Raw genomic sequence first — 115343 nt, 5'->3', positions numbered from 1 at the left:
ATGATTTTATATAATATTTATGTAAATATATTGCAAATAAATACATATAGGTGTATAATTACTTTCACAAAGTGAATTAATATACGTAGTTTGTGAATAAAATATAGATATGAGGGAAAGACCATGAAAGAATTTAGACAATTAACAGTAGCAGACACAGCAGAATATCATAAGGTATTAATCGACGGTTATGCAGCTATAAAAGACTATCCCATTAGCTTCGACGCTATTGATTTTACGGAAGAGGAATCTAAGGAGTGGATTGAAAATTATCCTGTATACGGCTTGTATATTGATGGGCAATTAGTTAGTTCTATTACGTTTTGTATGCCTTGGGTGAAATACTCAACACCGGATAAATATCCGCATATTGCTCATTTTGTAACAGCACCAGCTTTCAAAGGCAAAGGATATGCACGGGAAGTCTTGGGCTATGCAGAGGAGCTTTTAAAAGAACAGTATAAAACACATATTGTTACATTAGGAACGGCTAAGGAGCATCCGTGGTTGCCTAAAATGTATGAATCCTTTGGATTTACTGCGTATGATAAGGTTCATTTTAGAGGAAAACAGCATACAACTATATTATTTAAGAAAGAATTAAATTAATTAAGAAAGCGTTATATTAATTATGTAAATTACCTTGTACTCTATTTGAGTGTTTTATGCTCTGATCGCAGATCAGGGACATTCACTAAATTTAGATACAAGGTATTTTTTTGTAAGATTATGACTATTCAGTATATAATATATACATATAACGTATCTTTATGGTTATATGTGTTATGGATGATTTGTAGAAAGGATGTGTCCATATGTTGATTTTGTCAGGTATTTTAGTGATGGTCATCGGTCTAATGCTACGCTTTAATGCCTTGTTAGTTGTCGTAGCCGCAGGTTTTGTAACGGGCCTTGCAGGTGGTCTCAGTATCAATGATATTGTTGGTGCTATTGGGGAGGCCTTTGTTAAAAATCGTTATATGTCATTATTTATTTTGATTTTACCTGTTATTGGTCTTATGGAACGTCACGGCTTACGTGAACGGGCAGAAATTTTGATTGGCAAGATCAACGCTGCTACTGCAGGGCGTATCTTTATGATTTATTTATTTGTGCGCCAAGTAACAGTAGCTTTTGGTATTAACATGTCTGGTATGGTTGCCATGGTTCGTCCATTAATCGCTCCTATGAGTGAAGCTGCGGTAGCTCAAGGTCGTCCAGTATCTCAACGTACGCTTGATAAGGTGCGTGGTGTAGCTGCTTCTGCGGATAATATAGGTAACTTCTTCGGTCAAAACTTATTCCTTGCTGCTGGTGGGTTATTACTCATCAAAGGCGTTATGGAACAATTAGGTTATTCTGTAGAGTTAACAGATATGGTATTGTACGGATTGCCAACTGCTATTTGTGCATATATTGTTAACTTCATTCGTTTTATTATCTTTGATAAAACAATTCAAGCCTCTGTAGCTCGTGACGAAGCGGATATGAAAGCTGGTAAATTAGTACCTAATGAGTTAAATATTCTTGTTACACCAGAAGAATTGAAGAAGGAGGCTGAATAATATGTTAGAAATACTCTATAAAATGCAGCCCTTAGATTATGTATATCTTCTCGTAGGGATTATTCTATTTATCTTTGCTATTCAATCATTTTTAGATAAAGAACATAAATATCGCATTGGTACAGGCTTATTTTGGCTCTTATATAGCATATCCTTTATCTTTGGTTCTTATCTCTCCAAGGAAATTAATGGCTGGCTTGTAATTGCTATGGCAGCTATCGTACTAGTAAAACAACTCGGCAAAGGCCATTACTTTGAATCTCCTATCGAATTCAAAAAAGGCGAAGCTGTTCGTATTGGCAATGTTATCTTTGTACCAGCATTACTTGTTGGTATTATTACATTCTTCATTGGTTTCTTTACTAAGTTAGGCGCTCTTGTTGGTCTAGGTATTGCCGCAATCATCGCTATGTGTGCTGCTCTTTTTATTACAAAGGGCGAACTTAACCAAGGTTTCCATGAAGGCCGTCGACTTATCGATGCTATCAGTTGGACTGCTATTTTGTCCCAGTTATTAGCGGCTCTTGGGTATCTATTTAATTTGGCTGGCGTTGGTAAACTTATCTCCAGTGCAGTCGCAAGTGTAGTACCAGCAGATAATGTATTCCTCGTTGTTGTGGCATATTGCATTGGTATGGTTATCTTCACAATGATTATGGGTAATGCCTTTGCCGCATTTGCGATGATTACAAGTGCCATCGGTATCCCAATGCTCGTTGTAGCTCATGGTGCTAACCCAGCTGCTGTCGGTGCTATTGCAATGCTTGCAGGCTATTGCGGTACTTTGATGACACCTATGGCTGCCAACTTTAACATCGTACCGGTAGCGCTCCTTGAAATGCGCGACCAATACGGCGTTATTAAAGCACAACTTCCAATTGCATTAATCATGCTCGTATTGAATATTCTATTAATGTATTACTTTATTTAACCCTTTTCTGTGAAAGCACGATATGCTTATGAAACTATATGATATATCTTCTAAGGTTATATATCATGTTTAATTGTTCTAATGCACCATAAGATATCGTTATGAGGTAGTGTGATGAAAACAATTTTGATTACCGGTTTTGATCCATTTGGCGGTGAACCTATTAATCCGGCTTGGGAAGCGGTCAAAACAATGGATGGTTATACTGATGGTGATTACAAGGTAGTGACACAAATGGTTCCTACCATTCGTTATAAATCTGTTGATACTGTAAAAGCAGCCGCTGAACAGTGCCAACCAGATTTTATCCTGTGTGTAGGTCAAGCAGGTGGTCGTCCTGATATTACAGTGGAACGAGTTGCTATTAACTGCGACGATTTTCGTATCCCAGATAATGGGGGCAATCAACCGGAAGATGAGCCTGTTGTAGCCGATGGCCCTAGTGCCTATTTTGCGACATTGCCCATAAAAAATATCGTCAATGCGTTACATCAAAACGGTATTCCTGCTAAGGTCTCCAATACAGCGGGAACCTTTGTATGCAATCACTTGATGTATGGTGTATGTCACTATGCTGCACAAAAAGGCAATATTAAGGCGGGCTTTATGCACATCCCATACTTGCCATCCCAAGTGGTGGATAAACCAAATCAACCTAGCATGGCCGTTGAAACTGTACGTGCCACATTGGAAACCATTGTTCATGTATTGTCTCACGGTAAAAGCTACGAAGCGCAAAATATTACATATACAACTCCACATGAATAATACATAGAACAGAGCCACAACATATCAATGTTGTGGCTCTATTTCTGTATATATAAATAATTATAACTTATGTATAGAGTTTACTGGAACTTTAAAAATGTGTGATAAAAGCACGTTTTTCACGCACGTAATAAATATCATAGATAAGTATATCTAATTGTAATAAATATTCATCATAGAGTATACTTAACCTGATAAGTTATTTGTTATTAGGAGGGTTCTATGAGGGAAACTAAAAAAGCATTGGTATTAGCAGTATGTTTAGGCTGTGGTATGATGACAACAGGCTTAGCAGCCGATAATACGCCTGTAAATCCTGGAACAAGTGCACCAGCTATGACGTTTGTGGATTCTAAACGAGCCATCTTTATTGGTAAAGATCAAGGATATACTAATAATGGTTGGGTTGGTGATGTGTTAGCTATCGGTTATGGCGGTTATGGAAAGCAAGATGCATTGGCTGGAGAAACGGTAATTATCGGTAATGCGAGTGGTGGTAATGCACGTGGTGCAACTGTTGTGGGTCAACGTGCTGGTACAACAGGAGAAAATTCAACCATAATTGGTTCTAATGCCTCTGCTTCTATGTATAGTACAAAAACTACAGGTGCGGTTGCTGTGGGCAGCTATAGTAAAGCTTATGCTACAGAAAGTCAAGCATTGGGGTACTTCTCCGAAGTAGATGCTAAAAATGATCGAGGTGTAGCTCTGGGGGCACGCTCTAAATCAACTGTACAGGCTGGAGAGAAAGGCTATCTCATTAAAGATAGCGATGGGAATGCTGCTGTTTGGGTTTCTAAAATGGGTGCCGTTGCAGTAGGTTCTAAAGATTACGGTAATCGCCAAATTACAAATGTTGCAGCTGGTACGCGTGACGATGATGCGGTCAATGTAGCGCAACTTAAGCGTGTTCGTGAAGATGCAACCTATATAGGTGGTGTAGGCACTACAGTTACCGATAATCATGCTGTTAATGTTAATGTAGGTGAGGGATTACATGTAGAGGACAACGCGTTAGTGGCGGATGTGAAAACAAGAGATATTGATGCCATCAAGCAATCTATTTCCTCTAGTTCCGGTGCAATTCAGCATATCGATACAGATATTAAGCGCATTGATTCTAATATCAACCGATTAGATACGAATATTAATCGAGTAGGTGCTATGAGTGCTGCCTTAGCAGGGCTTCATCCTGTTATATCTGATGATGGTACAAAATGGAATGTCGCTATTGCTGGGGGCGCTTATAAAGGGGAAAAAGCAATGGCTTTAGGTGCCTTCTTTACACCGAATAAGACTGCGCAATTTTCTGTAGGTTCTACGGTAGGCCAAAATAGTACGATGTTTAATGTAGGGGCTTCCTTCAAAGTGGGACCAGCAGGAGAAAAGGTAAATTCACCAGATAATGGTGCTATTCGTGCATTAACTCAAGAAGTAGAAAGCTTGAAAGCACAACACGAAGCAGATGCTGATCGTATTGCAGTCTTGGAAGCAAAAGTTAATGCATTGACAAAATAAAAATACTTATAAGATGGCAAGAGAGGGTGCTAATCTGAAGGTTCTATGGAAATCAAGATATTCGTTGCAATGGTAATATCTACGATTTAGGATAGAAATATATAATTTTATTATATAGTGTATATTATGAAATAACTTATCTATGTAGTGTAAGGTAGGGATATATCTGAGTTAAGATATATCCCTATTTTTTACATTAAATTATATAAATTTTAAATACCCACTATTGACATAGGTTTTTAAATAATATAATATAGGTTTATATTCATATTGAGTTAGTAGGAATGGTTGAGGGATATCACAAAAGCTTTCACCATAAAAAGTGGAATAAAGCTAATGGGGATGACCTTTATAAGGAGTATAGAATGAGTGAACATGTAGATGTAAGTAAAGTCAAGGATCCTACTATTGCGGCGGCTCGAAAAGAAGTTGAGTTTCAACGCGCTATGAATCCTTGTCCTATCGATTTTTCTGAGTTTCAATCTAGTAACCCTCGTTCTCAAGGGGAGCAGAAGGAGTATGAAGGTAAAGATGCATCGAATTTTAACCGTCGTCAAAAATATTCTGATAGTGAAGAGCCTCAATTCACAACACCTTTTGGCAGTGAACCAGGGTTTCTACCTGTAGAAAAGGACCGTTACCGCCTTGTATGGTCTAAGCATTGCCCTTGGGCTCACCGTATTGCTATTGCCATCGATTTGCTCGGACTAGATAAAGTGATTTCAAAAGGTACGGTTGATCCATTGCGTCCTGCAGGTGTAATTGCAGACTGGTTCTTTACCCTTGATAAGGATGAGAAGGACCCTGTATTGGGCATTCACTCCTTAGGTGAAGCGTACCGCAAAGGCGACCCTAATTACGATGCACGCTCCACAGTACCAGCTATCATAGATGTTACAACAGGTGCTGTTGTAAATAATGACTACCATGCGTTGACTACAGAATTAGCATTAGGTTTTAAAGATTTTGTGTCCCCTGATGCGCCAGATATTTATCCTGAGGAATTGCGTGCCGACATAGATGCATTGAATGTAATCATCTACGCTGACTTCAACTTGGCTGTAAACTTGGCAGCTCTCGTAACAAACCAAAAAGATTACGAATACTACTATGATCGTATCTTTGCTCGCTTAGATTGGCTTGAAGAACGCCTTAGCAAGCAACGTTACTTGATGGGGGATACCATTACAGATCCAGATATCCGTATTTTCCCAACATTAGCGCGCTTTGACCTCGTGTTCTACCAAAAATACTTGGTGAATAAAAAACGCCTCGTAGACTATCCAAATCTTTGGAACTACGCGAAGGATTTGTATTCTAATCCAGCCTTCGGTGGCACAACAGACTTCGACTCCATGCGCAAACGCTTCTACTATGTAGACCATACGCCATTTGAAGACCTACCACGCCTTGTTCCAAAAGGTCCAGATGACTCCATTTGGTTAGAACCAAATGACCGTGCTGAAAAATTTGGTAAATAATAGATTGTATAGATAACTGAAAGAGGGCTCCATGGATTCCGTAACACAGACGATTGTGAACTACATAGAACAAACGGATGTGACGAACCGTGAGGACCTCCTGTCAGTGGCTCGCATTGCTTTTCTAGATTATTTGGCATCTCTAGCGCCGGCTGAGACGGAACAGGCCGTTCAAAATTTGGCTCGGTTCATCGGGACTAATGGAGAAAACGTATCTAAAGCCGATAAAGCTTTGTATTATGGCTTTGCCTCCCATTATTTAGATTTTGATGATGCTCAGGCAAATCTGGCAGGTCATTTCAGTACTGTTTTATATTCTGCTTTGTTGGCAGTGCTCGAGCCGTATGATACATGGCATGATTTCCTTCGTGCCTATATCATCGGGGCCGAGTTAGAGGGAATTATTGGTTCCCTTATTAATCCTGCCCATCGGACCCAAGGATGGCATTCTACGGGGACCGTTGGTGTTATTGGGGCGGCGGCCGCTATAGGCGCTTTGAGAGGTCTTCATGGTGAAAGCTTGGCTCAGCTCCTGTCTTTGGCTGCCACACAATCGGTAGGCATGTTTTTTCAAAGTGGTACAGATGGTAAGCCGCTCCATGCGGGACTGGCAGCACGCAATGGCGTATGGGCTTACGAACTGTTACAACATACATCACTTAAAACAAGTACAAAACCGTTTGACCCTGAACGGGGTTGGTTTAAAACTATCGGTAATATTACCGTTACATCAAATGACATCGCTGGCCGTTGGCTAGCATCAGGACAACTCATTGATCCTGGTCTGTGGATGAAAGTCCACCCCTATTGCTCGGCAGCCATTTGTGGCGCTGAAGCAGCAGAAATCGTGGCACATAGACTATATACATCTGATTTGTTCTTGTGGGATGAGATAGATCGAGTGACTGTTCACTTCCCACCTAGTGCTGATGTGGCATTGCGCTATACATCGCCAACAACAGGTCGAGAAGGGCAGTTTTCCATAGAGTACATCGTGTACCAAGTCCTCGCGTATGGGGTGGTACAGGATGAACTATTTAAGATAGACAGCATAGACCAATCAGTACGGGACTATATGTCGCGTATAGAGCGTGTCTACGATATGCCGAAGGTATCTCAAACGGAGCGGATTACGAAAGTAACCGTTACCTTGAAAAACGGAGATACTTTCACAGAAACGGTGAACAATCCAAAAGGATCACCGAATAATCCTCTCACTATGGAGGATATACGCATTAAACTAGGCCTTACCTTGAAGGCTGATCAAATAGATAGAATCATTGAAGCTTTTACCCATACAGATGAGGTTGAGCCATTCCTGCAAACATTGCGAAAAGAAGGAGTTTTACATGTTTAATACAAAGAAATTGACGAAATTATTTGCTATTGGCGCTTTGGCACTAGGTGTGCTTGTGGTGGCTGGTTGCGGTGACGATACATCTAAGGATGCAAAGGTAAATCCTGATGCTAAAGTCATTAACGTAGCTACACGCGGTACAGTTCGCCCCTATTCCTATACAGATGATAATGGCAACCTTACTGGTTTTGACGTAGAATTGTTGAAAGAAATTGAGCGTCGTAATCCAGACCTTCACTTCAACTTCAAGCCAATGGCCGTTGATGCTGCCTTTGTAGCGATGGATGCAGGTCAAGTGGATATGATCGCCAACCAAATGCGTCGCAATCCTACACGTGAAGCAAAATACTACTACACAAATGAGGTTAATAACTATTCTACACGTAAATTGGTAGTTAAAAACGACCGCAACGATATCTCTAAACTAGATGATTTGAAAGGCAAGAAAATCGCCGTTACTACATCCTCTGAGTTCAACGAATTAGTAAAACAATTTAACGAAACAGCAAATCCTCAAATCGAAGTTATCTACACAGATAAAGCAGGTGCAGAAACATTAAACCTTGTTGCTACAGGCCGTGCTGATGCAGCAGGTGAGTATGAATACGTAATTAACTCTGCTATTAAAGACCGTGGCTTGCCACTCAAAGCTGTAGGTGATGTATTGGCCGTAGTACCAACTTATTTCTTGTCTAAACGTACAGATGACATGAAACAAGTAAACGAAAAAATCGATAAAACTATGAAAGAAATGCGTGCAGATGGTACGTTGAAAAAACTTTCTGAACAATATCTTGGTGGGGATTACACATTCGATCCAACACAAAAATAACGGATAGGCCGCCTTGGCGGCCTTATTCTATTATGTCTAGAAGCGAGGTGCTACTGTGGGCAAGTATTTTGATGTGTCCTACATGATCCAAGCGTTTCCACAGCTCTTGAATTATGTGCATGTAACGGTGCTCATCACCGTTATTTCTGCCATCTTAGGTGTTATTTTGGGCTCTATCATAGCCATCATTCGTCTCAAGAAGGTTCCAGTATTAAACCAATTATTTATCGTATTTATTTCCTTTATGCGGGGCACTCCGTTCTTGGTACAGCTCTTCCTTATTTACTTTGGGGTACCAGAAATCATGTCCCACATGGGGCTTAACATGAAAAATGTGCCAGGCCTCGTATTTGTGTATGCCGTGTTTACCTTACATATTGCAGCTTACAGCGCTGAAATCATGCGCTCCAGTATTGAAGCGGTAGCTCCTGGTGAGAAGGAAGCTGCTAAAAGCCTTGGTATGACCGAGTTCCAAAGCTATGTGCGCATCATCTTGCCGCAGGCTTTCACCATGAGCATTCCACCGTTGACGAACCTCGTTATTGGCATGCTGAAAGGAACGGCGCTCATCTTTAACGTCGGTGTTGTCGATATGATGCGTAAAGCGGATCTCATGGGCGGCAATAGTCAGCGCTATCTTGAGTTATTCGTCGATGCAGCCATCATTTATGGCATTCTAATTATCATCGTGTCCCTCTTGGGCCGATTGCTTGAAAAACGTTTTACCGTTGCGGGCAAGGAAACGCAACGCATTTTGATCAGTGAGGAGTAGGGGCTAATGGGACATATAATTGATTCAACCTATATTTATGGCACCTTCTTTGCTGTCATTCCTTATGTGAAAGTTACCCTCATGATTACCTTCCTCAGCGTTGGTTTGGGTACAATCCTAGGATTATTAAGTTGCGTGCTACAACAAAACAAAGTACCTGTACTCAGTCAGCTCAGTTACTTGTACGTATTATTGTGTCGTAGTATTCCGAACATGGTTCTCTTATACCTCGTGTACTATGGCTTGCCAATTCTGTTCCTCGCATTAGAGGATCAAACAGGCGTGCATGTGCCCTTTGAAAAGGTACCAGCTACCTTCGTAGCCGTTGTGGGCTTAACTTTGCACACAGGGGCGTATTTGAGTGAAATCTTCCGGGCTGCCTTACAATCGGTACCAAAAGGGCAAATGGAAGCGGCTCAAGCAATCGGTATGACCTGGTTCCAAGCGTTCCGCCGTATCGTATTGCCACAAGCTACAGTCTTTGTGTTGCCATTATTTACGAACCAGTTTCTTAACACCATGAAGAGTACAAGTATTGTATTCGTCATTACTGTTATTGAACTATTCGGCGCTGCAAAGTTATATACAGAGGAAAATTCACAGTATTTTGAGGCCTACATCGTGGTGGCCGGTCTATTCTGGGTGATGGGGATTGTCTTTGAATTTATCTTCCATCGTTTAGAAATCTATGCAAGCAAGTATAAACGAGGTAATGCATTATGATAGATATTAAACAAGTTCACAAATCCTTCGGGAACCGTGAAATTTTAAAGGGCATTGACCTACATGTACCAACGGGGTCTGTAACGGTTATCCTTGGCCCATCCGGTAGTGGTAAGACGACATTCCTTAGAACATTGAATTTCCTTGAAAAGGCCGATGCAGGGACAATGCAATTAAATGATATTTCCGTAGACTTACACAAAGCATCTAACAAGGAAATCCTAAACGTACGCCGTAACACATCCATGGTATTCCAGTCCTATAACTTGTTCTCTAATAAGACCGTTATTGAAAATATTATGGAAGGCCTTGTAACGGTTAAGAAGATGAAAAAATCTCAAGCCCGTGAAATTGCTCAACGCTTCCTCAAGGAAGTAGGCATGGAAGGCTATGATGATTACTATCCGGTACAATTATCTGGGGGCCAACAACAACGTATCGGTATCGCTCGCGCCCTTGCGATGGATCCAGAGGTTATCCTCTTTGACGAACCTACATCTGCTCTCGACCCAGAACTCGTAGGCGAAGTATTGGCTGTTATCCGTAAGATTGCAAAAGAGTTAAAGGTAACGATGATTATCGTAACCCACGAAATTGGCTTTGCGAAAGAAGTGGCAGACCAAGTCGTATTCATGGAAGGCGGTGTTATCGTAGAACAAGGGGACCCTAAGGTTGTCCTTGAACATCCGAAAGAAGAACGGACTCGCAAATTCTTGAGCCGTTACCTTACGCTAGATAGCGAATTGCCTCTTGATAGCGCAGCGTTATAAGGCTCTGCTAGCTCTGTTTTAAAATACTAGTATTATATTAAAAATGTGATACTGTATTGATATAGCTAATTCTAATGTGCAATCTAATGACGCAGTTAGTTTATGATTAGAGCATTTTGAACGAGGTAAATAGATGAAAGAATTTAGACAATTAACCGTAGATGATGCGGCTGAATATCACGAGGTGTTGATTGCAGGCTATGCGGAGAATAAGAACTATCCTATATCCTTCGATGCTATCAACTTTAGCCCAGAAGAGTCTCGGGCGTGGATCTTAAAATATCCTGTATTTGGTCTCTACGTAGATGGTTCCTTAGTATGCTCTATTTCATTCCGCATGCCTTGGATTCCAAAGGCTACACCAGATGTATATCCGCACATTGCACACTTCGTGACGGCCCCTGAACATAAGGGAAAGGGCTATGCTCGTGAAGTTTTAGCTGAAGCAGAAAATCTACTGCGCAATGTATATAAAACACCAGCCGTAACACTAGGTACTGCCGCAGAACACCCATGGCTTGCCAAAATGTATGAAGGCTTTGGCTTTAAAGAATATAAACGAACACAACTACCTGGGAAGGTACATACGACCATATTCTTTAAGAAAATATTGTAGTTACCAAAATTCATTGCATTCTTCAAAGAATTTTTGGAACGAGAGCCAAAATAAAAAGAGTCGCATCAAAGGATGCGACCCTTTTTTGTACCCAGTTTCTATTTACAATTATTTTGTAACAACTTTAAGATCTACAGGGATTTTAGCTTCTACAGCTTCGCCTTTGATAACTTTTTGAGCTGTATCGATAGCGATTTTACCCATTTGGTCTGGTTGTTGAGCAATTGTTGCAGCCAATGTGCCGTCTTGAACCGCTTTGTCTGCGTCAGCAGTACCGTCGAAGCCTACGATGAAGATTGTTTTGCCTGCGGATTTAGCCGCTTGAATAGCGCCTAATGCCATTTCGTCGTTATGAGCGAAGATAGCTTGTACATCTGGGTTAGCTTGCAAGATATTTGTTGCTACGTTCAAACCTTTTGTGCGGTCGAAGTCAGCGCTTTGTTTTGCTACTACTGTTAAGTCTTTGTCAGCTACGTTGTGGAAACCTTGGCCCCGTTCACGAGTTGCGGAAGCACCAGGGATACCTTCGATTTCAGCTACTTTAGCAGCTTTGCCTACTTTATCAGCGATCAGTTGAGCTGCCATTTCGCCGCCTTTTACGTTATCGGAAGCGATGTGAGCAACTACTTTGCCTTTATCAGCAGAGCGGTCAACAGTGATTACAGGAATGTTTTTAGCATTTGCTGCTTCTACGGAAGTAGAGATAGCTGCAGAATCTACAGGGTTGATGATCAATACGGAAACACCGCTTTCAAGCAAGTCGGAAATATCGTTTGCTTGTTTTGCAGGGTCGTTTTGAGCATCAACGATTTTAACCTTAAGACCAAGCGCTTTAGCTTGAGCCTCAACGCCTTCCTTCATAGTTACGAAGAATGGGTTGTTCAATGTGGAAACAGAGAAGCCGATCGTGCCGGATTTTTTGTCGCCGCCGTTATCAGTGCTTTTACCACAGCCTGATACAAGACCGATAACCATGATAGCCATCGCCAACAGTAACAATAGTTTTTTCATAGGAACCTCCTAGGCTTTCTTGCGATCTGCAAGAACCGCCAATAAAATGACAATACCTTTTACGACTTGTTGATAGAAACTGGAAACGTCGAGAATATTTAACCCGTTGTTGAGGGTACCGATAATTAAGGCACCGATGAGTGTGCCAACGATATGACCACGACCACCAGCAAGGCTTGTACCGCCAAGAACTACCGCTGCGATAGCGTCTAGTTCGTAGCCCGCGCCTGCTGTAGGTTGTGCAGAGTTAAGATGAGAAGTGATGATTGCACCAGCGATACCACAGAGCATACCAGTTAAGGCATACACGAAGATTTTAACGCGGTCAATCTTGATACCTGCAATGTAACTAACCTTTTCACTACCACCAACGGCGTATGTTTTACGACCTAAGGAAGTGCGGCTCAATACGAACCAGAGAATGATGAAAGCTAGGAACATTGTGATAGCTGGAACTGGAAGGCCTGCGATGTCTCCTTGGCCAAAGCCGTGGAATAGAGGATCTTGTGTAAGGCCGGAGATTGGGTTACCGTCTGTGAATACTAGCGTTGCACCACGGTAGATGGTCATGGTTGCCAAGGTAGCAATAAATGGAGCTACGCGACCATAGGTAATAACGAGACCGTTAATACCACCCAATACGAGGCCGGCACCTGCGGCTAACACGATAGCCAATACAGGGTCAGTACCAGTTACAATGAGGTTTGCCATCACTGCACTGGATAGGGCGAGGATGGAACCAACGGATAAGTCGATTCCGCCCGTTAAGATGACGAAAGTCATACCAAAGGCGATAATCGCATTGATGGATACTTGGCGCAATAAGTTACGCAAGTTAGAAAATTCAAGGAAACTGTCGTTCATGACAGATATAATGATAAATAATAGGATGAGGCCGATGAGGGGGCCTAATTTTTTTACATATTGCAGAGCTTTGCTGTCCATTATTGTCCTCCTGTGGCTAATGTCATAATCGATTCCGGTGTTGCTTCGCTGCGGTCCAAGATACCTGCTACACGGCCTTCGTGAATGACCATAACGCGGTCGCTCATGCCCAGCACTTCAGGTAACTCAGAGGAAACCATGATAATGGACACACCATCGTTCGTTAATTCGTTCATTAAATCATAAATATCACGTTTCGCACCGATGTCGATACCCCGTGTCGGTTCGTCCATGATGATAATGGATGGCTTTTTACCAACCCATTTCGCGATAACCACCTTTTGTTGGTTACCACCAGAGAGGGAGGACGCCGCTTCGTGAATAGATTGTGTTTTAACGCCTAGCTTTTTAGACAATTCGTCAGCAAAGGAATTGAGTTTACTCTTATCTAGTACATGAGATGGACAAATCTCGCCAAGATTCGGCAATGTAATATTGGAACCGATGGAGAAATCGAGGATCAACCCTTCGCTCTTTCTGTTTTCTGTGATGAAAGCAATGCCTGCTTTGATGGCATCTTCTGGTTTTTTACAGTTGAGAACGGAGCCGTTTACTGTTACGGTACCGCCATTGTGCTTATCTACGCCAAAGATAGCGCGCATGATTTCTGTACGGCCAGCGCCCATGAGACCTGCTACGCCGAGAATTTCCCCTTTACGCAAGGAGAAGGAAATATCGTTGTCGAAACCTTCAGGTTTGAGGTTGTCCACGCTCATAACCCCGTCGCCCGGTGTTGTAGTGCGAGCAGGGTAGAACTCGTCGATGGAACGGCCTACCATGTGACGTACCACTTCGTCTACGGAAATATCAGATGTTGGTTTAGTGATAATTGTGTGACCATCACGCATAACCGTAATTGTGTCACATTCGCTAAATACCTCTTCCATACGATGAGAGATATATACGATAGCAACGCCGCGGGCTTTCATTTTGCGCATCATGTTGAACAATGTCGCCGTTTCACGCTCTGTGAGGGCTGCTGTCGGTTCGTCCATGATGACAACCTTTGCATCTAACATCAAGATACGAAGGATTTCCGTCATTTGTTGGTGACCAACGGAGCAAAGGCCTGCTTCTGTTGTGAGTGGCAATTCGATGCCTAGTTCGCGGCATGTGTTTTCAGCCTCAGTGAGCATCGCCTTTTTGTCGAGCATACCAAATTTGTTGTGCTTTGGTCTCATTAAATATAGATTTTCTAACAATGTTAGATTTGGCCAAATGTTGAGCTCTTGGTGGATGAAAGCTACACCGTTCAGCTCGGCCTCTCTCGGGTTCGGGAAGGTACGCTCTACGCCGTCGATGGTGATTGTACCAGCGTCTGCTTTGTGAATACCGGTGAGGATATTCATGAGCGTAGATTTGCCGGCGCCGTTTTCGCCCATCAAGGCGTGAACCTCGCCCTCCTTGAGGGTAATACTTACATCGCGCAACACTTGGTTTGTACCAAATGCCTTCGCAATGCCTGACATAACAATTTCCATAACTACTCCTATATGACTGGTGAAAGTATATCTTAATCTATTATTCTACGGACGATCGCTGAAAATACAATCGGCGCGCAAGATAATGTTCGCATACGGAGATGCTTCACCAGTTCTAATAATGCACTTGCATTGTTTTGTTGCTTCTTTGAAAGCATCGTGGCTCGTTTCAATCCATTCGTATTGCTCGGATGGGAAGGTAGACTCTAAGAAGGCGTAAGCCTTAGGATTGTTTTCTTTAATTTCTGTTGCCACATGAATCGCTTCGGATTTCATATGCTTAGCGATGATGGATACTACTTGCTCAAAGCTTGGTACGCCGAAATCTAAAGCTAAGTCAATTTTTTGAACCCCTTCAGGTACCGGTAAGCCACAATCAGAGATACAAATTGTATCTGTGTGACCTAAATCTGCAAGAACCTTAGCGATATGGCTATTTAAAATGCCGTGTCGTTGCATAAATAACTCCTTATCTATTCAATATGCTAATTCTTTGCCAAGAATGCAGCAACCTCGTCCTTTGTTGGCATGCCGCCTTGAGCTCCCAAGCGTTGGATGGAGAGGGCCGCTGCTGCATTACCGTAGTGTAGAGCGTCGGCTAAGCTTTTACCATTAACAATAGCCGTTGCAAAGGCGCCGTTAAAAGTATCGCCAGCGCCTGTTGTATCTACGGGCTCAACCTTGAAGCCAGGTACGATGTGGATTTCACCGTTGTCCGCATATCCTACGCCCTTGCTACCAAGGGTAACGATGATTTTGTTTTCGTTAGCTAGTAGGGTCTCCTCTGTAGATTGGTTAGGGTAGAGCGCAGATAGCTCATGTTCGTTTGGCGTAATATAGGTTGCTAATTCTAACCATTCCGAATCGAGGTCGGCTGCTGGAGCAGGATTTAAGAGGACTTTCACATTAGCCTCGTGACAACGACGAACGATGTATTCAATAGTTGGAATAGGAATCTCGTTTTGAACCATTACAAGATCGGCTTGCTCGATAGCAGACCAAGCGTTATCTACTACGGACTGGTCTACCTTAGCATTAGCGCCTGCAATCACGATGATGCTATTATCGCCTTCAGCTAATGTAATGTGTGCTGTACCGGTTGTAGTATTCGGTACCGTAACGATGTAATCTGTATTGATGAAATTTTCTTTTAAATTATCTATAATCATATGGCCGTATGCATCTTCACCGATACAGCCGACCATAGTGACCTCTGCACCTAGATGAGCCGCAGCCACCGCTTGGTTTGCTCCCTTGCCACCGTGAGCGATGTGCAATTCGTTGCCCATGATTGTTTCGCCTGCAGTAGGGCGTTTGTTCGCGAGGACTACAATATCCATGTTGCAACTGCCAATAACAACAATGCGATTCATAATAACTCCTTAATAAGCCTATGCCCTAACTGGGACTAAAAATGACTATCATTTATTTTTATACATAGAATCTTGTGTATTTTATACAACGAGCTGTATATATAAATATAATTGATAATCTAAGAGGCATTTGCTTTCACATACCTATAAGTGTATATTAATCATTTATTAGTATAGCGTAAATACGTGAGTTTATCTATATAAATATCTATAAAATGTAGGAATAAAAAAGGTATACCCAAAATCTATGTTACATGAGTAAAAATGTACCGATTAGATTTAGGATATACCACTTTGAAGGGTATTTAATTTTTAAAGAAGCACTGGTTTAGTTCAAATGTTATAATCCGTTTAGTATATTTACATAATCCTGTCGTTGATCAAGTATAGAGATTAAATAAATAGTTCTAGCTTCCTCTACAACTGTGTAGAAAATAATAAGCTTTTCTAAAATCAACATTCGAAAGTCACTGTCATTAAGTGCTCTAATTTTAGGTGTAGTCCCCATATATGGATGGTTCATAAGATTTGAAATTGAATTTTGAATATTTTCTTTTACTTGTATAGCTGTTTCTTTTGAAAACTGCATAGCTATATAAAGTATTTGTTGATGTAGCTCTTTATTGAACTTTTCAGTAGGAATGATTGTGTAGGGTTGGGATTTCATAGAGTTACCCCATTTGATCTAGCATTTTATCGATACTGTTGAAAGCTTCATCAAGTGTAGTGGTGCGACCTTGAATGATATCGTTTTGTCCTTCTACAAGAGAGGATAATAATTCTATTTTTGACTTTAACATATTATATGTATTATAGCCGAGACTTACAGTATCTCCACGACCATTTACAGTAATAATGGCAGCCTCATCTTTAAGTTGTAAGGTTTTAGAAATTTCAGGATACTTATTTCGTAAATCAGAGGATGGACGAATTGTTTCGCGTAATATTCCCATAGTTATCTCCTTATAGTTTTAAAAGTATTTGTTCATCATTCTTATACTGTAATTATATCATTTAAACGATATAATTGCAGTATACAAATATATATATGAGATATTTAATTCAAATGAGGTTAACTAGATACTTTAATCATAAAATGATATATAAAAAGACTATCTTCAAGCGTATTGAAGATAGTCTTGTATTGGTATATAGTATTTTCTCTTTTTTACAAAATATTTATTTATATATTAGTGAAAGCTTGGTTTGTCATAGTGTGTACCTGGTTCACCTACGCCGATGCTTGTGCGATGGAAAGGCGTTTCATCCGCAGCATGTAAGATATCAAAAATGGCTTTTACCACAGCTTCGCGTGAAACTTGGGCATCGTTGAATTGAGCCCCTTCAGGGATGAGTTCGTAATCGGTTTTCTCTGGATCATTGTAAAGCCATGTGAGGCGCAAGATGGTGTAATTTAAGTTGGATTCGCGTAATACATTGCGTGCTTGGCGCTCACCTTGAACATAGCTAATCGGTAAGTTGTCGAAGGTCCATTTTTCAAGTGCTACAGGGAATTCACCAGAAAGTCCAGCCATGGACACACCGATAACACGGCGTATATTTTTGCGGCTCAATGCTTTCACGATGGAAGCCATATCACTGCCAGACTCCATAGCACCTACAAATACAACCTCCGCATTTGTTACAGCTTGTTCTAATTTACCAGGATTTTGGAACGAACCTTCAATCACTGTAACACGTTCATGGTCGATAATCTCTGGAGGTATACGTGTTTTCAACTGACGACCATATAATGTAATGTGCATATCTGTATATGTTAATAGTGTAGCAGTCAACTTTTGAGCTATTTGGCCCGCAGCTCCTAAAATCGTAATATACTTATACATAAAAAAGACCTCCTATGTTCGGGCATAAATATTTAATGGAATTTTAACATACATATATGACAAATACGTGAGAAAAAATTATAAAAATCTTTGTATTATTTTCGTAATTTAATTGATGCTTAACATTTCATTTGTTGTTTTTAGCTGTGCAAATCGATTCCGCCAAATCTTTTCTTTGTAAAAGGATAGGATTGTATCGGCTGGTAGATACTCATTATCAAAGGTTGAGATAGCATCTTCGACGATGGTGATATTATAACCATACTCAAAGCCTACTTTCACAGATGTATCAATGCAAAATTCCACTTGCATTCCTACAAATGTTACATCGGTAATATTTTTTCGGTTTAAATATTCCTTTAATTCAGTATCCTTGAAGATGCTATTGTAATATTTATTGAAAATCTTTTCGTTTTCTTGCGGTTTTAATTCGTGATAGACTTGCCAATTATCACTGCCCGTTGCTAATAAGCCCTCATTTTCAGAATGTCTGATATAAATGACTTCTATATTTTGATCTCTAAAATGTTGAATGATTGCTTTTGTATTTGAGATAAAGTTTTTGGCATTGTAAGGGTTTTCCTTAACTAAGCCTTCTTGAATATCGATTACGATTAATGCTTGTGCCATGATATTTCCTTTTTTAATAAATTATTTGTTCTTAAGTGAGAACTATTAGATTTTATTATATCGGTTATAAAAAATGTCAATTTATTAGTAAATAAGTATCTATGCGCATTATATCATATGTATATAACAAGAAAAGGAAGATATAAGTATCATAGATGTTGATAGTAATTTTAAAGGGTGCTGTAAAATTTAGTGTTGAATTTACGCGATAATTTAACTACAATAGTAATAAGATATTAGAAAAATGAGTAGTATATCACTAAAGTACTCTGGAGGTGATAGTATGCCGAATATAAAACCTATTTCAGATTTACGAAACTATTCTGAAGTTTTACGTGATGTTACTATAGATAGTCCCGTATTCTTAACTAAAAATGGTAGAGGCCGATATGCAATTATGGATATTCAAGATTATGAACGTCTAATGGCTACGATAAAACTTATGGGCGCTTTAGAGACAGGTCGTAAATCTGGTGAAGAACAAGGCTGGATTTCATCAGAGCAACTAAAGAGTGAATTGGGGATTTAATTATGAATAATCAAATTAGCTATGCACCAAAAGCACGAGAAGATTTGCTAGAAATAAAATCTTTTATAGAAGAAGAAACCGGTGATATTGAGTTAGCTAAGAAAACCGTTTTGGATATAGTAACTGCGAATGATTCGTTGAGTATATTTCCAGAAATGGGGCAGCGATTATTGATTAATCTAGGAAGTAAAATTGAATACAGATATTTACTTTGTCATAATTATTTAAGTTTTTACCGTTATTTAGATCGGACTATCTATATTGATAGAATATTAAACAGTAGACGTGATTATCTTAGAATATTATTAGATGAAGTACATTAGTTCTTAAAAGCACTATCATTAATAGATGGTGCTTTTTTTATGGACTTTACTTGAAGTCCCTTGATAGCCTCTAGGCTTTCACAAATTCTCGAAGAATGATAAAATAAATCCATATATATTTTTATAGAAATGAGGCTATTATGGAACGGATTCAGGATCTTGTGTACACGCATGTGCAGGGTGGCCAGTTTAGATGGGTTACTGTTAGCACATTGATGCTCGCATTGGGCACGATATTGCATTTGGTGAGCCCTAGTGTGGCTGGGGTAACGCCGAACTGGACGATTGCTACGTACTGCGTAGCTATTTTATTGACTCGTCCTAGTTTGAGTCAAACCTTGGGGATTGGCCTCGTGGCGGCCCTCATCAATGTATTGACGTCTAAGTCAGCGTTCCCTTATGGCAACTTGTTGTCTGAGCCAGGCGGTGCTTTGACGGCGGCTCTCGTAACGCGCGCTATGTTGTCCATGAAGTTCCGTAAAATTGGTGGTTTTGATTTAACCCCTGTCGTGTCTGGCTTCTTAGCAACTGTTGTATCTGGTGGTATCTTTGTCACTATTTTGTGGCAAGTGCTTGGGTTGCCAAATAATGTGTACATGTACGGTATGTGGCCATTGGTACTCATCGTAGGGGCCTTGAATGGTGCCATTACGCCAATCTTGTATATTCCGGCACAACGTCTATTTTCTAAACGTGGTATGTTGCCAAATGCAGATCAATTGACATCTGATCATAGTCGCTTGACTATCTTGCCTGAGCGCCAAGCTAAAATATCCATTGAGCACGTAAATTACTATCATCCTAAGGCGACTACACCATCCCTTGAAAATATCAATCTCGATGTAAATGAAGGTGATTTTCTCGTTGTTACAGGCCCTGCAGGTTGTGGTAAAAGCACCCTTTGTATGGCGATGGTAGGGGCGGTGCCTAAATTCTATGGTGGACGCCTAGAAGGCATGGTCTTCGTAGATGGTCATGCGACTACGCAAATGGAAATTCCAGAACTTGCGAACCATATCGGTGTAGTTCTGGCCGACTACGATACACAGCTCGTAACGATGACAGTTCGTGAAGAAGTAGCCTTTGCTATGGAAAACCGCGGTTATGATCGTGAAACTATTAAAGCTCGTTCTGAAGAGGTGTTTAAGCAAGTTGGCCTCGTAGGCTTAGAAGATCGCAAGATTACAAGTTTATCTGGTGGTCAACGCCAACGTTTGGCTATCGCTTCCGTATTGGCTACGAACCCAACCGTACTTGTTCTTGATGAACCGACAAGCTCTCTCGATCCAGATGGGACCGCAGAATTATATCGCCTCGTAGGTGATTTGAACCAAAAACACGGTATCACCGTTGTCGTTATCGACCATGATTTGCATGCCGTATTGCCGTACGCTAACCGCATGGCTCTCATGGTAGATGGCTCTATCGCCTGTGATGACGATGTACCGACTACGCTTCGTTACATGTACGAGCACAACATTCACGTCGATGCATTGCCATCCGTGTTTACAACCTATATGGAATTGGAACAAGCCGGCTTCCACAGTGATGAACCTTGGCTCAGCATCGAGTCTGCTATCAAGGGCTTGCACCAAATTGAAATGGCTCATGCTATTCAAACCGAGGTGCATGGTAAAAGCAACTCTCCAGCTAATCAAAGAAATACAGTAGATAATCTTGCTGATCAATCTAATATAGTAGAAAATAGACAACCAGTTCAACGTGTTGATGATGTACCAGGAAAGGACGGTGGCGCTCATGCTTAAGGTTGAAAACATCCGCTTTGGCTATGTGCCATCCGTAGATATTTTCCAAAACGTGACTTTCACCATCGAAGGGGGCGAATATATCGCTATCGGTGGTCGTAATGGTTGCGGCAAAACTACTATTACGCGATTGCTTGTCGGCCTCGAAAAGGCTAGGGAAGGCCACATGTATTATAACGGTAGGGACATTACGTCCATGCCGCCGTCTAAACGGGGACAATTTATCGGCTACGTATTTCAACAGCCAGATCGCCAAATGTTCAGACCTACCGTAGCCACAGAGGTTGCCTTCGGACCTGAGTCCTTGGGGCGCAGTAAAGCCGAAGTGAAGCGTATCGTTGATGAAGTATTGGCGCGCACAGGCATCGGTCATTTGCGTGAAGCCTATCCTCCAACATTGCGCCGCGGTGAAAAGCAACGTGTTGCCATTGCTTCTGCGCTGGCTATGCAGTCTAAAATCCTCATACTTGACGAACCAACCAGTGGTCAAGATGGTAAGGAAACTAAAGAGCTATTAGCACTATTGCGTCAGCTTAATTCAGAAGGTATCACAATCCTTCTTATTACCCATGATATGGAAATCATGGCTAGCGAATGTAGCCGTGCTATCATCATGGGCAACCAAACCGTTGCCTTTGACGGCAGTCCAGAAGAATTATTCAAGAAATCTACGGATGAATTGCAGGATTTAGGCCTTACAAAACCGCCAAGTGTGGAACTTTCACTAGCGGTACCATCCTTAGGCTATTGCAAATCTATGGATGAATTGAAATCTAAGTTAGTGGCTCAGTTGAGCGGAAAATAGGAGGGACATATGGAACGTTTAGTACCGTTAACAAAAATCTTGATGACCCTCGCTGTATCCGTATGGGCCATTCTCTTGCGCGACTGGGCATCGCTATTGGCATTAGTCGTAGTAGAACTCGGTGTACTGTTTTTGGCAGGGTTGTTATTCAAACAACGCAAAGCCGTGTTGGCATTAACTAGTTTCGCTGTATTCCTTGGCCTCATCCAATTCCTTGGCAGCGGCGATGTAACCTCTGCCATCGTATCCGGCTTACGAATGTTGGCTATGACACTTGTCTTTATAGGCTTGTTGGCAACTACAAAATTACAAGACCTTACGGCCGCGCTCGTAACACAATGCAAAATTCCTTATGAATATGCATTTATGTTCACTGCTGCGCTCCGCTTCGTGCCTGACTTTATTGCTGAAAGCCATGCTGTACAAGAGGCGCAAGCTTGCCGTGGCTTATCTCTAGAAGGCAACTTCATTAAGCGTATCAAATCCTATGCATCTGTTATTCAACCATTGCTGTTGAAATCCTTGGGACGCTCCGAAACAATGGCATTATCCTTAGAATTACGTGGATTCGGTGGCCCCACACACAGCTTTGCTGCATCCGTAGGATTGAAAAGAATCGATTATACTGTGATTAGTGCTTTAATTGCTATTACAGTACTTTTATTTGTTATTGTGTAATTTTCTTATAAATCAAGTAAGAGTATGTTTTTGCTCCTATAGAAATGTATTAGCTCTAATAGTCATAATAAAAAATATGATGAGAGTATATAAGTAAAATAAGAGCTTTTTACTTATATATGCTTCAAAACGTATATGCTGAGTGGTAAAATTTACCACTCAGTTTTGTTGTATTGGGCATATAGATGTAAAATATGTAATTCTTACCTCAAAAGATGGAGAAAAGTGAAATGGTATGTTATACGAATAGTTCGTCCTTTTTCTTGCGTATGTGGGCTATTTTTATATATTATGTTAAATAGAAATAATATTTTTAGGATACCTACAGTTTTGAGGAATACTTATGAGTGAGTTAGTAATACGACCAATTACAAGGAATGATATAGCCCCTTGTTTAGATATTTATAACTATGAGGTTGTGAACGGCGTAGCCACGCTTGATCTTGAACCCCGCACGTTGCCAGAGTGGCAGGAGTGGTATGAGTCTCATAGTGATGAACACCATCCTATTGTGGTAGGTACCATTGATGGGCTTGTAGCAGGCTATGCATCGCTTTCACCATATCGACCTAAAGAGGCCTATAAAAGTACCGTCGAATTATCTATCTATATCCATCAAGATTATCGCGGTAGGAGAATCGCTACACAGCTGATGGCTCATATTTTAGAAATAGCAAAAAATGATCCGTTATTGCACAATGTGGTATCCGTTATTACGGCTGGCAATGAAGGCAGCACCAAGTTACACGCGCGATTTGGCTTTACCTATTGTGGTTTAACGCCTCAAGTTGGATTCAAACATGGTAAATATCAGGATACCGAAACATACGCATTATTGGTATAATAATTAGTATAGTAAAAGATAAATATTAATACGTTATACTAATGATGTATAGATTATAGATAAGGATTCGCCAGGGGTTAGGGCGAATAGGGGTGATTGAATGAACATGAAAGATGAACGGCAGTTCGTTGGATATAGTAAATATCGTAGCCGTCTCGTGGACGGTCATGTGCATACGGAGTTGTGTCCACATGGTAGTGGGGACCGAACTGCGATGATGATTGAGAAGGCCATCGAGTTGCGTATCGAAAAGGTATGCCTTACAGAACATGCACCATTGCCAATAGCTTTTGCTGCAGAATATGGTGGTGATAAAAAGGCCTATGACACAGCGTCTTTGAAATTAAATGAAGTTGATACTTACTTAGAGTTGGGTCGTCAATTACAACGTGCCTATGGCACACATATCGATATTTCTCTCGGTTTTGAAGTCGATTATATTCCAGGCTTTGAATCAGACATTCAAGAGTTCTTGGATCGCTATGGTCCGTTGACGGATGATAATATTTTATCCGTTCACTTTATGGAAGGCGTTAATAATGCCTTTTACTGCTTAGACTACAGTCCTGAAGAATTCGAAAAAGGCTTCGGCCCGTGGATCGAAAAACAATATGAGTTATATTACAAGTATTATTCTACAGTGCGTCAAGCCGTGCGTGCTGACCTCGGTGAATATACACCTAAACGCATAGGTCATTTTGATTTAATCAAGAAATACCAACATCACTTTGGATTTGAACGTCATTTAGATCGTCGCAATGCGCAGGTGGTGAGCGATATTTTACATATCATGCGCGTTCAAGGTCGCGAGCTAGACTACAACATGAGCGGCTTCTTCAAATCAGATTGTCGTGAAATGTACCCAAGCCGTTTCATTCAAGGCATGGCGGCTATCATTGGTGTGCCATTTGTATTGGGCTCTGATGCACATAGCGTGGCAGATATAGAACGAGTTTGGGGCTAGAGTGATGAGAAAGTTTTGGTTTGGGTTTATTATTTTGATTACTTTAATAACAGCTTTTATAGCTTTTATGTTTTATCATGAACCATCATCAGATGAGCTGGTTGGCCGTAGTGTAGTTTTAGAGTTTGGGCCTAAGAATGAAATTTATATTAGCAAATTGGGTAGCCAATTTATTGTATCTGATACTAGTTTCTCTAACTCTAAATTTCCTTATTTCTTTGATGCCTTTGTAGAGAAAGATAAGGCTGGCAGCTCGTATCTATACTTATTATGTAAGGATAATATGATTGTCTTTGATAATAATATGAATTGTATTCTATTCTTCTCCAAACAAAACCAAGAGTCCAAAGCTTTATTGGATCATGTTCGGAAGTATTATCATTTTGATGAAAGTAAAACGAAGTATAAGATGGAAGACTTAGATGAAGTTGATAGGTCTATATATCTATCGTTACAAAGTCAAAATTAATCCTTAATTATATGTATTTAACTATACTTATAAAAGGATGTAAGCCATAGGCGTAGTGTCTTTATATTAATAATGTGAAATCATAACGGTTCTATTGACAATTCTATAGAACCGTTATATTATAGTTTCATACTTTAGCTAGATAAAGCGATAAAATAGAAAAGTATCGATATAGGTAGAATTTTTCTCATAGTAAATAGAAGATTTATATAACGCATTTAATACTAGTTATATGATGCTTTCATAGACAAGAGAACTAATAAGACGAAATGATAGAAAGGATGTTTACGATGGTACAGCAGCAATTACCTACGGGGTTCCGTGATGATATAGGGATCGTAGCAGAGCGCAAGGATGATGTGAGTCAATATGTACTCGGTCTTTGTCGAAATCGTCAATACACAAAGATCTCTACGCCTCTCGTAGAGTACAAAGATGTATTCAATGGCTATGCAATGGGGCGCGGTCAACATATGTACGAATTCATGGATAGTTCTGATGAGTCCGTCGTAATTCGTCCTGATTTGACGATGCCAATCGGTCGTTTTTTGGCGACTACCAATATTGAATTGCCTCGCACGTTCTACTACTTGGGCGATGTGTTTATGAAAAATAAAAAGCACCGCGGCGATGTGAACCAAGTGACGCAAGGTGGCATCGAGATGGTAGGCTACGAAGGGCTTGAGGCTGAGCAAGAGTGCTTCAAGATTATTAAAGAGGTGAACGAAGCTCAGTTGGGTAATCATTTGTTGCTCGAAATTGGGGATGCTCGTTTTTCTCGTGCTATTACCGATGCTCTAGGACTCAGCGATGATGAAAAAACGGAGCTCTTAGAGGCGTTATTCACTAAATATTTGCCACGATATAACGAGTTGATTTCTGACTTTAAAAATAGTGCGCTATATCCTTTCTTAAATGTATGGCCTCGCTTGTTTGGTACGGTTCAAGATATAAAGGATGAGCTTAATCAAATTATCTTGCCTGCAGCGGCACAGCGCATTTTAGATAATCTTGTAGATATGGCAAATCAAGTGGAAGCAACGGGGCAACAGGTTCGCATCGATGTATCTACGGAACCGCTTCAATCCTATTACACAGGCCTTACTTTTAGAGGCTATGTGGACGGCGTGTCTCAATACATCGTCAGCGGCGGTCGCTATGATGGCTTGCTATCTAGCTTTGATGGTACGCCGATGCCGGCAGTAGGGATGGCTTTTAATATCGACGTCTTGACTGATGTTACCTTGCACGGTGAAAGCAAAGATCAAGATAACGATACATTACGCATCGCTCTTACGAAGGGGCGCGTAGAAAAGGATTTTATTCCACTCCTAGAAGCATGTGGCGTTGATTGCGAGCCATTACATAATAAGGCGCGTAAGCTCATCATCCCATTGGGGGATACTATTGAGGTTATCTTAGCTAAAGGCCCTGATGTAACAACATATTTAAAGAATGGCGTTGTAGACCTCGGTATTGTTGGCAGTGATGTACTAGACGAACAAGATGATACAAGCTATGAAATGCTAGATTTACAAACGGGTAAATGCCAATTCATCTTGGCGTCATTAGCGGGCTATGATCCTAAAGAAGGTCGCCGCCAACGAATTGGTACGAAATATCCAACCATTACAAAACAGTACTTTGGAGCTCAAGATGTGGAAATCATCAAGATTGAAGGCTCTGTTGAGCTGGCCCCACTTGTAGGACTAGCAGATGCTATCGTAGATATTACGGAAACGGGTACCACTTTGCGTGAAAACAATCTAGAAATCTTCGATTGGTTACAGCCCATATCTACACGCTTAGTAGCAAATCCATTAGCATTAAAACAAAAGAGAAATACCATTTTTAAGCTCATAGACCAGCTTTCAGAAGCAATTAATAAAAATTGATAAGTAAGGTATAAAGTGAATCATATATTTAACTAGCAATACGGATAGCTCAAATAGGAAGAAGGATGACAGATGAAAATATATAAGGAGTCATTAGATGCGATGCTTGCCATCGTACGGGATTACACACAGCAAACTACAGATATGGAGATTGAACGCCGCGTGTACGATATCATCGCTGAGGTCCGCACTAACGGTGATGCGGCGCTCAAAGCATATTCTGAAAAATTTGATGGTGTTTCCATCGAAGAATTCAAGGTGCCTCAAGAGGAAATCGATGCAGCTTATGAGTCTTTATCTGATGATTTGAAAGCCGCATTATTAAAGGCAAAGACTAATATTACAGAATTCCACAGCCGTGAAATCGAGCAGGGCTTTGTGGACATGGACACACCAGGCATCATCCGCGGTCAAAAGGTTATTCCCTTGGCTCGCGTTGGTCTCTACGTTCCTGGAGGTACGGCTGCGTATCCTTCAACCATTATCATGACTGCTTTGCCCGCAAAGATTGCAGGTGTAAAAGAAATCATCATGGTTACGCCTCCTCAAAAGGATGGCATTAATCCTGCCGTATTAGGTGCTGCAAAGCTTGCTGGCGTTGATGCGGTATATCAAGTGGGCGGTGCTCAAGGTGTGGCGGCCCTTGCTTATGGTACGGAAACGATTCCAAAGGTAGATAAAATCGTAGGTCCTGGCAATATTTATGTGGCAACGGCGAAACGTCAAGTATTTGGCCAAGTTGATATCGACATGATTGCGGGCCCAAGTGAAATTGGCGTTATCGCCGATGACAGTGCAAATCCAGTGCATCTCGCAGCAGATCTCTTATCCCAAGCGGAACATGACCCTCGTGCGCGCGCCATTATGGTGACTACCAGTGAAAGCTTAGCAAATGTCGTATCCGATGAGGTGGAACGTCAACTTAAATTGTTACCTCGTGAAAGCATCGCTCGTCCAGCTATTGAAAACAACAGTTACATTGCTATTATGGACAGCATTGAAGACATGTTCACGGTGATGAACGAAGTGGCGCCAGAGCATTTGGAAATCCAATTGCCGGATCCAATGAACTATATGAGCCTCGTTCAAAATGCAGGCTCTGTATTCCTTGGCGCTTATGCGTCTGAGCCGTTGGGCGATTATGTAGGTGGTACAAACCACGTATTGCCTACTAGTGGTACGGCGCGATTCTCGTCTCCGTTAGGCGTATATGATTTCGTGAAACGTACATCTTTCACACAATTTACAAAAGAACGTTTAGAAGAAGTGGCAAAACACATTACTACATTGGCTCGTACGGAAGGTCTCGAAGCGCATGCTCGTGCCATCGAAGTACGATTTGAAAAATAGCTTATAAAAAATATTAGAAAATAGATTTGGCATCTATATTTATATGTGTATTTAAAATATACAGTGAAAATATAGATTATAAATATAGATTATAAAAATAGATTTGAAGTATAGAGGTCGTTATGATACGCACAGGCACGGTGCAACGCACCACTCAAGAAACAGATATTACAGTAGAAATTACCCTTGATGGGGCACAAACAAGCTCCATCTCGACCGGAATAGGCTTCTTTGACCACATGTTGACGCTATTGGCGAAGCACGGCCGTTTTGGCCTTGTGGTAGAGGCAAAGGGAGATACATATGTGGACGCTCATCATACAGTTGAGGACGTTGGACTTGCCTTAGGGCAGGCCTTGGTGAAAGCCCTTGGCGATAAGGCTGGTATCGAGCGCTATGGCGATGCTTGGGTCCCTATGGATGAAGCATTGACGCAAGTTGTCATCGATTTGAGTGGTCGCCCGTACCTCGTTTTCCAAGGGGAATGGAGTACGCCGGTTTTAGGTGGCAACTTTGAAACAGAGCTGGTGGAGGACTTCTTCCAAGCTCTTGCGATGAGCGCTGCTATGAACTTACATGTGCGCAATTTGTATGGTCGCAATACACATCACATTATTGAAAGTATGTTTAAGGCAACGGGTCGTGCATTGCGCAAAGCAGTTACTATCAATCCGGATATCCAAGGAGTTAACTCTACAAAGGGAGTTATTTAATAAAGGAGAATGTATGATTTTTCCAGCTATAGATTTACAAGAGGGGCGCAGTGTTCGCCTGTATAAAGGCGATTTCGCACAGGAAACGGTCATCAACCCTGATCCAGTAGACCAAGCGAAACAATATGAAGCAGCTAAGGTTGGAGCCTTGCATCTCGTCGATTTAGATGGTGCCAAGGCGGGCAAGCCTGTAAATGTAGACATTGTAAAAGCAGTGCGTGCAGCTTTCACAGGTATCCTTGAAATCGGAGGCGGCATCCGAGATAAAGAGGCTGTTGACCTCTATTTGAGTTTGGGCGTAGATCGGGTTATCTTAGGATCTGTAGCGCTTAAAAATCCGGAACTTACAAAGCAGGTTATCGCTGAATACGGTGCGGAGTGCATCGTTATCGGTGTAGATGGAAAAAATGGCAAGGTCGCCGCTGAAGGTTGGCTCGACCAATCGGACGTGCCGATGACCGATTTAATCGGTGCCATGGTTGAAGGTGGGGCAAAGTATTTTATCGTTACCGATGTAGACCGAGACGGTACGATGCAGGGCGCCAATGAAGAGTTACTTGGAAATTTGCAAAAAGAATTCCCTACAGCACGCATCGTTGCTTCTGGGGGTGTTCGTAATCTAGGGGATGTTAAATCCCTTGAACAAAAAGGTGTTATGGATAGCATCGTTGGTAAGGCTCTGTACGAGGGCACAATTACGCTAGAGGAAATCGCCGAGTACAATCAGCAGAAATAATAGAAATGACTGTGATGCTATCAAATTAATTATTGGCTGTAACCAATGGAATATATTGAGTGACACTCGATGGAAAGGAACTTTATGTTAGCGAAACGGATTATTCCCTGCCTAGATGTAGATGATGGGCGGGTAAAAAAAGGGGTTAACTTTGTTAATCTCGTAGACGTAGGCAGTCCAGTAGACATTGCGGCCTCCTATGAGCAGCAACAAGCTGATGAGCTCGTATTTTTAGACATTACGGCCACCGTTGATGCGCGGACCACTATGCGCGATGTGGTACAAGAAATCTCCACACAAGTATTTATGCCACTCACCGTGGGTGGTGGTATCAAGAGTATTGAAAATATGACGGCTTTATTGAAAGCTGGTGCGGACAAGGTATCTTTGAATTCCGCGGCTCTCGCTAATCCTGAGCTCATCACAGAAGGGGCTCAAAAGTTTGGCAATCAATGTATGGTAGTAGCCATCGACGTGAAAACCGATGACGAAACTGGCGAATGGTATGCCTATACTCACGGAGGTCGCAAGCGTACAGAGTGGAAAGCTCTAGACTGGGCTAAAGAGGCCGTAGCTCGTGGTGCAGGAGAGTTGCTAGTGACGAGTATGGACAAAGATGGCACAAAATCCGGCTTTGATATTGAACTATATAAGGCCATAGAGTCTGTCGTAAATGTACCTATCATCGCATCTGGAGGTGCGGGTAAGGTTGAGGATTTTGTAGACCTCTTTGAAAAGACAGGTGTTACCGGTGCACTGGCAGCATCTATATTCCACTTTGGGGAAGTTAAAATTCCTGAACTCAAGCAAGAACTACAAGCTCACGGAATTACAGTACGCTAAAATAGATCTAAAAAACTACTATCTCTCGTAAACTCTCTGCTAGTCTATATGTTCAGCGTTAGTTAAATAGTTTGTTTATAGATAAACAGAAAATAGAAATAGCAATAGCAGTAGATGGAGATACAAGCTAATATAGGATAACAGATTGGTGATTATTTTTAATAAAGGATAGAATATGAAACCAGATTTTGAAAAAGGAAATGGCTTACTGCCAACGGTTGTGCAAGATGCGGAGACTAAGGACGTTCTCATGGTGGCGTGGATGAACGAAGAAAGCTTTCACAAGACACTAGAAACAAGGGAAACGTGGTTTTGGTCTCGGTCTCGTCAAGAACTATGGCATAAGGGTGGTACCAGTGGCAATGTGCAGCATGTATTGAGCATGGCTCTCGATTGTGATGGCGACACCTTGCTCATACAAGTTAAGCCTGAAGGTCCTGCCTGTCACACAGGGCGTACAAGCTGTTTTTTTAATGAAGTAGAACGGAGTTAAATATGGCACAGCAAACACTTAACGAATTATACGAAATTATTAAAAACCGTAAGGTACAGCCAAAGGAAGGTTCTTATACGAATTATTTATTCGACAAAGGACTCGATAAAATCTTGAAAAAAGTTGGTGAAGAGGCTACAGAGGTAGTAATCGCCGCAAAAAATGAAGATCCACAGGAACTGATTTACGAAACGGCAGACGTGTTATATCACTTGCTTGTGTTATTAGTAGAGAAAAATATTCCATACGAAGCCATTGAAGCAGAGCTTGCGAGCCGTGAAGGGGTTGTTAGCAAGACTACGGATCGCCCAAAAATTACAAATTTATAATGTATATCCTATTATGAGCTCAGACATATGAGCTCTGGTGGAGTTCATATGTGTTTTTTATGTGTTATATGAGTTATATGCGTTAAGGAATAGATAGAAAGGATAGCCTATGAAAGAGATAATTCGCACATTGAAACCTTATATACCTGAGGAGCCAGCTGAAGCGGTGAAAGAGCGCCTTGGTGTAGACCGATTGGTGCGCTTGTCGGCGAATGAAAATCCATACGGCACATCGCCATTGGTACGGGAGGCTATCCTTAGCTATGTAACTCATAATGATGCCAACTACTATCCGGATGGCAACGCCTCCGATTTGCGTATGAAACTCGCTGACTACTGGCAGGTACAACCTGAGCAACTCGTCATCGGCGTAGGTCTCGATGAGGTCATCGCCATGGTCAATAAAACATTGATTACCGCTGGTGACTCCATCGTAGTAAGCGTGCCAGCCTTCTCGGAATATGCTTTGAATGGCCTCGTGGAAGGTGCTGAAATCCGCGAGGTGCCAGCTAATTTTGAAACGGGACAGTATGATTTTTCTGCTCTCGTGAAAGCTGTAGATGAAACGACATGCCTCGTGTGGATTTGTAATCCTAATAACCCAACAGGCACCTATGAGTCTGTTGAAGATATTCGCAAATTTGTAGCAGCTGTACCAAAGGAAACCTTGGTCATCATAGACGAGGCGTATATCGATTTTGTTACCTCCGTAGCAGTTCCTACATCACGTGCGCTATTGGATGAATTTCCTAATGTGGCAATTATGCGTACCTTCTCGAAGGCCTATGGCCTTGCCAACTACCGTGTAGGCTACATGATGACACCTTTAGAATTGGCAAATTATATGCAAACCATTCGATTACCGTATAATTTGAATACCTTATCTCAAGTGGCTGCAGAAGCCGCTTTCCGTGATCAAGAATTCGTGGCGAGAACGGTCTCTCAAAATGCAGAGGAACGGGCAAAATGGGAAAGCCTCTTTGATGAGCTAGGTATTCACTACTATAAGAGTGAGGCTAATTTTATTTTCTTTGCAGCGCCTGATGCGGAAGGTCTTGCAGATGCTTGGCTTAAATCAGGTTACCAGGTGCGCCGAGGTCAACGAGAAGGGTGGTTGCGTCTTACGATCCCCATGCCTCAAGATGGGGATGTTATGCGCAAGATATTAAGAGACTTCATGAATTAATTCGTACAGAATAACGTACAATTCGTAATACGTTTTGTTTAATCTTATCGTGTTTTACCCTATAGAATGGAGTTTATTATGATTGCCATTATAGATTATGATGCAGGGAATACCTTCAATGTCCAGAAAGCCTTAGCTTACATTGGTCTTGAGACAGTGCTAACGGCAGATTCGGCGACTATATTAAATGCTGATGGTGTTCTCTTGCCAGGTGTAGGGGCATATGCACCGGCGATGGCAGTTCTAAAAGAGCGTGGTTTAGTCGATGTCATCTATGAGGTAGTAAAGCGGGATATACCTTTATTAGGTATTTGTTTAGGCATGCAACTTTTATTTGAAGAATCTGAAGAATACGGCCCAACGCCCGGTTTAGGGCTTATTCTCGGTAAGGTAAAAGAAATTCCTCGCAACCTTGGCCTTAGCGTGCCTCATATGGGTTGGAATAAAAATGTAGTACACCAGCCTCATAGTGCTTTTAGCAATGTAGATGATCAATATACATATTTCGTTCATTCCTATTATGTGGATACAGATCCTAAATATATCACATCTACTGCAAATTATGGTATCGATGTACCTGGCATTGTAGAACGAGGTAGAGTATATGGAATGCAATTCCATCCTGAAAAAAGCGGTGTCGTAGGTCTAAATTTGTTGCGTACATTTGGGACTATTACAAAAACTTATAGAGTAGCAGGAGAATAGGGATATAGCTATCTTTCATTACAGATAGGAATAAGTCATTCAGTAACCAATATATCTAGGATAATAACGGCATCTCATAGGTAGAGAATGCGGTTATTATGCTTTATAGTTATACTTAACTTTCAAAATGAGAAATTAATAATTGACACCTTGTTGATTAGTTATACAATAATGTTGTAAGTACTAACATTTTAGGAAGCCATTGTGGCATGGATACGATACATAAGTTTTATCAGTAATATTCATATACTCCATGTCACGTGATTATTGGAGGTGTTTATATGGTTATGAATGGTATTTACTTAGTTATTGCCTCCGCGTGTATTCTAATTTTAGCGTACCGCTTTTATGGGGCTTTTATAGCGGCTAAGGTACTGACATTGGATCAATATCGTCCAACGCCAGCCATGGTTCACAATGATGGTCACGATTACGTGCCAACCAACAAATGGGTAACCTTTGGTCATCACTTTGCAGCAATTGCTGGTGCAGGTCCACTTGTAGGTCCTGTTATCGCAGCACAGTTTGGGTATTTGCCTGGGGCATTATGGATCCTAATTGGTTCCGTATTAGCCGGTGCTGTACATGATATGGTTATCTTGTTTGCTTCCGTTCGTTACGATGGTAAATCGATTGCGGATATTGCTCGCGAAGAAATCAGTAAACTTGCTGGTTTTGGTGCTATGCTCGCTACCTTATTCCTATTGATTATTACCCTTGCTGGTATGGCTGTAGTAGTAGCTAACGCATTGCATAACTCTCCTTGGGGATTCTTCTCCGTATTTGCTACCATTCCAATCGCTATTTTTATTGGTATTTATTTGAAATGGTTGCGTCCTGGTAAAATCCAAGAGGCGACTATTATTGGGGTAGCCTTAATCTTCGCAGCTATCATCTACGGTCCAAATGTAGCGGCTAGCGAATATGCATCTTGGTTCACATACGACTTGCAAACCATTGAAATTATGCTTGCTGTGTATGGTTTCTTCGCAGCTGCATTGCCAGTATGGTTGTTACTTGCTCCTCGTGACTATTTGTCCACATACCTTAAAATCGGTACAATCGGCGCATTGGCACTTGGTATTATCATTGTAATGCCTGAAATTCAAATGCCAGCTGTAACTCCTTACATCTGGGGCGGCGGTCCTGTATTGAAAGGTTCCGTATTCCCTTACATCTTCATTACTATCGCATGTGGTGCGTTATCTGGCTTCCATACTGTTATTGCTACTGGTACAACACCTAAAATGCTTACTAATGAACGAGAAATCTTACCTATCGGTTATGGTGCGATGTTAACAGAAGGCTTCATCGCTATGATGGCGTTGATTGCTGCTACTGCATTGCATCCAGATGATTACTTTGCGATTAACTCTACAGTTGAGTCATTCAAAGCTTTAGGCCTTCAAGTCCATGAATTGCCAGCATTGTCTGCAATGGTTGGTGAAGACTTGATGCACCGTCCTGGTGGCGCCGTATCCCTTGCAGTAGGTATGGCTCATATCTTCTCCAGATTGCCTAACATGGATCACTTGATGGGTTACTGGTATCATTTCTGTATCATGTTCGAAGCATTGTTCATCATGACATTAATCGATGCTGGTACTCGTGTAGGTCGTTACTTACTTCAAGAATTATTAGGTCATTTCCATCCTAAATTCAACGACCAACACTGGGCTCCTGGTGTGTATGGTTGTGCTGCTTTAATTTGTATCTTGTGGGGCTACCTAGTTCTACAAGGTAATATCGGTATTATCTGGCCTCTATTCGGCGTATCAAACCAATTATTAGGTACCATGACATTGGCCGTAGGTACTACAGTTATTATGAGACTTGGCCGCAAACGCTATGCTTGGGTAACAGGTATTCCTTGTATCTTAATGGCTATCGTTGCTATTGCAGCAGATTTTGAAAACGTATTTAACAGCTATATCCCAGCTGGTAAATGGATTCTAGTAGTATTTAGTGCGGCTATGTTCCTCATGATCCTTATCGTATTAATTGAAGCTGTACGCAGCTGGATTCGCTTGTCCAATATTCCTCAAGATTATCGGACTCAAGCTGAAATCGAAGCTGAAAGCCTTGTAAAATATGGTAAAGAAGTAAAAGCATAAGATTGATTATTGCAATATATAAAGTGCACTCACATTTGTGGGTGCACTTTTAATCTATAAATTTGCTGTCTTTTTTATAAAATAGTTAGGTAATGGCGCCTTGCATGCAGAGTTTTCTGTGAGCAAGGCGATTTTTGTATGGAAAAGAGTTTCTTATGGTCAATATGATTGATACAGGCAACACCACATGGGTATTGTGATTTGAATATGTTATAATAGGGCTATGAAACATTATATACGTTCTTATTGGACAAAATATAAACAATTGTATAAGAAAGGCCTAAAAGGCATTGCTGCCTTTCTTGCCATTGGAGCGATTATAGTCTTTGTACTAGCAACCATTGCTAGTCGTGGAATGGGCGTTATTTTTAATGAGGTTATGGCTCGACAAACTATGATGCGCGGTACGGTTACTGTTGAAAGTTTATCTGCTACCCCGTGGGGGACTCTGACTTTTACAGGCCTTGTTTGGAAGGACCCAGAAGGACATGAGTTGTTCAATGCACCAAGCGGGAAAGTCCGCGTCAATATGTGGGATGTGGTGACACGTAACTTTAAGTCCTCTGCTATCAAAGGCATTGAATTAGATAATGCGGTTATAGTCATTGATTTGGACGATAATAATAGGTTAGATTTCGCGCCCATATCTCCAGATGTAAATAAACCAATTAATGAGGTAGAGCCTCGTCCGAAAGCACCTAAAAAGACCACACAAGAACGGCAAGAGGAACTAGGTAAGAAAGTACGTAACTTTAATTGGCAAGGTCAACATTTAGATCTTAAGATTACACTTAGAAATAGTCAGTTAGAGGTCTTTAATAGAAACCGCCATTATGTGATAAAGAATGTAAACTCAAAAATTGATCTTGATAGTAAGAGGGTCATTCGTATCGATATGGAAACGGGCAAATTTGGTGGTACAGCCATAGGGGATGGTCTCGTATTAAAAGGTCGTGTAGATTTAAAGGATGTTTTAAAGCATCGCATGCCTCAACTGGATCTACAATTTGATGTGAAAGGGGTGGATCCATCATCACTAGGCTTTGGTGAGAATATTCATGATGCCATGACCTTGCTTACAAAGGTAACAGGCGATTTTAACCGTCCTTTTGCTAAAGGTCGTGTGACGATGCCTATTTTACGGATTCCTGCACTTACTTTTGAGAATGTAGTAGGAGATGTGACGTACCAAGATGGTATTTTGAATTTTGAAAACGTTAGTGCCAATGTATACAGCGGTAAATTGGAGGCTAAGGGTGTATATAATTTGGACACTCGAGCCTATACGATTACAGGCGTAGCAAAGGATTTAGATAGTAGTGTAGCCCTCAAGGCTCCTGAGTTTCTCGTGCCCGTATCGGCAAATTTGAACTTTAAAAGTGAAGGCCAACCTCGAGATATGGAGGTATGGGGTAACTTCTGGTCTGGTGAAGGGCACTATATGCTAATTCCGATTCAAAGCATTACGGGAAACTTTCACAATAAAGGGCGGCATTTATCCTTTAGCGATGTGAACGTACATACGAAAATCACCACTATCACTACGGATGCTCTGCGTATCGATGATGGACAGCTCACGATGGGGCCGCTTAATATTACTTCTCACGGGGGTAGTAATTTCATTCTGTATGATGAGTCATTTGATGAAATTGATGAAAATATGACTCGCATTAAAGATGATATGAAACAAGCTAGGGAAAATAGTAGACGTGCTTCTGACTCTGCAAAAGACATCGACAAATCTGGCCTTACAGCGCCGGACATAAAAGAATCCATGAAGGATCTGAAGCGGAGTATGGATACGGCAAAAGATAGTATAGATAATCTGTCAAAAAACAGTAAGCAATAAACTGTATTGAGCTGTAAAGGGTAAGAAGTAATAATAAAGTAACAATATAAAGTAACAAAAATAATAAACTAACAAAAATCAAAAAAGAAGGCAATCTATCATGGTGATGAGTTGCCTTCTTTAAGTTATAAGGTGCTAAATTATATATAGCTATACGAAAGATTTTATTATCTGTTTAATCCGTTAGAGCGTACATATTCGGTATTTTCTGTGTCTTTGGTATCTGTTTTGGTGTTAGTTCGTTTTACCGTAATAAGAGGTTTCTTTTCTTTGGTTTCCTTTTCTTCGTATGGAATTACTTTATCTCCTTGATCCGGTAAAAATGTTTCGATACCGTTTCGTTTGCCTTTTTGCGTGTTTGAATCAGTGGCCAATTGACTTTGTTGTGGAACGATATAGATTTCGTCTTTATTGATGGTTACATCATTTAGCAAGAGTTTGAATGCATTTGGACTTACATATAGAATTCCGTCTACCATACGTGCTGCAGGCAGTAAAGATTCGGATGTATCAAGGTTGATGATTTGCAGTTTACCCTTGCGCACGACTTGTTTAGAGTCCGGTTGTACCGCTAATGTAGCAATGTTCATGTCGATCAATGCTGTTTTAGTAGGTGCATCCCAAGATACTTTGTAACCTAATGCTTCTGATACTTGACGTAAAGCTACGAGTGGCTGACCGTCAACATAGATGACATTTGGCTTTTTATCGATTGGCTCCAATAATATGCCATCTACATTGATGTAATGCTGTGTCGTTACTGATGCAGGTCTTTTTAAACTCTGCGTCGGTGCAGGTGTATCCATACCGACTGCTGCCTGTGCAGGCTGTACCACTCCGCTTGTGAAAGCCAGCGCTCCTAAGGCTATACCGGATACAATAAGTTGTTTTAATTTCATGGTAACCTCCATTGTGTATAAAACGTCACGATAAATCATAATTGGTACTATAACATGGATATATGAATATTATATTATGAATTTTAATTTTATAAAACTGATAAAGGAGAAGGAGTAAATTTATCGATTTTATACCTAGGCTTGATTGTAAAATATATTTATACTTTACAACAAAACTTTAATTATGCTATTCTGAGGAAACATGATTAATAGTATTGGTGTTCATATGCAGGAAATGAGGACTGTGACTAACTCTCGTGTTCAAATTGATTTTAAATTTGATAAGTTAAGAATAGTATGATTTTCTGATAATTTATTTCTTACATCCTGAGAATAGTGTGAAGTTTAGGCTTGATAGTAGGAAACGTATATGTTCTGTTGGGCTTGTATTTAGTTAAATGGTTCAGATAAAAAACTTTAAGGGGTATCTATGAAGAGGATCGAGGTAATATGTAGTGAAAATAATAATGAAATTAAAACGTTATATCATTTTTATACTATTATGTATCGGGATATGTTTAATCTTAAATCCAGTAGAACGAATATATGTTTTTATCTTTGCGGAGCGCTATGCTACGGAATGCTTTGAAGGATTAAAGATTCAAATTTTAAATAATGGAAACGTAATTTATAAAGATAGTCTTTTTGATGAACCGCTTGTTATATTTGAAAAAGTATTATGCTATCGTGAAGATGATGATAAAATTATTTTTTGTAAATATAACTATTTGTTTAATGGAACATTCAACTATAAATATTTAGTCTATCACAAATTTGATTCATCATTTAGCACATATTATTCGGAGGGCCCTTATTTACATACTGATTATGGATTTAAGTTGAAGTATTCTGATGATCGTTATTATGATGATGATAATTATGCCATTACAGTTCCCAGTAAATGGGTTTTGCTAACGCCATGGCATTAGTATGAATTACAGTATTTAAATAGGCTCTATAATAAGTGTTGGAGGTCTTGCTGCTGGTCTTGCAGGTGCTTTTGTTATTGGTATTACTGGAGCAACACTTGGCGATTGCGTTAAAGATGAAATTAAATTTAATTTAAAAAAGGATGTAGATAAGTAATGTATCAAGATTTGATTATAATATTGGGGATTATATTTCTCGTATACAAACTTATTACACATGAAGGTAAGCTTAGTTTAGCTAGAATTATTGCAACGGTTTCTATTATTGTCGGTTGTGGATTAGTATTGCTGAGTAAACTGATATCTCCATTTGTTTTACTATTTTGGTGGCTAATTTGTCTCGGTATTTCTTTAATAGGAATGTATTTTGTGCCAAGTAGTGAGAATTATGATGAGGATAAAGCCCAAAAGCATCAAAAGCTATATAAAGGGGCTTTATACTCCTGGATATTTATGATAACTTTATATATTTTTCTATATATTTTGATTTATTATTAGCTATATCCTTGTTATTGAGGGTAGTGTCAATAATTTTGTGTAAATTATATTCTTTAATAAGAAACCATATTCATCAATATAAAGAAAAAATAGGTGCTGTTAATCCCACATATGGATTTATATATAACTATTATAGATCTGATGGAAGAGAAGTAATTGATATTATAATTAAAAGAACAAAAGAGTATAAAGCTGGTTCGTTTGATAAACCGAAGTTCTTGTCTTTTAATCATAGTGAAATACTAAAAAATTCTAATAATTCAGAATTTGTTTGGACTAAGGAGGCTTTAGGAAAGTCAGTTGCTCAAAATGTATTATCAGAGGTGGGAAATCAACCATGGGTTGGATATGTGCATTATGCAGAGAACGCATCAAAATTTACTCGAACTGTAGCGAAAGTTGGAGGGCCTGTTTTAATAGGTTACTTACTTTACGATATGCAAAATGATTACCAAATGTACAGTGGTCGAGAACTAGCTAAAGCTTGGGGCGCGGATTTACTTCCTGTAGTTTTCGGATTGGGTGGAGGTGTTGCTGGCAGTGCTGGTGGACCAGCAGGTTCTTTTGTCGTTGGTGTTACTTTGGCGACAACGGGAGACTATTATAAAGATAAGATTAAGTCTAATTTGAAAAAGGATGTAGTTAAGTAATGTCTCGAGATTTGATTATAATATTGGGGATTATATTTCTCATATACAAACTTATTACTCATAAAGGTAAGCTTACTTTAGCTAGAATTATTACATTTTTAGGCCTTGCAATGGGAAGCGGAATAGCTTTGCTTCATGAATTTGCCCCAGTATTTGTATTATTTTTTCTGACAATAGTTTGCATGGGAATTTCTTTGGTTGGGATGTATTTCATGCTTAAGAATGACGAGTTTGAAAGTGATAAAGTAGAGAAATATCAGTCCAATTTTAAAGTAGGCGTATATACTTGGTTATTTCTAGTCGCTTTATACATATATTTATATGTTTTAACCTATTATTAGATACTTTGATAATGTATATAGTAGGATTTTATTGATTAATATGTAACTCTAATATAAGGTATATAAACATAAAAAGGACGCTATAGTCTAATCTTCAGTAGTATATACAGAATGGTTTAGAACTATAGCGTCTTTTTATTTAATCGCTCATTTGAGGTCTGCGTAGATGTTACAGATAAGTCATAGAGCTGAAAGAGAGTTTATTTCATGCGAACATTAAAGCTGTTGGTGAAGCAATTTCAGGTAAATCAGTCAAATTAGTGGCTTCTAATGATGTATCTTTACAAGCGGCAACGAATACAAGTGAAAAGCTTGAAAATGCTAAGAGTAAAGGCTAGTCTGTTGGGGCTAATATTAGTGTTGCTGGTGGCGGTATACTTGGTTTTGATGCAAGTGCTAATGCTGCAAAACAAAAGGGTAATACAAAGGTAACAACACATACTGGTACTACTGTTGTAGGTACGGATGCTGTTAATATTACATCAGGAAAGGATACCTATATCAGTGGCTCCAAGGTAATTGGTAAATCTGTAACAGCCGACGTAGGTGGAAATCTTTCTATTGAAAGCTTACAAGATACAAAGACATATGTAGGTGAAAGCTCTAATAAAGGGTTTAGTATATCTACAAATGCGGGTTCTCTAAGTAATGTATCTATGAGCTCAAGCAAAGGTAAAATGAAAAGTGATTATGCAAGTGTTACTGATCAAGCGGGGATATATGCAGGTGATGGTGGCTTTGTAATTTTAAGAACCTTAGTAAAGCAGGAAAAGATGCTGTGTGGAACACATTAGGCACATTACCTAATCTGTTACCAGACTCTAGCAAATCTACTTCTACTACTACAAAATCTGCTATTTCAAATGGTACAATAGAAGTACGAGATGCTGGCTTTAATATGCAAACACTGTCTCGAGATACAAAAGATAGCTTGAATAAGCTTGATGAAATCTTTGATAAAAAGAAAATTGAAGAACGTCAAGAATTATCTAAGTTATTTGCAAAAGAAGCCTTTGAACAATTACATAATTGGAATCCAATCTCTAAAGAAGGTAAAGCCGCAAAAGCAATAGCCCATGGTGTAGTCGCTGAAGTATCTGCTCGTATGGCAGGGAATAAACCGGGTAGTGGGTTTTATGCTGGAGCTACCAATGAAGCATTAATTGGAGAGATTCAAAAAATTGCAAAAGAAAAACCTGATGTAGCTCAAACATTAAGTGCTTTATTAGGTGCTGCTGTAAATGGTAGCTTAGGCTATTCCCCTGTGACAGGTGCAGCTGAAGCACAATATGGGACTAAATGGAATCAATATTTAACAACAAATCCAGATACAATATATTTGGCAAAAAAATATTTAAAGAAAAAGAATGGAGAAAGTTTAAGTGAGCGTGAAGTAATATTCCTTTTGGAGAATTTAAGGAGTATAGCTGAAAAAGATAGTGATAAAGCCAAATCTTGGGAGATAATGTCAGAATCATATTGGGATTTATCTCATTGGGAGGATTTTCTTATTTCATATGGCAATTTATCCTATCAAAGTATCTCTGACTTTGAACATCATTATAGTTTATTGAAGGATGAACAAATTAGATTACAAAAAGAGTTAGTCAAACAAGGGTATGTGTTTACTGATGTTGTACCGGTTAAAGCTATTTATGTTGATGAAGATAGGAGAGCCTTGGATGAAGCAATAAGATTAGAGAAGGAAAAGGATATTGATATTAATAAAGAAAGAGATGTTAATAAACGTCAGAATATAATTCACTACACAGCAAAGGAAGCCGGGATGGCTTTTGAACGTAATGTACTTAAATCTAAATATCCTGTGTTAACAGTTTTTTTTGAAAAAATGAGAACTGGGAATGGTAGTATGGAAAAGTATAACTCGAAAAGTATTTTAGCAAAAACAATTGCGCAGTCAAATGGCATTAAAGATATTTTAGTTTCTTTGCGTGATGAGGATTTTGATAAGGATACAAATAGTGTTTTAAAACGTATTGATATTAATTTTGCTAAGACTGAAAAGGGTGGCGCCTGGTCTGATTTAGGGGCATCGGTAGGAAGAATGGCTGCTAGATTAAAAGTTATAAAGCATGGTGATTATTATGATGTCAAACTTTTAGGTTTCGATAGATCTAATTATGAATATAAAGAGGATGCTAGTGATATAAAAGATAAGTGGATTAGATGGGCCAATAATTTCTTTTATGATTTACAACAACAAGGTTTAATTACTCCGTTTTCTTTTGAGGTAACTTCTAATTTTTACTTCAATAAGTCTAATGGAAAGGTATATACTAAATGATAGTACTAAAATCTTTACTGAAAAGGATGGGTTATTTTGTAATTATATTTATTAGTATTGTAGCTATATATATAATTACCTATGTTGCTTCTACAACAACCTTTTTAGCTACCTCTAATTATGACTCTTCTCTTGGTAGGGAGGCTGGGTATCTTAATGATATGGATTATGATTTGTATGTTCCAGGAGAAATACTGACTGTTGAAGTTTATAATGATTATGAGATTGCATGTTTAACGTCTTTTGGTGCTATTTTTGTAAATGGTAATGAGGGGAGTATTCACTATCTTATTGAAGTCGATGATAGAGCCTCACTTTTAAAAGAAATTGCTTCTTATAAAGATAAAGCTAAGAAACGACAGGTTGTAGTGTATGATAGCAGTCAATCGTTAAGTGATAAAGAGAAAAAGCTCTATCAAAAGTTAATTGATAGAATTGATAAACGATTACCTACTTATGTTGACGTAAATCGAGAACCAAAATGGCTTCAAGTTCTAAGAAATATAACAGGTAATGATAAAAGCTTAATATAGTTGTTTCAATAAATCTAAAAAGGACGCTATAGTCTAATCTTCAGTCGTTATACTGATTGATTTAGAACTATAGCGTCCTTTTTTATTCCGTTCATTTGAGGTATGAGAGGATGTTACAGATATGTTATAAAGATGAGAGAGATTTTATTTCATGCGAACTGCTTCACCGAATTCGTCTTCGGTCATGAGTTTTTCTTCCAATATGATTTCTTTAATAGAGCAACCGCGTTTGTATGGTTCTTTTACTATCTTAGTACTCTTATCATAACCGATGTATGGTGTTAAGGATGTGGCAATCATGATGGATTGTTCTAATTTTTATTATATAAACTTATATAAATTTTGTGATATATTAGAATTAAAATTTTAGTTGTGTTGTAAACGAGTAGTTTTAATGATAGGAATACTCATATGTTATTTTTAAAAATTTATAATTATTTTGTGAGGGGCGTTGTACTTTTCTTTCTTATAATTATCCCTTTTACTATTGTTACAAATCCTGAAATGATCGAGGATGAAGTCGATTTTCATTTTTTTGTTACTCTATATATTGTAATCCTTTTGAGCTATGTGGTATGGACCTATATTTATAACTATTTAAGACGTAAAAGAGGTTAGCATTTGTGCATATTCATTTACCATTAGTTTTCGTAGTCATCTTTTACTCGGCAATTGTTCTCTATTGGATCATATATAAGATACTCTTAAGAAAAAAACTTTCACCATTACTAGTATCTTTAATTGCTAATTCTAATTATAGTTTTATTAAATTTATCTCTTGGGCGATAATTATTACATACCCATTCATGCTTTTTAGCATGTTTTATTTCTTAGATTACATAGCCGTGCCAATTGTTATGGCTTGGTTTTTACAACCTGTTTTAGTTGCAGCTACACTATTCAGGCAGTCATCACACAGTCGTTATTATGATTGGGCTAGAAAAAAACAGATGTATGTAGTGTGGATTGTATTCTTTTATTTATTAGCGGTTCTAGGTGTATTGAAATTTTATGATTTTTTGTAGCGTTTAAGTTGTAAAGAAAAAGTATATTCCCTTTATTGAGAATCAAGGGAGAAGTAGGAATGCCTGCTAACAATAAAAATTTTTTAAAAGCTATATTTTCATAAAGGTGTAGATGCTCACTTAGAAGTATTTGATAAAAATGGAAATCATTTAGGAGAAGCAGATCCTATAACTGGAGTGATTAGGGAGGGATCTCAAGACCGTAGCAAAAAACTTAGAAAGGATTTAAGGTAATGATTATGAAACCTATTAAGTCTTTATATAGTAGATATAACCAAAATGATATTTGTATGTTAGAACGAATAGGACCATATAGCATAATAAATAATAACCATCAAGGGATTATTGTATTGGACTCCTCATGGAATGAAGTGAAAAAAATTAAGGTAGATGAAAATCTATTTTTCCCTGAAGCCAGATATATAGATTACGTCAATAATAGGATACTTTTTAAGTTAGAAGCATTTCTGTGCTTAATTGATATTGAGAGTAGTTGGGTTAAACTAATAGAGCTTCCTAGTGATTTGCAAGATTTATGTTTTTCAGACTTACATTGTTTTGGCAAAGACTATATTATGATAGGTACGAGTAAGAATGTAGTATCTTTGGATTTAATTGACTTTAAAGTTACAGTGCTAGATCTTGATTCTGTTAATGAATATCCATTTAATGAGTATCGAAATAGATATAATGGAATAGTGACGTATTTTAGAAATCATAAATTAATTTGTCATGACTCTAAAAATATAATAATTGTAGATGGTACACGTGTTATTGAAATTCCAGATGTAGTTTCTATCAAATACTATCAACTAATGGCCTCTAATAGATATTTGTTAGCAATTGGTGAAAAACAGCTACAGCTTATTAATATAGAGAATGCTAGGGAAAGTAAATTAATCTCTTTTTCATTTCCATGTTATTGTGTTGGTGCAGATATATTGGAGGAACAGGATACAATCCATCTCTCTCTTTTATTACATAATGATTGGGAAGAGATTATGCGTGTGGAAGAATATGCTTTTACCTTTGATGAATTACATGAGGATGTTGTGCTATAAGTAATTCTTTATATGCTATAATTAAGTGTTACATGAATTATTTAATATATCTTAATTATAGAGTTATAGAGATTATAGAAAGAGGTTCTTTATGGCATCCGGCAGATCTGAAAAAGAGTTACAAGGGGTAACGATGTTAGGTCACAAGACCGATTATCCTACTGATTATGCACCACAGGTGTTAGAGGCGTTTGATAACAAGCACCCAGAGAATGATTACTTCGTTAAGTTTAATTGCCCTGAGTTTACTAGCTTGTGTCCTATGACAGGTCAACCAGACTTTGCCACAATCTATATTTCTTATGTGCCAGATAAGAAGATGGTAGAGTCCAAGTCTTTGAAGTTATATCTATTTAGTTTCCGCAATCACGGGGACTTTCACGAGGACTGCATCAACATCATCATGAAAGATCTCGTGAAGTTGATGGATCCTAAATATATCGAGGTGTGGGGCAAGTTTACGCCGCGCGGTGGTTTGTCCATCGATCCATACGCAAACTATGGCAAGCCTGGTACAGAGTGGGAAAAGACTGCAAAAGAGCGCCTTCATTTCCACGACATGCAGCCTGAGCGCGTAGCATACCGTTAATATGGCATACGAATATTTAACAATGGTCACATCCTTTATTACTTGTTTTATGATTGGTGTGACCTTGTCTTTACAACCTGCATCGATAATCGTAGGGACTCACACTCATTTAAGAGAACAAAGTAAATGGACTCGCTGGAACGGATATATCATTTTTGTGTTGCTCCTATTTGTGCTAGATATGCTTGTAACAAATGGTATATATATTGCGTTTCACGATGTGTATGGTAATCTCTTTAACATTGGTTATCTTGATTTCGATCTGATGGACATGTTCTTTAGTGAAAGCTTTCAAATAGGTGTTATTCTAGTCTTTTCGCTCATATTGTTTCAAGTATTAGGGCTCGTTGATTTAGCTCATGGAGAACGGGATTTATCCTTTTATTATGACCAGGTAGATGCGGGTAAACAGAAGTCATCTTGGATGGAGCAGTACATGTGGAGCCAAAGAGGATCTCTTGGAGCGAGCTTGGTGGGTTTGCTCTATATGCTGAAAATGACGATAAAAACAATGTGGCCTTATACCGTGTGCCTAGTGTGGTTTAAAATCCTAGCCATACTTGCAAATGCACTAGTATCACCAAGTATTAACCGAATTATGCATGTTAATAATGAAATGACTACCCTAATCATTTTCGACCCATACATTATCACCTATACAGTTGCTGGTTTCTTATGGGGTCATGTAGCGTTACATCATGATATAACTAAAGTATCGCACTTAGCTAGTAGCATGGCTATATCTCTTATCCCTCGTCTTACAGTCTTGGTAGGAGCAATTTTCTTTATTGGATTGGCCCTCATCATTATAATGGTACCCATCACATGGGATGGGGTACTTGACGCACTTACAAAAAAATAGATAAAGCTAGTTATTTCCTGTATTTTTAGGGTTTTAAAAGTCGTTCTCATTCTCTTGACAATGAAATGATTCAAATGTTAGAGTATGGTTGTATTAATTGGAATACATAAACGGTTATACCCCGTATATGGTGAATAACAAGGTGCAATATAATATCGTCCTTGGGATGTTCCTAAGGGCGATTTTTATCATCTATCGCTAGAGGGAGGATTAGATGAGTATAGTAACAAGCCAAACAATTGAACTTATTGGTAAAACACCGATATATCAATTGCCAAATACCAATATTTATGTAAAGCTTGAAAAATATAATGTAGGTGGTTCTGTAAAAGACCGTGCCGTACTCGGTATGTTACAAGCTGCAAAAGAGCAAGGTCGCATCCATGAGGATAGCATCATTGTAGAAGCCACAAGTGGTAATACGGGGATCGCTCTTGCTATGGTAGGCGCTATTCTACATATTAAAACAGTGATTATCATGCCTGAAAGTATGAGTAAAGAACGCCGTGAGCTTATCAAGGCGTATGGGGCGCAGCTCATCTTAACACCAAAAGAAACAGGTATGAAGGGGGCTCTTGAGCGGGCCAATGAAATTTTAGAGAAGTATCCAAATGCTTTCACCTTGGGCCAATTCGTAAATCCTGCAAACCCAGATATGCATTACCGCACGACGGGTACTGAAATTGTAGAACAAGTGCCGAATGTCGATGTATTTGTAGCGGGTATCGGCACGGGTGGTACTTTCACAGGCGTTACGAGACGATTGAAAGAACATAATCCTAATCTAAAAGCCATTGCTGTAGAGCCAACGGGATCTCCTGCTATTACCGAAGGTAAGGGCGGCCCTCACAAAATACAAGGTATTGGGGCTGGTTTCATTCCTGAAAACTTTGACCAAACATTGATGGATGGCGTGCAAACGGTAAGTGACGAAGAAGCTTTTAGCGAGGTGCAAACCTTTATGCGTGAAAGTGGTATCTCTATTGGCCTTTCCGCGGGGGCGGCCATTGTAGTGGCAAAACGCATGGCTCGTGAGTTACCTAAGGCGAATATCGTTGTTATTGCACCTGATGGGGTAGAGAAATATTTATCCCTCTTGGACTTTGGCAACAACGAATACGTTAAATAATAGATTTCAAATAGATACAATACTGAATTTTAGATTGGTAAAAGAATAGGTTCTATATAGATATAAAGCCTTATATATAGGAATATAGACCAAATATGTTGTATACTAGATATATCTATATTTTTGTAGAATGTTAAGTAGAGTTATTTGAGATGGAGTCACTATGATGCAAGGTTTGCGCAAATTATGGGGCAAAATTCAATATAATATTAAGCGCGTAATGGATTCTGACCCAGCTGCCACAAGTGTATGGATGGTTATATGGACATATCCTCATATTACGGCTTTGTTCTGGCACTTCTTTGCCCACCGTTTATATAAGGCGGGGTGGCCCATCTTGGCTCGTCGTGTGGCTCTCCATTCTCGGCATGTGACGGGCATTGAAATCCATCCAGGTGCGACGATTGGTCGCGGTCTCTTTATCGATCACGGTATGGGGGTTGTTATTGGTGAAACGGCTATTGTAGGCGATAATGTAACCTTGTTCCATCAAGTAACACTAGGTGGGATGTCTTCTAAAAAGGTAAAGCGCCATCCGACCATTGAAGATGATGTACTCATCGGTACGGGTACAAAAATCTTAGGGGATATTACGATTGGGGCGCGCACGAAGATCGGTTGTAATCTCGTTATTAAACATGATATTCCTAAGGATATGGTAATCTTTGAAACAGATCCAGAAAATATGTATGTCCGTAAACCTAGTCGCAATGCAACTGCTGCACAAGCAGAGGAGAAGAAAATTCCTGATAATTACATAGAATACTATATTTAATATAAAAATGTATTTAATATATACTCATTTTAATATAGAGTCATATTGAATATAGAATCATACAAGCCTCTAATTATTAGATTAACTAGTAGTTAGAGGTTTTTATGATTCGTAGAAATATGATTCTATGAATTATTGGATTTAGATTTGGTATGGATTGTATTGTATTGGATTGGATTGGGGATATGTTTGATTTAGTATGGTTATAATGTTTTCATTAAACTTTTATACAAAAATATCTATTCATATATTGACATGGAAAATCATTATTGGTAAAATATAAATATAATCAATATTGATTATAAATTAAATAAACGAATTGATGGCGTAGAAGCCAACTGTGTTTGTTCTGCTTTTAGAATAAACTATAATTGAGAATTAAGTGAAAAAAGGAGTTTTATTATGAAAAACGTACAACAAGTAAATCAATATTTAGCAGATCTTTCCGTATGGAATGTAAAATTACATAACCTACACTTCAATGTAACTGGTCCGCAATTCAAATCTATTCATGAATACTTGGAATCCATTTATGATGAAGCCTTTGAATACTTTGATGCCGTAGCAGAACATGTGAAAATGCAAGGTCAATTTCCGTTGGTAAATTCTGCAGAATACGCAAAATTGACTAAAATCGAAGAATTGGGACAAGAAGACATTCCTCAAGCAAAGGTAATTGATATCCTTCTTAAGGATTTTAAATACATGAATGATCAAGCTGTAGCAATTCGTGCAGCAGCTGATGAAGAAGGTGATTTCTTGCTCGTAAGCATGATGGAAGATCACGTTGCATACTATGTAAAACAGATCTGGTTCATCGAATCTATGCTGAAATAAGACGATTGACAATGCCTTATTGGGTATGATATGATTACCCAGTAAAGCATGGAGGATTACTCAAGAGGCTGAAGAGGACGGTTTGCTAAATCGTTAGGGCGGGTTACCGTCGCTAGGGTTCGAATCCCTAATCCTCCGCCATGTAAAGACCTCACATCACTCGATGTGGGGTCTTTTTGTATAATATAGTGATTTATTATATTATTTATATAGGCCTAATTTGTGAGGATTCGAGTGAGTCCAAGGCCTTATTAGTATTGAATGACACAGGTGTGTAAGGTTATAGAGTTGACGTATGTCTAGGGGTTTCATATAATAGATTGTATAAAATGTAATTTTAAGGAGACTCTTATGAATACAAAACATACACGTCAAATGAATCGTATCCGTCGAGCGTTAGGCATTAGTGCATTATGCCTTGTTGCGTCTGTTGGGTTTAGTCATGCTGAAAGTATTGCCATCCCAAGTGCACGTCCTATGGTGGATGGCGTAAGTGCTGATGTAGAGGCTGTTAGTAGTTCTAGTAAAGGACAACAGCATGTGAACTCAGATGTTATTACGCCTAATGATTGGACATATACAGCGTTACAAAGGCTCATTAAACATGGTGCTATTACAGATACTCACGGATTTACTTTTGATGGTGCTAGCTACACAAAGGATGAGCTTATGCCGCTTATCGATGAGGTAGTCACAAAACGTGAGCAAATGAACGACAATGATCGAGAGTATGCATTGCGTATTTACCAAGAAAATATGCGTGATGTAATGGATTACCGTATTGCTCGCGATAAAAAAGCTACTGATGAGCGCCGTCAAAAACTAGATGAAAAGCGTGCTGAAAGGGCTAAAAAATCTGGTAAGACCTATCAAGTATCCAAGGATCAACAAGAGGCCCTTGATAAGGCTGGCGATGAAGTAGCAAAACCGGAAGAACGGGCTTTAACAGATGAACAGATCAAAGATAAAATGAAGAAATTTAAAATTGATGATTCTCGCGTTAAGGTAAATAATCAAGTGCGTATTCGTTACGCTGATTCCAAGGATAAAAAGTCTAAAACAGATGCTCGTATGCAGACGGAGATGACGTTCACTCTATAACTCTTGGTAAGGGGTTATAATGATTGATTTTTTAAAGAAACAATTGTTTACTGTCCATCAAAACGGTAAGCAACAGGTAAGTGATGTCTTTAAATATATAGGACCTGGTATAATCGTAACCGTTGGATTTATCGATCCAGGCAACTGGGCCGCTAACTTGGCAGCTGGAGCCAGTTATGGTTACGAATTATTGTGGGTAGTCACACTATCTACGATTATGCTCATTTTATTACAGCATAATGTGGCACATTTAGGCATTGTACGCGGTCAATGCTTGTCGGAATGTGCCTATGAATTCTTACCGCGTTATGCATCTCGCTTTGTGCTTAGCACGGCAGGAATTGCGGCGGCAGCGACGGCCTTGGCTGAGTTTATTGGTGCCGCTATCGCCTTGAAGATGCTCTTTGGTATTCCTATCTTGATAGGCAGTAGTCTGACGGCTCTTATCTGTACGGTCATGCTCATTACGAACTCCTATCGTAAATTAGAGCGAATCATTGCTGGCTTTGTGTCCCTCATCGCGTTGGCGTACCTCGTTGAGGTAAATATGGTCAATGTGGATTGGGCAGCGGCTGGTATCGGTTGGGTGGATCCTAATATTCCTAATACATCGATGCTCGTTATTTTGAGTATATTAGGGGCCGTAATTATGCCTCACAACTTGTTTTTACACTCTGAAATCATCCAAAGTCGCCAGTTTAATACACAAGACCCAGCGATTATGAAACGGCAGTTGCGCTATGAATTCCTCGATACTTTGTTATCTATGGGGATTGGGTGGATGATTAACTCCGCCATGATTATATTGGCGGCGGCTGTCTTCTTTGCTCATGGAATTGAAGTAACAGAGCTTGAACAGGCTGAAGAGTTGTTGCGACCACTCATTGGACCCGCAGCGGGTATTATTTTTGCAATAGCATTGTTATTTGCAGGTTTTGCCTCATCCGCTACGGCAGGTATGGCGGGGGCAAGTATCTTTGCAGGAATGTTTGGCGAGTCTTACGATATGAAAGACTTCCATACGCGATTAGGCTTGGCACTAACATATGTTCCAGCATTATTGTTGATCGTGTTTATTACAGATTCCTTCCAAGCATTATTGTTCTCTCAAATGTTCTTGAGCTTGCAATTACCAATCACCATCTTCTTGCAACTTTACATGACGAGTAGCCGCAAGGTCATGGGAGAATACGCAAACCGTAAATTTACAAATATTCTCTTATGGAGCATAGGTATCATCGTTACGATCATGAATATCTACTTATTGATTGTAGGCTAATAGAATATTCTTTGTTAGTTACCAAAAGGTTTATTATAAAATCATAATTAGAATACAGCATTAGAGTACAATATTAGAGTATAATATTAGAGTACAACATTAGAATACAAAATTAAAATGCAAAGGACCGCTATGGCGGTCCTTTTGTCATGTTACTAACGTATCTATTATGTGAAAAGCGTATCTTTGAATACCCAAGAGGGGTATAAAATATGGTACAATTAAAGATAGTATAATTAAAATTAATATAATATCTGTTGGGGATATTCCTTAGCAGTGTGATATATGGAAAACTAGGAGGCCCTAATGGCAAAGGAAATCAAAGTGCAAGAGACAATACAATCTGATTTTAGTGTTGTGGTTAACGACATTGCTGAAGAGTTATTGACGCGCCTCAATATGGATGAGGATGGTTCTGTTATCGATATGTTCCAAACAGGCTCTTTTGATCCTTGGCAGTTATTTGTATTTTTTGGCGCTTTAGAAAAAGCTCTTATTGAGTTCAGAACGGATAAACGTAAGAAAACAGTTATCGTTCATGCACAACCTGAGGCTTTTATCGGCATTGGCCGCGTAGTGACACCTGTATCTACTATGCTTGAGCATGTATTGATGTCTCGTTTAAACGACATGAGCGAAGGCCGCTTGGAAACAGGCATGCTCACAGTATCTGCTGAAAGCATCGATTACGAAGGTGTAAATCTTAAAGGTCGTCACGTGGTTATCGTATGTGATCTTGTAGATGAAGATTCTAATTATCTCAAAGAATGCATTAAATTATGTAAAGAATTGAAAGCAAGCCACGTAGTGGCGGTGCCTCTCATGTTGTGGAACCCTGAATTGATCGACAATTTGACAGAGGAATCTATTAAGGCGGAATTATCCCATGAAAATCGTCCTCTCTCCTAGTAAGACAAAAACGATTGCCGATGTTGCTAGCAACGCTGAGGCAGTACATCATGCAGTCCGAGACGGCCAATTTCAGCCGAACATCACGAAAGAAATTGTAACACATGTACAATCCCTTGATGTAATAGCTCTTGGAAAGGCGCTAAAGCTAAAGGCTGATAAGGCGCAAGCTCTTTTTGATTTTTATCAGTCCTTTGAGGCTCATCCCGTAGGTCGTGCCTGTGAAAGTTATGATGGCATTGCTTTCAAATATTTGGACTGGTCGAACTTATCTGATGAAGCCAAGACCTTTGGTGAAAGCCATCTCGTTGTGCTGTCTGCATTATACGGCATTGTTGAACCTAATATGGGAGTGCGCGACTATCGACTCGATATGGTCGATAAGGTGGGCATTAATCTATACGATACATGGCGTGATGCGGTGGATGTATACTTTTACAAGGAAGATTGGATTCTAAACCTAGCCTCTAAAGAATATGCAAAAATGGTGAATCATCCAAAGGTGGTAACCGTTGAATTTTGGGAATTACGGGGCGATACGTTTAAGCAGATGAGTACGTCCTCCAAAATGAGTCGCGGTGTGATGGCTCATGAATGTTTAACTCGACAAGTGAAACATGTGCGGGACTTGCCGCGCGAAGTCAATGGATTTATTTGTGTTTCTGACATTGAATCCATTACCATACCAAGCGAATCGATGACGGTTCGTTACGAAAGGAAGTGATTGTTTGCAAGTGCAAGACATTCTTGCAAAAGACCTCGTCGGTGATGAATGGCTGACCGAGGAGGAATTGCGATTTCTCATGTCTGTAACTGATGAAGAACAGTTGCAGTTGATATATAAAAAGGCCTACGAAGTGAAGGCAAAATATGTAAAGCCTGTAGCATACTATCGCGGCCTCATTGAGTTCTCGAACCGATGCATTAAGAATTGTAATTACTGTGGCATCCGTCGTGAAAACGATAAGACGGAACGCTTTGATATGAATCGCGAAGATATCATCAAGATGGCACAGTGGGCATACGATCATGAATATGGTTCCATTACACTCCAATCTGGTGAACGCTGTGATGATGCCTTTGTGGACTATGTTGTGGATTTAATTCGCGACATTAAAGCCATTGGCGATGGTTCTCTAGGCATTACAATGTGCGTAGGGGAACAAAGCGAAGAGGTGTACCGCCGCATGCGTGAAGCTGGTGCGAGTCGTTATTTATTACGCATTGAAACAACCAATACAGATTTATACCATAAGATTCATCCTCGTGATGAATTACATTCCTTTGAGACGCGCGTAGAATGCTTACGTCGTTTGCGCCGCGTAGGCTTCCAAGTTGGCACAGGTGTTATGATTGGTCTACCTGGGCAAACAGAAGATGATCTCGTAAATGATATCTTGTTCTATCGCGATATGGATATCGACATGATCGGTATGGGCCCTTATGTGGTGCATCATGATACGCCTCTGGGCCAAGAAGCATTGGCAATGGGCATTGATGATGAAGAGGGTAAGTTGCGACGAGTTCAACTGGGCCTCAAGATGATTGCCCTAACTCGTTTATTCTTGAAAGACGTAAACATTGCGGCAACTACTGCCTTACAAGCACTAGATAAACTAGGCCGTGAAAAAGGTTTAGCGGCTGGGGCGAATATCCTAATGCCTATCATCACCATTCCTGAACACCGTGCAAAATATTTGCTATATGATAATAAACCTTGCGTGGACGACAATGCAGAACAATGTAAAGACTGCCTGACGCGCCGCGTAATGTCCATCGGTGATACAGTAGGTTGGAAACAAAATGGGGACTCCAAACACTACGGTAAACGGACGGGAGAATTTTAGTATTCTATGATTTACCTATATCTTTTAGTGAATTATATATTTACCACTAGTATTGCCTATATATAGATGGGACCCCGTTACATAATGACAACTTAATTAAAAAAGACGGTCTATACTTGCTTGCTCCTCGTTCCTGATGTCGCTGCACAAGTACAGACCGTCTTTTTTATAACTTTGTGAGGGCACTAGTCCCATCTATATAGGTTTACGAATAAAGCTTTATTAATAGATCTTTAACTTCATTATAAACATAGAAATACTAAAATTCTTTAGGAATAGAAGGAAAGTCGTCGAAACTATAGATGACTAGTATTGCAATATTAGTTATACTCTGTACGGGTACGGAACTCTTCTAAGTCCTTATTGGTAAATTTGAGTCTTTATTCGTCAAATATAGATTGAAGAATTATATTAATCCTCTTTTTGGAGAAATTTTTCTCAGAAAAAGAGGATTTTTCTATTGTAGTGTCGAAATGTATTAGCAAAGCCGTAATTTGCCAGTAAGGAGGCGATTCCAATGAAAGAGTACAGTAGTGATAAAATTAGAAACGTTGCTGTTGTTTCCCACGATGGTGCGGGCAAAACAGCTCTTGTTGAATCCTTGTTGTTAACTTCTGGTGCGGTTGATTTCGTAGGTAAAGGTCAAGATAATAAACATATTATGGACTTTGAACCGGAAGAAATTAAACGTAATGTAACTATTCAATTGGGCATGGCGCCATGTGAGTGGCATGACCATAAGGTTAACTTCATAGACACTCCAGGCTATAACGAATTCCATGGCGAAGTTCGTGCCGCTTTGCGTGCTTGTGATGGTATGTTGATGGTGCTATCCTCCACATCTGGTGTAGAAACTGACACAGTTCGCGCATGGGATTATGCAGTTGAATTACAAATGCCTCGCATGGCATTTATCAATAAAATGGATGTTGATGGTGCTGACTTCTTTGGGACTATTGAAAGAATGCGGGAATTATTTGGCAAAGGCATTATGCCATTGCAGATTCCTATCGGTGAAGGTGCCGATTTTGAAGGCGTTGTAGACGTAGCGAAAATGACTGCGTTTACTTATAAGGACGGCCAACCAACAGAGGTCGCTGTACCAGCTCACCTTATCGAAAAGGCTCAAGAAATTCGGGAAATGACCGTAGAAGCCGCGGCTGAAGGTAGCGATGAGTTGTTGGAAAAATATTTAGAAGGCGAAGAATTATCCTTAGAGGAAATCCGCCAAGGCTTGCGTGAAGGGATGATTAGTGGCCGTGTGTGCCCAATCATGTGTGGCAGTGCCACATCTCGTATTGGCTTAGATCAAGTATTGGATCGTATGATCCGTTACATGCCGGATGCAACTAAAAAAGTGATGACCGCAACTGATGCGGAAACCGGCGAACAATGTGTTGTACATGTAGATAAACCATTAACTGCATTCGTATTTAAAACATTGTTAGACCCATTCGCAGGCAAACAAAGCTTTGTACGTATCTTCTCTGGTGAACTGAAAGAAGGCGATCGCCTTTATGATGTAAACCAAGGTGTAGAAGAAAAATGGGGCAAGATGGTTACCCTTATCGGGAAGCAACAAATCCCTGTATCTGCTGCTAAAGCTGGCGATATCGTAGTGATACCGAAATTGGCCAATGCTAAGACCGGCGATACATTAACGGCTCCTGACTTTAAAGTAACATACGATGCTATTCGTTTCCCTCAACCTCTATATACAGTGGCTATGGAGCCAGTGAAAAAAGGTGAGGAGGAAAAATTAGCTAGTGCTGTTCTTAAAGTGGCAGAAGAAGATCCTACTTGCGTAGTAGTGAAAAATGCTGAAGCTCGCCAATTACAAATCGATTGTATGGGCGAAGTACATCTTGAGCATATCCTCAACAAAATGGACCGTAAATACGGCGTACAAGCTAAACTTGTGGCTCCATATATTCCATACCGCGAAACCATTAAAGGCTCTGCTGAAACCGAGTCTAAGTATAAGAAACAAAGTGGCGGTCATGGTCAATATGGTCACGTTAAGATTCAAGTGGATCCATTATATGATGGTAGCGAATTTGCATTCGTAGACAAAATTTTTGGTGGTGCTGTACCTAAGCAATACATACCAGCAGTGGAAAAGGGTGCCAAAGAAACCCTAGATAAAGGCCTAATTGCAGGATATCCTATGATTGGCGTGCAAGTGACACTCTTGGATGGATCTTACCACAGCGTAGACTCCTCAGAGTTAGCATTTAAAGTAGCTACGTCACAGGCTATCAAGGATGTGATTCCTAAGGCGAAACCAGTACTATTAGAACCAATCTATGAAGTCAACGTGTTTGCACCAGATGCTTTCATGGGCGACATTATGGGTGATTTGAATAGCCGTCGAGGTCGTGTATTAGGCATGGAACAAAGTGAAAGAACCGGTATTTCCGTTGTTAAAGCACAAGTACCATTGGCTGAAATGTCCGATTATGTGACTGCATTGCGCTCCATTACACAAGGACAAGGCGTATTTAACCGTCAGTTCTATACCTATGAAGAGGTTCCACATAAGCAAGCGGAAGAAATTATCGCTGCTCATAAAACCCAAGAATAAGGTAATGGACACATGCTGTATTTAATACAGTTTGAATCACTACAACTGAATAGACAATTGCATAATGTAACAATTTAATACTGTAACAATTTCATAGTGTAATGATTGACGTAAGTCATAAATTTGAATAGTATTTTACTGAGGCCCTCCATATATGTAGCGTATGGAGGGCTTTTACATAAGAGAATAGCTAGTTCTTTATGTATATATGTGCTAACATAAAAGGTAATATAATTGGTTTATTGTGGTGCCATATCCATAGATATTGTGAAAGGATTGTGTATGTTTTTCTCTAATATTACCGCAGATTATACAAAAATGGGCTATCCTAAAGCCATCGTGCGCGCTTTGGATTTCTTGAAAAACACAGATTTGAAAGCGTTGCCTGGAGGGCGTCATGCCATCGAGGGTGACATGATGTATGCTAACGTAGATGATGTAGAAACAAAACTATTTGAAGCTACAAAACCAGAATCGCATCGTAATTATGTAGATATCCAATTTATGGTGAGCGGCGAGGAAAACATGGGCTTTTTCGTAGATAAAGGTCTCGTTAAACCTGTGGAGTCCTATCCAGATCGAGATTGCTATTTCTATCCTAATGAAGCGGTTGATGAAGGGCAAATCCATTGCCCAGAAGGGTACTACACCGTATTCTTCCCCTCTGATGTTCATCGGCCCTTGCTTGCTGTAAACGATAAACCCATCAAAATCCGTAAGGTGGTTGTGAAAGTTCACGTATCTTTGCTCGGTGACTAGCATGAAACAATATGAAGTTATTGGTGTTATTATAACTTTATTAGGCGCTGTTTTATGGGGTGTATCAGGTGCATCCGTACAGTTCTTAAGCAATTTTAGAGATATGAATTTGGAATGGCTAGTAACTATGCGATTGATTACAGCAGGTTTACTAACTGTTATTTATGCATGGTTTAGATTTGGAAACTCTATCTTTAATGTATTTCATAGTGTAAAGGATATGCTAGGACTCATTGTTTTTGGCGTATTTGGAATGGCATTATGCCAATATACATACTTCAGATCCATTGCTTTAGCGGGAGCTGGCATTGCAACGGTTTTACAATATCTGGCGCCGTCTATGATTATTATTTACCTGCTGGTTCGCTATGGTAAACGACCATCCAAGGGGGAGACGGTTTCTGTTATACTTGCTTTAGTGGGGACCATTTGTTTGATGGGCAATGATGATGGCCTTTCTATTGAAAGCTTCCCTCTAATGGTTCTCGTATGGGGCCTTTTATCTGCTATTGGTGTAGCTGTATATAGTATTTCTCCTGTTGATTTACTCTATAAATATGGTACATTACCTATTGTAGGCTTCGGGATGCTTATTAGCGGTATTGTAGCCGCTATATTATTTCATCAACCGAACTCATATGCAGTGTGGGACGCATGGACTGTTATTGGTTGTTTTAATGTCATATTTCTCGGGACGATAGTATCTTTCAATGCCTATTTAGAAGGGGTTAAACGAATTGGGGCCGTACCGGGATCTATTTTGTCATCTATTGAGCCTATTTCGGCGGCTTTCTTTGGGTGGGCTTTTTTAGGAAATGAATTTAGTCTACTAGGGCTAATTGGTATGGCTATGATTATTGCCACCGTTGTTATCATTGCTTGGGATAGACAACGAACTATTAAGCGAGAAGTACTGGCAAAACTGAATAAAACAATATTAGAATGAATCGATAAGAGCACATCAATATAAATATATCAATAAAATATGTCGACAGGAAAACATCAAGAAGAACACATATATCACAGAAGTCGTTTCGTGGTATATGTGTTTTTGTTATATCATAAAGTATATTTTAGATACTGTATACATGCGCCATTTAGTTGACTATTTATCTATCTATTCATATAGTAAATGTATACGTGATTATTAGTTTGTTACGGAGGTATTTATGTCTGTAAAAGATTTCGTGCAACAACGGCGCGATGCGTTAATCGCTATGCGTCGCGACTTTCATATGTACCCTGAGCCTGCTTGGCTTGAGTATCGCTCTGCTGCAAAAGTGGCGGATAGGCTTATTTCTTTGGGCTATGATGTGGCGTTAGGCGCAGATGTACTCGATTTAGATTCTCGTATGGGCTTGCCTAGTGATGAGGTTATGAAAGCCGCTATGGATCGCGCCATCAAAGAAGGTGCTAATCCTGAGCTTGTAGAAAAGATGGGCTACGGTAAAACGGCTATTGTTGCAACTATGAAGTTCGGCGGCGAAGGCCCTGTAGTAGCATTTCGTGTAGACATGGACTCTAACGATGTTATCGAAGCTAAAGAGGATAGCCATGTGCCTACAAAGGAAGGATTCCGTTCTTGTCACGATAAGGCGATGCACGCCTGTGGTCATGATGCACATATGACGATGGGGCTAGGCCTAGCTGAATATTTGGCTGCGCACAAGGATGAATTCAAAGGAACTATTAAACTCATTTTCCAACCTGCAGAGGAAGGCGTGCGCGGTGCTAAAGCGATGGCGGAAGCGGGCGTTGTGGATGATGTAGATTTGATGTTCGGCATGCATATTGGGTTTAATGAAAATCTATCCAATTGTTTTGCGTGTAGCGATCATGGCTTCTTAGCGACAACAAAACTTGATGCGGTGTTCTACGGCTATTCTGCTCATGCTGGTGGTTCCCCAGAAAAAGCACAAAATGCAATGCTCGCAGGTTGTACAGCGGTTCTTAACTTACAAGCCATCGCTCGTCATAGTCAAGGCGCCTCTCGCATGAATGTAGGTGTTTTTGAAAGCGGTACAGGCCGCAATGTGACGCCTGATGTGGCAGTTCTTAAACTAGAAACTCGTGGTGCCACTACAGAAATCAATGACTACATGATTGAACGGTCGAAGACTATTATTAAAGGTGCTGCAGAAATGCACGATTGTACCTTTGAAATCACAAAACAAGGAGAAACTCCGGCAGGTCGCATCAGCGATGATTTAGCTCGTGAAGTACAAGCTATCGTGGAACCACTTGGGATCTTTAAAGAGGTTCCCTTCGATTACAGCGGTGGCGGTAGTGAAGACTGTGCGTACTTCTTGAATCGTGTCATCGATCGCGGTGGTAGAGCGACCTATATGGTTGTGGGATCTGCCATTAAAGCACCGCATCACAATCCGCTCTTTGATATCGATGAAGAAGATATGTTAAACGGTATTGTAGCGTTAGGTACCATTGCAGCTCACTATTTAAAATAAGCTTTATATACTAGCATCATATGGTTTGTCAGTAATTGATGTAATAGATTGTGAGGTGTTACATGATTCAACGAGAGCGATTGGTTAAGGATTTTGAGGCTATGGCCCAATTGACGGCTCCTGGTGAGGGCATTAATCGCCTTGCTTTCACCGATGCAGATTGGGCAGGACGTCAATATATTATAGATCGCATGACTGATGCGGGTTTATCCGTTGAAATAGACGATTTTGGTAATGTCATTGGCTATAAGATTGGTAAGAAACCAGATTTACCAGCTGTTATGGTGGGGTCTCATACGGATAGCGTGCCCAATGGAGGCAATTACGATGGTGTGGTCGGCGTGTTATCTGCTATTGAAGTAATTCGTAGCATGATCGACGATGGTTATGAACATGATCATACCATCGCTGTAGTGGACTTCATGTGTGAAGAGTCTGGTCGCTTTGGGAATGCTACACTAGGCAGTAAGGCCATGCGCGGTGAATTGACATTACAAGACTTACACCACTTGGTAGATAAACAAGGAATTTCTTTGTACGAAGCCTTGAAAGGTCGTAATTTAAACCCCGATGGGATTGAAACAATGGCATATAAACGACCTGTAAAGTCTTTCACAGAAATCCATATAGAACAAGGCAAGGTACTGGAGCACGAGCAGAAAACGATTGGTATTGTGACTGGTATTGCCGCGCCAGAGCGATTCTATGTGACCATTCGAGGCAATGCCGATCATAGTGGAGCTACGCCGATGAACTTGCGTCATGATGCTCTATGTGGAGCCTCAAAAATCATCCTCGGCATCGAGGAGATTGCATCTATGCAAGAGGAACCACCCGTGGTGGGAACTGTTGGCGTTGTGGAGGTTACACCAGGGGCGATGAATGTCATTCCTGGTGCTGTGAAGCTAGGGGTAGATATTCGCAGTATTTCTAAGGTAGCTCGTAATTCTGTAGTTACTCTTGTTAAAGAATTTATTGACATTACTGCCGAGAAACGTGGATTATCGTATACAATTGAAACAATTGCACAGGACCATCCAGTAGAGATGCACCCGGCGATGATTCGAGAAATCGAAGAAGCTGTTAAGTCTGTCGGTGTGGAGTACATGACAATACCGAGTGGTGCCGGTCATGATGCGATGCATTGGGCGGAGGTAGTTCCGACGGGAATGATCTTTATTCCATGCCGTGATGGCATCAGTCATAATCCTGCAGAATTTGCTGAAATGGATGATATTGTAACGGGTGCAGCGGTGCTTGACAAGGTACTTAGAAAACTTAGCTTGGAAGAAACAAAGCTTGTTTAATATACTTCTTTATGTATTTATGTAGTTATATAGATAAGTAGTTATATAGTTATATAGTTATACTGTATATAATTAAGTGATTACTTTTACTATAGTTAGGCCTATTAGGTGTAAGACATAGATAGGACTATTGTATTTAGTGTTGTTAGTTTGTGTATTGGGTGTAAAGCGTTTATAGAGGGGATATAGCTATCTTGCATCCTATGTACACGGATAGGAGGGTTATGGTTATTACAGGTATTGTTATCGTAGTAGCGACGTTTATCGCTATTATTAAACAGTTTGAAACGCGGCTCGTTTTACTATTATCGGGCTTACTGATGTGCTTTATTGGTGGGCAGCTTGGTGCTGGTACGACGGCCTTTGTGAAAGAACTTACGAATCCAGGTCTTGTACCAACAATCTGTACGGTGTTAGGTTTTAGCTATGTTATGGAATATACAAAATGTACAGAGCACATGGTGTATTTCATTTCTGCAGGCCTCAAAAAGATGACGAAAATCATCATTCCTGGCGCTGTTATTATTACATTTTTAATTAATATTGCATTGCCTACAGCGGCAGGTTGTGCTGCGGCCGTAGGTGCATTATTGATTCCTGCCCTCATTCGTTCTGGAGTACATCCAGCGATGGCTGGTTCTGCTATCTTCTTAGGTACATGGGGTAGTTCCTTGAGTCCAGGCCTTATGTTCAACCCTCAAGTGGCACAACTAGCGGGGGTAGACGTAATGACAGTTATTGCCAGCTTCTCCATGCAAGCAATTATCGGTATCGTAGTAGCCGCTATTTTGCTTAACATCGTAGCTATCGTTAAGAAGGAGCATACCGGGTATGTAATGAAAAACGATACTGCAGCGGAAGGTAAAGAATTCAAAGTAAATTATTTCTATGCAATCATTCCCATTATTCCTCTTGTATTACTTGTATTAGGTAGTAAACAAGTGGCGGTTATCCCAGAAATCTCTGTTCCTGTATCTATGCTCATCGGTACTGCTATTGGTATCATTGCCGTGCGTCCTAATGTGACAGAAGCTGTTAAGAAGTTCTTCCGTGGTACTGGCGATGGTATGTGTGATGTCGTTGGCCTTATGGCTGCAGCAGCTTGCTTCACAGCAGGGATGCAACTCATCGGGCTTACAAGTGCCCTTATTGATGGCATGAAGAACTCTCAACAAATCGCCCAAATCGGGGCAGCCTTTGGTCCGTTCTTATTGGCGGTTATCTCTGGTTCTGGCAATGCGGCAGCTCTTGCCTTTAACGGTGCTGTCACACCTCATGCAGCAGACTTTGGTTATGGCATTATGCAACTCGGTTCCATGGCTCAATTGGGTGCTGGTATCGGTCGTAGTATGAGTCCAGTAGCTGGTGCAGGTATCATCATCGCAGGACTGGCAGGTATCAACCCTATGGAAATGGCAAAACGCAATGCCGTGCCTTGTATTATTGCGACTGTAGTCATTATGCTATTGTTACTCTAGTCTAATAAAACTATATTGTAAAAGAAAACCCTTCTAATACTGATTAGATTGAGTCATATGCGTTAGCATATAACTTTTACCAATCAGATATATAGAAGGGTTTTCTTTTGCTTTGTATACGTGTTATTTGAGTTTAAAACCAATCCAGAGGGCAGAGATTATAAAGAGACCACCACTTACCCAGAATAAGGTAGTAAAACCTAGCCAAGCCATTAAGCTTGCACCACCGACAGCACCTAAGAAATAACCAAGAAATAAACTTGATTGGTTATAGGAGAATACCTGTCCCGTAAACTCACGAGGCGTTTTTGAAGAAAGATAGGTATTTAATGCCGGTAACATACCACCTAGGCCGAAGCCTTGTAAAAATCGAATGAGTGCTAGCTGGTAAACATCAGTCACATAGGCTTGAGGGATGTTAAATAAGCCTACATAGATAAGAGATACGACTAATACCTTGCGAGGCCCAATTTTATCAACTAATTTACCGAGAGGAGAACTACTTATTAATTGCGCAATACCCATAGCTGAGAAGACAGCGCCTGCAATAAATGCTAGATTTTCAGTATTACTCGGAACAATGCCTTTAATATATACGGAGATAACAGGTTGTAAGGACATGATGCATATAGCATAAATAAATGATGCTACACACAATGCTACAATACTATTAAATTCAGGAATTTGTTCTTTTAGCTTGCTAATAGACAGTTTCTCAACATTAGGCTTTGGTACATAATTTTCATGGATAAATATAGTGGCTAATAATCCAGCTAAACCCATGAGTATACCAACCAAGATGAAGTCATTGCGAATACCTATGGTATCCGCAATATAACCACCTAATAAAGGTCCAATTAGAGAGCCCGCTAGATTGGCCGAAGCTAATAGGCCAAGTGCCCAGCCAGTTCGTTCGATGGGGGACTCTGAGGCAATTAATGTAATGGTTGCAGAATAAAAACCATTCACTAAACCTTGTATGAGACGAATTATTACAACCCCTTCAGGCGTTGTTTGAAAGGCGAGCAATATATTACATAAAGCCATTCCAAAGCTAGATCGTATTAATGTGATTTTTCTACCTTTTTTATCTGCTATACGGCCCCAAAATGGTGCCACTAAACATACGATTAAATAGGTTGCACCGGTTGCTAAACCTGACCAGAGAGACATAGCCGATGGCGTTTGAACTCCTAAATCATGAAAATATAGAGGGAGAATAGGTGCTAATTGGCTCACCCCAAAGGATGTACAGAATACACATATTAAACTTATATACACCGTACGTTTCCACGTTTCCAAAGTATCTCTCCTTCACTAGTCTTAGTACAATTTATAGTACCAGAAAAATTAGTAATTCTATATTTTTTTTGACTTCATTCCCAATATTAAGTCAGGAAGCGTGTCATTTGCAATGGTGTCTTGAATCCAGTAGTTGATGGATAAAATAAAAACTTAGGCTCTCTTTTCCACAAAATAATTAGTAGGAACTGATAACATATGTAATTTCAGTATACTATTAGTGTTTAGCGTAAACAATATAAATATTTTAGACCATAAGGTTAATATTTTAATATACATATATTTATATTAGAATAAAGAGGATTAGAAAATTGTTATGAGAGCGAAGAGAGAATTTTTAATGTGGCTAGATAATGAACTTTCACTATTTAAACAAAATATAGAAATGCTGCGAGTGAATCAACGTATAGGCCGATTGGCATTTTTATGGGCTGTACTTGGTTTAATGGGAAGCAAATTTTTAGCGTACCTTCTATTTGTGGTATTGATAGGATTTATTCAAGATGGTTTGTTTCAAGGCAGCACATATTTGTCATATATTTATTTTGGATGTTTGCAGATTATACATATAGCAGTAACTATTTTTTTACTCAAACGTAGATTGAATGACTATGGTTCATCCTTGTGGTATATGATTTTAGTACCCATATCATACCTAAGTTTGTGGGTATATTGGGGTATGAGTTTTAGTTGGGAATCTATATCCGAAACCTTTATAAATGCAGGTTTTCATTGGGACGGATTTTTCTGGCAGTATTTTATCTTGGCTTGCTTTGCGTTGCCACTTAGTGTGCCAGATTCTAATAAGTATGGTTTAGATGAAGGACGAGATAGATATAATAACTATATTATTGCCTATACTCGAAGTTCCACGATTACTAAAGCTACAAATAATAGTAAATTTGACTATATTTGTAGCTGTATATGGGATGTTTTATTTGCTAAGCCATTTGATATTAAAGGAAGAGCTTCCGTATCAGCTTTTTGGGTTGGTCTCATAGGAACTCGTCTTTTCATGGATATCATTATGAATATGGTTATAGCCGTAGTATCGTTAATTGTTCAGTTTGGTATACCTCTTTATATACCACGTTGGGGATTTATGTATATCCTGATATGGCCAGCTATAGCAATGATTACATTAGGCATACGTAGACTTCATGATTCCCTATTAAGTGGGTTATGGATTATTGGTCTTTTCGTTCCGTATATTAATATTTTTGTTAGCTATCATCTTTTGTTTAAAAAATCTTGGCATATTGAAAGATAAGATTCTCCTTGACTTTCATTCTATAGAAAACGTATAATCAGATTATAATTTTATACTCGCCTAAAAGAAACCGATGAGGTGGAGATAAAAATAGGAAATGCACTCACAGAGAGCGGGATTAGCTGAGAACCCGTAGTACGCAGCTTATTAAATGGACCACCGAGGGCGCATGGAACAGAATGAACTTTCACAGTCATTCCTAGTATGGTGCGACGTCACACGAGCGTTAGTCGTGAGGGATATGTTAGTATCCTGCGAAAGGGGAATGCACTGCATTCAAACAAGGTGGTACCGCGATTTATAGCACATACAATCAAATTGTAATAATAGAACTATAAACTCGTCCTTGACGTTAAATTGTCATGGGCGAGTTTTTTTATTGGCAAATGCCAGATGGAGGTTCTCATGATTTTTCCTAGTTTTGACCGTGTGAAAGCTATCTCACCGGGCTACGATATCGTGCCTGTATATATGGAAATTTTATCCGACGTACGCACACCGATTAGTGTGTTGAAAGCTTTAAAACAAGTGAGCAGTCATACATACTTGCTTGAAAGTGCGGATAATAGTAATCATTGGGGCCGTTACTCCTTCTTGGGCTATGATCCTAAGATTGAGCTATTCTGCAAAAACCATAAAATGACCGTCAAAGACGGGACGACTCGTACCTTTGAGTGTTCTGATCCTGCAGTAGAGATTCGCAATATTTTGAGTCAATATAAAAGCCCTCGCTTAGAAGAACTGCCAACTTTCACAGGTGGCTTTGTAGGGTACTTCGCTTGTGAATACATTCGTTATATCGAGCCAACCCTCGATTTCCCAACGCCAGATGATGACTCTGCGATGGTCAACGATGTAGACCTTATGCTCTTTGATAAGGTAATTGCCTTTGACCACTATAAAAACAAAATCTATTTAATCGCCAATATTAGTACTCGTGATTTAGAACGCAACTACAACAAGGCTGAGCTCGAATTGAAAACTCTTGCTGATCTCGTTGTAAACGGCAAAGAAGCGGATGTGCCAAAAGGCGTTCTTAAAACAGAGTTTACCTCTGAATTCACAAAGGACGAGTTCGAAGCAGTTGTTAAAAAGACGCAGCATTATATCAAGGAAGGGGATATCTTCCAATGTGTTGTATCTAATCGTCGCGAAGCCGAGTTTGAAGGTAGCTTGTTAAATGCATACCGCGTGTTGCGTACTTTAAATCCATCTCCATACATGTTCTACCTATCTGGCGGTGATGTAGAGCTTACAGGTGCATCTCCAGAAACTTTGGTGAAAATGACAGATGGCAAAATGTACACATTCCCAATTGCAGGTACTATGCGTCGTGGCAAAAACGAAGCAGAAGACCTTGCTATTGAGGAAAAACTCATTAACGATGAAAAAGAATTGGCTGAACATAACATGCTCGTTGACCTGGGACGCAATGATCTAGGTAAAATTTCTAAATTTGGTTCCGTAAAAGTTGAAGCGTTACATATGTTGCAACGTTTCTCCCATGTAATTCATATTACATCTACTGTAAGCGGTGACATTCAAGACGGCAAAGATGCACTCGATGCTATCGGTGCTACATTGCCGGCAGGCACATTGTCTGGGGCGCCTAAGATTCGTGCTATCGAAATTTTACACGAACTTGAAAAAAGCCCACGCGGCGTATACGGCGGTGCCGTAGGTTACATCGATTTCTCCGGTAACATGGATGTATGTATCGGTATTCGGATGGCTATGAATAAAGGTGGTAAGGTTTATGTTCGTGCTGGCGCAGGCATCGTTCGAGATAGCGTTCCTGAAAGCGAGTTTAATGAAACCTTGATCAAAGGCCAATCCATGATTTCCGCAATTACAGATGCACAGGAGGTAGAATAATGGTACTCCTTATAGATAATTACGATAGCTTTTCCTTTAATTTATACCAATTAGTAGGCTCTATCAATCCAGATATTAAAGTCATCCGCAGTGATGAATTAACAGTTGAAGAAATCCGCGCTTTAAAACCAGACTATGTGATACTTTCACCAGGTCCTGGTAAACCAGCTGATGCGGGCGTATACGAAGACCTATTGCGCGAATGCAAAGGGGAATTCCCAATCCTCGGCGTATGCCTGGGACACCAAGCCATCGGCGAAGTATTCGGCGGCACCGTTTCCTACGCTAAACAAGTAATGCACGGCAAACAAAGCGTGGCGAAACAAGTACACCCATCTAAAATCCTTAAGGGCTTGCCTGAACAATTCGAAGTCGCACGATACCACTCCTTGGCGATTATCGACGAAACTATGCCAAGCGAACTCATCGTCACATCCATTACAGACGACGGCGAAGTAATGAGCGTAGAACACAAAGACTACCCGATTTATGGAGTGCAATTCCATCCGGAATCCATCATGACACCAAACGGGGAACAAATGATTCGCAATTTCTTAGAAAAATAACCACTGTTTAATTTAGGTATTCGATGGGCTATTTATAGATCCTAGAACGATAGGGCAGAAATAAGGTCTCTCGGAACTCCAAGTGGCCACCGCCCCACTACGTGGGGCCGCCAAGTCGTTCCTTAAGACCTTATTTCCTGCCAACTCAACCTTGGCATTACCTACTTAATAGCCCCTCTACAATATATATATCGAACAGTAACTATATTTTCTAAAGAAATATGCGAATCAGAACCCCTAATATAAGAGAAAGTGGTGCGTAGCACCACCATTCCCACTCTCCCTATAAAGGGATGACCTGTGCGTTACTCCATATAATGCGCAGGATCATTTAAGAGATATTGAATTGTTGTTCATTTTATTGTGTGTGTGACAGTGAGTAGGGCATAAAAAAGATTAAGTGTCCTAGTGTTTATGTGAGTTCACGGGGTTCTAGGCCCGACTTTGGCCCTGCGAAGGCCGCAGGCCGTAGTCAGACCCGGCCAGTGGAGGGCATAGGTCCACGTGAATCACATGTAGCATTAAAGTAGGTATATGCCCTATTAACGTTGAACCAAAGAAAATGAACAACAAGTAAGGAGCTATAAAATGATTAAAGACGCATTATATGCAGTAACGCACGGTCAGAATTTATCCTACGACCTTGCTAAAGATACAATGAACAAGATTATGAGCGGTGATGTACCCGAGGTTCCTATGGCTGGTTTCCTGTGTGCTCTTGCCGCAAAGGGCCCTACTGTAGATGAGGTTACGGCGTTTGCTGAGGTTATGCGCGAGAAGGCTGGCTCCGTGCCTCATAATGGCACCGTTGTGGAAATCGTAGGTACTGGTGGTGACGAGGCTAATACATTCAACATTTCTACTACATCTGGTTTCATCATTTCTGCAGCAGGTATTCCTGTAGCAAAGCATGGTAACCGTAGTGTATCTAGTAAATGTGGTGCTGCAGACTTGATCGAAGCGTTGGGTGCTAAATTAGAGCTTAACGGCGAACAAAACGAAGCGGTTCTTAACAAAGCGAATATGTGCTTCATGTTTGCCCCTGTGTATCACCAAGCTATGAAATATGCAGGTCCTGTACGTAAGGCTTTGGGCGTGCGCACTGTGTTTAATATTCTTGGTCCTTTGGCAAACCCAGCAGGAGCTACTGTGGAGTTGATGGGCGTTTACGACAAATCCTTGGTAGAACCATTGGCTCGCGTATTGGCTAATCTTGGCGTAAAACGCGGAGCCGTGGTACATGGCTTCGACGGTCTAGATGAGATTACAGCTACCAACAAAACGTACGTATGCGAAATTAATAATGGTACTTTCACAAATTACGAATTCGATCCTAAGGATTATGGGTTCGAATACGCTGATAAAACTGAGCTTGAAGGTGGCGACGCAATAGTAAATGCTGAGATTACACGCCGCGTTCTCGGTGGTGAGCAAGGCGGTAAACGTAGCGCAGTTCTTCTCAATGCTGGCATGGCGATTTACCTTGCAAAAGATGGCATTACATTAGCAGAGGGCATTGAAGAGGCGAAACATATGATCGACTCTGGCAAGGCGCTTGCTACAATGGAACAGTTTGTGAAAGCAACCCAAGAGGTGTAACCATTGATTTTAGATAAGATTATAGAGGCGACCAAAATTCGGGTAGCCCAAGAAAAACAGGTGGAATCTCCAGAGTCTGTGAAAGCAGCGGCTTTAGCATTACCATCTGATACAGGATTTCCGTTTGAAGCGGCCCTTCGTCAGCAAGATTTCAATTTCATTTGTGAAGTGAAAAAGGCATCTCCATCAAAAGGCATCATAGCAGAGCACTTCCCGTATTTAGAGATAGCCAAAGAATATGAAGTGGCTGGTGCTGCGGCTATCTCTGTTTTGACGGAGCCAGATTTCTTTAAGGGTGATAAAAAATATTTACAAGAAATTGCTAGTGCCGTAAAAATCCCCGTACTTCGTAAGGATTTTATTATCGATGAGTACCAAATCTACCAAGCGAAGGTATGGGGCGCTAGTGCAATCCTATTAATCTGTGCATGCCTCGATGTGCTAACATTGACCAAGTTCCATGAGTTAGCGGACTCTCTTGGCTTATCCTCCTTAGTAGAGGCTCATGACGAAAAAGAAGTGCAAATGGCCATCGATTGCGGTGCCCGTATCATTGGCGTTAACAACCGCAATTTGAAAGACTTCACGGTGGATGTACAAAATAGTGTGCGCTTGCGCAATCTCGTTCAAGATGATGTGATCTTTGTATCTGAAAGCGGTCTAGAAACGCCAGAGGATATCCAAGTATTACGGGATAACAATATTGGAGTAGCCTTGATGGGTGAAACCTTCATGCGCTCTCCTAACAAGGTGGAGAAATTGGCATATCTTTATGGGCCAACCAACTACACACCAAAGGTTAAGATGTGCGGAATCTCAAAGGTAGAAACAATCTCTGCTGTAGTAGAGGCAAAGCCTGATTACATGGGCCTTGTATTTGCACCAAGTAAACGACAAGTCACTGTAGACCAAGCTAAAACATTGGTTGAAGAACTACATAAGCAATATACTAAAAGATATAACAATGGTACTGAACAGTCTAATAATGATGAGATTAAAACGGTCGGCGTTTTTGTCAATGAAACGCTAGATAATCTTGTTACGATTGCTAAAGAAACCAATCTTGATGCTGTGCAATTGCATGGCGATGAAGATGAAGCTTTCATCCAATCCTTAAAAGAACGTACTAATGTAGAGGTTTGGAAGGCTGTTCAAATCCGTAGTGCTGCAGATGCAGAGGCGTGGATCGATAGCAGTGCCGATATGTTGCTGTTTGATGCATACCATAAAGATGAGCGGGGCGGTACGGGCGAAGTGTTCGACTGGTCTTGCTTAAATGAGTTTGAACGTCCGTTCATGCTGGCTGGTGGTATCGATAGTACCAATGTGGCGCGTGCCATTCGTACGGTTCGACCGTACGGCATCGATATCAGTAGCGGTATTGAAACAGATGGCGTGAAAGATGATGAGAAGATTACAGCTTTCACAAAGCTTGTGAGAACAATAGCAATGCCATAATATGGCGTGCTAGCAGGAATGGTATATAGAAAGGTAAGTTATATGAGTGAACAAAGACATGGCTATTTTGGCTCCTTTGGTGGTCAATTTATGCCAGAAACATTGATGAATGCAGTCATCGAATTGGAAGAGGCGTACAACAAGTACAAAGATGATCCTGATTTCGTACACGAACTTGAGGATTTACATAAAAAATATACAGGTCGCCCATCCCTTTTATACTATGCAGAACGCATGACAAAGGACCTTGGTGGCGCTAAAATTTATTTAAAACGTGAGGACTTAAACCATACTGGTTCTCACAAGTTGAATAATGTAATCGGACAAATGTTATTGGCAAAACGAATGGGTAAAACTCGTGTTATTGCTGAAACCGGCGCAGGTCAACACGGCGTGGCAACGGCTACTATCGCTGCGTTGATGGGTATGGAATGCGAAGTATACATGGGTGCAGAGGACTGTGAACGTCAAGCACTTAACGTATATCGTATGGAATTGCTAGGCGCTAAGGTGCATCCTGTAACAACAGGTACTAGTACATTGAAAGATGCGGTTTCCGAAGCGTTGCGCGAATGGACAAACCGAATGTCCGATACGCATTACGTATTGGGATCCGTTATGGGTGCTCATCCATTCCCTATGATCGTTCGCGATTTCCAATCCATTATCAGCCGTGAAGCGCGTGAGCAAATCCTTGAAGCAGAAGGCAAGTTGCCAACAGCTGTTATGGCTTGTGTAGGTGGCGGCTCTAATGCGATGGGCATGTTTTATCATTTCATTCCAGACGAAGGTGTTCGTCTCATCGGTTGTGAAGCAGCAGGTCGTGGCATCGATACAGAAGAACATGCGGCGACAATCGCGAAGGGCTCTGTTGGTATCTTCCACGGCATGAAATCGTACTTCTGCCAAGACGAAGACGGCCAAATTGCTCCAGTATATTCTATCTCTGCAGGTCTTGATTATCCTGGCATCGGTCCTGAACATGCGTACTTGCACGATAGTGGTCGTGCTGAGTACGTGCCGGTTACAGATGACGAAGCAGTCGATGCCTTTGAATACTTATCTCGCTTGGAAGGTATTATTCCAGCCATTGAAAGTGCTCATGCGGTGGCACATGCACGTAAAATTGCTCCTACTATGAGCAAGGACGACATCATTATTATTTGTTTATCCGGTCGTGGCGACAAAGACGTGGCGGCTATGGCGAAATACAGAGGGGTGGATCTTCATGAGTAAAATTAAAGACGCTTTCACAAAGGGCAAGGCATTCATCCCGTTCATTAGCGCTGGTGACCACGGTATTGAGAATACAGAACGTTATATTCGTATTATGGTGAAAGCCGGTGCGGACATGGTAGAGATTGGTATTCCCTTCTCTGACCCAACCGCGGAAGGCCCAGTTATTCAAGAGGCGAGCACGCGTGCTCTCTCCACAGGCGTAAAAATCAATGACATCTTCGATATGGTACGTCGTTTACGTACTGGTGATGATGCGGTGACTATACCGCTCGTATTCATGACCTATTTGAATCCTATTTACGTATTCGGTCGTGAAAAATTCTTTACCCTCTGCGAAGAGGTTGGCATTTCTGGTGTTATCGTGCCAGATATGCCGTTTGAAGAAAAAGGCGAGCTCGCTAGTGTGGCTCACAAACATGGCGTTGAAGTGGTATCCTTAATTGCGCCAACATCTGAAAACCGTATCGAAATGATTGTCAAAGACGCAGAAGGTTTTGTATACTGTGTATCTTCCCTTGGCGTTACAGGCATGCGCAGTGAAATTAAGACGGATATTAAGTCCATCGTTGAAACGATTCGCAAATATACAGATATCCCTGTAGCTGTTGGTTTCGGTATTTCCAAGCCAGAACAAGCGGAAGCTATGGCGCGCGTATCCGATGGAGCCATCGTAGGTTCTGCCATCGTTAAAATCGTGGCAGAACACGGTGAACATGCGGACCAAGCGTTGTTTGATTACGTACGATCCATGAAACAAGCTGTTCTAAAGGCTGGCGCATAACATAATAACTCATATAGCCTTGGGAAAAATTATATAGGGGATAACACAAAAGGACGTTATACAATGTATAACGTCCTTTTCATTGGTTGGTTAATTTAGTTTTGTGTTTTTAGGGCTAGTAATATGTATTATGCGCAAGGCTTAGTCATTAGAGGATTCAGAACGTTGATGTCGTTCACTGCGTTTTGCTGTTGCATTTTTATCATGCTTTTCACGTTTAGATATTCTATGTTTTCTGTGCTTTTTCTCTTTTACTTTGTACCATGGATGATCGCTGCTATCTACTGTGCCATCATCATTTTTTACCATGCGATGATTTTCACCGATTTTGAAGTGATAATCTTTAGCTTGGGCTACATTGGTACCAATACCAACTGTTAAGAAGGCACCTAAGCTGGCCAAGGCTATTGCTTTCATTAATTTAGCTTTCATAATTATCTCCTGTATAATTGATTGTACGAATTTTAGTTGTAAGAAATATATCTGTAGTATAGGCATATTTCATGAACAAAAAATGAATCAACTAAGTTGATAAATCATAGTATAATAGGAATATCTATATATGTTTATTATTTAATATTATCTAAGATTATAGTAGGAGCTTTATGAAACAGAGAGTATACGAAATCCTCTATCGTGAGTTAGTGGAAAACTATGCAAACAGTAAAGGACGTACAAATACAGCCGATTTTTGGCTTACCATAAGTGCTATATCCTTTGTATATGGCTTAATTATATGTATTACAGGTCTTGCAACCTACATACCGTACGGATTTCTTTATGCTGTCTCTATCGGTGGCGGCGTATTAGTTGTATTGTCCATCCTGTTATGCTTGCCGAAGATTATGCTAATGGCAAGACGGCTACGAGACTCTAATAATGATCCAATGTTGATGATTTTACTATTGGTTCCTTTTTTAGGCTGGCTTGCATTATTGTATCTATTCTGTAAGCGCACATCACCTATATCTAATGAATTAGAGGAAAAACGTTCCGTATCGGGCCTTTTTATTGTGGCCATATTAGTATTAGGATGCCTAGCCACTAGTGCAGGTAGTACAATGATTAATCATAATTTTATGGTAGAAGAGACTGCGTATGGCAATTTGGAACCTAGTTCGTTAACGAAACAAGCTAATCGTCTTTTACAAAGTGAAACGGCTACAACAGAGGGGCGTACTGTGGTAAGTAATTATTATGAAGCCCTCAACAAAAAGGATTATCATAGTGCATATCGTTATTTGAGCGCTCGTGCTATGGAGCGATATGGTACCTTTGAACTATGGGAACAAGCCATGAATAAGGAGGCGGTTCCTAAGGTGAAAGCGATACAGCTTGACTATGTTTCTCAAGACCAAGATGATGATATTGTTGTAAATTATATGGGCTTTACCGTTACCTTTGAAGATAATCTAGAGCCTCTATTAGTTCGTTTGCATAATGAAGGCAAAGGCTGGGGCATTGTTGCTATTGAAGCCGCGGAGGAGGATTAGGTTATGTCAACCATAAATATATATGATTTGAATTATACCGATGCCTTCAAATTAGGCATTAGAAACTATGCTAATTTTAACGGTCGTGCTAGTCGTAGTGAATATTGGCGATTCGTGGCAGGCGTTACGTTGATTCAAGGGTTACTTGGGATTTTGGCTTTACTATGTAGTAACTTGGGCTTTCCTAATTATGAAACACTTATTGATAATATTGCTGTAGGGGTATCTCTTTTCTTTATAGTTCCCAATATAGCTATCACAACGCGGCGTATGCATGATATTGGCCGGAGTGGTTGGACGCAGCTAATCTCATTTATTCCTGTTATAGGCTTCTTTATATTCCTCGTTTACGAATTGCGTCGTGGCGATGAAAGAGAGAATTCCTATGGTGAAAGAACCGGTTATACATCTATTACTCCTGAGGTTAGCAAGGCTACAGGACTAGAAGAAACTCCATCCCGTCGTCAAGATTGGGCGATGGGGATTGCCATCTTTATTATCCAATCTATTATTATTGCCGATATCATTAGAGAGATATTATGGTATGGTATTAATGGGAATGGATACATATAATAATCACCTGTATTTATTAACAATCTCATTATTTTATTTTATAAAAGTTTAACATCTCCTTTATAGACAATATAACACTTTATAGTAAAATGAATTTCAGATGAATTTAAAAACTTAGATATTAATAAATAAAGAATATCTTAGTTGTTATATGTGTTAAGTACAGCAGGACATCGTAATCTTTGCTGATTTCTGTTTGTAGCTAGAAGGAGTTTATTATGAAATCTTGTCCCTATTGTGGACATGCAGTGTTGAAAACAGATTGTTACTGCCCAGAGTGTGGGCATGTTAGTAGACCACAAATCTCGTTAGATAAATACAATCTAGGCTTGATTGAAAACTTTAAACAATGTTTGGTTTATAAATATGCTGATTTTGATGGTCGTGCAAGTCGTAGTGAATATTGGCATTTCTTGTTAGTTTATCAATTGTTGTTTGTGGCCATTCTATTTACTTGTGCTTTTTTGAGCTATATTAGTCCACTATCTAGCGTAGTAGGCGTAGGTTTTGGTTTGGTCATCCTTGTCCTCTTGTCCGTGATTATGGTTATCCCTGGCGTGGCTGTTTCAGTGCGACGTTTACACGATCAAGGCCGCTCAGGGGGCCTCGTATTTATTGGATTCATCCCTGTAATAGGGACTATTATCCTGTTGATCCTTATGGCTCTGCCTGGTGAAAGCCAACCAAATCGCTTTGGTCCCCCTACAGGTCAAGTGGTCGTAACAAAACAAATGGCCCGTGAATTAGGTCTTATTGATACTACGCCATCTATGGGACTAACTGCAGGACTATTCTGCGCTATCTTTGTACTCTGGTTCTTGGTAGATAAACTACTTATGACTAGTGCGATGTAGTTTATGATATATCCTATAATGAAATATAAAGCATAGGTTATTCCCAAAACATATAGACATTGATTTTCAAAATCGTCAACAGTAATGATATAATATTTTCAAGAAGAATTTATTTGTTATTTCTAGAGGAGAGAAGATTATGACTGATTTGTCTATCAAAAATCTTTCGTATGTAGATAATTTTAAACATACGATTATGGGTAATTATGCTAATTTCAAAGGTCGTGCAAGCCGCAGTGAATATTGGCGTTTCTATGGTATCACAATTGTTATTGCTGGCATCTTCAATGTATTGAGTGCTCTTGTAATGGATACTGCGCTAGCAAGTGTTGTAGGGCTTATTTCCATAGTATATAATCTTGCAATTTTATTGCCTTCCATTGGTCTTGCTGCTCGTCGTTTACATGACATTGGTAAAAGTGGTTGGATGCTTTTGATTAGCTTGATTCCATTTGGTATTATCTATGTTATTTATCTACTCGCTCAAAAGGGTGATGAAGGTGATAACCAATACGGATCTCCAATGAGCTATGAAGTAATTACTGCTGAAGAAGCCGCTCGTACTGGTCTTAAAGAAACTCCAACTGACGACATGGATCGTAAATTCATGTACGTGTGCATTGCAATTATTATTCTTGAATTAATTCTCATGAGTGCAATTTAATAATTGTATATATAATAAAGCCTACGTAAGTAGGCTTTTTCTTTTGCTTAATAGGGGATGTAGGTTCTGTTAAATTTAGAAATGAAATATTTGACAATTTCCCCGTTTGAGTCCTATAATTATCTATTATATGAATATTGCGTTGAAAAAGACGGCATGTCTCAGACGGATTTTGTAGAGACCAAACTCATGGGCTGAAAGGTTTGGAAATCTAGAGATTTGCGGATCACTTTGGAGCAAGCAGGAACCCTGCCGGTGAACACCGTTATATGTTTAAGTGGCTTTCACAATATGAGAGATGAGTTGCGTCTTATGTGTTACAATCATGCGCTCGCATGGTGTGACAATCGCAGAAATGCGGTGGCGCTAGCTTTCACAAGTAACGAGAGTCAGTAGGGTGGTACCACGGATATGACGTCCGTCCCTTCGGGGGCGGGCGATTTTTTTATGTAAAAGGAGCACATTATGGATTACGGTAAGACGTTACATTTGCCTGAAACAGAATTCCCGATGCGCGGCAATTTGCCGAAACGGGAACCGGAAATTTTAAAGTTCTGGGAAGATAACAAGATTTATCAAAAACGTTTGGAATTGCGTAAAGACGCAAAGCCATTCATTTTGCATGATGGTCCTCCATATGCGAACGGTAAATTGCATATCGGTCATGCCCTCAACAAAACGTTGAAGGATATCATCATGAAATACAAGACTATGACTGGTCATTATACTCGCTACATTCCTGGTTGGGATACACACGGTTTGCCAATCGAGCATGCGGTTATTAAAAACACTGGTCTTAACCGTCATGAAATGGCTCCATTGGACTTGCGCAATAAATGTAAGGAATATGCATTGGAGTGCGTAGAAACACAAAAACAAGATTTCATTCGTTTTGGTGTATTAGGCGAATGGGACCGTCCGTATTTGACATTGCGTCCTGAGTTCGAAGTTAAACAACTTGGCATCTTCGGCGAAATGGCAAAACGCAGCCATATCTATAAAGGTCTTAAAACTGTATACTGGTGTACGCACTGCGAAACTGCATTGGCAGAAGCAGAAATCGAATATGCTGAGAAAAAATCTTTCTCCATCTACGTAAAATTCCCTTACGTATCCGAGAAAAAGGTTACATTGCCAGCTGGCGTAGATCCAAAACAAGCATACTCTGTAATTTGGACAACTACTCCTTGGACAATGCCTGCCAACGTAGCTATTTCCGTTAACCCTGAGCTTGAATATGGCTGGGTAAAAGTAGGCGACGAATACTACTTGATGGCTACTGAACTTGTTGATGCAGCTATGAAAGATATTGGTATCGAAGACTACGAAATCGTAAACCGCTTCTCTGGGGCAGACTTAGAATTGGCGGAATTCAAACATCCATTCGTAGAACGTACATCTACTGTATTATGCGGCGACCATGTAACACTTGAAGCCGGTACTGGTTGCGTACATACAGCTCCTGCACACGGTGAAGACGACTTTAACATCGTTATGCGTTATAACAAGGAAGGTAAAACTGAGCTTCCTATCGTATCCCTTGTTAATGAAACTGGTAACTATACCAAACAAGTAGACGACAATCGTTATGGCGATACTGAATTCCCATTGGCTGGCGTGGAAATTCACGATGCAGAGGTGCCTGTAATCAAAATCTTGGCGCACAATAATGCATTGCTTCACAAATCTAGCTTGCGTCACCAATACGCTCACTGCTGGCGTTGTAAAAATCCTGTTATCTACCGCGCTACAGAACAATGGTTTTCCTCTGTAGATGGGTACCGTCAACAAGCGCTTGATGCGATTGACAACCAAGTGCAATGGATTCCTAAATGGGGCCATGACCGCATCTTCAACATGGTACGCGACCGTGGTGACTGGGTAATTTCTCGTCAACGTATTTGGGGCGTGCCAATTCCTATTTACTATTGTGAAAGCTGTGGCGAGCACATCATCAACGATGATACTATCAAAGCATTACAAGAAAAAGTAGCCGTAGAAGGCTCCGATGCTTGGTGGGCTCATAGCGCTAAGGAATTATTACCAGAAGGTTTCAAATGCCCTCATTGCGGTCATGATGAGTTCAAAAAAGAAACAGACATCATGGACGTATGGTTCGACTCTGGTTCCTCTTGGGCTGGCGTACTCGAAGTTAATGATCTTGACGTACCATGTGCTATGTACCTTGAAGGTTCTGACCAACATCGCGGTTGGTTTAACTCTTCCTTGTTGACTGCAGTAGCTACAACTGGTAAAGCACCATACAACTCCGTATTGACTCACGGCTTCGTAGTGGACGGCGAAGGTCGCAAAATGTCTAAATCTGTAGGTAATACAGTGGCTCCAAGCGACATCATCGATGTATACGGTGCCGATGTAATGCGTTTGTGGGTATCTTCTGCGGATTACCAAGCAGACGTACGTTTGTCCAAAGACATCGTAAAACAATTATCCGAAGTATATCGTAAGATCCGTAATACATTCCGCTTCTTGCTTGGTAACTTGGATGACTTCAATCCAAACACTGACAAAGTAGCTTATGCAGATATGTCCGAATTCGATAAATGGGCATTATTGCGCTTAGAAGAAGTACGTCAAAAGGTTACTGATGCGTACGAAAACTATGAATTCCACATGTTATACCATGCAATTCATAACTTCTGCACCGTAGACTTGAGCTCCATCTATCTTGATGTAATGAAAGATACTATGTATGCTGAAAGCAAAAATAACGTAGCTCGTCGTTCTGCTCAAACAGCGATGTATGAAATCTTGAAAACATTGGTAGCTATGGTATCTCCAGTGCTTTCCTTTACAGCAGAAGAAGTTTGGAAATACATGCCTAAAGAAGAGGGTATGCGCGAATCCGTTATGCTTCAAGATTGGCCACAAGGTCATCCAGAACACTTCAATCAAGAATTGGCTGACAAATGGAACCAATTGTTAGACTTGCGTACATCCGTACAAAAAGCTTTGGAACTTGCGCGTCAAGACAAAACAATTGGTCATCCATTGGATGCATCCGTTACGGTATACGCTGAAGGCGCTGCATTTGATGCATTGAATGCCCTTGGTGAAGAAGGTTTGGCTAAACTCGTTATCGTATCCGAAGCTCACATCGTGAACGGCGCTGCACCGGCAGAAGCTGTAAAAGACGAAGAAACTGGCGTTGCCACAGTTGTTGTTGCCTCTGGTCTCGAAAAATGTGAACGCTGCTGGATCCACCGCAATACAGTAGGTCAAGATAGTGCACATCCTACACTTTGTGCACGCTGTGCCGATGTTGTAAAAACATTATAATAAAAAAAGACCATCCTCTGAACATCGCTTCCAAAAATTGGACACAATTTTTGGATTGCAGTTCACTGGGGATGGTCTTTTTTATGTTTGTAAATCCTTTGGTACTGTTAACTGTTTCCAATTATCTAGTTCAGGGATTTCCAAGGTATTTATTGTTTTTTGAATCCAATAGTTTAAGGACACCTCGTTCCCCACATATTGTTCAAATAAGTAGGTCTTACCAGGTGTGTCTTGTTGGTTTCCATCGTCATCGATGGTATGACGGGCGGACTCTTTCAGATAGAGCTGCACTCTAAATGGGGTCGATTGCTTGCCTTTAAAAATGAAATAGGATGGGCCCACAAAGTCATGAGTACGAATATTAATTTGTTCGTACTTTTTCTCTTTTAATCCTTGCAAGGTAGCCTGAATCATAGCGTTTGCATCATCGTATTCCTCTAGCAAAAACGGCTGTTGATCCACATCGAGCACGTAATGCCAGGTTGGCTTTTCTTCGTTCTTTTCGATAGTCCAATTATCTTCGAGGCTAGGCAATTGATGATTATCGTAAAGCTCTTTCAATAGGTTTATGGTATTTTCTTTGTCGTAAATGGACTTGTAGATAATTTCATGTCCTTCTGATGGATCATAACCATGTAGCCTTATTTGATAGTGATCTCGTAGCATCCGTTTTACATCGACCTTAAAGATATTGCGCAATGTATCTGGGACGGATAGGAAATGATTGTAAAAGCTGAGCTTCATTTCTTCTTGTGACTCTAAGGCGGTTTCAATGGTTTGCCAGTCGTACAAGGTTGTATCCCATAGGAAGTCGTCCATGGTTACAGATAAGCGGGCCGCATTTTGAGGCCTGTTGGTAGGCGCAGGGCGCACCGTAGTAGTTGACTCGGCAATACCTTCTTTGTATTGCCAATGACCATCGACCTCTTCAAAGGCTGCTAAGCGTTCTTCTGCTTCGTCATCGATAGGAATATCTTTTAGCTCCGGATCTAAATTGGCTTTATGAGATAAGATATATTGATGGGATTGCTCGTAATAGGATACGGCTTGATCTAAATCTGGTTTGCCAGTTACATAGCCTTTTTCGTAGGCATAACCTAAAGCAACACGTGTTAAAGCGCGTGTAATATCATAGAACAGAACGCGATTCTCCTCTTCAAAGACTCGTTGTTCCTCGTCTAAGACACGTAGTAATGATTGCACACCAAAGCGTATATTTTTCGTTACCCCTAAACCGTGGATTCGCATGTATCCGATATAGGGCAAGGCGAATATGAAGCGATCTTTTGTAGCCGCCATATGTGTTAAATCTGCAATGAGACCCCAGTCAAGAGGCAGGTGGCCTATGTGAAAGATATAGCCAAAGGCTGCCTGTAAGGCGGTGTACCCTGCATCACTAAACTGTTTCGTTGCCGCACGGCGGTAGAGACCGATAGCCTTTACCGGATCGTAGGGAATCGTAGAACGTAACGCTTTAGCATCATAGAAATGATAGTAATAATCCGCTAATTCTGCGATACTTTCAGATTGACCTAAGGCGGCACCTTTAGTGAACCATGTGAAAGCATCCTCGAATTTACCATTTTCATGGCAGTCGAGGCCTGTATATAACATCATGGCAGGGTTGCCAAGTTCGGCCGCAGTCCTAGCGACACGGCGCGCATTGCTGAAATCGGCTTCATCGATATAGATATTGCGCAAGTTCCCTTGGAACATAGCAAGACCGTTGTCGAGGGCCTTGTTAAACCACTCTTTCGCAAGGTTAGATGCATTTTCTTGTAATGTTTCATCTGGCACAGTGCCTTGCAAAGCGGCGATGCGATCCTGCACAGAGTTTGCTGTAAGGCTTCTTTGAATGCGTTTAGTCCAACTCATAGGCGGAGGTGTTAGCATAGTCTCAGCGGAGCTGATGCGATTATCATCACGCCAGAAAAAGACATTGCCTATAACATATTGGCAATAGGCATCGCCTTGGTTTGCGTAATCATAGACAATGCGAAATGCTTCGTCGAAGGAAATTTGCATATCCTTCTCTACGGTAGGCGTAATGGAGCCTTTAATGCGCAAAGCTTGTAATGTGCCGATAGGGCTACAGCGGCGAATGCTATCATGCAAGCACTGATAGGTGCGCATATTATCCTCTGGAAAGTTAGACTCTTCCCAGGTAAAGCGAGGCCCTGCATAAACGCGTGCCAAGAGTGCATAGGCGTCACCTAGCTCTCGAGCCTCTGGGTCATTGGCTATCTTGAGAGCGTCCTCTTTAGTGTCTATATCACTTTCAAGAAGGCTTGTCTTGTCGTTTCGTAAGGCTCTATCTTTTAGTTGACTTGGATTTTGCTGATTATTGACGATGAGCTCCAATTGACGTAAGCCTTCTTGAGCCATTTTTTGATTATAGGATGTAAAAATCATGTGGAAGACCTTTTGCAGGCGTTCCGTAAAGTACTGTGCCATTAGTCCTCCTTTTATACATGTATACAGTAAATACATATTTATTATATAACGAACGCGAGGTACCGTAAAAGAGGCAATACTAGTATATTAGTATGTTCTCCATTGATATCATACTGCTATCAGTCACCTGTTTTCACAATATACTAACCTATTTCTAATTTATATCTATGCATAATACAGAGTCTTCAGCATGTATTGGATTCAAATGATAAAAAAATCCCCTCTGAAGAAAATCTGCTGTCACAAATTTTATGTGATGTCTGCAATCTTTCAGAGGGGTTATTATGTATCCTAGTTCTTAGGAATACATATTATTTTTTGTTGTAATCGCCGAACCATTTGTCGTAGATTTTTTGGTAAGTGCCATCTTCTTTAAGTTCTTTAAGAGCTTTGTTAACAGCTTCTTGTAAAGCTTTGTTGCCTTTTTTCACGCCAAGCACTGTGCCAGGGGATTGTGTAGGTTCGCCTACGAGTTTAAGGTCTTGATCAGCACCTTGTTTGAGGTAGTACATAGCAACTGCATTATCGATGATAGCACCGTCGATTGTACCAGCTTTCAATTCCATGAAGATATTAGCATTAGAATCGATTTGTTTTACTGTTGTACCAGGAATTTTTTGAGCCATTTCAACCGGGATTGTACCGATTTGAGCGCCTACAGTTTTACCTGCTAATTCATCCATGTTGTGGATTGTTGTGTTGTCTTTACGAACAACTGTGATGAAACCGCCTTGGTCGAAGTATACATCGGAGAAGTCCAATGCTTTTTCACGTTCTGGAGTAGCGTTAATACCTGCAGCAATCATGTCGATATCACCAGATTGAACAGCTGGAATCAAAGCATCGAAGCCCATGGATTTGAATTCCATTTTTAAACCAAGTTTTTTAGCAATTGCTTCGGACAAATCAACGTCGAAACCAACGTATTTGTCGCCTTCAGTGAATTCGAATGGTGGGAATGTAGTTTCAGAACCTACACGCAATACACCTTCTTGTTGTGTCATTTTAGGTTTGTCGTTGCCACAACCAGCTAATAAACCCATTGCTGCTACCGCTACGAGGGCGATGGCTGTCAATTTTTTGAACTTAAACATAGTATCCTCCTCAAACATCCATATACATGGTTTATACATTTCTGTTTATATTGTACGGAATTTTACACCAATAGGCAATAACATTGTATAATTAAGAGTAAACGAGTTTTTTATTCTTTATTGTAGAGTATTATAATCCTTTACAATAATGTGGTTATATACATGGAGGCAATATGTCCCTTACAACTACTTTTGCTGATCTTTGTAAAAGCTTCGCACCTGATGCGTTTGCCATTAATTACACATTAGCCAAGAATCCTGAGATTTCTAGTCAGGAGTTTGAGTCCGTCAAAACCATAGGCGCTGTTCTCGAAAAATATGGCATGGCTGTAACCTATGAATTCTGTAATTTGCCAACAGCCTTCAAGGCGTCTGCTGTGAAAGTAGACAATCCAAAAGGTCGTTTGGCGATCCTCTGTGAATATGATGCATTACCAGAGGTGGGCCATGCGTGCGGTCACTCCGCTAGCGGCTCTATGAGTGTGTTAGCTGCATTAACACTACATAAAATGCAAGAAGAGGGCGTAGCTTTCAACATGGACATCGATATTATCGGCACACCAGACGAAGAAGCGATGGGTTGCAAGGTAGACATGTGCAACGCAGGGGTGTTTAAAGAATACGATTTTGCCATCATGGTCCACCTTGACGGCGAGGAAACGCGTCCTAACTCTCAATTCTTGGCACTCGACTGCTTCCGTGCTAAGTACCACGGTAAGCCAGCCCATGCGGCTGGTGAGCCTTGGAATGGCGTCAATGCGGTAAATGGTGTGCAACTTGCCATCCATGCTATGGATATGATGCGCCAACAAGTGCGCCCTGAAACGCGTATCGGCACGTGGATCATTGCGGGAGGTACCGCATCTAATGTGATTCCTGCCTTTGGTGAATTAGAGGTTACCGTGCGTCATACGGAGCGTGAGTATTTGAATGGTTTATCCGAGCAAATCAAAAAAATCTTTGAAGGGGCGGCCCTTTGTACAGGTACAACTGTGGATGTAGAGTTTTATGGCAATCCTTATGATGATATGAACCAAAACAATCGTGGCACAGCGCTTATCGAAGAGGTAATGGCCGACATGGGCCTCGATTTTGAGCCCGGCCCAGCAGCGCTTGGAGGTAGCTCAGATATTGGCAATGTAAGCTATCAATGTGCGGCATTCCATCCTAAATTGCGCCTTGCTGGCGAGCCGAAGGTGTGTCATTCTAAAGAATTTGCTGCTGCCATGTTAGAGCCTACCATTGAACAAACCATTATCGACGGTGCAAACATCATTGGTGGCACAGTATTGCGATTGGTAGAAAATCCAGCAATCTTAGAAGAAATCGTAGCCGAATTTAATAATTCTAAATAGAAGGAATAGAAGAAATAGAAGGAGGATGTATGGCCTCGACTGAAACATTAGAAATAAAAAATTATATAGGCCTCACTGGGGATAAGCCCATTCAATTCATCGCATCCGATGTAGATGGTACCTTGGTAAACGATGCAAAGGCGATTCCTGAGGATGCTATTGAGGCGATTCGTATCGCTCGTGAAAGTGGCATCCGCGTAGCCATTGCTTCTGGCCGTGCTTGGAATGAGATGAATGATGTCATCGAAAAACTGCCGTGCTTGCGCTATTTCATGTGCACCAATGGTGCTTATGTAATGGATAAGGACGAAAATCGCAGTCTATTCCACGTAAGTTTTGATAAAGAACAAGCACTACATTTGCTGCGCAAACTATTAACCTATGGCGTCTATGTAGAGGCCTATGTGAAAGATCAAATCTTTGGCATGTATCCTCCGTCTAGATGTATTACACCTGAACGCTTAGGAGTATGTGCTAGCGAATGCAATGAGGAAGATAAAAAGACTGTACATGGCATACTAGATAATCATCTGCCTATTACAAAAAATCAGATTTCTGGTACAGCGGACACTCGTCTGCCAGGAGCAACGTACGATCACTATGCATTGGCGGAAGGCAACGAAGCAGCAAAGGTAAAGATGTCTGAATGTGAAATAGAGCAATCTAATTTCTTCTTTAGATCCAATATTCGTCCATTTATCTTGGCTACGCGGACAATGGTATGTGATCTACTAGCCCATATGGAATCCTTAGACGAAGGGCCTGAGAAGATTCAAATCTTTTACGGTGATGAACCGATGCGTCAACGTATCTTGCAAGACTTGCGCGATGAATACCAAGGTTTATCCCACGACGGTACGGGTCGTGAACGCTTCTATGATGTGCTGCTCTCTAGTGAAGGCAATTTAGAATTCGTCTTGCCCCATACTACAAAAGGCACAGCCGTAGAAGCGTTGGCAAAACATTGGGGCTTAAGTCCTGACGAGGTAATGACACTAGGGGATAGTGAAAACGACCTATCTATGTTACGCTTTGCGGGCGCTGGTGTGGCCATGGGTAATAGCAAGCCGAACATTAAAGAAGCGGCACGATACGAAACGACAGACAATAACCACCAAGGCGTGGCAAAGGCCATCTATTCGGCTATTGCGTATAATAGTGAAGTAAATAAGAAAAAATAATTATAATAGCTGTTGTTGTATTGAAATATTATGAATATATTTTTGAGCTAGCGTGATGTTTGTGATCTTATATATTTAAAATATGAATCCTACTACTTAAAAATAGATAATATTAAGTTTGGCACAGATAAACAGTACATAGGAGGTGATGTATAATGGGAAATCTAAAGTTTAATATCGATGATACTTGCGTTAAGTGCGGTGCTTGTGCTGAGGATTGTCCTGTTCAATGCATCACCGAAGGTAAGACTCGATTTAACATCGGAAAAGGCTGTATCAGTTGTGGCGATTGCTATTCCATCTGTCCCGTGGGGGCCGTAAAAATGTATAAACGAGAGGCTCCTAAAAAGTGATAGTTAGAAATCTTTCGATATTGTTAGTAAATTGACTTACATACGGAAGGCTCTAAAAGAGTAATAACTAGAAATCCGAACATTAAAGATTTATTTATAATCTACATACGGAATATATGGAGTCGTTATACTTCCTATGGTATAATAAACTGTAATGAAAAATTAGCGTTTGGCTCGGAAAAACGCGCCCCCAGTACAGACATGTATGGGCATAAAAAATAGTGAATATACTTTCACAAATAGATGCATATGGAGGAAGGCATGGAAAACAAGGAATTTGTAATTGTTGTTGACTTTGGTGGTCAATATAATCAATTGATCGCGCGCCGTGTTCGTGAAAATCACGTATACTGCGAAGTATATCCATACAACAAAGCGCTGGAAAAAATTAAGGAATTGAAACCGCAAGGTATCATCTTCACAGGCGGTCCTAACAGCGTGTATGAAGAAAACTCTCCAAAAATTGAGAAAGAGATTTTTGAACTTGGTATTCCTATTCTTGGCATGTGCTATGGTATGCAATTTATGGCGCATACATTGGGTGGCGAAGTTAAATCTGCGGACAACCGTGAATTCGGTAAAACACCTACTAAAGTGGACACTACATCTCCATTGTTCAAAGGCTTGGAAGAAGACCAAGTTGTTTGGATGTCTCATGTTGACTATGTAGCAAAGGTTCCTGAAGGCTTTGAAATCGTAGCACATACGAAGGATTGCCCTGTTGCATCTATGCAAAATACAGAACGTAAATTATATGCTATGCAATACCATGCAGAAGTGTTGCACACGGAACATGGTAAAGAAATGCTTCACAACTTCTTGTACGAAGTATGTGGTTTTACAGGCACATGGACAATGGCAAACTATGCAAAATCTGCTATTGAAGACATCCGCAAAACCGTTGGTAATGGCAAAGTATTATTGGCATTGTCTGGCGGTGTGGATAGCTCCGTTGCGGCAGCTCTTATCTCTAAAGCTGTTGGCGACCAATTGACTTGTATCTTCGTTGACCATGGTTTAATGCGTAAAAACGAAGGCGACGAAGTGGAAGCAGCTTTCAAAGATTCCGGTATGCATTTTATCCGTGTCGATGCAGAAAAACGTTTCTTAGATAAATTGGCCGGTCTTGAAGATCCTGAAGCAAAGCGTAAAGCTATTGGTGAAGAATTTATCCGCGTATTTGAAGACGAAGGCCGTAAAATCGGTTCCGTTGACTTCTTAGCGCAAGGTACAATCTACCCTGACGTTATCGAGTCAGGTACTGGTGAAGCGGAAGTTATCAAATCTCACCACAATGTAGGCGGCTTGCCTGCAGTTGTAGACTTCAAAGGCCTTATCGAACCATTGCGTAACCTCTTCAAAGACGAAGTGCGTGAACTTGGTTCTGAATTAGGTTTGGCCGATTATCTCGTATGGCGTCAACCATTCCCAGGTCCTGGTCTTGCAATCCGCGTAATGGGTGAAATCACGAAAGACAAACTTGATATCTTACGTGATGCGGACTATATCTTCCGTGATGAAATTGCAAAAGCCGGTCTTGATCGCAGCATCAACCAATACTTTGCAGTATTAACATCTACACGTACTGTAGGCGTTATGGGGGATTTCCGTACATACGACTACACATTGGCATTGCGTGGCGTAACAACAACAGACTTCATGACTGCTGACTGGGCGCGCATCCCTTACGATGTATTGGACACAATCTCCCGTCGTATCGTAAACGAAGTACAACATATTAACCGTATCGTGTACGATATTACATCTAAACCACCTGCTACCATTGAGTGGGAGTGATAGTTTTGAGCCTTCTGTTACTTTTGTAATGGAAGGCTTTTAAGTTTATAATATATTAGTATAAATAAGTTAATAAATGATATTTTATGAGGTTCGGATAGAAACTTTATTTTAAAAGGAAATTCCTGAAATCATAATAGAATATTAATTATATCGTTATATAAGAAAGAGGATAAGAAATGTATAAAGCTATTGATCTATTTGCCGGGATCGGTGGAATACGATTAGGTTTTGATCAGGCATTTCAGAATGAGATAAAAACTGTTTTTGTCAGTGAATGGGATGACAAGGCGGTGGAAACATATAGAGCAAACTTTAACAGTAATGTAAATATAGTCGGAGACATTACGACAGTTGATGAAAAAAATATTCCTGAACATGATATATTATTGGCCGGATTCCCTTGCCAGGCGTTTTCTCTTGCCGGGCGGAAAAAAGGATTTGAAGATGCTAGAGGCACTTTATTTTTTGATGTTGCGAGAATTGTAAAATATCATAAACCTAAAGTTGTTTTTTGTGAAAATGTAAAAAATCTTGTCAATCATGATCGAGGTCGCACATTCAAAATTATTAAAAATATATTGGAAGAATTGGGGTATCGAGTTTTTTATAAGGTCTTGAACAGTAAAGATTTCGGTGTTCCGCAGAATCGAGAAAGAATTTATATAGTTGCATTTAGAACTGATATAGCACCTTTATCTTTTAGCTTTCCGGATTCAAGTGGAACGTCAACCTTTATAAAGGATATAATTGAAGAGCATGAGGTTTCTTCTAAGTATTATTTATCAACAACATATTTGGAATCATTGAGACGACATAAAGAAAGACATATGTCAAAAGGAAACGGATTCGGCTATGAAATCAGAGATAATGACTCTGTCGCAGGCGCGATTGTTTGCGGAGGTATGGGACGGGAAAGAAATCTTATAGTTGATAATCGTTTGACGGACTTTAAGCCTGTAACACATATAAAAGGAGAGGTAAATAAAGAATTTATTCGTAAAATGACACCTCGTGAATGGGCAAGACTACAGGGATTTCCTGATAAATTTAAGTTTGTTGTCGCTGATACTCATTTATATAAACAGTTTGGGAACTCCGTAACGGTTCCTGTAATCAAAGCAATAGCGGAAAAGATAAAGGGACATCTTGAAAAATTGAAGAAAGTATAAAGCCGAGTATAGTTATAGTAAGGTTTATTTCGGAGGTAAATATGCTAAAAGGGAATAAAGGGGAATGGTCTGAAATCTATGTGTTATTGAGGCTTTTAGCGGATGGGAAGATATATGCGGCTGATAGTGAGTTAAATAAATTGGAGGATATATTTTTCCCCATTATCAAGATAATAAGAGAAGAAGTTACGGGAGAAGTGAAAGAATATTTTCCAGGAAGAAGTATATCGATATATTTTAATGGGGAAAAAATAAAAGAACTTCCTTTTGAATGCTTTGATAGTGAAGCACAGGCATTATTATCTGTAATAAAGGATCGCAGCACAACTGGAGCGTTTTCTGCTGAAAGGACAGAAACTTTTATGAATAAGATTCTTTGTTATAGACTTAGCGCTCCTGCAATGGATAAAAGTGATATAACAATGGAGTTGATGGATATACATACAGGGTATCGTCCGAAAGTGGGGTTTTCTATCAAATCTGAATTGGGATCTTTGCCGACACTTTTGAATGCCGGGAAAACTACAAATTTTATTTATAAAGTTAAACATAATTATCCTAATATGCTTAGAGAGGCAAATACGATTTATAGAGTATCAGGAGGTAGAAATCATACAGATGTCAGGGGACGCATTGCTAAAATTATAGAAGAAAATGGAACCTTGGAATATTATGATATGAATAATCAAATCTTTAAGGATAATTTAGTGCTTATAGATACCAGTATGGATAAAATTGTGGCGGCGACGCTGCTGTATTTTTATAAAGATGGTATAAGTGATTGTGAGGCGATGGTTAATCGTTTAGAACAAGATAACCCTATGAGCTATGGTAATGTTAATGCATATAGATATAAATTTAAAAAGTTTCTGACTGCTGTTGCACTCGGTATGAAACCAGCGACAGTCTGGAACGGTTTGGATGAAGCTACAGGCGGATATATTATTGTAACAAGAAGCGGAGATGTTTTAGCATATCATATTTATAATAGAAATTATTTTGAAGAATATTTATTGAAAAATACAAAATATGAGACTGCATCTACCTCAAGACATGCGTTTGGAGATGTTTACACAGATAGTGGGGAAGATTTTATACAATTGAATTTGCAGGTGAGGTTTAAATAATGAAAAGACGTAAGCCGATGAACAGAAGTGAAAATATGGCCAGGGTTAAAAGTAAGAATACAAAACCTGAAATATTTTTAAGAAAACTTTTGTGGCATAAAGGCTTTCGCTATCGATTGAATTATAAAAAGTTACCTGGAAGTCCTGATATTTATTTATCAAAATATAAGACTGCCATATTTGTTAACGGTTGTTTTTGGCACATGCATGAGAATTGTAAATCTTCATCTATCCCTATAAATAATCATGATTTTTGGAAAGAAAAGCTAGAGAGAAATGTCGAAAGAGATAAGAAGAATTATAAGGATCTTAAAGCTATGGGGATAAAAGTTGTTGTTATATGGGAATGTGAAATTAAGAAAATGGTTAAAGATGAAAAATTTTTAGAGGACTTTCTGCATTTAAAATTGAATGAATTCCTGTATACAGATAAGTAAATATAATCGTTTTTTATTTAAAGTAATACACTTCTATTTATAATTCTGATTTATTGTAGTCTATTTATTGCGAGTGCAGGGCAGTAAAGGATAGGAGAGCGTGAATACTAAGGTTTTTTTATAGGTATTGTAACTTATAAGCTTTTATGTGTGTAATCTGTTAGTTTTAATTAGTGTTAGTGTTGTAGTTATATTAAAAGGAATTAGAAACAATGAATATTGATATTAAAAATTGTAATAATATCGATTACGGAAAATTTGAAGTTGTTGAGGGTAGACTTAATATTAAATATGCGATTAATGGAACAGGAAAATCAACTATTGCAAAAGCGTTTGAGGCATTCATTAACAATGATAGTAATAAAGTAAAAAGTTTATTACCATTTAAATATTATGGTAAAAAAGATGTACCTGATTCAGAACTTTTGAATATTGACAGGTTTCAGAGTATTGCTATTTTTAATGAAAAATATATTGAAGATTATATTTTTCAACCTAATGAATTGATAAAAAATAGCTTTGAAGTTTTCATAAAAACAAGTGATTATGATTCCCATATTAGAGAGATTAGGGAGTTATTAAAAAGTATTAATATCACATTTCAAAACCACCCAGAATTAGATGATTTAATAGACATATTTGGAAAGTTTATTGATGGATTTGGAAAGGCTAAGAGTGGATATTCTGCCGCAGGTGCAATTGCAAAGGGAATTGGAAGAGGAAATAAAATCAATAATATACCAAAAGGGTTAGAAATTTATGAAACATATTTAAAAGATGATAGTAACGTTAAGTGGCTAAAATGGCAGATTGATGGTAGAAGTTATTTGGATATGGCGAATCAATGTCCTTATTGTGCTACTGAGATGGAAACAAAGAGAAAGGAAACAATTTTACAGATTCATAATGAATACGATGTAAAATCTATTGAACAACTAAATAAAATGTTGGCTGTTTTTGAGTCATTATACTTATATTTTGATGAAGAAACCTCTAAGAAGATTAAAAAAATTACACATAATGTTACAGATATTTCAGAACCTCAAAAAAACTATTTAATTGAAGTGAAACAACAAATTGAAAGTTTATGGAGTCAATTGAATAATTTGAAAAGAATTGGATTCCATTCATTAAAAAATTCGGATCGAATTGCAGATGAGTTAGAAAAATATAGAATTGATTTGTCTTATTATTCTCATTTAAATTCACCATTATCTTTAGAGAAAGTGAAAATAATTAATTCTACTTTAGATGGAGTTTTATCAAAAGCTGGGAAGTTACAAGGAGAAGTAAATAAACAAAAGAAGTATATTAAAGAGACTATAGAGACCAATATGACGGAGATAAATAATTTTTTATATTATGCTGGTTATAAGTATAAGGTTTCTATAGAGTATGATGAGACAAATAATTATCACTTAGTTTTAAAACATGTGGATAATGAACAACAGATAAATTCTGTTTCAGAGCATTTAAGTTATGGTGAAAAAAACGCATTTGCTTTAGTATTGTTTATGTATGAAGTTTTAAGAAATAATCCAGATTTAGTTATTTTAGATGATCCTATATCTTCGTTTGATGGTAATAAAAAGTTTGCTATTATTAATATGTTGTTTATGGGAAAAAAATGCTTGAAAGATCGAACGGTACTGTTACTTACACATGAATTTAATGCTGTTATAGATGCAATAAAGAATATGTCACATCTTTTTAATCCTGGACCTAAAGCAGCATTTTTATCGGTAAGAGATGGAAAATTAGTTGAAAAAAATATTAATAAGAGTGATATAAAATCTTTTGTTGATATAGCGAAAAATAGTATATCCTCTAAAATTGATAGTTTAAATAAACTTGTTTTCTTTAGACGATTAGAAGAGATTCGTAATAATAATATATTTTCGTATCAATTGGTCTCAAATATTTTTCACAAGAGAGATATACCCTTATATAAGGATCCATATAGTGGTAAATCAAGGGTTATGACTGAAGAAGAAATATGCGAAGGAGAAGCAGCAATTAGAAAAGAAATTCCAGAGTTTGACTATGTGAAAGAGTTAGAGAAAACAAAAGATTTACATCTGCTAAAAAAGTTATATAACAATAGTTCCAGTAATTATGAAAAACTTCAAATATATAGAATTGCATTTAATGAGAATCATGAAAATAATATTATAAAAAAATTTATTAATGAAACTTTCCATGTGGAAAATGATTATTTATTCCAATTGGATCCTCGCGACTATGATACGGTTCCTCAGTATATTATTGATGAATGTGATAAAGGAATTGAATCAATTGTATAAATACTTGTACTAATTTTAAATTGTAATACTTGAATTGCAATAAGTAATGCGACAAAATTAAATTAATTTTCTAATCTCATGTTTAAACATGTCAAATGGTGTTTTAAATCCAAGGCATTTCCTAGGTCGATTATTAATCAACATTAGTGCTTCTGTTAGTTTATCTAGTGTTACTTTAGCTAAATCGGTTTTCTTAGGAAAAAACTCTCGAAGTAAACCATTACTATTTTCATTAGAGCCACGTTGCCATGCTGCATAGGTATCAGCAAAATACATCGGTATCCCAAACTCGGTTTCAACCTGTTCAAAGCACGCAAATTCTTTACCGCGGTCAACTGTAAAGGTTTTAAGTAATTTACTTGTTAATGTGTTGTATAGGGAACTAATAGCTAAAAACATAGAGTCCTTAGTTCGATCATCCATTTTTATTGCTACATAGAATCGAGTTTTACGTTCAACAAATGTAGCTAAACAACCTTTACTTTGACCTCTGAAAGAAACCATTGTATCTAGTTCCCAATGACCAAAAACCTCACGGTTTTCAACTTCTTGAGGTCGCTCTTTAATGGTCCTTTTAACATTGAAGCGTCCACGGGTTTCCTGTGTGCCGGGCTTTTTTCCTTTCTGGCGAAGTACTTTTTCTGTTACAGCAAGAAAACCACGATGGATCTAAGAATATATGGTCTTAAAGCTTAGAACACCAACTAATTTAGAACCAATTACTTCTTCTGGAGACCAAGTTTGTTGTAACCTGGATTCAATTAAAGCCGCTAATTGAGGTGTTAACTTTGTTGGTCTGCCTTTATTAGCAGACTTACTAATTGCTAACTGCTGTGCTTTAATCGCAGAGTATTCACCTTCAACACGATTTAATTCTCTTGCTACAGTAGAATGATGGACACCGATTAAACTAGCGATTCTACGAACAGAGTACCTTTCTTTTCTTAAAACTTCTATTTGACTTCGTTTTTCTATGGTAAGATGTATATAGCTCATATTAGAGACCTCCGTGTCATGTATTTGTGGTTATTTACATTTTACACGAGATCTCCAATATGAGTCTTTTTATTTGTCGCAATACATTTTACAATTCATCTTAAAAAAAAAGAATTAGCAAACAAAGTACTGATAAATGTAAGGAGTTTTATTGAAAACGAGTTGGATGATGAATAGCAAAAATCAGTATACTATTCTTACAGGATTATTTATATTTCAATACAAGTAAACCGAGCTAATCAAGTAGATAAAAGAATAGAATTTATTTCTACTTATGGTATTGATATAAAATATGTAAATTTTGGGGAGAGAACTTATGCGAAGTCTTATAGAGGAAAAGGGTATTAGAAATCTTTATCATTTTACTAATGTTGATAATCTAAATAGTATATATACGAATGGGCTTGTTCCACGTTCAGAGTTAACTAACAGGGGGATTTCTTTTAATTATAATGATGAGTATAGACGTGATGGATTCCCCAATTCAGTATCAATGTCTATAGAGTTCCCTAATTATAGGATGTTTTATAGTTTAAGGTGTAAGCACCCAGATTATAATTGGGCAGTATTGAAAATAGATCCAGATGTTTTGGTTGAATTTTGCTGTGCATATTCTTGGACTAACGCTGCTGATGCAGCTAGCTGCAGTATTCCTATTGAAGAAAGAACTGGCGAAGAAGCTTTTCTTGAATTATTTCAAGATAGAAATGGGTATCCAAGACGTGAAAGTTTAAATATACCCGAATCTTATCCTACAAATCCTCAAGCAGAAGTTTTAGTGTTTGATACTATTCCTTGTGGATATATTAATGCTGTAATTTTTGATAAGGAGATACTAACTGAAAAATATAGAAAACTATTGCCGGATACTTTTTCATTTAGTACTGATAGCAGTATCTTCAAATGGCGTAAAGATTATAGTAGTTGGCAGTGTGAGGCGTGTTTAAATGGCAATCAGACCTGTTTACATGGTGTCTTTTGATAAACTCTTTTTTAAAAAAGAAGACATACAGTTTAAGTATTTTAATGGGTTTTCTGTTAAACAAAAACAAAAAAGCATAGATAGTCTTCATGAGGCGTACTTAAAAAGATTTAATGCGCATAAAATTTTAGAGATTTCAAGCAAATCTGATAATGAACTAGGGATAAAACTTAGTGCTTTTAATTTAAAAATAATAACTAATAAAGGAAAAGCGATTTCTGTAGAATCAGCATTTCAGGCTAGTAAAGTATTTGAGAATGGTGGCCCATATACTGATTTGTTATATGTGGACTCTAGAATATCAAAGAAAGATCAACGTATAAGAAATAGTGGGAGTATAGTAGGATTTAAATTTGATGGTAGAGATTTTGAAACAGAACCTAAAACCTTCTTTTATAATTGGCTATATATAAATACATTGAATTTGTACAAAGACTTAGGTGATAAATTAATGGAATTTGATGCTTTTACAGATATTGAATTTAATCCTAAAAAATCATTGAATTGTCAAGCGGAAGCAGCGGCAATATATGTTTCTCTTAGAAGACAAAATTTGCTTGATGAAGCTTTGAAAGATAAGGATAGTTTTAAAAAAGTTGTATATCAATTAGATAATTCTAAAGTTGAACAGTCTAGTCTTTTTTCAGATATGGATTAAAGTAGCCTAGAATGTTGATATAATATTTTGATTTTATTTAACAAAAATCTTTTGTCATAGTAAAGATTTTGACATTAAGAATTTTTATAGTGGGATGATATTTTATATTATCTCACTATTTTTAATAGTGGATAAATAGAATAACATTAGATATATTTATTATTTTGCTTACAGTTTTTAGAATATATGAATATAACAAAATCTTTTGGCGAGTATCCAAAATATTCTCTCCATGATGCAAGGGTACAGAAAATAGAATATGCAGATGATAATTTGATCCTTACATTTGATTACATTTTTTCTTACGAAAACGGTATTGAACAGACTCATAAGGCTCAAGTTGTATTTGAGACGTGCGATATTGATTTTTTTGAAATTCTCGTCTTTAATAATACAATTCTAGATACTTTCACAGGTAAAAGAATTGAGTTACCTCAGTATCAACAGGATTATAGTGAAAGTGAATTTGAGGTCATTACGGAGACCTATAATTGGGGACACGCTGTATTCCAGGGTTGGTTATGGACCGAAGGGAATCCCGTACATTGTATAATGAACATATACTTTAAAGGTGATATGGTATATGTAGTTGAATGAGGCCCGAAATGAGTAATTTAAATTTTACTATTTGCTGTACAGTTACTTTCTTCAGCAAGAAAAGAAGAACTCCACCTAATTTAAATAATGGAATGTACTATCCTCATTTTGTTATAAAAGGTACTGAGTCTTGGTATAAATCTTATGGTAGTAAAGATGTCATCTTTGATAAACAAATATGAGGTAATATGTTGTTAGTTTTTGAAATTGTAAATTATTTTGTTCTAAAAGCAGGTACGGAGTTCTTTATTATGGAAGGTGTTAATTCTGTAAGGACGTAAGAATATGAAAACTTTAAAAGAATTTTTAGATAGCCCTATATATTTAGATATTATAGAGGAATTAGGACCTGATAACTTTAATAAAGAACTACAAAGTATAGAAATTCAAGAACTAAGAAATCGATTGAATCAAAGGCAATTCTTATTAGAAGGGTTTAATTGCAAGTTATATTCTGAGAAAGAGTTAGTGCAGTTTTTCGAGCAATTAATAGAATATAATCGTAAAGAACTGATTCTTTGGAGTAAAGCCTTTTGGCAATACAGTGATGAAACTTGGGAAGAATATTCTGATGGTGAATTTCCAAAAGGCGAGGAATTAGATATAGAAGATAAATCAACTATACTTGAGATAGGAAAATATTCTATAACGAGTATTGCTATGTATATGATTGAATTTGATATTTTGAAAAATCATACAGAAATATTAGGAGATTACTATAAACGAATGCATCTTCCTGGTGCAGTGAAATACGCACGAGAAATTAAAGGGCTTTATAAAAGTCTTTTTGGTTAAAATATATAATGTAGTTTTATAAGATAAGAAAATTTTTAAAAAGGTTCTAGATTGATTAGATAATCTTAACATAGAGCAATTTAGTTTTTTATCGGATATACTATAAAGGTGATATGGTATATGTAGTTGAATGAGGCCCGAAATGAGTAATTTAGATTTTACTATTGGCTGTACAGTTACATTCTTCAGCAAGAAGAGGAGAACTCCACCGAATTTAAATAATGGAATATACTATCCTCATTTTGTTATAAAAGGTACTGAGGAATATCTTGGTATCAATTTTATTGATGGTGAAGATGTTATCTTTGATAAACCTATTCAAGCTAACGCTTTACCAGTATATGAAACCATAGATTATTCAGCTCTACAAGCAGGTACTGAGTTCTTTATAATGGAACGCGGAAATATTGTTGGTGAAGGGATTGTAAAAGAAATCTTTCAACATAAACCATATGGGAGTAAATAGTTATGGGCTATAAAAATGTATGTGTAAATTGTCGGATCTCCTTGTCGGAGGGTACAAACTACGAGTTGTTTAACAGAAATAAAACCTGCCCTACCTGTAAAGGTAAAATGTACTTTGTGAACGAGAAGTTCAAGGCTCCTAAAAAATCTAATGATAAAGAATGGAAAATCATCGAGTATTTGTTGTTGAGCGGCTATGACTTCCGAAATCCTTATTGTGGACATGAGCAATGTATTTATTTTGAGTTCCCTAAGAACCTGCAAGAGGCAGAAGAGTTTATCCGAGAAATGAGGAATTTAGATTAAGTCAGGAGGTTTCGTATGGCACCGCAAGTTACAGATTTTTCGTTCTGGAATGAAATGTGGAAACAAAGTTATTATGATCGTGAGAAAGGGATTCGGGCGAATCCATTATTAGAGTATTGGGACAAGCGGGCCAATGATTTTTCTCTTATGCGTAAAAGCAATGACTACGACTTTGGACGGAAAGTGTATGCTGCTTTAAGTAGAGTCTTAACACCTGATTCTAGTATGTTAGACATAGGTGCTGGGCCAGGTTCTTTCACAATTCCTTTTGCTCAACATATTAAATCTGTTACTGCTATTGAGCCGTCAAAGGGCATGGTTGCAGTCCTTAAAGAAAATGCCAAAGAATTAAACGTTGAGAACATTAACATCATTGAAGAATTGGTGCAGGACTTACCCCAAGATGGCTCTCCAGATTTTCAATTTGATCTGGTAACCATATCTCTTGTGCTTTGGATGTTCCCTGATGTGTGGCCTCGGCTTTTACAAATGGAACAATATTCTAAAGGCTATTGTGCCATCGTAGCAGGCATTCCCGATTGGAAGAATCCTCGGGAAGCTAGTAAATCTGATGTACAAGAGTTTCAAATTCTGTATAATATGTTACTTTCACAAGGGCGATCACCTAATGTAAGTGTCATTGATTACAGATGTGAACGCACTGTAGATGACGAAATCGAGTGCCGAAAGATCATATACGAACAGTACTATGGAGATTTAACGCCAGCAGCAGAGGAACAAATCAAAAAAGAAATCATAGCAAAATCTAAGGACAATAAATGTTTGATTTCCTCTCGGTCTGCTATAATTTGGTGGAATCCTAAGGAAGTTGTGTCACACACCTAAGATATAGTTGATAAATGGATTAGAAAAGGCAGTAGCATGATTAATATCGTTAAGGGCGATAGGGCGATTACCTATACCGAAGAAAGAAACTTTACCCCTCAGCAGGTAGCAGAACTGTTTTTATCTGTTCGTTGGGTGGTGGGCAAGTATCCTGATAGATTGCACAAGGCACTAATGAATTCATCGCGCGTGATTTCTGCTTGGGACGGTAATCGTTTAGTAGGGCTCATTCGAGTCATGGATGATAGCGAGCTTGTGTGCTTCATAAATTATGTGCTGGTTCATCCTGATTATCAAGGTCAAGGTATTGCAGGCCATTTATTAGAAATGGTGAAAGATGCTTACAAGTCGTATTTGTACATTAATGTTATGATTGGCGACAGCAAGAATGCGACCTTTTACGAGAAACATGGATTTAAGGTAAAAGAGAATTCTTTACCAATGCAGTATCGCAATGTGCCTAAGTATACGGAGAAATAAATATATAAGTACATAAAGAAGGACATAATATGTTAATACGAAAAGCGACAATCGATGATTTAGATTTAGTGACACATATCGAAGCAACTTGTTTCCCTCCGGCAGAGGCCGCGCCTCGTAAGGCTTTTAAGGAACGGTTAAAGTATTACGCAGATCATTTTTTGATTGCCTTTGATGGAGACACACCTATTGGTTTTATCGATGGTTTTGTGTCTGATGATGAAATCTTAACGGATGAGATGTTTGCAGATGCTTCCTTGCATAATTCAAACGGAGCTTGGCAGATGATATTTGGTCTAAATACAATGCCTGAGTATCGGAACCGTGGCGTAGGCGGCAGACTGATTGAGGCTTTCATAGAGCTGGCAAGAGAAGAAATGAGAAAGGGCGTTATTTTAACTTGTAAGGCGGAAAAGATTCCCTATTATGCCAAGTTTGGCTTTGTAAATGAAGGTGAATCAGAGTCTGATCATGGCGATGCTAAATGGTATCAAATGCGGATTAGACTATAGCAGTACCCCTATGTGTTTATTGACATGGTATATCCCTCATGCTACGATGAGAAAAATCACATATGATTGGGTTAGGTGTCTATTGACTTAATAGAGAATTTGGTACAAGCCAAAGCGGTCACGCCACTGTAACAGCGAGGTACTTTGCATAGAGGGTGAAATGCTCTCAGTCACTGAAGTTTTTTGGGAAGGCGCAAAGTAACGTTAAACTGGAGCCAGGAGAACTGCCTAATTAACAATTGCCGATTGACCTGCGAGAGACAGGGATGGGGATTGATATAGATGGATTTATACTAGCTATGCATAGTTGAAAGCTCATACTATATGCTAGCTTATTAGGCGTGGTAGTTAGTCTAACTGAGATGACAGCCCGTTTCCTCTTCGTGGGGAGACGGGCTTTTTATGTGCACTTATAGTGATAGTTTTAGTTGAGAGAAGAGAGGTACTTATGTTCAAACAAAAGAAGTTTATGGCGTATTTAGCTACGGTTTTTCTCCTAATTGTTAGTATGTTCATCGCTGCATGTGGAGGTCCTAGTGAGACAAAGAAAGATATGGCGCAAAATAGCAAGCCTATTGAGATTACTGACGTAACAGGACGTACGGTAACACTGAAAAAGCCAGCAGAGCGAGTTGTCTTACAGTGGAGTGGTGCTGGTGGTCCATTCTTTACGATTTCTGCACTTATGGGCAAGGATACGCCGAAGGTTATTGCTGGCATGGATACCTCTTTGCAGGATTACAGAGCGGATATGTGGAAGCACTTTACTGCTGAAATGCCCGAGTTAGCTACTATTCCAGTAGTAGGTACCATCGGGGATAAAACATTTAACGTGGAGCAAGTTATTTCCTTGAACCCAGATGTTATTTTCATTCCTGTTGACTTGAAAGAACAATATGAATCCGATGCTAAACCAAAACTAGATGCAGCAGGTGTACAAACGATTTATATCGACTACCATGCTGAAAAACTTGAAAGTCATCAAAAATCCATCGAAGCCATCGGCAAGGCTTTAGGTAAAGAAGAACGAGCTGCAGAAATTAGCAAGTTCTATACAGATCGTGTGACAAGAGTTCTCGACCGTGTTAGTAAAATTAACAAACCAAAACCAACTGTTTACCTTGAAGTTGGTATGAATGGTCCGGAAGAATTTGGTAATTCCTTTAGTAGCAATTACTCTTGGGGGGCATTAGCTACCATGGCTGGTGCTGATGTCATTACCAAGGATGTTATTAAGAAAACGTCTCCTATTAATCCAGAGTTTATACTTGAAAAAAATCCAGATATCATCATGATCATGGGTTCTTACTGGCCTAAGAAACCAACCTCTATGCGTTTAGGTTTTGAAGCAACCGAAGCTTCATCTCAAGAGTTGTTGAAGGCGTTCACCACAGAGCGTCAAGGTTGGAGTGATTTGAAAGCCGTTGAAAATAAACAAGTTTATTCCGCGCATCATGGCCTTCCTCGCGAAGTATTTGATGCAGCGGTATTCGAATATTTAGCAAAAACATTCTATCCTGAAGAGTTTAAGGATGTTGATCCAGAAGCTACACTTAAAGAGTTCTATGACAAATTCTTGCCATACTCTTATAGTGGTATCTGGTTTATGCATATGAACTAGGATTTTGTGTTGTGTCGATAGGGGTTGATTGACCGAGGTTTTGAAAGTTATTTTCTGATGTTATCATTTGAAATTATTGTGTTTTAGATATGAGGTGCTTTTATGGTTAAGAAAAAGAAATTTATGGCTTATCTTGCCACGGTGCTCCTGCTAGTTGTGAGCATGATTATGACAGCTTGTGGTGGTCCAGCAGATACGAAAAAGGATGCGGCACAATCTGGCAAACAAATTGAGATTACAGACGTAACTGGTCAAAAGGTTACGTTGAAAAAACCAGCAGAACGCGTAGTAGTTCAATTGAGTGCTTCTGGTGGTGCGTTCTTGACTATGGCTGCGTTGCAAGGCAAAGATGTGGCTAAGACTATTGTTGGTATTGACCCTTATTTAAGCAAATTGCGTACAGATATGTGGGATCGCTACAAATCTGAAGTGCCAGAGTTGGAAAAAATTCCTCTCATTGGTAACGTAAATGATAAAACATTTGATGTGGAAAAAGTAATTTCCTTAAACCCAGATGTTATTTTCATGCCTTTATATTTCAAAGATCAATATGAAGCTGATTACAAACCTAAAATTGATGCAGCTGGCATCCCTACTATCTATATCGATTATCATGCGGAAAAGCTTGAAAATCACCAAAAATCTATCGAAGCTATCGGTAAAGCATTGGGTAAAGAGGAGCGTGCAGCAGAAATCAACAAGTTCTATACTGACCGTTTAACAAGAGTTATGGACCGCATTAGCAAAATTAATAAACCAAAACCAACTGTTTACATTGAAACAGGTAACGAAGGTCCAGAAGGTTTAGGTTTTGCGTATAGTGGAAACGTAGCATGGGGCGCATTGGCAACGCAAGTTGGTGGCGACCTTATTACAAAAGATGTAGTTCAAAAAGCAGGTCCTGTTAACCCAGAATTTATTTTGGAAAGAAATCCAGATATCATCATGATCATCGGTTCTTATTGGCCTAAGAAACCTACATCCATGCGTTTAGGCTTTGATACAAATGAAGCAAAATCTCAAGAGTTATTGAAAGCTTTCACCACAGAACGTCAAGGCTGGCCTGAATTGAAAGCCGTTCAATCTAAAAACGTATTCTCTACTCACCATGGTTTACCTCGTGAAGTATATGACGTTGCAGTATTCGAATACTTAGCTAAAACATTCTATCCTGAGGAATTCAAGGATGTAGATCCTGAAGGCACACTTAAGGAATTCTATGATAAATTCCTTCCATTCTCTTACGGTGGCGTTTGGTTTATGCATTTGAACTAAAAAGGAGTTTTTCGTAGTGACAGAAACTAACAATCAGTACGATTATAAGAAACAGAGCTATAAAAAGCTCATGTTTATTATCATTGGTCTGATCATTTGTGCGGTAAGTTTTGTTACCGATATTATTGTAGGTCCTGCATCACTTACGTTAAGTGATGTATGGCTCGCATTAACAGACCCAGCAGAGGTTTCCAAAAACGCATATGTTATCATTTGGTCGATTCGTCTTCCGACGGCCATTATGGCATTGCTTGTAGGTGCTTCCTTGGGCATTGCTGGTGCTGGCATGCAGACTATCCTTGATAACCCGTTATCTAGCCCATATACACTTGGTATATCCGCAGGGGCTGGCTTCGGTGCATCTCTCATGGTTGTTGTTGGCGCTAGTGCATTAGAGTTTTTAGGTGTCTTTATGGTTCCATTCGGCGCCTTTGTATTCGCTAGTTTGACGAGTTTCTTTATCTATTCCATCAATAAGATTAAGAACTTCTCCTCTGAAACGATGATTCTCGCTGGTATCGGCATGATGTTCTTGTTCCAAGCGCTTCAATCCTTGATGCAATATATGGCATCTCCTGAGGCCCTTCAAAACATCGTGTTCTGGACGATGGGGAGTTTAGCTAAGGCGAATTGGGTGAACATCTCTATTGTTCTTATCGTGCTAGCAATCATGCTTCCGCTTATGATGCGTGAATCTTGGCGTTTAACAGCATTAAAATTAGGCGATGAAAAGGCTTCTGGTCTTGGTGTTAATGTTGAAAGTTTACGGGTAAAAGTGTTTGCTTTCATCTCCATCATTACCGCCGTTGCTGTTTCTTTCGTTGGAACCATTGGTTTTATCGGTATTGTAGGACCACATATTGCACGTATGCTTGTGGGTGAGGATCAACGGTATTTCTTACCACTATCTGCAGTATGTGGCATGGTGATTTTATCTCTCGCATCTATTGCGAGTAAGATGCTCGTTCCTGGGGCGATGTTCCCAATCGGTATTGTGACAGCAATCATCGGTGTACCTTTCTTCTTCTCGTTGGTATTAACTAGGAAAAGGAGCTATTTCAAATGATTGAAGTTCATAATCTAACCTTTGGTTATTCCTCTACGGAAGACGGACAAATCTTAAAGGGCGTTGACTTTGCTGCTAAAACAGGTAAATTGACTGCGCTCATTGGTACTAACGGTGCTGGTAAATCTACACTTTTAAAAACAATTATGGGTATCTTGAAAGGCAAGGGCGAGATTTCCGTTAATGGTAAACCTGTATCTCAATATTCTACAAAGGATTTTAGTAGTACAGTGAGCTATTTGTCTCAAGATAATGACTGTAAAGTCAATCTATCTGTTTTTGAAGTCGTTATGCTAGGGCGCATGGGCTCCATGTCCTTCCGCGTAAGTGATGAGGATATTGCAGCCACACAAGAGGTATTGGAACGGTTGAATTTACAGTGCTTTGCATCGCGCAGCATCATGGAGCTCAGCGGTGGTCAACGCCAACTTGTGTTCATGGCGCAAGCCCTTGTAAAAGAACCTAAAATCTTAATTCTTGATGAACCGACAAGTGCTTTAGATTTGTACAAGCAATTTGACTTATTAACATTGCTAAAAAATCTGACTCAAGAAAATGATTTTACAACACTCGTAACATTGCATCATCTTGATCTGGCGGCTATGTTCGCAGATGAAATCATCGTGCTTAAAGAGGGTAGAGTATACGCTCAGGGTGCACCGAAAGACATCTTTACAGAAGCCATGATGGAAGATGTATACCGTGTTAAGACAAGAATTTATATCGATGATAATGGGTTACCTCATGTTATTCCATTAGAAGCAATTATTAATTAATAGGATTCTTTGTGATTGCACTGATCTATTATAGTGTTGGAACTATTTGTTATAGATAGTCATTGACGTGAATCCAGTTATTAATAGGATGTAAGACTATTAGTTAAAAATAAAAGAGGCTGAAATCTTTGCAGAGCAGCATTGATTTCAGCTTCTTTTTGTTGGGAAAAGTATTGGTATTGTATTTAAATAATCTCTTTAACCTGTGCTATACCCTTATCAGTAAGCACGTAGTGTCCATTTGTCACATATAATAGGCCTTGTTTCTTTAATTGTGAAGCGGCTTGGTGTGTATAGTCAGGCCTCCAGTTCAAATGTTCATGAATGGTACCAATGCCGTTTTCAACGTGCGCGATAGGCGTATCCATATGAGTATAAATATGGCATAGCATCATCGTTTCCCGATAATGGCGACGTAAGTGACGTTGACGGCAGTATGTGGCAATATAGCCTGTCTTCGGTGTTGCAATAACAGCGATAATCAGTGCGATACCGATGGTGGTTGCAATGGAACCCGCGATGGATACGTCCATGGTGAAAGCGACTTCTGTACCGACGACAGCACAGATAATACCGATGATGATACTGCTAGTGAGCATGGCTTTCACAGAGTCCGTCCATAAATAAGCGATGACCGCAGGCCCTATCATGAGGCCGATAACGAGAATGGCGCCTACCGCTTGGAACGAGGCCACAACGGTGAGGGATACCATGGTCATGAGTACATAGTGGATGAGGGCTGGCATAAAGCCAAAGAGCCCCGCTAGTAGCGGATCAAAGGTGGAGAGTTGCAACTCCTTGTAGAACAGCATGACTAAAATTAAATTGATGAGCGCCACGCCTAGAGAAATCCATAGCGATATAGGCCCCAAGTCTGTGCCGTTCACAATCCATCGATCAAAGGGGGCAAAGGCTATTTCACCGAGTAATGCGGTGTCTACATCGAGATGAGCGTTACCACTGTATAGGCTGACTAGAATGATGGCGATAGAGAATAGAAGCGGGAAGATGATGCCGATAGACGCATCTTCGTTGACAAGCCCCGTATTGTGTATCATTTCTGTAAGCCATACGGTGCCTACACCAACTAAGGTAGCCCCGACGAGTAGAAATGGAGAGTTTAAATCTTCCGTCATAAAGAAAGCGAGCACGATGCCGAGGAATACGGTGTGCGTAATGGCATCGGCCATCATGGACATGCGACGCAATACGAGGAAGACACCAGGGATGGCACATGCGATGGACACCGCAATGGCAATGAGCAATATCTCTGTATGAACTGTCATGGGGCACCTCCTATGCGAGGTTGTGCGTCCTCTGCTACGTAAATACTTTGCTGTGCCTTGGATTTGGGATCCCTTGTGGTTTCTAACAATAATGCGTGCTTTGACCGTCTATTTTTGCGGAACTGCCAGAGCATACCTCTGTTAGGAGCAAAGATGAGACTCAACAATACAAGAATCGATAAAATGACGATGATAGCTGGACCTGTCGGTAATTTGGGGACCGCTGTACTCCAGATAGTACCGCCGATGGCAGATATCATGCCAAAACATCCTGCTAATATACACATGGTGCCCAGTTTGTTCGTCCACTGTCTTGCCCCTACGGCGGGTGCAATGAGGAGGGAGCTAATCAAGATAGCCCCTACCGATTGAATGCCGATGATAATGGTCATGATCAATAGTGAACGATATAAAATAAGGGTGAAAGTGACGGGAATTTGTAGTGTTTTGGCGTATTCCACATCGAAGGAGATGAGCTTTAACTCCTTCCAGAATAATGCGGTTAACACTATGATAATGAGCGCCGCTGCAGATGTGATGTACACGTCACGCGCCAATATGGTGGCTGCCTGTCCAAATATGAATTTTGAAAGCCCCGCCTGACCAGCATTGTTTAAGCTTTGGACATAGGTGAGCAATACCATACCGAGCCCAAAGAAGGCGGAGAGTATGGTGGCTAAAGCGCCATCAAATTTGATTTTGCTGTTTTCTACGGTGATGGTAATGAGCCAAGCCGCAGTGATAGAGGATAGGGCAGCACCTGTGATGAGAACTTCGATGTCCTTGATGCCCGTCAGCAAGAAGGCAATGACCACACCGGGTAGTGCCGCATGAGATAGGCCGTCACCGATGAGGCTTTCCTTGCGAAGTACCGCAAAGGTACCAGCGATACCGCTAGCGAGGCCTAATAAAGCTGTGCCGAGCAGTACCATTTGCGTCGTATAGGATTGGAGTATGGTCATACAATCCTCCCCTTGCCGTAGGTGCGCTCAATAGCTTCGTCCGTAAATGTATCTGCTACGGGGCCATAGGCGACAGTTTGTTTGTTTACCATCGTTACCCAATCGAAATATTGGGGCACCGTATTCAAGTCGTGGTGGACGACGATAACCGTTTTGCCTCGAGCTTTCATTTCTTGTAAAAGCGAAATAATAGCATGCTCTGTGGTTTTATCGACGCCCTTGAAGGGTTCGTCCATGAGGTAAATATCTGCCTCTTGGACGAGAGCTCTTGCGAGGAAGACGCGTTGTTGTTGTCCCCCTGAAAGCTGGCGAATTTGTCTGTCCACATAGTCGCTCATGCCCATTTTTTCAATCATGGAGAGGGCGAGTTCCTTATCCTTTTTGCTAGGTCGCTTGAACCAACCTAGATGACCATAACGACCCATGAGTACTACATCTAGTACGGTAGTGGGAAAGTCCCAGTCTACGCTACCACTTTGAGGGACGTAGGCGATTTTCTTGTAATCGTTTTTGTCCATCGCTAAGTGGTGATCGATATAAAATTTTACACTTCCTGAGATAACTGTTAGTAGACCGAGCATGGCCTTTAATAATGTGGACTTACCGGCACCATTAGGGCCGACAATGGCCGCTAAGGAACCGATGGGTACCTTCATATCTACGTCCCATAATACGGGTTTTGTCGTATATGCTACGGTCATATCTTCAACTTCAACGGCCCATTCCATGGAAACCTCCTTGTATTAATGAGTGCTGCTAGCTGTGAATTGCTAGTAGCATATGTACTTACATAGGGAACATAAATTTTATGTCACCCTCGTTTTAAAAATGGTATATATTATTTTAATGCCTTAGCGATGGTATCTATATTTGCTTTCACCATACCGATATATGTACCGCCTTCAGTGCCTTCGGAGCCGAGAGAGTCGGAATATAATTCGCCACCGATGGCAACATTCCAGCCTTTAGCCTTAGCTGCTTCTTGAACGGCTTCAATTGTTTTATGTGGTACAGAAGACTCTACGAAAATCGCTTTAATTTTGTGGTCTACGATATATTGAACCAGTTCATTCACATCTTGTGTGCCTGCTTCTGTAGCAGTACTTACACCTTGCAAACCTTTTACTTCAAAGCCGTACGCGCGAGCGAAGTATTGGAATGCATCATGAGCTGTTACAAGTACGCGAGATTCTTTCGGAATAGATTCTGCTTGAGCTTTAACGTACGCATCGGTTTCATCTAACTTAGTAAGATATGCGTCATAGCGTTTTTTGTAATCTTCTTTATGAGCCGGATCGGCTTTCGCAAGACCTTCGTATACTGCTTTTGCTGCTAGTTTCCAGTTAGCAACGTCAAACCAAATATGAGGGTCTTTTGTTTTTACACCATCTTCTTCGTCAAAGTCGAGCAATGTAGCTGGATCAATGGCATCAGATACGCGGATGGTCGCTTTATTTTGCTTTGTTAGATTATCGAAAATGGAACCCATTTTACCTTCCAAGTGAATGCCGTTGTATACTACAACATCTGCCTTAGACATAGCGGTTACATCGCCTGCGCTAGCTTGATATAGATGAGGGTCTACACCAGGTCCCATGAGACCTTGTACGGTTACATGATCACCGCCGATTTCTTTTACTAAATCCGTTAACATCGTTGTAGTAGCTACGACATTAAGTTTTTTCTGACTATCTTGGGCTGTGTCTTTTCCGCAGCCTGCAAGGGCAAATATTATAAGTGCTAATGATACGACGACTAATAAAATTCGATTAAATTTCATAATAAGCCTCCTTTTTAATAGATACTAAATTTAAAAACATTAATGACTTTGTTTGAGGGAAATATTTTGTTCTAATAATGAAATAATTTGAAGAAGGAAAATATCTCTCTGAATCTAAACGGAAAAATAGCCGCTACTAACGTAGCGGCTAGTGGCAGTTATACGGTCTTCTGCTAAGGTCAAAATAATCTAGGGAATAAGTGCTTGTAGATGGCTAGGCCCAATGAGGGCAACGATACCAAGTACCATCATGACCTTCATTTGAATACGCTTTCTACGTCTCATGATGAACCTCCTTTGTGTAGTTTTTTGTCATATCAACTAGATATGTGAGTTCGAACAGTTATCTTGAATTCAATATATCATAAATGAGAAATTTTATCAATAAGAATTTATTCTTTTAATATTCATCTTTATTTAGTATGATATTATGCATAGATAAAAGGTTAATAAGGAGGCTTCTTATGAATAAATTATTCCGATACGCTGCTGCAGCAGTACTTGTTGCATCTTTTGGCATGTTAGGTGATTATACAGCTGATGCGGCAAAGTTTTTAGAATCTCCAAGAGAGGTTACTATTGTAAAACCAGAGTTGCCTGAGATTCCTCAAACTGCTACGGTAGCGCCTGATATGCGCGTACGCTTCTTGATTGATAAAAAAGGTAATGTTAAAAATGTTTTCGTAGAGCGTTCTTCTGGTTATGCTCCAGTTGACGAAGCAGTAAAAAAAGCAATTTTACAGTGGAAATTCACACCTGCTATTGGCACAGATCAAAAGGCACATGAATCTATCATTGGGATGACAATTACTCTGCCTAAGCAAGCTGTGAAAGCTAAATAAGGAGAAAACGATGAATAAAGTGTTGCGTTGTATTATATTAAGCTCATTGTTTGTAATGAATATGGTAGCTTCTGTGTTGGCAGCTCCATACGATCCACCAGTAGCTATAGCTACACCACCTATTGACCGAGCACTGCTCGCTGCCTATGGTGAAGCAGCTCATGGTGCGGATATACGTTTTACCATCAAGGAAGATGGTTCTGTAGGGGACGTTGAAGTTGTCTCATCTAGTGGCTCTAGTGCTCTTGATGCGGCTATTGTTGATACTATTTCTAAATGGAGATTTAGCCCTGCCACAGATTCCAATGGTAAACCTGTAGCATCTTCTAAAACTGAATATATTGATTTTAAAAACTAATCAAAGGAATTCATACAGAACTGCACTTCAAAAATTGGGCACAATTTTTGAAGTGCAGTTTCTGTATGCCAAAATATTCTAAAAAATAAAGTAAGGTTATTCATTTTTATAACATTGGATTCGTAAATTTTAAAAATAAATCAAAATTGTATCTGTGGCAACTGAAAATTACTTTCAAAATGGTATAATAAAAATATAATTATAGATTAGCCCGTGGAGGTATAAGCATATGAATCCATTAAAACAAAAACTAGATATTAACAATGAACGTTACAGAATTATTGTGTCCATTAAAGAAGATTATTTAGATGGTAAATTGTCCTTAGAAGAGGGCAATCGCATTTTAAAAGAAAAATTAGGCACTTGTACACCTGATGAATTTGCTTACGCAGAGCAAAGCTTGAAAGGTGTTTACAAGGACGAAGAAATTTTAGAGAAAATGGATGATCTCTTAGAATTATTTGATGGCGTTTTGGTACGTGCCGAAAATGAGTACCCTGAAAATCATCCGTTGTGGGCATACTTGGAAGAAATTAACGCTGTTGAGAAGGTAGCTCTAGAAGCGGATGAGTTATTAAAGCAAGAGAAGTTTATCAAAAATCCATGGCTCGGCGTTTTTGATTCCTTAGCAGAGTGGAGAACTCATCTATCTCGTAAGCAAAATCAACTGTATCCAATGCTTGAGGACCACGGCTTTGATCGTCCAACGCGCATTATGTGGACCTTTGATGATGCTGTGCGCGATGCTATCTCTGCATCCTATGCATTGCTTCGGGAAGATAAATATGAAGAATTCCTAGCATCTGTGCCAGAAACTTTGGCAAAATTACGGGATTTGAATTCTAAAGAACTAGAAGTCTTATTGCCAACATCTTATAAATTGTTGAGTGACGAAGAGTTTGTTCGAATGAGTAAAAATGACCATGAAATTGGTTATGCTATCATCAATGCGCCAGGCTTATATGTAGTTCCAGGTATTAATGATTCTGCGGCGCAATTGAATGGTAATAATTCAGCTCAAGGTGGTGCTGTATCTAACGAATTCTTAAATGATTTAGCCGGCTTGCTATCTAAATATGTAGGCCCTGTTGGTGGGGCGCCCGCTGGTAAGGATGCAGTCCTCGATGTAGCAACGGGTAAATTGACATTAGAGCAAATTAATTTGTTGTTCCGTCATTTACCAGTAGATTTATCCTATGTAGATGAAAATGAACTAGTTAAGTTCTACAGCGATACGGCACATCGTATTTTCCCTCGCAGTGCGAACGTTATCGGCCGTGAGGTGAAGAATTGTCACCCAGCAAAATCCGTTCATATAGTAGAGGAAATCGTAGAGAAGTTCCGTTCTGGCGAACAAAGCCAAGCGGAATTCTGGATTAATAAGCCAGGCTTGTTCATCTATGTTATCTACACAGCGGTGCGCGATGAAAATGGTAAATTCCGCGGCGTATTGGAAATGATGCAAGACTGTACTCATATCCGTGAACTTGAGGGCTCTCGTACATTGTTGACTTGGGATAAAACTGATTTTGTAGGCGATGGTGGTAAAGAAAAATCCTTGGCTCAAGAGGCAGCAGAAGAGGTAGAAGAAGAACCATTAACAACTGATGCAGATGGTCGATTCCACATCGATGCAAAAACAACATTGTCTAATTTAATTAAACATCGTCCAGATATTGTAGATCATTTGATTTCTTTAAATCCTAAATTTGAGAAATTAAAAACACCTATGGTAAAAGTAATGGCCAAGGTGGCAACAATTAAGATGATGGCAGAACGTGGCGATTTTGAGGTAGATGATCTAATTAGTAAAATCGATGCATTTATCAATAAAGATAAGAAATAGTTGTACTTTTAAACGTGAAAGAGGCAAGTGCTTAGGACTTTGCCTCTTTTTCGTTTTGCTATTTGACTAGTTGATTTGTACATATAACTAGTTACTTTGTAACTCTGTCTAGTTTTTAAGGTGTTCTATTGAATACTAATAGTTTCATGCCGCTAGGTATTAATTTATTACATTACAAATGTGTTGCACTAATTCAAAATAAACATACATTAATTTCCTATAAATCATCTGTTTTATGTATACAAATTTGATTGAAAAGGGTAAAATAGAAAATAATGAAAGTATTTGCCTTAGCAGTGTTTTCATGTACAACATTACTTTTACAAGAGAAATTACTAATATATTTAAAGGTGAGGATCTAGATACTATGTCTACAAGACGCGTTTGGAAGCAAAGTGAAATCAAAACAAACCCATTATTTTCTATGATGCGCAGTACAATTGAAACTGCATTCTATGGGAACAATGTAACTCCTGTAACATCTGTGGCACAAGCGTATCAACTAGCCTCTGAAGAACCAGGTGTTATCGTCCTCGATATGCCGGTATTTAAACCATTAGAACAAGGCTTGCCAGCTGATGCAAAGGTCCTTGTTACAAATGATGGTAAAACTACAGGTCGTTATGCTAAAGCTCGTCGTATTATTGGAGACGAGGGTATCGATGAAGTTGAACTCGCGAATATTGCACGTGATGCAGTATATGATAGCCGTAGTAAAGAGTGGATTTCTGCAGAATCTATCGTTGGTCTTGATAAAAAATTCACAGCTCGTGCTCATTTGATGATTCCAAAAGATCACGCATCTATCTTGTATTCTTGGCTCATGAACTTTAAGTTCTTTGATGCAGCTGTAAAAGAATTCTACAATGACAGTGTAGAGATTCCAGAAGGCGACATCTATATTTACTCTGATCCTGACTATGTTGTACCAGGTCATCCAGGCGGTCTTGATATTTTCGACCCTGCTCATAACTGTGCTATGATTCTTGGTATGCGCTACTTTGGGGAGCATAAAAAAGGTACGCTTACACTTGCGTGGTCCTTGGCAAATCGCTTCGACTATGTTGCTTGCCACGGTGGCATGAAACGTTACAACCTTGAAGATGGTAAATCCTACACTATTGGTGTATTCGGTTTGTCCGGTTCTGGTAAATCCACATTGACTCATGAAAAACATGATGGTCGTTATGATATTTCTATCTTACATGACGATGCATATATCATCAATACTGAGGATTTGAGTTCGATTGCTCTTGAACCTACGTACTTTGACAAAATGCAAGATTATCCTGTGGAACATCCTGCTAACGAATTCTTGTTGACGCTACAAAATGTAGGTGTAACGATGGATGAGGATGGCCGTAAGGTTGTACTGGCCGAAGATGTGCGAAACAGCAATGGACGTGCTATTAAATCTCAATTCTGGACAGATAACCGCGTAAACTACGTAGGTGAACCTGTTAATGCGATTGTATGGCTTATGAAAGATAAAACATTGCCACCAATCCTTAAGATTTCCGATCCTGTATTGGCTTCTACAATGGGTGCAACCCTTGCGACTCGTCGTTCTACAGCAGAAAAACTTGATGCTCACGTCGATCCAAATGCGCTTGTTATCGAACCATATGCAAATCCATTCCGTACATATCCATTGGTTCGTGATTATGAAAGCTACAAAAAATTATTCTCCAAATGTGGCGTAGAATGCTACATTATGAACACAGGTTTCTTCTTGGAAAATAAAATTCCTAAAGAAGTTACTCTCGATTTGTTAGAGCGTTTAGTAGAAGGTACATTAGAATTTAAACCATTCTGTGAATACGAAAACCTTTCCTATGTAGAGGTTCCTGGCTTTGAACCTCCATTCGAAGTGCGCGAGTATCATCACCAATTGCACCAAGCTTTTGAGTTCCGTTATGATTATGTAGAAAAACTTAAAGGTCATAAAAACGAATTACCTCAAGAAGTATTGGATGTACTTAAATCTTTAATGTAATCTAAAAATTAAAAAGGGTTATAATAGAATGGGGCTGTAATAGAATGCGATTTTACCGCATCCTATATGTAGTTCGTTTAACTTATAAGACATACCAAGAAATTTAGGTTTGTAAGACACTAAATTTCTTGGTATTTTTTTATTTTTCCCCATGTATATGTAACGTATATTTTAGTAATATATAGTTATAATAGAAATAATGTTTTATTATAAGACTTGTATATGTACATAGTAATAAGGACTCGTATATGGACATAAAAGACATTAAATATATTAGTACCATTGTTGAGATGGCATCATTTTCAAAGGCATCTAAAAAATTATATATTTCTCAGCCCGCGTTGAGTCAGGGGATTCGTCGTATTGAAGCAGAGCTAGGGGTTACGTTATTTGTTCGTGATCGTACAAAAGTTGTGCCAACTGCTGCGGCGTTACAAATTGCAAAAGAGGGTATGCCGTTAGTTTTAAAGGCGGAGGCTTTAACGCAATCTATCATTAATCAAGGCACAGATGTAGCCTATCATGTACGTATCGGCTTGTCTCAATTCTATGGACATCATATGCTTGGGAAAACACTGAAAAGCTTTCAACAGATAGAGCCTTCTTGGGAGTTCCATGTTGTAGAGGGAGAATCTCACTTTTTGGAACAGCAAATTTGTGATGGCTTAGTAGATGTAGGGCTATTCCCAACGCCGATTTATTCTCAGGACCTTGAAAGTTATCCCGTTTTAGATGAGCAGATTTTATTGGCTATTAGTGTGGAAAATAAGAAGGCCATAGACATTGCAGATTCGCTCATGACCGGTGATGGAATTCGAGAAATATCTCCTTTTGGAGCATTTCCGTTTATTTTGCTAAGAGAAGGTCTCAAATTGCGGATGTTGGTTAACCGTCTATGCCAAGCGGAGTCCTTTGTGCCAAAAGCCGTCATTGGCTCTGAAACGTTAGATTCATGCCGGTCCTTGGTAGAAGATGATTATGGTATCACATTCTTGCCGAATACTCTTAATAGCAAGGGGGATGACGATAAGGTTAAATTCTATCCTCTTGCATCGAAACTTTGCTGCCGCCAATTAGTTCTTGTGGCGAGGTCTGATAGGGCAAAACGTTTCCATTTATCTGAAGTAGCACATATTATGCAGCAATTTTTGTAATGTATAGATATAAAAATAGTTAGGTGGCGTATCCTAAGGAGGGCGGGACATATTAATGAATTAATAATTAATATATGATGAATTGTAAAATATATTGCGACAAATAAAAAGACTCATATTGGAG

111 protein-coding genes, 1 tRNA gene, 3 pseudogenes and 1 riboswitch are annotated in these 115343 nt (G+C 39.5%); of the genes and pseudogenes, 95 read left to right on the top strand and 20 right to left on the bottom strand.

Annotation, left to right across the window (positions count from 1 at the left end; all coding sequences use genetic code 11):
* Nucleotides 1-123: 123 nt before the first annotated feature.
* The 12 genes from DW000_RS07830 (at nucleotide 124) to DW000_RS07775 (ending at nucleotide 11333) form a co-directional block, all read left to right on the top strand.
* Nucleotides 124-609 carry a GNAT family N-acetyltransferase gene (locus tag DW000_RS07830; protein ID WP_120055920.1) on the top strand — a complete coding sequence of 162 codons (486 nt, stop codon included), beginning with the start codon at nucleotides 124-126 and terminating at the stop codon, nucleotides 607-609.
* A 206-nt stretch (nucleotides 610-815) separates the two neighbouring features.
* Nucleotides 816-1565 (top strand): DUF969 domain-containing protein, encoded by a 750-nt coding sequence (locus DW000_RS07825; protein ID WP_105086814.1) that lies wholly within the window; start codon nucleotides 816-818, stop codon nucleotides 1563-1565.
* A 1-nt stretch (nucleotide 1566) separates the two neighbouring features.
* Nucleotides 1567-2496 (top strand): DUF979 domain-containing protein, encoded by a 930-nt coding sequence (locus tag DW000_RS07820; protein ID WP_120055918.1) that lies wholly within the window; start codon nucleotides 1567-1569, stop codon nucleotides 2494-2496.
* 114 nt (nucleotides 2497-2610) lie between these two features.
* Nucleotides 2611-3264 (top strand): pyroglutamyl-peptidase I, encoded by a 654-nt coding sequence (gene pcp, locus DW000_RS07815; RefSeq protein ID WP_120055916.1) that lies wholly within the window; start codon nucleotides 2611-2613, stop codon nucleotides 3262-3264.
* A 222-nt stretch (nucleotides 3265-3486) separates the two neighbouring features.
* On the top strand, nucleotides 3487-4782 hold the full coding sequence (locus tag DW000_RS07810) for a YadA-like family protein (RefSeq protein ID WP_120055914.1): 1296 nt from the start codon (nucleotides 3487-3489) through the stop codon (nucleotides 4780-4782).
* 365 nt (nucleotides 4783-5147) lie between these two features.
* A complete protein-coding gene (locus DW000_RS07805; RefSeq protein WP_120055912.1) occupies nucleotides 5148-6263 on the top strand; it encodes a glutathione S-transferase C-terminal domain-containing protein in 1116 nt (371 codons plus the stop codon).
* Between the two features lie 31 nt (nucleotides 6264-6294).
* Complete coding sequence (locus tag DW000_RS07800) at nucleotides 6295-7620, top strand: MmgE/PrpD family protein (RefSeq protein WP_120055910.1); 1326 nt, start codon at nucleotides 6295-6297, stop codon at nucleotides 7618-7620.
* Nucleotides 7613-8452: a transporter substrate-binding domain-containing protein gene (locus DW000_RS07795; RefSeq protein WP_021147573.1), complete on the top strand. Its 840-nt coding sequence runs from the start codon at nucleotides 7613-7615 to the stop codon at nucleotides 8450-8452. The genes DW000_RS07800 and DW000_RS07795 overlap by 8 nt, the downstream gene beginning before the upstream one ends.
* Nucleotides 8453-8507: 55 nt before the next feature.
* A complete protein-coding gene (locus tag DW000_RS07790) occupies nucleotides 8508-9224 on the top strand; it encodes an amino acid ABC transporter permease (RefSeq protein WP_120055908.1) in 717 nt (238 codons plus the stop codon).
* Between the two features lie 6 nt (nucleotides 9225-9230).
* On the top strand, nucleotides 9231-9947 hold the full coding sequence (locus DW000_RS07785; RefSeq protein ID WP_120055906.1) for an amino acid ABC transporter permease: 717 nt from the start codon (nucleotides 9231-9233) through the stop codon (nucleotides 9945-9947).
* Complete coding sequence (locus DW000_RS07780; protein WP_060919253.1) at nucleotides 9944-10717, top strand: amino acid ABC transporter ATP-binding protein; 774 nt, start codon at nucleotides 9944-9946, stop codon at nucleotides 10715-10717. The genes DW000_RS07785 and DW000_RS07780 overlap by 4 nt, the downstream gene beginning before the upstream one ends.
* Before the next feature lie 133 nt (nucleotides 10718-10850).
* On the top strand, nucleotides 10851-11333 hold the full coding sequence (locus DW000_RS07775; RefSeq protein WP_120055904.1) for a GNAT family N-acetyltransferase: 483 nt from the start codon (nucleotides 10851-10853) through the stop codon (nucleotides 11331-11333).
* Nucleotides 11334-11441: 108 nt separating this feature from the next.
* On the opposite strand, the gene rbsB is transcribed toward DW000_RS07775, so the two are convergent.
* The 9 genes from rbsB to DW000_RS07730 all read right to left on the bottom strand — a co-directional run bounded on the left by rbsB (nucleotide 11442) and on the right by DW000_RS07730 (nucleotide 18620).
* The gene (gene rbsB / locus DW000_RS07770) at nucleotides 11442-12344 is read right to left on the bottom strand and encodes a ribose ABC transporter substrate-binding protein RbsB (protein WP_120055902.1); all 903 of its coding nucleotides are present in this window, start codon (nucleotides 12342-12344) and stop codon (nucleotides 11442-11444) included.
* A gap of 9 nt (nucleotides 12345-12353) precedes the next feature.
* Nucleotides 12354-13289 (bottom strand): ribose ABC transporter permease, encoded by a 936-nt coding sequence (rbsC, locus tag DW000_RS07765; RefSeq protein WP_120055900.1) that lies wholly within the window; start codon nucleotides 13287-13289, stop codon nucleotides 12354-12356.
* Entirely contained in the window at nucleotides 13289-14770 is a 1482-nt protein-coding gene (locus DW000_RS07760) for a sugar ABC transporter ATP-binding protein (protein ID WP_120055898.1), read from the bottom strand. The genes rbsC and DW000_RS07760 overlap by 1 nt, the downstream gene beginning before the upstream one ends.
* A gap of 45 nt (nucleotides 14771-14815) precedes the next feature.
* Complete coding sequence (gene rbsD / locus DW000_RS07755) at nucleotides 14816-15229, bottom strand: D-ribose pyranase (RefSeq protein ID WP_012863711.1); 414 nt, start codon at nucleotides 15227-15229, stop codon at nucleotides 14816-14818.
* Nucleotides 15230-15255: 26 nt separating this feature from the next.
* Complete coding sequence (gene rbsK / locus DW000_RS07750) at nucleotides 15256-16143, bottom strand: ribokinase (protein ID WP_120055896.1); 888 nt, start codon at nucleotides 16141-16143, stop codon at nucleotides 15256-15258.
* Between the two features lie 340 nt (nucleotides 16144-16483).
* Nucleotides 16484-16810 carry a type II toxin-antitoxin system RelE/ParE family toxin gene (locus tag DW000_RS07745; RefSeq protein WP_004694233.1) on the bottom strand — a complete coding sequence of 109 codons (327 nt, stop codon included), beginning with the start codon at nucleotides 16808-16810 and terminating at the stop codon, nucleotides 16484-16486.
* Between the two features lie 4 nt (nucleotides 16811-16814).
* Nucleotides 16815-17096 (bottom strand): type II toxin-antitoxin system Phd/YefM family antitoxin, encoded by a 282-nt coding sequence (locus DW000_RS07740; RefSeq protein WP_004694230.1) that lies wholly within the window; start codon nucleotides 17094-17096, stop codon nucleotides 16815-16817.
* A gap of 237 nt (nucleotides 17097-17333) precedes the next feature.
* Nucleotides 17334-17990: an NAD(P)H-binding protein gene (locus tag DW000_RS07735; protein WP_004694229.1), complete on the bottom strand. Its 657-nt coding sequence runs from the start codon at nucleotides 17988-17990 to the stop codon at nucleotides 17334-17336.
* Between the two features lie 108 nt (nucleotides 17991-18098).
* Nucleotides 18099-18620, bottom strand: coding sequence for a cysteine hydrolase family protein (locus tag DW000_RS07730; protein ID WP_004694226.1), 522 nt, complete (start codon nucleotides 18618-18620; stop codon nucleotides 18099-18101).
* Nucleotides 18621-18903: 283 nt separating this feature from the next.
* Between DW000_RS07730 and DW000_RS07725 the strand changes: the two genes are divergently transcribed.
* From DW000_RS07725 to DW000_RS07635, 19 genes are all read left to right on the top strand, one after another.
* On the top strand, nucleotides 18904-19149 hold the full coding sequence (locus DW000_RS07725; RefSeq protein ID WP_021147581.1) for a type II toxin-antitoxin system prevent-host-death family antitoxin: 246 nt from the start codon (nucleotides 18904-18906) through the stop codon (nucleotides 19147-19149).
* A 2-nt stretch (nucleotides 19150-19151) separates the two neighbouring features.
* A complete protein-coding gene (locus tag DW000_RS07720; protein ID WP_120055894.1) occupies nucleotides 19152-19472 on the top strand; it encodes a type II toxin-antitoxin system RelE/ParE family toxin in 321 nt (106 codons plus the stop codon).
* 140 nt (nucleotides 19473-19612) lie between these two features.
* The gene (locus DW000_RS07715; RefSeq protein ID WP_120055892.1) at nucleotides 19613-21238 is read left to right on the top strand and encodes a tryptophan transporter; all 1626 of its coding nucleotides are present in this window, start codon (nucleotides 19613-19615) and stop codon (nucleotides 21236-21238) included.
* On the top strand, nucleotides 21231-22043 hold the full coding sequence (locus DW000_RS07710) for an ABC transporter ATP-binding protein (protein ID WP_120055890.1): 813 nt from the start codon (nucleotides 21231-21233) through the stop codon (nucleotides 22041-22043). Before DW000_RS07715 ends, DW000_RS07710 begins: the two co-directional genes overlap by 8 nt.
* A 9-nt stretch (nucleotides 22044-22052) precedes the next feature.
* The gene (locus DW000_RS07705) at nucleotides 22053-22721 is read left to right on the top strand and encodes an energy-coupling factor transporter transmembrane component T (protein WP_120055888.1); all 669 of its coding nucleotides are present in this window, start codon (nucleotides 22053-22055) and stop codon (nucleotides 22719-22721) included.
* A gap of 343 nt (nucleotides 22722-23064) precedes the next feature.
* Nucleotides 23065-23565, top strand: coding sequence for a GNAT family N-acetyltransferase (locus tag DW000_RS07700; protein ID WP_120055886.1), 501 nt, complete (start codon nucleotides 23065-23067; stop codon nucleotides 23563-23565).
* Nucleotides 23566-23665: 100 nt separating this feature from the next.
* A complete protein-coding gene (hisJ, locus tag DW000_RS07695; protein ID WP_120055884.1) occupies nucleotides 23666-24529 on the top strand; it encodes a histidinol-phosphatase HisJ in 864 nt (287 codons plus the stop codon).
* Between the two features lie 4 nt (nucleotides 24530-24533).
* Nucleotides 24534-24998 (top strand): hypothetical protein, encoded by a 465-nt coding sequence (locus DW000_RS07690; RefSeq protein WP_118091114.1) that lies wholly within the window; start codon nucleotides 24534-24536, stop codon nucleotides 24996-24998.
* A 290-nt stretch (nucleotides 24999-25288) separates the two neighbouring features.
* Nucleotides 25289-26893, top strand: coding sequence for an ATP phosphoribosyltransferase (gene hisG / locus DW000_RS07685; protein ID WP_120055882.1), 1605 nt, complete (start codon nucleotides 25289-25291; stop codon nucleotides 26891-26893).
* A gap of 72 nt (nucleotides 26894-26965) precedes the next feature.
* A complete protein-coding gene (hisD, locus tag DW000_RS07680; RefSeq protein WP_120055880.1) occupies nucleotides 26966-28243 on the top strand; it encodes a histidinol dehydrogenase in 1278 nt (425 codons plus the stop codon).
* Between the two features lie 122 nt (nucleotides 28244-28365).
* Nucleotides 28366-28956 (top strand): imidazoleglycerol-phosphate dehydratase HisB, encoded by a 591-nt coding sequence (gene hisB / locus DW000_RS07675; RefSeq protein ID WP_120055878.1) that lies wholly within the window; start codon nucleotides 28366-28368, stop codon nucleotides 28954-28956.
* Nucleotides 28957-28969: 13 nt separating this feature from the next.
* Nucleotides 28970-29692 carry a 1-(5-phosphoribosyl)-5-[(5-phosphoribosylamino)methylideneamino]imidazole-4-carboxamide isomerase gene (gene hisA, locus DW000_RS07670; RefSeq protein ID WP_120055876.1) on the top strand — a complete coding sequence of 241 codons (723 nt, stop codon included), beginning with the start codon at nucleotides 28970-28972 and terminating at the stop codon, nucleotides 29690-29692.
* Between the two features lie 84 nt (nucleotides 29693-29776).
* Nucleotides 29777-30535 (top strand): imidazole glycerol phosphate synthase subunit HisF, encoded by a 759-nt coding sequence (gene hisF, locus DW000_RS07665; protein WP_120055874.1) that lies wholly within the window; start codon nucleotides 29777-29779, stop codon nucleotides 30533-30535.
* A 175-nt stretch (nucleotides 30536-30710) separates the two neighbouring features.
* The gene (gene hisI, locus DW000_RS07660) at nucleotides 30711-31028 is read left to right on the top strand and encodes a phosphoribosyl-AMP cyclohydrolase (RefSeq protein WP_120055872.1); all 318 of its coding nucleotides are present in this window, start codon (nucleotides 30711-30713) and stop codon (nucleotides 31026-31028) included.
* Between the two features lie 2 nt (nucleotides 31029-31030).
* Entirely contained in the window at nucleotides 31031-31357 is a 327-nt protein-coding gene (gene hisE / locus DW000_RS07655; RefSeq protein ID WP_120055870.1) for a phosphoribosyl-ATP diphosphatase, read from the top strand.
* Nucleotides 31358-31466: 109 nt separating this feature from the next.
* Nucleotides 31467-32543, top strand: coding sequence for a histidinol-phosphate transaminase (hisC, locus tag DW000_RS07650; protein ID WP_120055868.1), 1077 nt, complete (start codon nucleotides 31467-31469; stop codon nucleotides 32541-32543).
* A 78-nt stretch (nucleotides 32544-32621) separates the two neighbouring features.
* The gene (gene hisH / locus DW000_RS07645; RefSeq protein WP_120055866.1) at nucleotides 32622-33248 is read left to right on the top strand and encodes an imidazole glycerol phosphate synthase subunit HisH; all 627 of its coding nucleotides are present in this window, start codon (nucleotides 32622-32624) and stop codon (nucleotides 33246-33248) included.
* A gap of 281 nt (nucleotides 33249-33529) precedes the next feature.
* Nucleotides 33530-35362, top strand: a complete 1833-nt coding sequence (locus DW000_RS07640) for a carbon starvation protein A (protein ID WP_120055864.1) — start codon at nucleotides 33530-33532, stop codon at nucleotides 35360-35362.
* A gap of 223 nt (nucleotides 35363-35585) precedes the next feature.
* The gene (locus DW000_RS07635; protein ID WP_120055862.1) at nucleotides 35586-37211 is read left to right on the top strand and encodes a membrane biogenesis protein AsmA; all 1626 of its coding nucleotides are present in this window, start codon (nucleotides 35586-35588) and stop codon (nucleotides 37209-37211) included.
* 167 nt (nucleotides 37212-37378) lie between these two features.
* On the opposite strand, the gene DW000_RS07630 is transcribed toward DW000_RS07635, so the two are convergent.
* Complete coding sequence (locus DW000_RS07630; protein ID WP_120055860.1) at nucleotides 37379-38110, bottom strand: copper amine oxidase N-terminal domain-containing protein; 732 nt, start codon at nucleotides 38108-38110, stop codon at nucleotides 37379-37381.
* 467 nt (nucleotides 38111-38577) lie between these two features.
* Between DW000_RS07630 and DW000_RS07625 the strand changes: the two genes are divergently transcribed.
* From DW000_RS07625 to DW000_RS07600, 8 genes and pseudogenes are all read left to right on the top strand, one after another.
* Complete coding sequence (locus tag DW000_RS07625) at nucleotides 38578-39039, top strand: hypothetical protein (protein ID WP_060919281.1); 462 nt, start codon at nucleotides 38578-38580, stop codon at nucleotides 39037-39039.
* 156 nt (nucleotides 39040-39195) lie between these two features.
* Entirely contained in the window at nucleotides 39196-39537 is a 342-nt protein-coding gene (locus tag DW000_RS07620; RefSeq protein WP_060919282.1) for a hypothetical protein, read from the top strand.
* A 23-nt stretch (nucleotides 39538-39560) separates the two neighbouring features.
* Nucleotides 39561-40187 (top strand): hypothetical protein, encoded by a 627-nt coding sequence (locus tag DW000_RS07615; protein WP_060919283.1) that lies wholly within the window; start codon nucleotides 39561-39563, stop codon nucleotides 40185-40187.
* A complete protein-coding gene (locus DW000_RS07610; RefSeq protein WP_060919284.1) occupies nucleotides 40187-40528 on the top strand; it encodes a hypothetical protein in 342 nt (113 codons plus the stop codon). Before DW000_RS07615 ends, DW000_RS07610 begins: the two co-directional genes overlap by 1 nt.
* A 353-nt stretch (nucleotides 40529-40881) precedes the next feature.
* Nucleotides 40882-41076: pseudogene (locus DW000_RS09910) on the top strand (hemagglutinin repeat-containing protein); the annotation flags it as partial.
* Between the two features lie 108 nt (nucleotides 41077-41184).
* Nucleotides 41185-41322 carry a hypothetical protein gene (locus DW000_RS09905; protein ID WP_230949603.1) on the top strand — a complete coding sequence of 46 codons (138 nt, stop codon included), beginning with the start codon at nucleotides 41185-41187 and terminating at the stop codon, nucleotides 41320-41322.
* A complete protein-coding gene (locus DW000_RS09900; RefSeq protein ID WP_229039637.1) occupies nucleotides 41307-42833 on the top strand; it encodes a hypothetical protein in 1527 nt (508 codons plus the stop codon). Before DW000_RS09905 ends, DW000_RS09900 begins: the two co-directional genes overlap by 16 nt.
* On the top strand, nucleotides 42830-43366 hold the full coding sequence (locus tag DW000_RS07600; protein ID WP_060919286.1) for a hypothetical protein: 537 nt from the start codon (nucleotides 42830-42832) through the stop codon (nucleotides 43364-43366). The genes DW000_RS09900 and DW000_RS07600 overlap by 4 nt, the downstream gene beginning before the upstream one ends.
* 144 nt (nucleotides 43367-43510) lie before the next feature.
* Here the strand turns inward: DW000_RS07600 and DW000_RS07595 are convergent.
* Nucleotides 43511-43678, bottom strand: a pseudogene (locus DW000_RS07595) (class II fumarate hydratase); the annotation flags it as partial.
* Between the two features lie 952 nt (nucleotides 43679-44630).
* Between DW000_RS07595 and DW000_RS07580 the strand changes: the two are divergent.
* From DW000_RS07580 to dcuC, 18 genes are all read left to right on the top strand, one after another.
* Nucleotides 44631-45452 carry a hypothetical protein gene (locus DW000_RS07580; protein ID WP_133300042.1) on the top strand — a complete coding sequence of 274 codons (822 nt, stop codon included), beginning with the start codon at nucleotides 44631-44633 and terminating at the stop codon, nucleotides 45450-45452.
* A gap of 91 nt (nucleotides 45453-45543) precedes the next feature.
* Nucleotides 45544-46041, top strand: coding sequence for a preQ(1) synthase (queF, locus tag DW000_RS07575; protein WP_060919289.1), 498 nt, complete (start codon nucleotides 45544-45546; stop codon nucleotides 46039-46041).
* Between the two features lies 1 nt (nucleotide 46042).
* Complete coding sequence (locus DW000_RS07570; protein ID WP_120055858.1) at nucleotides 46043-46903, top strand: hypothetical protein; 861 nt, start codon at nucleotides 46043-46045, stop codon at nucleotides 46901-46903.
* A gap of 214 nt (nucleotides 46904-47117) precedes the next feature.
* Entirely contained in the window at nucleotides 47118-48032 is a 915-nt protein-coding gene (gene cysK, locus DW000_RS07565) for a cysteine synthase A (protein WP_120055856.1), read from the top strand.
* 163 nt (nucleotides 48033-48195) lie between these two features.
* Nucleotides 48196-48807: a serine O-acetyltransferase EpsC gene (gene epsC / locus DW000_RS07560; RefSeq protein ID WP_120055854.1), complete on the top strand. Its 612-nt coding sequence runs from the start codon at nucleotides 48196-48198 to the stop codon at nucleotides 48805-48807.
* Nucleotides 48808-49209: 402 nt separating this feature from the next.
* The gene (locus DW000_RS07555) at nucleotides 49210-49644 is read left to right on the top strand and encodes a DNA starvation/stationary phase protection protein (RefSeq protein WP_004697769.1); all 435 of its coding nucleotides are present in this window, start codon (nucleotides 49210-49212) and stop codon (nucleotides 49642-49644) included.
* Between the two features lie 50 nt (nucleotides 49645-49694).
* Nucleotides 49695-49785: transfer RNA gene (locus DW000_RS07550), tRNA-Ser, on the top strand.
* Between the two features lie 210 nt (nucleotides 49786-49995).
* Complete coding sequence (locus tag DW000_RS07545; protein WP_120055852.1) at nucleotides 49996-50745, top strand: hypothetical protein; 750 nt, start codon at nucleotides 49996-49998, stop codon at nucleotides 50743-50745.
* 19 nt (nucleotides 50746-50764) lie between these two features.
* Nucleotides 50765-52024 carry an Nramp family divalent metal transporter gene (locus DW000_RS07540; protein ID WP_118091105.1) on the top strand — a complete coding sequence of 420 codons (1260 nt, stop codon included), beginning with the start codon at nucleotides 50765-50767 and terminating at the stop codon, nucleotides 52022-52024.
* 306 nt (nucleotides 52025-52330) lie between these two features.
* On the top strand, nucleotides 52331-52933 hold the full coding sequence (locus DW000_RS07535; protein ID WP_120055850.1) for a hypothetical protein: 603 nt from the start codon (nucleotides 52331-52333) through the stop codon (nucleotides 52931-52933).
* Nucleotides 52911-53657, top strand: a complete 747-nt coding sequence (locus DW000_RS07530) for a YaaA family protein (protein WP_120055848.1) — start codon at nucleotides 52911-52913, stop codon at nucleotides 53655-53657. Before DW000_RS07535 ends, DW000_RS07530 begins: the two co-directional genes overlap by 23 nt.
* A 4-nt stretch (nucleotides 53658-53661) precedes the next feature.
* The gene (gene hydE / locus DW000_RS07525; protein ID WP_120055846.1) at nucleotides 53662-54780 is read left to right on the top strand and encodes a [FeFe] hydrogenase H-cluster radical SAM maturase HydE; all 1119 of its coding nucleotides are present in this window, start codon (nucleotides 53662-53664) and stop codon (nucleotides 54778-54780) included.
* 517 nt (nucleotides 54781-55297) lie between these two features.
* On the top strand, nucleotides 55298-57364 hold the full coding sequence (gene fusA / locus DW000_RS07520; RefSeq protein ID WP_008603194.1) for an elongation factor G: 2067 nt from the start codon (nucleotides 55298-55300) through the stop codon (nucleotides 57362-57364).
* Between the two features lie 282 nt (nucleotides 57365-57646).
* Nucleotides 57647-58123, top strand: a complete 477-nt coding sequence (locus tag DW000_RS07515) for a YhcH/YjgK/YiaL family protein (RefSeq protein WP_008603192.1) — start codon at nucleotides 57647-57649, stop codon at nucleotides 58121-58123.
* A gap of 1 nt (nucleotide 58124) precedes the next feature.
* On the top strand, nucleotides 58125-59069 hold the full coding sequence (locus DW000_RS07510) for an EamA family transporter (RefSeq protein WP_120055844.1): 945 nt from the start codon (nucleotides 58125-58127) through the stop codon (nucleotides 59067-59069).
* Between the two features lie 223 nt (nucleotides 59070-59292).
* Nucleotides 59293-60588, top strand: a complete 1296-nt coding sequence (locus DW000_RS07505) for an amidohydrolase (protein ID WP_120055842.1) — start codon at nucleotides 59293-59295, stop codon at nucleotides 60586-60588.
* Nucleotides 60589-60650: 62 nt separating this feature from the next.
* Entirely contained in the window at nucleotides 60651-61895 is a 1245-nt protein-coding gene (locus tag DW000_RS07500) for a M20 family metallo-hydrolase (protein ID WP_077707971.1), read from the top strand.
* 224 nt (nucleotides 61896-62119) lie between these two features.
* Nucleotides 62120-63373, top strand: coding sequence for a C4-dicarboxylate transporter DcuC (gene dcuC / locus DW000_RS07495; RefSeq protein ID WP_021147625.1), 1254 nt, complete (start codon nucleotides 62120-62122; stop codon nucleotides 63371-63373).
* Between the two features lie 123 nt (nucleotides 63374-63496).
* Here the strand turns inward: dcuC and DW000_RS07490 are convergent, their stop codons facing one another.
* Nucleotides 63497-64675, bottom strand: coding sequence for an MFS transporter (locus DW000_RS07490; protein WP_021147626.1), 1179 nt, complete (start codon nucleotides 64673-64675; stop codon nucleotides 63497-63499).
* Between the two features lie 316 nt (nucleotides 64676-64991).
* Here DW000_RS07490 and DW000_RS07485 point away from each other — a divergent pair, with 316 nt between their 5' ends.
* The 7 genes from DW000_RS07485 (at nucleotide 64992) to trpA (ending at nucleotide 73463) form a co-directional block, all read left to right on the top strand.
* Nucleotides 64992-65945: a DUF805 domain-containing protein gene (locus DW000_RS07485; RefSeq protein WP_243624559.1), complete on the top strand. Its 954-nt coding sequence runs from the start codon at nucleotides 64992-64994 to the stop codon at nucleotides 65943-65945.
* Between the two features lie 405 nt (nucleotides 65946-66350).
* Nucleotides 66351-67820, top strand: coding sequence for an anthranilate synthase component I family protein (locus DW000_RS07480; protein WP_120055840.1), 1470 nt, complete (start codon nucleotides 66351-66353; stop codon nucleotides 67818-67820).
* Nucleotides 67820-68386 (top strand): aminodeoxychorismate/anthranilate synthase component II, encoded by a 567-nt coding sequence (locus DW000_RS07475; RefSeq protein ID WP_120055838.1) that lies wholly within the window; start codon nucleotides 67820-67822, stop codon nucleotides 68384-68386. Before DW000_RS07480 ends, DW000_RS07475 begins: the two co-directional genes overlap by 1 nt.
* A gap of 588 nt (nucleotides 68387-68974) precedes the next feature.
* Complete coding sequence (trpD, locus tag DW000_RS07470) at nucleotides 68975-69985, top strand: anthranilate phosphoribosyltransferase (RefSeq protein WP_120055836.1); 1011 nt, start codon at nucleotides 68975-68977, stop codon at nucleotides 69983-69985.
* A gap of 3 nt (nucleotides 69986-69988) precedes the next feature.
* Nucleotides 69989-71443, top strand: a complete 1455-nt coding sequence (gene trpCF / locus DW000_RS07465; protein ID WP_120055834.1) for a bifunctional indole-3-glycerol-phosphate synthase TrpC/phosphoribosylanthranilate isomerase TrpF — start codon at nucleotides 69989-69991, stop codon at nucleotides 71441-71443.
* 42 nt (nucleotides 71444-71485) lie between these two features.
* Complete coding sequence (gene trpB / locus DW000_RS07460) at nucleotides 71486-72679, top strand: tryptophan synthase subunit beta (protein ID WP_120055832.1); 1194 nt, start codon at nucleotides 71486-71488, stop codon at nucleotides 72677-72679.
* Nucleotides 72672-73463, top strand: a complete 792-nt coding sequence (gene trpA / locus DW000_RS07455; protein WP_120055830.1) for a tryptophan synthase subunit alpha — start codon at nucleotides 72672-72674, stop codon at nucleotides 73461-73463. The genes trpB and trpA overlap by 8 nt, the downstream gene beginning before the upstream one ends.
* A 141-nt stretch (nucleotides 73464-73604) precedes the next feature.
* On the opposite strand, the gene DW000_RS07450 is transcribed toward trpA, so the two are convergent.
* Entirely contained in the window at nucleotides 73605-73895 is a 291-nt protein-coding gene (locus DW000_RS07450; protein ID WP_120055828.1) for a hypothetical protein, read from the bottom strand.
* 173 nt (nucleotides 73896-74068) lie between these two features.
* Between DW000_RS07450 and DW000_RS07445 the strand changes: the two genes are divergently transcribed.
* The 5 genes from DW000_RS07445 to ileS all read left to right on the top strand — a co-directional run bounded on the left by DW000_RS07445 (nucleotide 74069) and on the right by ileS (nucleotide 80347).
* Nucleotides 74069-74956, top strand: coding sequence for a DUF805 domain-containing protein (locus tag DW000_RS07445; protein WP_120055826.1), 888 nt, complete (start codon nucleotides 74069-74071; stop codon nucleotides 74954-74956).
* 3 nt (nucleotides 74957-74959) lie between these two features.
* Nucleotides 74960-75529, top strand: coding sequence for a DUF805 domain-containing protein (locus DW000_RS07440; RefSeq protein WP_120055824.1), 570 nt, complete (start codon nucleotides 74960-74962; stop codon nucleotides 75527-75529).
* Nucleotides 75530-75747: 218 nt separating this feature from the next.
* Nucleotides 75748-76383 carry a DUF805 domain-containing protein gene (locus tag DW000_RS07435; RefSeq protein ID WP_077707982.1) on the top strand — a complete coding sequence of 212 codons (636 nt, stop codon included), beginning with the start codon at nucleotides 75748-75750 and terminating at the stop codon, nucleotides 76381-76383.
* Nucleotides 76384-76522: 139 nt separating this feature from the next.
* Complete coding sequence (locus DW000_RS07430) at nucleotides 76523-77047, top strand: DUF805 domain-containing protein (RefSeq protein ID WP_024061335.1); 525 nt, start codon at nucleotides 76523-76525, stop codon at nucleotides 77045-77047.
* A gap of 465 nt (nucleotides 77048-77512) precedes the next feature.
* Entirely contained in the window at nucleotides 77513-80347 is a 2835-nt protein-coding gene (gene ileS / locus DW000_RS07425) for an isoleucine--tRNA ligase (RefSeq protein WP_120055822.1), read from the top strand.
* 81 nt (nucleotides 80348-80428) lie between these two features.
* Here the strand turns inward: ileS and DW000_RS07420 are convergent, their stop codons facing one another.
* Both DW000_RS07420 and DW000_RS07415 read right to left on the bottom strand, forming a co-directional pair.
* The gene (locus DW000_RS07420) at nucleotides 80429-82801 is read right to left on the bottom strand and encodes a tetratricopeptide repeat protein (RefSeq protein ID WP_120055820.1); all 2373 of its coding nucleotides are present in this window, start codon (nucleotides 82799-82801) and stop codon (nucleotides 80429-80431) included.
* Nucleotides 82802-83112: 311 nt separating this feature from the next.
* Nucleotides 83113-83895, bottom strand: coding sequence for a basic amino acid ABC transporter substrate-binding protein (locus tag DW000_RS07415; protein WP_120055818.1), 783 nt, complete (start codon nucleotides 83893-83895; stop codon nucleotides 83113-83115).
* A 173-nt stretch (nucleotides 83896-84068) separates the two neighbouring features.
* Between DW000_RS07415 and DW000_RS07410 the strand changes: the two genes are divergently transcribed.
* From DW000_RS07410 to DW000_RS07375, 8 genes are all read left to right on the top strand, one after another.
* A complete protein-coding gene (locus DW000_RS07410) occupies nucleotides 84069-85250 on the top strand; it encodes an amidohydrolase (RefSeq protein WP_120055816.1) in 1182 nt (393 codons plus the stop codon).
* Between the two features lie 29 nt (nucleotides 85251-85279).
* Nucleotides 85280-86431: an HAD hydrolase family protein gene (locus tag DW000_RS07405; RefSeq protein ID WP_120055814.1), complete on the top strand. Its 1152-nt coding sequence runs from the start codon at nucleotides 85280-85282 to the stop codon at nucleotides 86429-86431.
* Between the two features lie 155 nt (nucleotides 86432-86586).
* A complete protein-coding gene (locus DW000_RS07400) occupies nucleotides 86587-86784 on the top strand; it encodes a 4Fe-4S binding protein (RefSeq protein ID WP_120055812.1) in 198 nt (65 codons plus the stop codon).
* Nucleotides 86785-87045: 261 nt separating this feature from the next.
* A complete protein-coding gene (gene guaA / locus DW000_RS07395) occupies nucleotides 87046-88581 on the top strand; it encodes a glutamine-hydrolyzing GMP synthase (protein ID WP_120055810.1) in 1536 nt (511 codons plus the stop codon).
* A 179-nt stretch (nucleotides 88582-88760) separates the two neighbouring features.
* Complete coding sequence (locus tag DW000_RS07390) at nucleotides 88761-89753, top strand: DNA cytosine methyltransferase (protein ID WP_120055808.1); 993 nt, start codon at nucleotides 88761-88763, stop codon at nucleotides 89751-89753.
* Nucleotides 89754-89794: 41 nt separating this feature from the next.
* A complete protein-coding gene (locus DW000_RS07385; RefSeq protein ID WP_120055806.1) occupies nucleotides 89795-90880 on the top strand; it encodes an HpaII family restriction endonuclease in 1086 nt (361 codons plus the stop codon).
* Nucleotides 90880-91317 (top strand): very short patch repair endonuclease, encoded by a 438-nt coding sequence (locus DW000_RS07380; RefSeq protein WP_120055804.1) that lies wholly within the window; start codon nucleotides 90880-90882, stop codon nucleotides 91315-91317. The genes DW000_RS07385 and DW000_RS07380 overlap by 1 nt, the downstream gene beginning before the upstream one ends.
* Before the next feature lie 212 nt (nucleotides 91318-91529).
* Complete coding sequence (locus DW000_RS07375) at nucleotides 91530-93620, top strand: AAA family ATPase (protein ID WP_120055802.1); 2091 nt, start codon at nucleotides 91530-91532, stop codon at nucleotides 93618-93620.
* A 57-nt stretch (nucleotides 93621-93677) separates the two neighbouring features.
* Here DW000_RS07375 and DW000_RS07370 read toward each other — a convergent pair.
* Nucleotides 93678-94616: pseudogene (locus DW000_RS07370) on the bottom strand (IS30 family transposase).
* A gap of 316 nt (nucleotides 94617-94932) precedes the next feature.
* On the opposite strand from DW000_RS07370, the gene DW000_RS07365 reads away from it, so the two are divergent.
* The 13 genes from DW000_RS07365 (at nucleotide 94933) to DW000_RS07300 (ending at nucleotide 104995) form a co-directional block, all read left to right on the top strand.
* Nucleotides 94933-95598, top strand: a complete 666-nt coding sequence (locus tag DW000_RS07365) for a DarT ssDNA thymidine ADP-ribosyltransferase family protein (RefSeq protein WP_120055800.1) — start codon at nucleotides 94933-94935, stop codon at nucleotides 95596-95598.
* Nucleotides 95564-96256: a hypothetical protein gene (locus DW000_RS07360; RefSeq protein WP_120055798.1), complete on the top strand. Its 693-nt coding sequence runs from the start codon at nucleotides 95564-95566 to the stop codon at nucleotides 96254-96256. The genes DW000_RS07365 and DW000_RS07360 overlap by 35 nt, the downstream gene beginning before the upstream one ends.
* A gap of 186 nt (nucleotides 96257-96442) precedes the next feature.
* Complete coding sequence (locus DW000_RS07355) at nucleotides 96443-96853, top strand: hypothetical protein (protein ID WP_120055796.1); 411 nt, start codon at nucleotides 96443-96445, stop codon at nucleotides 96851-96853.
* Nucleotides 96854-97138: 285 nt separating this feature from the next.
* Nucleotides 97139-97648 carry a hypothetical protein gene (locus DW000_RS07345; RefSeq protein ID WP_120055794.1) on the top strand — a complete coding sequence of 170 codons (510 nt, stop codon included), beginning with the start codon at nucleotides 97139-97141 and terminating at the stop codon, nucleotides 97646-97648.
* Nucleotides 97649-97790: 142 nt separating this feature from the next.
* Nucleotides 97791-98114 carry a hypothetical protein gene (locus DW000_RS07340; protein WP_120055792.1) on the top strand — a complete coding sequence of 108 codons (324 nt, stop codon included), beginning with the start codon at nucleotides 97791-97793 and terminating at the stop codon, nucleotides 98112-98114.
* 2 nt (nucleotides 98115-98116) lie between these two features.
* A complete protein-coding gene (locus DW000_RS07335; RefSeq protein ID WP_077707997.1) occupies nucleotides 98117-98419 on the top strand; it encodes a hypothetical protein in 303 nt (100 codons plus the stop codon).
* 15 nt (nucleotides 98420-98434) lie between these two features.
* The gene (locus DW000_RS07330) at nucleotides 98435-99265 is read left to right on the top strand and encodes a class I SAM-dependent methyltransferase (RefSeq protein ID WP_120055790.1); all 831 of its coding nucleotides are present in this window, start codon (nucleotides 98435-98437) and stop codon (nucleotides 99263-99265) included.
* A gap of 36 nt (nucleotides 99266-99301) precedes the next feature.
* A complete protein-coding gene (locus tag DW000_RS07325; protein ID WP_120055788.1) occupies nucleotides 99302-99745 on the top strand; it encodes a GNAT family N-acetyltransferase in 444 nt (147 codons plus the stop codon).
* Nucleotides 99746-99774: 29 nt separating this feature from the next.
* Nucleotides 99775-100257 (top strand): GNAT family N-acetyltransferase, encoded by a 483-nt coding sequence (locus DW000_RS07320; protein WP_120055786.1) that lies wholly within the window; start codon nucleotides 99775-99777, stop codon nucleotides 100255-100257.
* A gap of 56 nt (nucleotides 100258-100313) precedes the next feature.
* Nucleotides 100314-100504, top strand: a riboswitch (cobalamin riboswitch).
* Nucleotides 100505-100705: 201 nt separating this feature from the next.
* Nucleotides 100706-101878 (top strand): ABC transporter substrate-binding protein, encoded by a 1173-nt coding sequence (locus DW000_RS07315; RefSeq protein ID WP_120055784.1) that lies wholly within the window; start codon nucleotides 100706-100708, stop codon nucleotides 101876-101878.
* 102 nt (nucleotides 101879-101980) lie between these two features.
* Nucleotides 101981-103153, top strand: coding sequence for an ABC transporter substrate-binding protein (locus DW000_RS07310; protein WP_120055782.1), 1173 nt, complete (start codon nucleotides 101981-101983; stop codon nucleotides 103151-103153).
* Nucleotides 103154-103169: 16 nt separating this feature from the next.
* Nucleotides 103170-104219 (top strand): iron ABC transporter permease, encoded by a 1050-nt coding sequence (locus tag DW000_RS07305; protein WP_118091070.1) that lies wholly within the window; start codon nucleotides 103170-103172, stop codon nucleotides 104217-104219.
* A complete protein-coding gene (locus tag DW000_RS07300) occupies nucleotides 104216-104995 on the top strand; it encodes an ABC transporter ATP-binding protein (protein ID WP_120055780.1) in 780 nt (259 codons plus the stop codon). The genes DW000_RS07305 and DW000_RS07300 overlap by 4 nt, the downstream gene beginning before the upstream one ends.
* A gap of 185 nt (nucleotides 104996-105180) precedes the next feature.
* Here DW000_RS07300 and DW000_RS07295 read toward each other — a convergent pair whose 3' ends face one another.
* The 4 genes from DW000_RS07295 to DW000_RS07280 form a co-directional block, all read right to left on the bottom strand.
* Nucleotides 105181-106281, bottom strand: a complete 1101-nt coding sequence (locus DW000_RS07295; protein ID WP_120055778.1) for a metal ABC transporter permease — start codon at nucleotides 106279-106281, stop codon at nucleotides 105181-105183.
* Nucleotides 106278-107243, bottom strand: a complete 966-nt coding sequence (locus DW000_RS07290; RefSeq protein WP_120055776.1) for a metal ABC transporter permease — start codon at nucleotides 107241-107243, stop codon at nucleotides 106278-106280. Before DW000_RS07290 ends, DW000_RS07295 begins: the two co-directional genes overlap by 4 nt.
* Entirely contained in the window at nucleotides 107240-107971 is a 732-nt protein-coding gene (locus tag DW000_RS07285) for a metal ABC transporter ATP-binding protein (protein ID WP_004697906.1), read from the bottom strand. Before DW000_RS07285 ends, DW000_RS07290 begins: the two co-directional genes overlap by 4 nt.
* Nucleotides 107972-108081: 110 nt before the next feature.
* Nucleotides 108082-109023 carry a zinc ABC transporter substrate-binding protein gene (locus DW000_RS07280; protein ID WP_120055774.1) on the bottom strand — a complete coding sequence of 314 codons (942 nt, stop codon included), beginning with the start codon at nucleotides 109021-109023 and terminating at the stop codon, nucleotides 108082-108084.
* Between the two features lie 464 nt (nucleotides 109024-109487).
* On the opposite strand from DW000_RS07280, the gene DW000_RS07275 reads away from it, so the two are divergent.
* From DW000_RS07275 to DW000_RS07255, 5 genes are all read left to right on the top strand, one after another.
* Nucleotides 109488-109865: an energy transducer TonB gene (locus DW000_RS07275; protein WP_120055772.1), complete on the top strand. Its 378-nt coding sequence runs from the start codon at nucleotides 109488-109490 to the stop codon at nucleotides 109863-109865.
* A gap of 10 nt (nucleotides 109866-109875) precedes the next feature.
* Nucleotides 109876-110223 carry a TonB family protein gene (locus tag DW000_RS07270; protein ID WP_120055770.1) on the top strand — a complete coding sequence of 116 codons (348 nt, stop codon included), beginning with the start codon at nucleotides 109876-109878 and terminating at the stop codon, nucleotides 110221-110223.
* A gap of 229 nt (nucleotides 110224-110452) precedes the next feature.
* A complete protein-coding gene (locus DW000_RS07265; protein WP_120055768.1) occupies nucleotides 110453-112069 on the top strand; it encodes a PAS domain-containing protein in 1617 nt (538 codons plus the stop codon).
* A 367-nt stretch (nucleotides 112070-112436) separates the two neighbouring features.
* On the top strand, nucleotides 112437-114065 hold the full coding sequence (locus DW000_RS07260) for a phosphoenolpyruvate carboxykinase (ATP) (RefSeq protein WP_120055766.1): 1629 nt from the start codon (nucleotides 112437-112439) through the stop codon (nucleotides 114063-114065).
* A gap of 248 nt (nucleotides 114066-114313) precedes the next feature.
* Entirely contained in the window at nucleotides 114314-115219 is a 906-nt protein-coding gene (locus tag DW000_RS07255) for a LysR family transcriptional regulator (protein WP_120055764.1), read from the top strand.
* Nucleotides 115220-115343 lie beyond the last annotated feature (124 nt).

Origin of the sequence: Veillonella sp. AF36-20BH (genome assembly GCF_003602765.1) — a bacterium.
In the GTDB taxonomy this organism is placed as follows: Bacteria; Bacillota; Negativicutes; order Veillonellales; family Veillonellaceae; genus Veillonella; species Veillonella hominis.
This window is presented reverse-complemented; position numbering and strand designations above follow the sequence as displayed.

Bases quoted from the DNA above. Each gene is read 5' to 3' on its own strand.
- hisG (WP_120055882.1), top strand. From the start codon at position 25,289: ATGGTACAGCAGCAATTACCTACGGGGTTCCGTGATGATATAGGGATC.
- DW000_RS07635 (WP_120055862.1), top strand. From the start codon at position 35,586: ATGAAACATTATATACGTTCTTATTGGACAAAATATAAACAATTGTAT.
- DW000_RS07390 (WP_120055808.1), top strand. From the start codon at position 88,761: ATGTATAAAGCTATTGATCTATTTGCCGGGATCGGTGGAATACGATTA.
- DW000_RS07570 (WP_120055858.1), top strand. From the start codon at position 46,043: ATGGCATACGAATATTTAACAATGGTCACATCCTTTATTACTTGTTTT.
- DW000_RS07300 (WP_120055780.1), top strand. From the start codon at position 104,216: ATGATTGAAGTTCATAATCTAACCTTTGGTTATTCCTCTACGGAAGAC.
- pcp (WP_120055916.1), top strand. From the start codon at position 2,611: ATGAAAACAATTTTGATTACCGGTTTTGATCCATTTGGCGGTGAACCT.
- DW000_RS07410 (WP_120055816.1), top strand. From the start codon at position 84,069: ATGTCCCTTACAACTACTTTTGCTGATCTTTGTAAAAGCTTCGCACCT.
- DW000_RS07400 (WP_120055812.1), top strand. From the start codon at position 86,587: ATGGGAAATCTAAAGTTTAATATCGATGATACTTGCGTTAAGTGCGGT.
- DW000_RS07540 (WP_118091105.1), top strand. From the start codon at position 50,765: ATGATTGATTTTTTAAAGAAACAATTGTTTACTGTCCATCAAAACGGT.
- trpB (WP_120055832.1), top strand. From the start codon at position 71,486: ATGAGTGAACAAAGACATGGCTATTTTGGCTCCTTTGGTGGTCAATTT.
- DW000_RS07785 (WP_120055906.1), top strand. From the start codon at position 9,231: ATGGGACATATAATTGATTCAACCTATATTTATGGCACCTTCTTTGCT.
- hisB (WP_120055878.1), top strand. From the start codon at position 28,366: ATGATACGCACAGGCACGGTGCAACGCACCACTCAAGAAACAGATATT.
- DW000_RS07335 (WP_077707997.1), top strand. From the start codon at position 98,117: ATGGGCTATAAAAATGTATGTGTAAATTGTCGGATCTCCTTGTCGGAG.
- DW000_RS07725 (WP_021147581.1), top strand. From the start codon at position 18,904: ATGCCGAATATAAAACCTATTTCAGATTTACGAAACTATTCTGAAGTT.
- DW000_RS07340 (WP_120055792.1), top strand. From the start codon at position 97,791: ATGAGTAATTTAGATTTTACTATTGGCTGTACAGTTACATTCTTCAGC.
- DW000_RS07600 (WP_060919286.1), top strand. From the start codon at position 42,830: ATGATAGTACTAAAATCTTTACTGAAAAGGATGGGTTATTTTGTAATT.
- DW000_RS07715 (WP_120055892.1), top strand. From the start codon at position 19,613: ATGGAACGGATTCAGGATCTTGTGTACACGCATGTGCAGGGTGGCCAG.
- DW000_RS07365 (WP_120055800.1), top strand. From the start codon at position 94,933: ATGCGAAGTCTTATAGAGGAAAAGGGTATTAGAAATCTTTATCATTTT.
- DW000_RS07435 (WP_077707982.1), top strand. From the start codon at position 75,748: ATGAAATCTTGTCCCTATTGTGGACATGCAGTGTTGAAAACAGATTGT.
- DW000_RS07260 (WP_120055766.1), top strand. From the start codon at position 112,437: ATGTCTACAAGACGCGTTTGGAAGCAAAGTGAAATCAAAACAAACCCA.
- DW000_RS07310 (WP_120055782.1), top strand. From the start codon at position 101,981: ATGGTTAAGAAAAAGAAATTTATGGCTTATCTTGCCACGGTGCTCCTG.
- hisC (WP_120055868.1), top strand. From the start codon at position 31,467: ATGAAAGAGATAATTCGCACATTGAAACCTTATATACCTGAGGAGCCA.
- dcuC (WP_021147625.1), top strand. From the start codon at position 62,120: ATGGTTATTACAGGTATTGTTATCGTAGTAGCGACGTTTATCGCTATT.
- hisI (WP_120055872.1), top strand. From the start codon at position 30,711: ATGAAACCAGATTTTGAAAAAGGAAATGGCTTACTGCCAACGGTTGTG.
- DW000_RS07760 (WP_120055898.1), bottom strand. From the start codon at position 14,770: ATGGAAATTGTTATGTCAGGCATTGCGAAGGCATTTGGTACAAACCAA.
- hisH (WP_120055866.1), top strand. From the start codon at position 32,622: ATGATTGCCATTATAGATTATGATGCAGGGAATACCTTCAATGTCCAG.
- DW000_RS07450 (WP_120055828.1), bottom strand. From the start codon at position 73,895: ATGAAAGCTAAATTAATGAAAGCAATAGCCTTGGCCAGCTTAGGTGCC.
- DW000_RS07380 (WP_120055804.1), top strand. From the start codon at position 90,880: ATGAAAAGACGTAAGCCGATGAACAGAAGTGAAAATATGGCCAGGGTT.
- DW000_RS07385 (WP_120055806.1), top strand. From the start codon at position 89,795: ATGCTAAAAGGGAATAAAGGGGAATGGTCTGAAATCTATGTGTTATTG.
- cysK (WP_120055856.1), top strand. From the start codon at position 47,118: ATGAGTATAGTAACAAGCCAAACAATTGAACTTATTGGTAAAACACCG.
- DW000_RS07710 (WP_120055890.1), top strand. From the start codon at position 21,231: ATGCTTAAGGTTGAAAACATCCGCTTTGGCTATGTGCCATCCGTAGAT.
- DW000_RS07625 (WP_060919281.1), top strand. From the start codon at position 38,578: ATGAAATTAAAACGTTATATCATTTTTATACTATTATGTATCGGGATA.
- DW000_RS07440 (WP_120055824.1), top strand. From the start codon at position 74,960: ATGTCAACCATAAATATATATGATTTGAATTATACCGATGCCTTCAAA.
- DW000_RS07355 (WP_120055796.1), top strand. From the start codon at position 96,443: ATGAATATAACAAAATCTTTTGGCGAGTATCCAAAATATTCTCTCCAT.
- rbsC (WP_120055900.1), bottom strand. From the start codon at position 13,289: ATGGACAGCAAAGCTCTGCAATATGTAAAAAAATTAGGCCCCCTCATC.
- guaA (WP_120055810.1), top strand. From the start codon at position 87,046: ATGGAAAACAAGGAATTTGTAATTGTTGTTGACTTTGGTGGTCAATAT.
- DW000_RS07485 (WP_243624559.1), top strand. From the start codon at position 64,992: ATGAGAGCGAAGAGAGAATTTTTAATGTGGCTAGATAATGAACTTTCA.
- DW000_RS07330 (WP_120055790.1), top strand. From the start codon at position 98,435: ATGGCACCGCAAGTTACAGATTTTTCGTTCTGGAATGAAATGTGGAAA.
- DW000_RS07805 (WP_120055912.1), top strand. From the start codon at position 5,148: ATGAGTGAACATGTAGATGTAAGTAAAGTCAAGGATCCTACTATTGCG.
- hisA (WP_120055876.1), top strand. From the start codon at position 28,970: ATGATTTTTCCAGCTATAGATTTACAAGAGGGGCGCAGTGTTCGCCTG.
- DW000_RS07285 (WP_004697906.1), bottom strand. From the start codon at position 107,971: ATGGAATGGGCCGTTGAAGTTGAAGATATGACCGTAGCATATACGACA.
- hisD (WP_120055880.1), top strand. From the start codon at position 26,966: ATGAAAATATATAAGGAGTCATTAGATGCGATGCTTGCCATCGTACGG.
- DW000_RS07445 (WP_120055826.1), top strand. From the start codon at position 74,069: ATGAAACAGAGAGTATACGAAATCCTCTATCGTGAGTTAGTGGAAAAC.
- DW000_RS07630 (WP_120055860.1), bottom strand. From the start codon at position 38,110: ATGAAATTAAAACAACTTATTGTATCCGGTATAGCCTTAGGAGCGCTG.
- DW000_RS07505 (WP_120055842.1), top strand. From the start codon at position 59,293: ATGTCTGTAAAAGATTTCGTGCAACAACGGCGCGATGCGTTAATCGCT.
- DW000_RS07375 (WP_120055802.1), top strand. From the start codon at position 91,530: ATGAATATTGATATTAAAAATTGTAATAATATCGATTACGGAAAATTT.
- fusA (WP_008603194.1), top strand. From the start codon at position 55,298: ATGAAAGAGTACAGTAGTGATAAAATTAGAAACGTTGCTGTTGTTTCC.
- DW000_RS07500 (WP_077707971.1), top strand. From the start codon at position 60,651: ATGATTCAACGAGAGCGATTGGTTAAGGATTTTGAGGCTATGGCCCAA.
- DW000_RS07610 (WP_060919284.1), top strand. From the start codon at position 40,187: ATGTCTCGAGATTTGATTATAATATTGGGGATTATATTTCTCATATAC.
- DW000_RS07325 (WP_120055788.1), top strand. From the start codon at position 99,302: ATGATTAATATCGTTAAGGGCGATAGGGCGATTACCTATACCGAAGAA.
- DW000_RS07415 (WP_120055818.1), bottom strand. From the start codon at position 83,895: ATGTTTAAGTTCAAAAAATTGACAGCCATCGCCCTCGTAGCGGTAGCA.
- rbsK (WP_120055896.1), bottom strand. From the start codon at position 16,143: ATGAATCGCATTGTTGTTATTGGCAGTTGCAACATGGATATTGTAGTC.
- DW000_RS07820 (WP_120055918.1), top strand. From the start codon at position 1,567: ATGTTAGAAATACTCTATAAAATGCAGCCCTTAGATTATGTATATCTT.
- DW000_RS07775 (WP_120055904.1), top strand. From the start codon at position 10,851: ATGAAAGAATTTAGACAATTAACCGTAGATGATGCGGCTGAATATCAC.
- DW000_RS07480 (WP_120055840.1), top strand. From the start codon at position 66,351: ATGATTTTTCCTAGTTTTGACCGTGTGAAAGCTATCTCACCGGGCTAC.
- DW000_RS07830 (WP_120055920.1), top strand. From the start codon at position 124: ATGAAAGAATTTAGACAATTAACAGTAGCAGACACAGCAGAATATCAT.
- DW000_RS07780 (WP_060919253.1), top strand. From the start codon at position 9,944: ATGATAGATATTAAACAAGTTCACAAATCCTTCGGGAACCGTGAAATT.
- queF (WP_060919289.1), top strand. From the start codon at position 45,544: ATGGCATCCGGCAGATCTGAAAAAGAGTTACAAGGGGTAACGATGTTA.
- hisE (WP_120055870.1), top strand. From the start codon at position 31,031: ATGGCACAGCAAACACTTAACGAATTATACGAAATTATTAAAAACCGT.
- DW000_RS07510 (WP_120055844.1), top strand. From the start codon at position 58,125: ATGAAACAATATGAAGTTATTGGTGTTATTATAACTTTATTAGGCGCT.
- DW000_RS07745 (WP_004694233.1), bottom strand. From the start codon at position 16,810: ATGAAATCCCAACCCTACACAATCATTCCTACTGAAAAGTTCAATAAA.
- trpA (WP_120055830.1), top strand. From the start codon at position 72,672: ATGAGTAAAATTAAAGACGCTTTCACAAAGGGCAAGGCATTCATCCCG.
- DW000_RS07290 (WP_120055776.1), bottom strand. From the start codon at position 107,243: ATGACCATACTCCAATCCTATACGACGCAAATGGTACTGCTCGGCACA.
- DW000_RS07270 (WP_120055770.1), top strand. From the start codon at position 109,876: ATGAATAAAGTGTTGCGTTGTATTATATTAAGCTCATTGTTTGTAATG.
- DW000_RS07730 (WP_004694226.1), bottom strand. From the start codon at position 18,620: ATGGCACAAGCATTAATCGTAATCGATATTCAAGAAGGCTTAGTTAAG.
- rbsB (WP_120055902.1), bottom strand. From the start codon at position 12,344: ATGAAAAAACTATTGTTACTGTTGGCGATGGCTATCATGGTTATCGGT.
- DW000_RS07690 (WP_118091114.1), top strand. From the start codon at position 24,534: ATGAGAAAGTTTTGGTTTGGGTTTATTATTTTGATTACTTTAATAACA.
- DW000_RS07740 (WP_004694230.1), bottom strand. From the start codon at position 17,096: ATGGGAATATTACGCGAAACAATTCGTCCATCCTCTGATTTACGAAAT.
- DW000_RS07320 (WP_120055786.1), top strand. From the start codon at position 99,775: ATGTTAATACGAAAAGCGACAATCGATGATTTAGATTTAGTGACACAT.
- DW000_RS07420 (WP_120055820.1), bottom strand. From the start codon at position 82,801: ATGGCACAGTACTTTACGGAACGCCTGCAAAAGGTCTTCCACATGATT.
- epsC (WP_120055854.1), top strand. From the start codon at position 48,196: ATGATGCAAGGTTTGCGCAAATTATGGGGCAAAATTCAATATAATATT.
- DW000_RS07265 (WP_120055768.1), top strand. From the start codon at position 110,453: ATGAATCCATTAAAACAAAAACTAGATATTAACAATGAACGTTACAGA.
- DW000_RS07515 (WP_008603192.1), top strand. From the start codon at position 57,647: ATGTTTTTCTCTAATATTACCGCAGATTATACAAAAATGGGCTATCCT.
- DW000_RS07405 (WP_120055814.1), top strand. From the start codon at position 85,280: ATGGCCTCGACTGAAACATTAGAAATAAAAAATTATATAGGCCTCACT.
- DW000_RS07810 (WP_120055914.1), top strand. From the start codon at position 3,487: ATGAGGGAAACTAAAAAAGCATTGGTATTAGCAGTATGTTTAGGCTGT.
- DW000_RS07430 (WP_024061335.1), top strand. From the start codon at position 76,523: ATGACTGATTTGTCTATCAAAAATCTTTCGTATGTAGATAATTTTAAA.
- DW000_RS07275 (WP_120055772.1), top strand. From the start codon at position 109,488: ATGAATAAATTATTCCGATACGCTGCTGCAGCAGTACTTGTTGCATCT.
- DW000_RS07800 (WP_120055910.1), top strand. From the start codon at position 6,295: ATGGATTCCGTAACACAGACGATTGTGAACTACATAGAACAAACGGAT.
- hisJ (WP_120055884.1), top strand. From the start codon at position 23,666: ATGAACATGAAAGATGAACGGCAGTTCGTTGGATATAGTAAATATCGT.
- ileS (WP_120055822.1), top strand. From the start codon at position 77,513: ATGGATTACGGTAAGACGTTACATTTGCCTGAAACAGAATTCCCGATG.
- DW000_RS07475 (WP_120055838.1), top strand. From the start codon at position 67,820: ATGGTACTCCTTATAGATAATTACGATAGCTTTTCCTTTAATTTATAC.
- DW000_RS07700 (WP_120055886.1), top strand. From the start codon at position 23,065: ATGAGTGAGTTAGTAATACGACCAATTACAAGGAATGATATAGCCCCT.
- rbsD (WP_012863711.1), bottom strand. From the start codon at position 15,229: ATGCAACGACACGGCATTTTAAATAGCCATATCGCTAAGGTTCTTGCA.
- DW000_RS07795 (WP_021147573.1), top strand. From the start codon at position 7,613: ATGTTTAATACAAAGAAATTGACGAAATTATTTGCTATTGGCGCTTTG.
- DW000_RS07545 (WP_120055852.1), top strand. From the start codon at position 49,996: ATGAATACAAAACATACACGTCAAATGAATCGTATCCGTCGAGCGTTA.
- DW000_RS07580 (WP_133300042.1), top strand. From the start codon at position 44,631: ATGAAACCTATTAAGTCTTTATATAGTAGATATAACCAAAATGATATT.
- DW000_RS07735 (WP_004694229.1), bottom strand. From the start codon at position 17,990: ATGTATAAGTATATTACGATTTTAGGAGCTGCGGGCCAAATAGCTCAA.
- DW000_RS07280 (WP_120055774.1), bottom strand. From the start codon at position 109,023: ATGAAATTTAATCGAATTTTATTAGTCGTCGTATCATTAGCACTTATA.
- DW000_RS07315 (WP_120055784.1), top strand. From the start codon at position 100,706: ATGTTCAAACAAAAGAAGTTTATGGCGTATTTAGCTACGGTTTTTCTC.
- DW000_RS07555 (WP_004697769.1), top strand. From the start codon at position 49,210: ATGAAAAACGTACAACAAGTAAATCAATATTTAGCAGATCTTTCCGTA.
- DW000_RS07720 (WP_120055894.1), top strand. From the start codon at position 19,152: ATGAATAATCAAATTAGCTATGCACCAAAAGCACGAGAAGATTTGCTA.
- trpD (WP_120055836.1), top strand. From the start codon at position 68,975: ATGATTAAAGACGCATTATATGCAGTAACGCACGGTCAGAATTTATCC.
- DW000_RS07640 (WP_120055864.1), top strand. From the start codon at position 33,530: ATGGTTATGAATGGTATTTACTTAGTTATTGCCTCCGCGTGTATTCTA.
- DW000_RS09905 (WP_230949603.1), top strand. From the start codon at position 41,185: ATGAGCTCAAGCAAAGGTAAAATGAAAAGTGATTATGCAAGTGTTACT.
- DW000_RS07825 (WP_105086814.1), top strand. From the start codon at position 816: ATGTTGATTTTGTCAGGTATTTTAGTGATGGTCATCGGTCTAATGCTA.
- DW000_RS07535 (WP_120055850.1), top strand. From the start codon at position 52,331: ATGGCAAAGGAAATCAAAGTGCAAGAGACAATACAATCTGATTTTAGT.
- DW000_RS07620 (WP_060919282.1), top strand. From the start codon at position 39,196: ATGTATCAAGATTTGATTATAATATTGGGGATTATATTTCTCGTATAC.
- DW000_RS07255 (WP_120055764.1), top strand. From the start codon at position 114,314: ATGGACATAAAAGACATTAAATATATTAGTACCATTGTTGAGATGGCA.
- DW000_RS07345 (WP_120055794.1), top strand. From the start codon at position 97,139: ATGAAAACTTTAAAAGAATTTTTAGATAGCCCTATATATTTAGATATT.
- DW000_RS07530 (WP_120055848.1), top strand. From the start codon at position 52,911: ATGAAAATCGTCCTCTCTCCTAGTAAGACAAAAACGATTGCCGATGTT.
- DW000_RS07705 (WP_120055888.1), top strand. From the start codon at position 22,053: ATGGAACGTTTAGTACCGTTAACAAAAATCTTGATGACCCTCGCTGTA.
- hisF (WP_120055874.1), top strand. From the start codon at position 29,777: ATGTTAGCGAAACGGATTATTCCCTGCCTAGATGTAGATGATGGGCGG.
- DW000_RS07360 (WP_120055798.1), top strand. From the start codon at position 95,564: ATGGCAATCAGACCTGTTTACATGGTGTCTTTTGATAAACTCTTTTTT.
- DW000_RS07295 (WP_120055778.1), bottom strand. From the start codon at position 106,281: ATGACAGTTCATACAGAGATATTGCTCATTGCCATTGCGGTGTCCATC.